The 103,303-nt window shown below is 39.9% G+C and carries 76 protein-coding genes and 1 pseudogene; 45 read left to right on the top strand and 32 right to left on the bottom strand.

Going from position 1 to position 103,303, the window contains the following annotated elements:
- Together J8L97_RS06975 and J8L97_RS06970 are read right to left on the bottom strand one after the other, a co-directional pair.
- On the bottom strand, nucleotides 1-705 hold a 705-nt coding region (locus tag J8L97_RS06975; protein WP_211048374.1), incomplete at its 3' end, for a carboxymuconolactone decarboxylase family protein.
- Between the two features lie 13 nt (nucleotides 706-718).
- Nucleotides 719-1,489, bottom strand: a complete 771-nt coding sequence (locus J8L97_RS06970) for an SDR family NAD(P)-dependent oxidoreductase (protein WP_211048373.1) — start codon at nucleotides 1,487-1,489, stop codon at nucleotides 719-721.
- A gap of 86 nt (nucleotides 1,490-1,575) precedes the next feature.
- Here J8L97_RS06970 and J8L97_RS06965 point away from each other — a divergent pair, with 86 nt between their 5' ends.
- From J8L97_RS06965 to J8L97_RS06945, 5 genes are all read left to right on the top strand, one after another.
- Nucleotides 1,576-2,496: a LysR family transcriptional regulator gene (locus J8L97_RS06965; RefSeq protein ID WP_211048372.1), complete on the top strand. Its 921-nt coding sequence runs from the start codon at nucleotides 1,576-1,578 to the stop codon at nucleotides 2,494-2,496.
- Between the two features lie 135 nt (nucleotides 2,497-2,631).
- The gene (locus tag J8L97_RS06960; protein WP_211048371.1) at nucleotides 2,632-3,753 is read left to right on the top strand and encodes a serine hydrolase; all 1,122 of its coding nucleotides are present in this window, start codon (nucleotides 2,632-2,634) and stop codon (nucleotides 3,751-3,753) included.
- Nucleotides 3,754-3,769: 16 nt separating this feature from the next.
- Nucleotides 3,770-4,213, top strand: a complete 444-nt coding sequence (locus J8L97_RS06955) for a GNAT family N-acetyltransferase (protein WP_211048370.1) — start codon at nucleotides 3,770-3,772, stop codon at nucleotides 4,211-4,213.
- 249 nt (nucleotides 4,214-4,462) lie between these two features.
- Nucleotides 4,463-4,966, top strand: coding sequence for a peptide deformylase (def, locus tag J8L97_RS06950; RefSeq protein ID WP_192507665.1), 504 nt, complete (start codon nucleotides 4,463-4,465; stop codon nucleotides 4,964-4,966).
- A 421-nt stretch (nucleotides 4,967-5,387) separates the two neighbouring features.
- Complete coding sequence (locus J8L97_RS06945; RefSeq protein WP_211048369.1) at nucleotides 5,388-6,632, top strand: MFS transporter; 1,245 nt, start codon at nucleotides 5,388-5,390, stop codon at nucleotides 6,630-6,632.
- A 626-nt stretch (nucleotides 6,633-7,258) separates the two neighbouring features.
- On the opposite strand, the gene J8L97_RS06940 is transcribed toward J8L97_RS06945, so the two are convergent.
- Entirely contained in the window at nucleotides 7,259-8,476 is a 1,218-nt protein-coding gene (locus tag J8L97_RS06940; RefSeq protein WP_211048368.1) for a DUF418 domain-containing protein, read from the bottom strand.
- A gap of 232 nt (nucleotides 8,477-8,708) precedes the next feature.
- Between J8L97_RS06940 and imuA the strand changes: the two genes are divergently transcribed.
- From imuA to J8L97_RS06895, 9 genes are all read left to right on the top strand, one after another.
- A complete protein-coding gene (imuA, locus tag J8L97_RS06935) occupies nucleotides 8,709-9,389 on the top strand; it encodes a translesion DNA synthesis-associated protein ImuA (RefSeq protein ID WP_211048367.1) in 681 nt (226 codons plus the stop codon).
- A complete protein-coding gene (locus J8L97_RS06930) occupies nucleotides 9,386-10,789 on the top strand; it encodes a DNA polymerase Y family protein (RefSeq protein ID WP_211048366.1) in 1,404 nt (467 codons plus the stop codon). The genes imuA and J8L97_RS06930 overlap by 4 nt, the downstream gene beginning before the upstream one ends.
- On the top strand, nucleotides 10,789-13,851 hold the full coding sequence (locus J8L97_RS06925; RefSeq protein ID WP_211048365.1) for an error-prone DNA polymerase: 3,063 nt from the start codon (nucleotides 10,789-10,791) through the stop codon (nucleotides 13,849-13,851). Before J8L97_RS06930 ends, J8L97_RS06925 begins: the two co-directional genes overlap by 1 nt.
- A 111-nt stretch (nucleotides 13,852-13,962) precedes the next feature.
- Nucleotides 13,963-15,279 (top strand): class I SAM-dependent methyltransferase, encoded by a 1,317-nt coding sequence (locus J8L97_RS06920; protein WP_211048364.1) that lies wholly within the window; start codon nucleotides 13,963-13,965, stop codon nucleotides 15,277-15,279.
- A gap of 171 nt (nucleotides 15,280-15,450) precedes the next feature.
- Nucleotides 15,451-16,824: a M24 family metallopeptidase gene (locus J8L97_RS06915; RefSeq protein WP_211048363.1), complete on the top strand. Its 1,374-nt coding sequence runs from the start codon at nucleotides 15,451-15,453 to the stop codon at nucleotides 16,822-16,824.
- Nucleotides 16,825-16,941: 117 nt separating this feature from the next.
- The gene (locus J8L97_RS06910) at nucleotides 16,942-17,382 is read left to right on the top strand and encodes a carboxymuconolactone decarboxylase family protein (RefSeq protein WP_210998078.1); all 441 of its coding nucleotides are present in this window, start codon (nucleotides 16,942-16,944) and stop codon (nucleotides 17,380-17,382) included.
- A gap of 13 nt (nucleotides 17,383-17,395) precedes the next feature.
- Nucleotides 17,396-18,187 carry a helix-turn-helix domain-containing protein gene (locus J8L97_RS06905; RefSeq protein WP_211048362.1) on the top strand — a complete coding sequence of 264 codons (792 nt, stop codon included), beginning with the start codon at nucleotides 17,396-17,398 and terminating at the stop codon, nucleotides 18,185-18,187.
- Between the two features lie 589 nt (nucleotides 18,188-18,776).
- Nucleotides 18,777-19,301, top strand: a complete 525-nt coding sequence (locus tag J8L97_RS06900) for a hypothetical protein (protein ID WP_211048361.1) — start codon at nucleotides 18,777-18,779, stop codon at nucleotides 19,299-19,301.
- A 392-nt stretch (nucleotides 19,302-19,693) separates the two neighbouring features.
- Nucleotides 19,694-22,531 (top strand): TonB-dependent receptor domain-containing protein, encoded by a 2,838-nt coding sequence (locus J8L97_RS06895; RefSeq protein WP_211048360.1) that lies wholly within the window; start codon nucleotides 19,694-19,696, stop codon nucleotides 22,529-22,531.
- Nucleotides 22,532-22,798: 267 nt separating this feature from the next.
- Here the strand turns inward: J8L97_RS06895 and J8L97_RS06890 are convergent, their stop codons facing one another.
- Nucleotides 22,799-24,244, bottom strand: a complete 1,446-nt coding sequence (locus J8L97_RS06890) for a polysaccharide deacetylase family protein (protein WP_211048359.1) — start codon at nucleotides 24,242-24,244, stop codon at nucleotides 22,799-22,801.
- A gap of 392 nt (nucleotides 24,245-24,636) precedes the next feature.
- Between J8L97_RS06890 and J8L97_RS06885 the strand changes: the two genes are divergently transcribed.
- A complete protein-coding gene (locus J8L97_RS06885) occupies nucleotides 24,637-25,053 on the top strand; it encodes a globin family protein (protein WP_192507652.1) in 417 nt (138 codons plus the stop codon).
- A 90-nt stretch (nucleotides 25,054-25,143) separates the two neighbouring features.
- On the opposite strand, the gene J8L97_RS06880 is transcribed toward J8L97_RS06885, so the two are convergent.
- Entirely contained in the window at nucleotides 25,144-26,361 is a 1,218-nt protein-coding gene (locus J8L97_RS06880) for a glycoside hydrolase family 18 protein (RefSeq protein ID WP_211048358.1), read from the bottom strand.
- A 623-nt stretch (nucleotides 26,362-26,984) separates the two neighbouring features.
- Between J8L97_RS06880 and J8L97_RS23760 the strand changes: the two genes are divergently transcribed.
- The 5 genes from J8L97_RS23760 (at nucleotide 26,985) to J8L97_RS06855 (ending at nucleotide 33,802) form a co-directional block, all read left to right on the top strand.
- Nucleotides 26,985-28,904: a S8 family serine peptidase gene (locus J8L97_RS23760; RefSeq protein ID WP_210998073.1), complete on the top strand. Its 1,920-nt coding sequence runs from the start codon at nucleotides 26,985-26,987 to the stop codon at nucleotides 28,902-28,904.
- A gap of 121 nt (nucleotides 28,905-29,025) precedes the next feature.
- Complete coding sequence (locus tag J8L97_RS06870) at nucleotides 29,026-29,544, top strand: GNAT family N-acetyltransferase (RefSeq protein WP_211048357.1); 519 nt, start codon at nucleotides 29,026-29,028, stop codon at nucleotides 29,542-29,544.
- A 264-nt stretch (nucleotides 29,545-29,808) separates the two neighbouring features.
- Entirely contained in the window at nucleotides 29,809-30,873 is a 1,065-nt protein-coding gene (locus J8L97_RS06865) for a flavin reductase family protein (RefSeq protein WP_247688559.1), read from the top strand.
- On the top strand, nucleotides 30,870-31,922 hold the full coding sequence (locus J8L97_RS06860; RefSeq protein ID WP_211048356.1) for an acyl-CoA desaturase: 1,053 nt from the start codon (nucleotides 30,870-30,872) through the stop codon (nucleotides 31,920-31,922). Before J8L97_RS06865 ends, J8L97_RS06860 begins: the two co-directional genes overlap by 4 nt.
- A gap of 1,088 nt (nucleotides 31,923-33,010) precedes the next feature.
- Nucleotides 33,011-33,802, top strand: coding sequence for a hypothetical protein (locus J8L97_RS06855; RefSeq protein ID WP_211048355.1), 792 nt, complete (start codon nucleotides 33,011-33,013; stop codon nucleotides 33,800-33,802).
- Between the two features lie 63 nt (nucleotides 33,803-33,865).
- Here the strand turns inward: J8L97_RS06855 and J8L97_RS06850 are convergent, their stop codons facing one another.
- Complete coding sequence (locus tag J8L97_RS06850) at nucleotides 33,866-34,762, bottom strand: TIGR01777 family oxidoreductase (RefSeq protein WP_211048354.1); 897 nt, start codon at nucleotides 34,760-34,762, stop codon at nucleotides 33,866-33,868.
- A 142-nt stretch (nucleotides 34,763-34,904) separates the two neighbouring features.
- Here J8L97_RS06850 and J8L97_RS06845 point away from each other — a divergent pair, with 142 nt between their 5' ends.
- The 7 genes from J8L97_RS06845 (at nucleotide 34,905) to J8L97_RS06815 (ending at nucleotide 47,191) form a co-directional block, all read left to right on the top strand.
- Nucleotides 34,905-35,924, top strand: coding sequence for an AI-2E family transporter (locus tag J8L97_RS06845; protein WP_192507644.1), 1,020 nt, complete (start codon nucleotides 34,905-34,907; stop codon nucleotides 35,922-35,924).
- Nucleotides 35,925-36,432: 508 nt separating this feature from the next.
- Entirely contained in the window at nucleotides 36,433-37,323 is an 891-nt protein-coding gene (locus tag J8L97_RS06840; RefSeq protein ID WP_211048353.1) for a WYL domain-containing protein, read from the top strand.
- Nucleotides 37,324-37,350: 27 nt separating this feature from the next.
- Nucleotides 37,351-38,964: a class I SAM-dependent DNA methyltransferase gene (locus tag J8L97_RS06835; protein ID WP_211048352.1), complete on the top strand. Its 1,614-nt coding sequence runs from the start codon at nucleotides 37,351-37,353 to the stop codon at nucleotides 38,962-38,964.
- On the top strand, nucleotides 38,954-40,459 hold the full coding sequence (locus J8L97_RS06830; RefSeq protein ID WP_211048351.1) for a restriction endonuclease subunit S: 1,506 nt from the start codon (nucleotides 38,954-38,956) through the stop codon (nucleotides 40,457-40,459). Before J8L97_RS06835 ends, J8L97_RS06830 begins: the two co-directional genes overlap by 11 nt.
- The gene (locus J8L97_RS06825; protein WP_211048350.1) at nucleotides 40,456-41,904 is read left to right on the top strand and encodes a hypothetical protein; all 1,449 of its coding nucleotides are present in this window, start codon (nucleotides 40,456-40,458) and stop codon (nucleotides 41,902-41,904) included. The genes J8L97_RS06830 and J8L97_RS06825 overlap by 4 nt, the downstream gene beginning before the upstream one ends.
- A gap of 78 nt (nucleotides 41,905-41,982) precedes the next feature.
- Nucleotides 41,983-45,294: a type I restriction endonuclease subunit R gene (locus tag J8L97_RS06820; protein WP_211048349.1), complete on the top strand. Its 3,312-nt coding sequence runs from the start codon at nucleotides 41,983-41,985 to the stop codon at nucleotides 45,292-45,294.
- Between the two features lie 49 nt (nucleotides 45,295-45,343).
- Complete coding sequence (locus J8L97_RS06815; protein WP_211048348.1) at nucleotides 45,344-47,191, top strand: DUF262 domain-containing protein; 1,848 nt, start codon at nucleotides 45,344-45,346, stop codon at nucleotides 47,189-47,191.
- 618 nt (nucleotides 47,192-47,809) lie between these two features.
- Here J8L97_RS06815 and J8L97_RS06810 read toward each other — a convergent pair.
- The 5 genes from J8L97_RS06810 to J8L97_RS06790 form a co-directional block, all read right to left on the bottom strand.
- The gene (locus J8L97_RS06810) at nucleotides 47,810-48,223 is read right to left on the bottom strand and encodes a hypothetical protein (protein WP_211048347.1); all 414 of its coding nucleotides are present in this window, start codon (nucleotides 48,221-48,223) and stop codon (nucleotides 47,810-47,812) included.
- Nucleotides 48,210-49,550 (bottom strand): ATP-binding protein, encoded by a 1,341-nt coding sequence (locus J8L97_RS06805; protein WP_211048346.1) that lies wholly within the window; start codon nucleotides 49,548-49,550, stop codon nucleotides 48,210-48,212. Before J8L97_RS06805 ends, J8L97_RS06810 begins: the two co-directional genes overlap by 14 nt.
- Nucleotides 49,544-50,218, bottom strand: coding sequence for a response regulator transcription factor (locus tag J8L97_RS06800; protein WP_192507638.1), 675 nt, complete (start codon nucleotides 50,216-50,218; stop codon nucleotides 49,544-49,546). Before J8L97_RS06800 ends, J8L97_RS06805 begins: the two co-directional genes overlap by 7 nt.
- A 2-nt stretch (nucleotides 50,219-50,220) precedes the next feature.
- Nucleotides 50,221-50,463: a PepSY domain-containing protein gene (locus J8L97_RS06795; RefSeq protein ID WP_211048345.1), complete on the bottom strand. Its 243-nt coding sequence runs from the start codon at nucleotides 50,461-50,463 to the stop codon at nucleotides 50,221-50,223.
- Nucleotides 50,464-50,552: 89 nt separating this feature from the next.
- The gene (locus tag J8L97_RS06790) at nucleotides 50,553-50,849 is read right to left on the bottom strand and encodes a YciI family protein (RefSeq protein ID WP_192507636.1); all 297 of its coding nucleotides are present in this window, start codon (nucleotides 50,847-50,849) and stop codon (nucleotides 50,553-50,555) included.
- 167 nt (nucleotides 50,850-51,016) lie between these two features.
- On the opposite strand from J8L97_RS06790, the gene J8L97_RS06785 reads away from it, so the two are divergent.
- Nucleotides 51,017-52,441: a sodium-dependent transporter gene (locus tag J8L97_RS06785; RefSeq protein WP_211048344.1), complete on the top strand. Its 1,425-nt coding sequence runs from the start codon at nucleotides 51,017-51,019 to the stop codon at nucleotides 52,439-52,441.
- 72 nt (nucleotides 52,442-52,513) lie between these two features.
- On the opposite strand, the gene J8L97_RS06780 is transcribed toward J8L97_RS06785, so the two are convergent.
- On the bottom strand, nucleotides 52,514-53,515 hold the full coding sequence (locus J8L97_RS06780) for a hypothetical protein (protein WP_211048343.1): 1,002 nt from the start codon (nucleotides 53,513-53,515) through the stop codon (nucleotides 52,514-52,516).
- Nucleotides 53,516-54,026: 511 nt separating this feature from the next.
- Here J8L97_RS06780 and J8L97_RS06775 point away from each other — a divergent pair.
- Nucleotides 54,027-56,048, top strand: a complete 2,022-nt coding sequence (locus tag J8L97_RS06775; protein WP_211048342.1) for a S9 family peptidase — start codon at nucleotides 54,027-54,029, stop codon at nucleotides 56,046-56,048.
- 60 nt (nucleotides 56,049-56,108) lie between these two features.
- On the opposite strand, the gene J8L97_RS06770 is transcribed toward J8L97_RS06775, so the two are convergent.
- From J8L97_RS06770 to J8L97_RS06760, 3 genes are read right to left on the bottom strand one after another with little or no spacing between them, the layout of a single operon-like run.
- Nucleotides 56,109-56,681, bottom strand: a complete 573-nt coding sequence (locus J8L97_RS06770) for a hypothetical protein (RefSeq protein WP_210996661.1) — start codon at nucleotides 56,679-56,681, stop codon at nucleotides 56,109-56,111.
- A complete protein-coding gene (locus J8L97_RS06765) occupies nucleotides 56,678-57,436 on the bottom strand; it encodes a hypothetical protein (protein ID WP_211048341.1) in 759 nt (252 codons plus the stop codon). Before J8L97_RS06765 ends, J8L97_RS06770 begins: the two co-directional genes overlap by 4 nt.
- 29 nt (nucleotides 57,437-57,465) lie before the next feature.
- Nucleotides 57,466-61,053, bottom strand: a complete 3,588-nt coding sequence (locus J8L97_RS06760) for an ATP-binding protein (protein ID WP_211048340.1) — start codon at nucleotides 61,051-61,053, stop codon at nucleotides 57,466-57,468.
- 735 nt (nucleotides 61,054-61,788) lie between these two features.
- On the opposite strand from J8L97_RS06760, the gene J8L97_RS06755 reads away from it, so the two are divergent.
- A complete protein-coding gene (locus J8L97_RS06755) occupies nucleotides 61,789-63,651 on the top strand; it encodes a S8 family serine peptidase (RefSeq protein ID WP_211048339.1) in 1,863 nt (620 codons plus the stop codon).
- 395 nt (nucleotides 63,652-64,046) lie between these two features.
- On the top strand, nucleotides 64,047-64,256 hold the full coding sequence (locus tag J8L97_RS06750) for a cold-shock protein (RefSeq protein WP_192507628.1): 210 nt from the start codon (nucleotides 64,047-64,049) through the stop codon (nucleotides 64,254-64,256).
- A gap of 230 nt (nucleotides 64,257-64,486) precedes the next feature.
- Here J8L97_RS06750 and J8L97_RS06745 read toward each other — a convergent pair whose 3' ends face one another.
- A complete protein-coding gene (locus J8L97_RS06745) occupies nucleotides 64,487-65,236 on the bottom strand; it encodes a response regulator transcription factor (protein ID WP_211048338.1) in 750 nt (249 codons plus the stop codon).
- Between the two features lie 177 nt (nucleotides 65,237-65,413).
- Between J8L97_RS06745 and J8L97_RS06740 the strand changes: the two genes are divergently transcribed.
- Together J8L97_RS06740 and J8L97_RS06735 are read left to right on the top strand one after the other, a co-directional pair.
- Complete coding sequence (locus J8L97_RS06740) at nucleotides 65,414-69,676, top strand: hybrid sensor histidine kinase/response regulator (RefSeq protein ID WP_211048337.1); 4,263 nt, start codon at nucleotides 65,414-65,416, stop codon at nucleotides 69,674-69,676.
- A 131-nt stretch (nucleotides 69,677-69,807) separates the two neighbouring features.
- Nucleotides 69,808-71,391, top strand: coding sequence for an alpha/beta fold hydrolase (locus J8L97_RS06735; RefSeq protein ID WP_211048336.1), 1,584 nt, complete (start codon nucleotides 69,808-69,810; stop codon nucleotides 71,389-71,391).
- A gap of 331 nt (nucleotides 71,392-71,722) precedes the next feature.
- Here J8L97_RS06735 and J8L97_RS06730 read toward each other — a convergent pair whose 3' ends face one another.
- Nucleotides 71,723-72,364 (bottom strand): CPBP family intramembrane glutamic endopeptidase, encoded by a 642-nt coding sequence (locus J8L97_RS06730; protein WP_211048335.1) that lies wholly within the window; start codon nucleotides 72,362-72,364, stop codon nucleotides 71,723-71,725.
- A 70-nt stretch (nucleotides 72,365-72,434) separates the two neighbouring features.
- On the bottom strand, nucleotides 72,435-73,016 hold the full coding sequence (locus J8L97_RS06725; protein ID WP_192507623.1) for an inner membrane-spanning protein YciB: 582 nt from the start codon (nucleotides 73,014-73,016) through the stop codon (nucleotides 72,435-72,437).
- 155 nt (nucleotides 73,017-73,171) lie between these two features.
- On the opposite strand from J8L97_RS06725, the gene J8L97_RS06720 reads away from it, so the two are divergent.
- Nucleotides 73,172-73,450 (top strand): HU family DNA-binding protein, encoded by a 279-nt coding sequence (locus J8L97_RS06720; protein WP_210996653.1) that lies wholly within the window; start codon nucleotides 73,172-73,174, stop codon nucleotides 73,448-73,450.
- 9 nt (nucleotides 73,451-73,459) lie between these two features.
- Here the strand turns inward: J8L97_RS06720 and trpA are convergent, their stop codons facing one another.
- From trpA to J8L97_RS06690, 6 genes are read right to left on the bottom strand one after another with little or no spacing between them, the layout of a single operon-like run.
- The gene (gene trpA, locus J8L97_RS06715; protein WP_211048334.1) at nucleotides 73,460-74,266 is read right to left on the bottom strand and encodes a tryptophan synthase subunit alpha; all 807 of its coding nucleotides are present in this window, start codon (nucleotides 74,264-74,266) and stop codon (nucleotides 73,460-73,462) included.
- On the bottom strand, nucleotides 74,266-75,450 hold the full coding sequence (gene trpB, locus J8L97_RS06710) for a tryptophan synthase subunit beta (RefSeq protein ID WP_210996651.1): 1,185 nt from the start codon (nucleotides 75,448-75,450) through the stop codon (nucleotides 74,266-74,268). The genes trpA and trpB overlap by 1 nt, the downstream gene beginning before the upstream one ends.
- A 7-nt stretch (nucleotides 75,451-75,457) precedes the next feature.
- Nucleotides 75,458-76,825 carry a bifunctional indole-3-glycerol-phosphate synthase TrpC/phosphoribosylanthranilate isomerase TrpF gene (gene trpCF, locus J8L97_RS06705; RefSeq protein ID WP_211048333.1) on the bottom strand — a complete coding sequence of 456 codons (1,368 nt, stop codon included), beginning with the start codon at nucleotides 76,823-76,825 and terminating at the stop codon, nucleotides 75,458-75,460.
- Nucleotides 76,818-77,822, bottom strand: a complete 1,005-nt coding sequence (gene trpD / locus J8L97_RS06700) for an anthranilate phosphoribosyltransferase (protein ID WP_211048332.1) — start codon at nucleotides 77,820-77,822, stop codon at nucleotides 76,818-76,820. Before trpD ends, trpCF begins: the two co-directional genes overlap by 8 nt.
- Nucleotides 77,823-77,830: 8 nt before the next feature.
- Nucleotides 77,831-78,418 (bottom strand): aminodeoxychorismate/anthranilate synthase component II, encoded by a 588-nt coding sequence (locus tag J8L97_RS06695; protein WP_409455154.1) that lies wholly within the window; start codon nucleotides 78,416-78,418, stop codon nucleotides 77,831-77,833.
- The gene (locus J8L97_RS06690; RefSeq protein ID WP_211048330.1) at nucleotides 78,411-79,988 is read right to left on the bottom strand and encodes an anthranilate synthase component 1; all 1,578 of its coding nucleotides are present in this window, start codon (nucleotides 79,986-79,988) and stop codon (nucleotides 78,411-78,413) included. Before J8L97_RS06690 ends, J8L97_RS06695 begins: the two co-directional genes overlap by 8 nt.
- A 447-nt stretch (nucleotides 79,989-80,435) precedes the next feature.
- Between J8L97_RS06690 and rnm the strand changes: the two genes are divergently transcribed.
- From rnm to rluB, 5 genes are read left to right on the top strand one after another with little or no spacing between them, the layout of a single operon-like run.
- Nucleotides 80,436-81,284, top strand: coding sequence for an RNase RNM (rnm, locus tag J8L97_RS06685; RefSeq protein WP_211048329.1), 849 nt, complete (start codon nucleotides 80,436-80,438; stop codon nucleotides 81,282-81,284).
- A 1-nt stretch (nucleotide 81,285) separates the two neighbouring features.
- Nucleotides 81,286-81,906, top strand: a complete 621-nt coding sequence (locus J8L97_RS06680; protein ID WP_211048328.1) for an L-threonylcarbamoyladenylate synthase — start codon at nucleotides 81,286-81,288, stop codon at nucleotides 81,904-81,906.
- Nucleotides 81,907-81,915: 9 nt separating this feature from the next.
- Nucleotides 81,916-82,716, top strand: a complete 801-nt coding sequence (locus tag J8L97_RS06675; protein WP_211048327.1) for a ScpA family protein — start codon at nucleotides 81,916-81,918, stop codon at nucleotides 82,714-82,716.
- Between the two features lie 49 nt (nucleotides 82,717-82,765).
- Entirely contained in the window at nucleotides 82,766-83,350 is a 585-nt protein-coding gene (scpB, locus tag J8L97_RS06670; RefSeq protein WP_192507612.1) for an SMC-Scp complex subunit ScpB, read from the top strand.
- A complete protein-coding gene (gene rluB / locus J8L97_RS06665; RefSeq protein WP_192507611.1) occupies nucleotides 83,347-84,213 on the top strand; it encodes a 23S rRNA pseudouridine(2605) synthase RluB in 867 nt (288 codons plus the stop codon). Before scpB ends, rluB begins: the two co-directional genes overlap by 4 nt.
- Before the next feature lie 88 nt (nucleotides 84,214-84,301).
- Here the strand turns inward: rluB and J8L97_RS06660 are convergent, their stop codons facing one another.
- On the bottom strand, nucleotides 84,302-85,045 hold the full coding sequence (locus J8L97_RS06660) for a YciK family oxidoreductase (protein ID WP_211048326.1): 744 nt from the start codon (nucleotides 85,043-85,045) through the stop codon (nucleotides 84,302-84,304).
- A 196-nt stretch (nucleotides 85,046-85,241) separates the two neighbouring features.
- On the opposite strand from J8L97_RS06660, the gene J8L97_RS06655 reads away from it, so the two are divergent.
- Together J8L97_RS06655 and sohB are read left to right on the top strand one after the other, a co-directional pair.
- Nucleotides 85,242-87,653: a VolA/Pla-1 family phospholipase gene (locus tag J8L97_RS06655; protein ID WP_211048325.1), complete on the top strand. Its 2,412-nt coding sequence runs from the start codon at nucleotides 85,242-85,244 to the stop codon at nucleotides 87,651-87,653.
- Between the two features lie 74 nt (nucleotides 87,654-87,727).
- Nucleotides 87,728-88,732 (top strand): protease SohB, encoded by a 1,005-nt coding sequence (sohB, locus tag J8L97_RS06650; RefSeq protein ID WP_211048324.1) that lies wholly within the window; start codon nucleotides 87,728-87,730, stop codon nucleotides 88,730-88,732.
- A gap of 76 nt (nucleotides 88,733-88,808) precedes the next feature.
- Here sohB and J8L97_RS06645 read toward each other — a convergent pair whose 3' ends face one another.
- The 4 genes from J8L97_RS06645 to J8L97_RS06630 all read right to left on the bottom strand — a co-directional run bounded on the left by J8L97_RS06645 (nucleotide 88,809) and on the right by J8L97_RS06630 (nucleotide 92,818).
- Nucleotides 88,809-89,183, bottom strand: coding sequence for a PH domain-containing protein (locus tag J8L97_RS06645; protein WP_192507607.1), 375 nt, complete (start codon nucleotides 89,181-89,183; stop codon nucleotides 88,809-88,811).
- A gap of 2 nt (nucleotides 89,184-89,185) precedes the next feature.
- Nucleotides 89,186-90,088, bottom strand: a complete 903-nt coding sequence (locus J8L97_RS06640; RefSeq protein ID WP_211048323.1) for an ABC transporter ATP-binding protein — start codon at nucleotides 90,086-90,088, stop codon at nucleotides 89,186-89,188.
- The gene (locus tag J8L97_RS06635; RefSeq protein ID WP_211048322.1) at nucleotides 90,085-90,894 is read right to left on the bottom strand and encodes a hypothetical protein; all 810 of its coding nucleotides are present in this window, start codon (nucleotides 90,892-90,894) and stop codon (nucleotides 90,085-90,087) included. The genes J8L97_RS06640 and J8L97_RS06635 overlap by 4 nt, the downstream gene beginning before the upstream one ends.
- A gap of 103 nt (nucleotides 90,895-90,997) precedes the next feature.
- Nucleotides 90,998-92,818, bottom strand: a complete 1,821-nt coding sequence (locus J8L97_RS06630; protein WP_211048321.1) for a M2 family metallopeptidase — start codon at nucleotides 92,816-92,818, stop codon at nucleotides 90,998-91,000.
- 144 nt (nucleotides 92,819-92,962) lie between these two features.
- Here J8L97_RS06630 and J8L97_RS06625 point away from each other — a divergent pair, with 144 nt between their 5' ends.
- Complete coding sequence (locus J8L97_RS06625) at nucleotides 92,963-95,221, top strand: acyl-CoA dehydrogenase (protein WP_211048320.1); 2,259 nt, start codon at nucleotides 92,963-92,965, stop codon at nucleotides 95,219-95,221.
- A 47-nt stretch (nucleotides 95,222-95,268) separates the two neighbouring features.
- Here J8L97_RS06625 and J8L97_RS06620 read toward each other — a convergent pair whose 3' ends face one another.
- Together J8L97_RS06620 and J8L97_RS06615 are read right to left on the bottom strand one after the other, a co-directional pair.
- Complete coding sequence (locus tag J8L97_RS06620) at nucleotides 95,269-96,273, bottom strand: hypothetical protein (RefSeq protein WP_211048319.1); 1,005 nt, start codon at nucleotides 96,271-96,273, stop codon at nucleotides 95,269-95,271.
- Between the two features lie 275 nt (nucleotides 96,274-96,548).
- Nucleotides 96,549-96,863 carry a hypothetical protein gene (locus J8L97_RS06615; RefSeq protein WP_192507601.1) on the bottom strand — a complete coding sequence of 105 codons (315 nt, stop codon included), beginning with the start codon at nucleotides 96,861-96,863 and terminating at the stop codon, nucleotides 96,549-96,551.
- Between the two features lie 588 nt (nucleotides 96,864-97,451).
- On the opposite strand from J8L97_RS06615, the gene J8L97_RS06610 reads away from it, so the two are divergent.
- Nucleotides 97,452-100,118, top strand: coding sequence for a TonB-dependent siderophore receptor (locus J8L97_RS06610; protein WP_211048318.1), 2,667 nt, complete (start codon nucleotides 97,452-97,454; stop codon nucleotides 100,116-100,118).
- A 298-nt stretch (nucleotides 100,119-100,416) separates the two neighbouring features.
- On the opposite strand, the pseudogene J8L97_RS23445 reads toward J8L97_RS06610, so the two are convergent.
- A pseudogene (locus J8L97_RS23445) lies at nucleotides 100,417-100,676 on the bottom strand (transposase); the annotation flags it as partial.
- A 308-nt stretch (nucleotides 100,677-100,984) separates the two neighbouring features.
- On the opposite strand from J8L97_RS23445, the gene J8L97_RS06605 reads away from it, so the two are divergent.
- On the top strand, nucleotides 100,985-102,400 hold the full coding sequence (locus J8L97_RS06605) for an RHS repeat-associated core domain-containing protein (RefSeq protein WP_312037131.1): 1,416 nt from the start codon (nucleotides 100,985-100,987) through the stop codon (nucleotides 102,398-102,400).
- Nucleotides 102,401-103,061: 661 nt separating this feature from the next.
- Nucleotides 103,062-103,303: hypothetical protein (locus tag J8L97_RS06600; protein ID WP_211048317.1), on the top strand; the 242-nt coding region annotated here is incomplete at its 3' end.

The raw sequence follows: 103,303 nt of genomic DNA, 5'->3' as shown, positions 1-103,303 counted from the left end.
GTTATAAGCCGCAGGCATACCGCTGTAAAATTGTGTTAGGACTGCGATATCAATCAGTTGGTCAGGTAATAACCCAACAGATAGAGCGGTCCCAACGTGAAAATCTAATTGTAGGGGGGCATTCCCTAATGCTGTAAGGCAACTTACAGTTATAAGCTGTTTATGTTTTAGGGATAACTTGGGTTGCGAGAAGGCATCTCCAAATATTGGGTAGGTTGTTGCGATTAACTGCGGGGCGAGTTCTGAAAAGGTAGCTGAGATGATGTCATAACCTTTAGGATCTAACTGTGTATACAGCTGTTTACCGACAGAGAATCTGTGTTTTAATGTGTCTTTAGGTAACTCAATGCTATGTTTTTTAATTGTATTTGGTAATTGCGCCATTATTTCATTAATTGTTACGTATCCAACGTAGCTGGATAGTTGTATGAGCAGAGAGAGTACCTGCTGTTCACTGAGTATTTTCTCATTGTATGATTGTGTTATTTTTATACTGGCTAGTGTACTTTCACGTAATCCAATCAATTGTGAAATATTGACCAATGTAATTTCAAAAGGTGTGAGTTTGACATGCTTAATGACATCTCGAGATGCGCGATTCTCTGCATCTCTATAGGTGTTTTTGATTTGTGTATGACTATTTGCAAGTGCTGATAGTGAGCATACGGCAAATAATATACTTATAATAGCTATCTTGATATTCATTACTTTTTCCATTTTATCGTTGTCCTGGTATGGCATACCCACCATCAATATGAATTGTTTGTCCTGTAATATTGGTTGCATGATTTGATAATAAGAAGGAAACCAAGTGTGCAACTTCTACGCTTGTTCCTAAGCGTTTTAATGGATGCTGAGCTGCAAATTTATCTAATGCGCTTTGATCATGATTGAAGGCCTGGCGAGTCATTTCAGTAGAGATCCCACCAGGACTGACATTGTTGATCCGAATTCCGAATTGGCTTAATTCAATGGCTGCTGGACGGATGAAAGCATCTAATGCTCCTTTGCTTGCGGAGTATGTGGTGGAACCAATAAGTGCACCATCAGAAAGCCAGGATGAAGTATTGACAATAGCGCCACCACCACTGCTTTTAAAGTAGTTTGCTTGCGCTTGTACTGCGAGCCAAGTTGCTTTGAAGTTGGTAAGTAATGTAAGTTCTAAATCAGCTTCACTCTGCTGTAGTAAAGGAACAAAATTACCGAGTGTACCTGCGTTGTTAAATACACCGTCAAGATGTCCATAATGTTTTACCGTTTGTTCGATAATATATTGATGAGAGGTATTCAGTGTGATGTCAGCTTGAATAGTATGTGCGTGTCCGCCTGTGCGATGAATTTCACGTTGCAGGGTGGTAAGTTTGTCTTGACGTCTAGCGACTAAGGCAACTTTTGCACCGCATTTAGCAAGCCATTTTGCAGTCGCATAGCCGATACCAGAGCTTGCCCCAGTTATCAATATTATTTTGTTTTCTAAAGAGTTATCCATTAATTTCACCATGTGTGTTGATGTTCTGGTGACTATACAATAGAGTTTGCTGTAGATAATCACTCTCTCATAAGGTTATGAATTGCATGGAGCGCACGAATATGCATATGGATGACGGTAGGCTTGGGTTATATGTGACTTTTATCACGACCGTGCAATCAGAGAGCTTTGTTGATGCAGCTATGAAGTTGGACATTTCGGCATCAACATTAGGCCGTAGAATTAAACGCTTAGAATCAGAACTAAAAATACAGCTTTTTGTACGTACTACTCGTTCAATGAATATTACAGAGGCTGGGCAGCAATATTTTGATGCTTTAAGTAATGTGCTTGGTCAGTTAGAAAGTATTGAGCAAGCTCTTGAACTTGACGCAGGCGTGCCATCAGGGGTATTAAAAGTGAGCATCCCAAATACATTTGGGCGTTTACAGATCAGCCCTCATATTGCAGAGTTCCTTACATGTTACCCAAATATTACCTTAGATATTAATCAAAATGACTCTTTTGACGATTTGATGTTGAAAAATTTAGACGTTGCCATAAGGATTGGTAATCTGCCTGACTCGTCGTTAAAGGCTAAAATGATTGCTCCTAATACACGACGATTAGTTGCTTCTAAAAGTTATCTAGATAAATTTGGCTATCCAGTAACACCGCAGAATTTAGTTAATCATCGTTGCCTACATTTCTCACCATTACTTCAAGGTAAAAAATGGACACTTATGAAAGAGGGGAAGTTGGTCAGTATACCGATTACACCTATTGTAAGTAGTGATGATGCATCCACCTTATATGATGCGGTACTAAAAGGTGTAGGTATTGCACAGTTAGCGGATTTTATTGTGCAAGATGATTTGGCTCAGCGCCGATTGTATGAAGTTTTACCTGATTGGATATTAGCCCGTTCTAGTATTTATGCAGTGTATCCAAGTATTGGTTACTTACCACTAAAAACCAGAGCTTTTATCGATTTTTTCACTGAGAAAATTAGACGTAACCTTGATTAATCTATCAATGTTATGGATCATTTTGCACGTTATTATTATTTCAGGGTAAAGAAAATCGCTACTTAAGTTGTTTAACATAAGGGTTTCGCAAAGTATTATTTGAGGTATTTATTGGATGAGAGGTAGTAGAAATTAATGAATTGGCTGTATAGCTTTGCAATTATGGTGCTTTTTTGTGCAGAATCACTTGCGATATCGGCAGATCAAACATTACATCGCTTAAATCGAGATATTGCAGCGTCTACTTTTTCAGGCGTTGTGTATGCAGTCAATGGCGATGAGGTTGTTTTTAACGCGTCTTATGGTTTGGCAAATACAGAGACAAAAATGGCATTTAATGCACAAACTGTACTTGATATTGGGTCTATCACAAAGCAGTTTACCGTGGCTGCTGTACTGAAGCTCGCAGAGCAAAACAAGTTGTCACTTAAAGATTCTCTTGCTAAGTATTTCGTAAATATTCCTATCGAGATGCAGACAATCACATTACATCAATTAATGACGCATTCTGCTGGATTTGCCTATAATGCGGGGCCTGTGTATGAGTTAATTAATAAGCACGATTTTAGAAAGCGCGTATTTAATACCCCATTGTTATTTAAGCCTGGTTCGCAATATGCTCACTCGAATGTGGGGTTTGGGTTGTTAACGCAAATAATAGAGAAGGTAAGTGGGCAGGGGTATGAGCAATTTATTCACAGTAATATATTATTGCCTGCGGGCCTTAAAGAGACAGGTTATAGGTTAATTAGCCGTGAAGAAACCAATTTAGCCGTTCATTATGAAAAGAAGCCTAACGTCTTTGAGCGAATATTTTCAATGACGCCTAAGCGTGATGCCATAGGACATTCATTAGTACATTTTTATGAAAGTTTGGGACAACGGTGGAATATAGAAGGCTCTACGGGGTACTTATCGACAGTACAAGATATGTCTGCTTGGTATCAGGCGATACGAAATAAAAAGGTACTCACTAAACAGTCGTGGGATCTGATATTCACGGAACACGTTGGGAATGGCTCTGTGACTAATACGCAGCATGGCTATGGCTGGTCCATGGGGGAAACAAAGGATGGCCGGAGTTATTTTTATCATCAGGGAAGGTACCGAGGCACTTTATCAATAATAAACTATTACCCTGATATTGACCTATTTGTTTTTATTATGACGAACTGTCGAGATGATTACCCATATGAAATGATTGAAAAACTGACGTATACAATACAGAAAAAAACGTTGCAACTATCTACATTATAAAAATAGAGGACGTATTATGGCTATTTCACTTCGACCGATTGATATTCATAATTATGAAGCGGTATGTGATTTAGATGTTGCTGATACACAGCAAAATTATGTTGCATGCAATATGTGGTCATTAGTTGAGGCACAATTTAATCAAGGATATACAACACGTGCTATTTACCGTAATGAAGAGGTTGTTGGTTTTTTTATGTGGGTAGCACAAACAGGGCATAGTGTGTCGATATGGCGATTTATGATTGACCTCAAATTTCAACAACAAGGCATTGGCAGAGAGGCGCTGTCTCTCGCATTAGAACAAATTAAATCATTGACAGATGTAAAGCAGATTGAAATCTGTTATATGCCAAGTAACCCAGTTGCAAAAGCGTTTTATAGCTCATTCGGATTTCAAGAGGTCGGTATGGATGATGAAGGAGAGGACATGTTAGCGGTGATTGAATTGTCTCAGTAATTTTGCGCGAAGTGTTGTGGTGTTATTTTTTGTGCCCGAGAAGTGTATGTTTATTGTGGCGTTTTTAGTAGGGTAAATTGAGTTTTTTGCGTTTGGCAATATGCTCTTAAAGTGGCTTCACTTACCTTTTAACTTAAAAGTAAGTTAGAATGTGTCCACTAAATTTAAGCATTCAAAAAGCATATGCCGACGCTTAATGATAGGTTGGTCGCCTAAGCATGTGTTAGCAAGTAAAAATACTGAGGTAAAATGGCTGTTTTAGAGATCCTTAAAGCTCCTAACGAGAAGCTAAAAATTCCCGCAACGCCTGTCACAGATATCAGTTCTGTACAGCAACTCATTGATGACATGTTAGATACGATGTACGCAACAGACGATGGTATAGGCTTGGCGTCTACGCAAGTCGGTCGTAAAGAAGCCATTATTGTGATTGATATTTCCGAAGAAAGAGATGCGCCATTGATCTTGATTAATCCCGAAGTGGTTGACGGTGAAAACGTTGAAAAAGGTCAAGAAGGCTGTTTATCTGTGCCTGGTTACTACGCCGACGTAGAACGTTTTACTCAAGTTAAAGTGAGTGGATTAGACAGAGAAGGCAATGTTGTTAATATTGAGAATGATGATTTCTTAGCCATCGTTTTGCAACACGAAATTGATCACTTGAAAGGCAAGCTCTTTATTGATTATTTGTCTCCTTTAAAACAGAAAATGGCATTAAAAAAAGTAAAAAAAGCAGTGAGCCAAAGTGCTTAATACTGTAATTTAGATAGAGTGGCTCTTTGCGAGTCACGCTGTCTTGTTATTCTAGTGAAATAACGACCGTGCGATTACTTTGTTGTTGGCATTCATCATATCCCTTTTTTTCTTTAGCCCGTATACTCAAAGCTTTCTTTAAGCTATTTCTCGTGCAATAAGCATGATATCAATACATCAGTTGTGATAGCGTTAATGTGATTCGCAGAGATTGGTCATTGTTCGTAAGTCCCAAAGGTATATCAATGAATGAGCTTACTAGGAGGTGTTTTTCCTAATATAAAAAATGCCCGCTGGTTGCTATAAGCGTATGACATAAGATTGAAAAAATCTCTAATTATTATTGTTGAAATGACTTTACCTAAACTTATATTGAGGTTTTAAACTCTAACTAAATAATTCAAAAAATAAAGGAAATGCAGTGGAGCGAGGAAACGTATTATCTCAATTATTACGGTTTACACCCTTAGTGTGGGTGATGTTGTTGGGGAATTTCTTTGTGCGTGCCACCTATTATATGGTGTGGCCTTTTTTATCCGTATTGCTATACCAAAAATACAATTTGAATGCCACAGAGGTTGGGCTATTGTTGAGTATATCAGCAGTGTTTTCAGTGTTATTAGGTTTTTATACCGGTAATCTAGCAGATCGCTATGGGCGTTTTAAGTTGCTTTATGCCTCAGTATTAGTTGGCATATTTTCATTTATAGCATTGGCATTTGTTGAGTCGCTATGGGCATTCTGTATGGCGGTATTTTTTGCAACTATGCCGCGCGCGTTATGGGATGCACCCAGTAAAGCATTATTGAGTGATGAGCTAAAGGAGGATGGAGATAGAGAGTTGGCACTGCATATGTTGTACTTTTTAGTGAATGTAGGTGCTGCAATCGGACCTCTTTATGGCTTGTGGGCGGGTTTAAATGGTGAGCAATTTAGTTTTATTTATACCGCTGTATCTTATATTGGTTTGTTGGTGGCATTATTGGTAATGCATCGTGGTCATTCTGTTTATAACGCAGGCGTTGCGACGACATTACCCAATTTCTCCAGCTGGCTAGGTATCCTTAAAAAGGATACGGTGTTTTTGTTAGTACTTGCTGCAAACCTGCTTATTTACTTTGTATTTGCACAAGGCGACTCTAGTCTTATTCAGTATTTGGCGAGGGCTGAAGTCCCTGAGCTAGCGACACTTGTTTCTATGCTGATAGTGGTTAATTCGTCTGTTATTGTGTTATGTCAATTCCCATTACTGCACCTGATGCGCCACTGGTCGATTCAAAAGAGGTTGTATTGTGGTGGAGGGATCCTTGCTTTATCGCAAGTGATGATGGCGCTTAACCCTGTTGATTATTTTAGTGGCTGGATTGTGTGCGTATTAGTATGGAGTTTAAGTGAAGCTGTTATGTTTTCAAATATTAATGTACATATTGATAGACTTGCACCAGAACACCTTAAATCGAGCTATTTTGGCGCAGCCGGTTTATGCTCTTTAGGATTCGCATTGGCACCATTGTTGGGGGGAATTGTGCTTGATATTGCCAGTGGACCGGTATTATTTATAGTGACGACGGCGATAAGTGTTGTGGCTTTGATGATATATCGCGTGGCAGAGCGCACTCCTCGAGACGAGACTTTATTAGGGGTAAGTAACCTCAGCTCTGGATAAGCGAATTTGCCCAATAAAGCTATTTTTCTCATTCTCAGCGTTGCTTTCATTTGTAATAGCACGCTATTACTGCATAAAAGCGCCTTGATATTGAAGAAAATATCATCATTGGATTGTACGTAAGTTTGCTTACAAAATATTTTCTATTCCAAAACCCTTATCCAGAGCTGAGGTTAAGTAACCTCAGATCTGGATAAGCGAATTTGCCCAATAAAGCTATTTTTTTCACTCTCGGCGTTGCTTTCATTTGTAATAGCACGCTATTACTGCATAAAAGCACCTTGATATTGAAGAAAATATCATCATTGGATTGTACGTAAATTTGCTTACAAAATATTTTCTATTCCAAAACCCTTATCCAGAGCTGAGGTTAAGTAACCTCAGCTCTGGATAAGCGAATTTGCCCAATAAAGCTATTTTTCTCACTGTCAGCGTTGCTTTCATTTGTAATAGCCCGCTATTACTGCATAAAAGCGCCTTGATATTGAAGAAAATATCCTCATTGGATTGTACGTAAGTTTGTTTTCAAAACATTTTCTATTCCAAAACCCTTATCCAGAGCTGAGGTTAAGTAGTTAATTGGTGTATGGGCACGTACTACTTTTATAGAGCATGCCCATCCTACTTCAAGAGTGTATTTGTGTTACGCTTTCTTTTACCTTTCTAAAAGGGACCCACTCTAAATATGACCCACATCTCCATAGCCATTCACATGGTCCATATTGGAAGTAATGCAACCAAATTGCGCTTATGCCAATTTGTACCATAAACACCACAGACGCAATGATAAAACAAAGCATGGGGCTAAGCGTTTGATATAGTGATGCACCTAAGCTGGTAAAAAGTAACAAGCCAATAAAACTTTGTAATAAATAGTTACTCAGTGCTGTACGACCGACATAGGAAAAGGGCATAAGGAGTTTTTGTGCAATATGTTTGTGCCATAGCCATGCTATGCCCCATAGGTAGCATATGCCCAATGTAACATCACTTAAAAACATCATTTTGAACCACAGTGGGCGTAATAGTTCATTGCGATATAATTGGGTCTCAGGCAACAGCCAAAGAAAGATAACTTTATATATCAAGCCTATGATAGCAATGAAAATAGCCATATTTTTATAATGAAGCGTCCACTCCTTACTTGCGAAAGTTAATCTTGCTTTGCCAGCAGCGATACCTAACAAAAACATTGAAAGGGCAATAGGCCCTAAGTAAAAAAGTAGCATAGGTAAGTTAGCCACATACTCATGCCAGTGCAAAGTGATAATTTGCAAATAATTACCGTGACGCAAAGTATCGACAATTCCCTGTTCAGTATATGCCAATAATTGTTTGTCTAGTTGCACCGGAAGTGCTTGGAGTACTACATGGGTGAGTTGATCATAAAAGGGGAAAAGCAACAATACGCCACTGATACACACTAAGACTTTGCATGAAGCATGAATGAACACCAAACACAGTAAACCCAGGATGGCATACAGATGTACGACATCACCGGACCACAGAAAACTAATATGCGCTAAACCAAACATAAATAATATGCTCATTCGGCGAGTAAAAAAAGCAATGTAAGGTTGTTTAAGTTGTCGTTTTTTTTGCATTTGAGAGGCAATACCAAAGCCAAACAGAAATGAAAAAATGGGGAAGAATTTATTGTAGAAAAACAATTGTAATAGTCGGTTTACGGTGTCACTGAGCGGGTCTTGAAATTGTACTGAGAACGCATCTTGATTGATAAATAAACAATGCATAATTGTTATATTAACAAAGAAAACACCAAAAATTGCAAACCCCCTAAAAATATCAAGTAGTGGCAGCCTAGGTACTTGTTGAAGAGTCATGCTGTTGATTCTTATTGTTATTATTTACTTAAATATGATGCCATTTTGTACTTTTAATTACCACATTTATAGCACGTAAATACAGTGCTTATTTTTATGATGTAATTGCACATAATAAAGCAATGAGTCGCCGAAAGTAGTGTGGTGTATAGGTTGGTTTAAGGGAATAGATCTTGCGGATCTGCTAATAATAATTATACTGTGTTTATATACAGTATTTTGGTGGTTGCTTATGAATGACCTTATTGATTTATTGCAGCGTCAGCAATTGGTATGGCGTGGAGACGAACAGATTGGCAATATTGAACGTGTTAGCTCTGGGAACGATGAACTTGATGAAGCCTTACAAGGAGGGTTGCCCAAATATGGTGTTGTTGATATTCAAGCGCAGCAAGGCATTGGAGAGTTGCGTTTATTATTGCCATATCTAGTGCAACAGAAAAAGTTGACTATTTTTATTAACCCTCCGGGATATATAAATGGCCATGGGTTGTTTCACTTAGGCTTTGAGACGGCTTTGTTATTGAGTTTATCAGTTGATAATGAGATTGATGCACTATGGGCAGCTGAGCAGTGCTTGAAAAGTGCAGAATGTAGTAGTGTGTTACTTTGGCAAAATAGACTCGCGATACATCATATAAAGCGTTTACAGCTAGCAGCTGAACGAGGGCAAGCATCACTATTTTTAATGCGCAGTGCAGAGGGGGTTAACCTGTCTTTGCCTGTGTCTTTATGTTTAAAATTACAAGCTCATGAGCGTGGCCTTGCTATTACTATAAAAAAGCAAAAAGGAAGATGGGATAAAACACACTTTATACTCGATATTTCCAGTTATTGGCCTGCGTTATATCGACCGACAATAGAGAGGAAAGTCGTTTCGTTGGCACAGCATCGCCGCAGGTTAATAACATGACTTTGTGGGTATATTTACATTTTAATAGCTTGCAATTAGATAGTTTATTTTGTGAACAAGCGCATCAACCTATCATTATTGTGGAGGGGAAAGACAATAGAGTTGTACAAGCGTGTACCAAGGCACAAACAGCAGGTATCACCATTGGGCAAGGCCTTGGGGCTGCGGCATCATTGTGTCAGAATTTACAGGTACAGCCCTATAATAAAGAGCTTGAACAAGAAAAATTAAAAGAAATTGCCCATAGCTTATACACGCTGACGAGTGATATCTGCTTTTTTGCGGATGCAGGTTTATTACTGAGGGTTAGTAATATGTTGAGCCTGTATCAGGGGCTGCACGCTTACTGGCAATCTATAAGTACTTTATTAAACCGTTTGGGATTTAATTATTGTTATGCCTGTGGCTATTCACCTTTAGCTGCTAGGTTGTTGGCAAGAAACGGCATGAATAAAATCACGGATGATCATGCACTACTCTTACGTGCAGTGAGAGCTCATGCGTTACATGAAAGTGACTTACCGCATAACATGAGCGAGCAACTAACTCGAGTAGGAGTACACACCTTAGATGCGCTTTTATCTATCCCAATGGTGCAATTAGCAAAGCGTTTTGACGCCGAGCTGGTGCATTATGTGGGTCGTTTACTTGGGCATTTTAAGCATCCAGTGAATTTTTATCAGCCGCCCGAGCGCTTTTCGCGTGAGTTAGAATTGCTTTTCGAACTAGAGAATATAAGTTGGTTAAGTAAACCGCTTAATAAATTATTACTCCAGCTGGAAGATTTTTTATCGAGTCGTAATAAGATTGCGTATCAAATTAATATCACATTACAGCAAAGAGACTGTGAGGCGTTAGTGGTAACCGTACAGTCCAAAGAGGGAGAATATAAAGCGACGAAGTGGTTAGCACTGAGTGAGCTTGCGATGTCAAATGTTCAGCTTGATGCCCCTATACAGGGGCTAAGTTTACAGGCTAAGCGTATTACAGCTTATGAAAATACCAATGGTGATTTATTTTCAAAACAGCAAAAAGGAGGCTCTCGCACTGCCTTGCTTTCTATATTGCAAGCTAAGTTAGGCGAACATGCGATACATACAATGCAAGTGCATGCTGATCACCGGCCGGAGAAAGCAAATAGTTCGGTTACTCTGGGTGCTGATACACCTGATTTGATACGTGATGCGAGTTTTATACGGCCAACAATTATGCTGCCCTTTCCTGAGATCTTATCTGAAAAAGTAATTATACAGCAAGGGCCTGAACGTATTTCAACAGGGTGGTGGGATGCACAACCTATTATTCGAGATTATTTTATAGCGAGAGATCCTAGTGGGCGATGGTTATGGGTATTTAGAGATCCAACACAGCAATGGTTTGTACATGGCGTGTTTCACTAATGCGGTACGCTGAATTATTTTGTCAGAGTAACTTTTCATTTTTGCAAGGTGCTTCACATCCAGAAGAGTTGGTAAAACAAGCTGACTTTTTGAAGTATGACGCCCTTGCTATTTGTGATGAGTGCTCAGTTGCAGGTGTCGTACGAGCCCATACAGCAGTAAAGAAATATGGGTTAGGTGTTAAACTGATCATTGGTAGCTTATTACGTTATCAAGACTTAGAGCTGGTGGTTATTTGCCCAAATCGTACAGCATACGCAGAATTATGCCGAGTCATCAGCAATGCGCGTAAGCGCAGCAAAAAAGGGCAATATGAATTGGCTTTATGGGATGTGATGTCAATAAAGCATGGGTTTATTTTATGGCTACCAAGTTTATCTGAGCGGGACAATTATTGGGCATCGTGGTTACAGCAATATCATGCTAACCGTTTATGGATTGGCGTACAGCGACACTTACAAAATAATGATGCGGCTTACTTAGCACATTGTGAGTCACTCAGTGCACAGTTTTCATTGCCGATAAGTGCATGCGGTGGGGTGCTCATGCATAGCGCTACTCGACAGCGCTTACAACATGTTCTCCATGCGATTAGATTAGGTACCTCGGTTGAAAAAGTCGGTAGTACTTTGTTATGTAACGCTGAGCGCTCTTTAAGAAGCATTAATAAGTTAAGTAAGTTGTTTAAAAAAGCATGGGTGGACAATTCGGTTGTGATAGCAAAGCGCTGTGAGTTTAAGTTAGACTCGTTGCGTTATGAATATCCAAGTGAGTTAGTACCTCGCTCTCACACTGCTATGAGTTATTTACGTGCATTAGTTGAACAAGGGAAACAGAGGCGCTTCCCCAATGGGGTACCCGATCATATTATAGGGATTATACATAAAGAATTAGCGTTAATAGAGGAGCTTGATTACGCGTATTTTTTTTTGACGATACACGATGTGGTGATGTTTGCTAAACAACAAGGCATTTTATATCAAGGACGCGGTTCAGCGGCTAATTCGGTCGTATGCTATTGCTTAGAAATTACTTCAGTGGATCCTCAGCAGATTTCGGTATTATTTGAACGTTTTATTAGTAAAGAGCGCAATGAACCGCCGGATATTGATGTTGACTTTGAACATCAACGCCGAGAAGAGGTGATCCAATATATTTATAAAAAATACGGCCGAGAACGAGCTGCTTTAGCTGCGACAGTCGTGAGCTATCGGTTTAAAAGTGCGGTGCGGGATGTGGGTAAAGCGCTGGGTATTGATACCACTCAACTTGAGTATTTTATAAAGAATATAAATCGTCGTGACAAATCACAACACTGGCAGGCACAAATTGTTGAACTTGGGCTCGCCCCTCACTCTTTTTTGGGGCAACTATTCATTGAGCTTGTGGATGAAATTATGGGATTTCCAAGGCATTTATCGCAGCATGTAGGTGGCTTTGTAATTTCTGCTGGACCTTTGTATGAATTGGTGCCCGTCGAAAATGCCAGTATGACAGAGCGCAGTGTTATTCAATGGGATAAAGACGATTTAGAAAGTTTGGCGTTACTTAAAGTAGATATACTTGCTTTGGGCATGCTCACCGCGATTCGAAAAGCATTTCAAAAAATAGAATTACATTTAGGCCATCGTTGGCAAATAGCCGATATAACACGTTTGCAAGAGGATGCGCAGGTATATGGCATGTTACAAAATGCAGATACGGTAGGCGTCTTTCAAATTGAATCGCGTGCACAAATGAGCATGCTACCGCGTTTAAAACCTGCTTGCTATTACGATTTAGTGATTCAAATTGCGATTGTACGTCCAGGCCCAATTCAAGGAGATATGGTACATCCATTTTTAAAACGTCGTAATGGTGAAGAAGAAATTAGTTACCCCTCGGAAGCCGTTAAAGATGTGTTGTCTCGTACTATGGGTGTACCGATATTTCAAGAGCAAGTGATTAAACTCGCAATGGTGGCTGCTGGCTTTAGTGGCGGAGAGGCGGACCAATTACGCCGAGCAATGGCTGCATGGAAAAAGTCAGGTGAATTAATGCAGTTTAAAAATAAGCTGATAAACGGTATGCAAGAGCGAGGGTATACTCAAGCATATGCAGAACAAATATTTTCGCAAATTTGTGGATTTGGAGAGTATGGTTTTCCAGAAAGCCATTCAGCCTCTTTTGCGGTTTTGGCGTATGTATCGGCATGGCTAAAGTATTATTATCCCGCTTTTTTTTATTGTGCATTATTAAATAGTTTACCTATGGGTTTTTATAGTGCGTCACAGCTATGTCAAGATGCTGAGCGTCATAATGTAACAATATGGCCGGTGTGCGTGAATCAGTCGGATTATGATCATAAAGTATGTGAAACAGATAACGGTTTTGTCATTCGCTTAGGGCTTAGATTAATTAAAGGACTTAAAGCAAGCATTGCAAAAACGGTGGTGACTGAACGGCCTGAGCAAGGATATAAAACTGTGGAAGCACTATTTGAGGTGGTATGTGAACACCATACGATGTCGCATTTGGCCTCAGCCAATGCATTACATACTGTTACCAATGGGCGATACAGTGCCCGATGGGCAATAATGGATAGAGAGTCAACCCTACCATTATTTAGAACGCCAGAATCAGTTGTGGAACAAATACAAAAGAAGAATATAGCTCCAGTAGGAGAAGCCGAAGAGATTGCCACGACGATTGAAGATTATAAATCAACAGGATTGAGTTTAAATAAGCACCCGATCACCCTATTAGACGAGGCAGGAAAGTTAACGCACTTTACGCGCGCGCAGCACCTTATGAACTTACAGCATAAATCTTGGGTAACGGTTGTCGGGGTTGTGACGGGAAAGCAATCACCGGGGACCGCAAAAGGAGTGACTTTTTTCACGTTAGAAGATGATACGGGAAATATTAATGTTGTTGTATGGTCAGGTACTGCAAGAGCACAAAAGCAAGCATATTTAAACGCAAAAATATTAGAAGTAAAAGGGATTATAGAAAAAGAAGAGAAAGTAATTCATGTGATAGCAGGGCGCTTGACTAACTTAAGCGACCTGCTAACAATGTAATGGTGGGCTCAATGACTAGAGTGTATGTGTGTAAGTTGCTGTAATAGCAATTATAGTTATTTTTGATGCATTATGTTGAGAAGGTATACAGAATTATTTGAAAGGATATGTATGGAACATGTGAGTGAAAGTGAATATAAAAATGCGGTATTAGCATTACTGAATTCAGAGCCAGATGCGGGGTTAATGGCACCATATATTTCAGTGTTAGTTGAGTACCTTGCTACTACTACGGGGATCAGCGCACATTTTGATATGAATGAGTGGAATGATGCTACCACCGATCAAGGTGTCGCAATATCGCCCGTACAGGCTGCGAAGTGCTTACAGGAAACGTTACGCAGTCAAAAATTTATGCAAGGGGTACATTCAGCAATAAAAGATAAAGCTGCTCAGAGTGATGAAACGATTCAAGTGCTTTATGCTGGGACTGGGCCATATGCAACATTATTACTGCCTTTACTATCGGTGTTAGAATACACACAGGTTAAGGCAACACTAATAGATATTCACCCAGAAAATGTAGCAGCGGTAAAAGCGCTGATCACGCATTTTGGTGTTGAAGATAATATTATTGACATAGTGTGCGCTGATGCGACTCAATGGCAAGCCTCAGAAAATAGGTTATTCGACATCATTATTTCAGAAACAATGACCGCATTATTAAAACGAGAACCCCAAGTTTTTATTTTTGCACATTTATCTCAGTATTTAAAACCTTCAGGTGTACTTATACCAGAAGAAGTATCACTTAAGTCATGGCTAGTAGATGACATTAATCCGGATGTTTTATTGGGTGAGTTTTTTAAGTTAGATCTGGAGCATGCGCTAGATATTTATAAAGGTGATCGCAGTGCGTTTTCTGGTTCTCAACTTATTCCTGAGGGGTTTGAAACAGGATATCGATTTAAGTTAACTACAGATATTAAGGTATATGGAACACATTATTTAACTGAAAATGAGTGTAGTCTCAATATTCCGCTGACCTTTTTACCACACAAAGCGATACTTAAAGGAGGTGATAAAATTCACTATGACTATGTGACTCCCAATAGTGCCGATTTCGTATTCCGATTTCCTTTAAAGGTAATACCTACATCAGAGCAAGAACTATCTAGTTGGGACGTTACAACACGCAATGGCATAAAATTGGTCAAAAGAATATATGAACGCTCACAAACAGGGAAGCATGGCGGGGGACTTAGTGTGCCAGACAATGAGTGGCAGGCTCAATTGAGATTAGTAGAATTGCTGGATTTGCCATTACATAGTGTGATGCAAGCATTATTCGAATATGAATCGTTTCCATTATTTGAACAGTGGTTAATTGAGCACTATGAAGGGTTAGAAAATCCCGTTGCAGTTAATACAATGAATGACGCATTGATGGATTGCCTATTATCAAAAAGTGAGAATACGCCAGTATAGATCTTGTATTACTTAGCCTATGGTGACTGAATGAGTATGTGATCATAGGTTATTTATTCTTGCTTATAAATAGCCTATTTTTCACCTTCACACCACTTAACGCAATTCTTTCGTATTTTATTTCATGGCTGCTAGTGTAAGTTATACTAAATCATTTTAGGCACTTTAGTTATGCATCAAAATAATAAAAATCATACTCGGTTGTTGAGTGCTTTATTGTCATTCGCCTTTTTACTTTATAGCTTTTTAAGTCACGCTGAAACGGAATTGGCTGATATGATCTTGCCCATGAAAGCACGTGCACAATGGATTGATAATAATACTCAGGAACGGGTAAAAGTACTTTTACCTCAATTGATGAAAGACACAAATATTGATATGTGGATACTAATCAGCAGGGAATATAATGAAGACCCCGTATTAAAAACCTTGCTCCCTGCCACGTGGTTATCAGCGAGAAGAACAACAGTTTTGCTTTTCGCACGCAACAAACATGGTCAAGTGGATGCATTGGCTATTGCACCATACAATGTGGGTGACGTGTTTCAAAGGGCTTGGAATAAGTCAGAACAACCCGATCAATGGAAAGCTTTGGCTGAGGTAATAGAAAAATATAAACCAAATAGCATCGCGCTGAATACCTCCGAGCATTGGGCACATGCTGATGGGCTGGTTGTCACTGATAAAGACCTACTTGTTGCCCATTTACCAAAAGGCTATCAAAAGAAACTGGTATCAGCTGAACCGCTAGCTGTGGCTTGGTTGGAACAACGTACTAAAAATGAAATATTCCAGTATGGTCAGATTGTTAAAATTGCCCATGCAATCATTGAAGAAGGTTTTTCAAGTAAGGTAATAAAAGTCGGGGAAACAACGACAGATGACCTGACATGGTGGTACCGAGAAAGAGTACGAGAATTAAAGCTCACCACGTGGTTTCACCCAAGTGTGTCAATTCAAAGAGCTGGTGTGGAGGCCTTTGATCATGAGGCGAGCTTTACCAATGCCAATGGTGAAAATGTAATCCAACCGGGAGACCTATTACATTTAGATTTTGGTATAACATATTTGCGTTTAAATACAGACACACAGCAGCACGCTTACGTACTTAAAAAAGGAGAGTTGCAAGCACCAGATTATTTACAGAATGCGCTCGCCAAAGGTAATTTATTGCAAGATATTTTGACAGAACAATTTGTGGTAGGGCGTACTGGTAATATGATTTTGAAGCGAGCTCGTGAGTTTGCTATAGCTCAAAAATTAAAGCCGACCATCTACACGCACCCAATTGGTTTTCATGGTCATGGCGCGGGCACGACAATAGGTATGTGGGATGCTCAGCAAGGGGTTGTTGGCGATGGTGATTATCCTTTACATCTCAATACGGCTTATTCGATAGAGCTTAACAACGCAGTCTATCTGCCACAATGGAACAAAGAGATCCGTATTATGTTGGAAGAAGATGCGATTTTTACCAGTGAGGGTGTGCAATACTTAAATGGACGACAAACACAATTGTTTTTGGTAGAAAGTGCTTCAAAATAACGACATGGAATGGGGCAAAAAAGGATGTTTCTATACATTTTATGTCATGTCGATTTTATTCAATACAGGATAATTAGGTACGCGTTACATTATGGTTTTAATCATAAGGAACGCCACATGATAGCAATTAACTATTATAAATTAGCACCAAATGCGGTTGAAATATTGTTAGAACAAGAGGCATATTTGAAAACCGCATTTGGCGATTCTAAATCTCTAAATTTGTTACTATGGGATTTAATCAAAATGCGTGTGTCACAAATTAATCAGTGCGCTCATTGTATTGATATGCATAGTAAGAGCGCTATATCTAATGGGGAGTCAATAGAGCGGTTGTTTGCATTGAGTGCATGGCAAGCATCATCACTTTTCTCAGAAAAAGAGCAAGCCATATTGAAATGGGCAGAGTTAATCACTGCCAATCAGGATATCGACGGTATTGAATTGGTCAATTTACAGCGACATTTGGATAAACGCGCGATTTGTGATTTGACCTTCGCAATTAATGCAATTAATAGCTGGAATCGAATCGCCAGAGTGTTTAAACCCGAAATATAATGGGTAGAAAGTAATGAAAATGTTGCTGCAACAGAGGGATGGTTTCGATTTACGCATCTATTTCCCTCAAGGGAAGTTGACGAAATACGTGCAGGGTATTTGGGTTGCAAATTATGATAGCAACAACATATTGTTGCGGCACTTAAAAGCCAATGCATCTAATTCAATTGTGTATTGTTTATCAGGTAGTGTATTACTGGGGGATGAGAAGAGATCAGCAGGTGTGTACTTATGCCCAACGGCATCACAAGCGCAAAAAATCGCGTTTTATCCAAATACCCGGGTTGTGGGCATATGTTTTCAACCTGGAGGGATGGCGCAATTATCTCCACTGGCACAACCAAATGAAATTACCCCAGCGCAGAGCATTGAGTCTGAAAAACATGATACGTGGGATGCGTTATTACACCTTTCATGTTATAGCCAAAACCCGCAGGCGCTGCTCACTCTTTTGTATCGGAAGTTACTCCCGTTATGTGAGTTAGCGCAAGGGTTTGATCCCGTAATGATAAAAGCACTGTCTCGCTGTAAACAGCCGCTATTATTACAAAATGTTGTAAGAGAATTACCTATTGGTCAACGACAGCTTGCCCGATTGTTTAAACAATCGCTTGGGATCACGGCTAAACAATATCAACGTATTGCTAGGGTTAATAACACAATCGATTATTTAAAAAAGGTGCCAAAATGTAGCTTAACACAGTTGGCTTATGATTTTGGTTACTCAGATCAAGCGTATATGACACGTGAATTTAAATACTTTACTCACCATATTCCCAGTTATTATTGTCAGGAAATGGCGTAGGCCTTTTGTGAAAAAGGCAATAACACCCGAAATATCATTAAGATATTACATGTCACTGTAATGCTCTGTAATTGCTGATATTGGTTAATACCACTAACCTATTTGCATTGAACTAAGAGTTGTTAATTATAAGTGAGTGATGAGAATGAGAGTTCACAAAGGACATGTAAGCCATAAAATTCAAGAAAGTAAACAGCACTTGCTGTCTTACTTTGTTAGTGAGAAAGGGCACTTGGCTGTATGCAATAAAACGGTACACGATGTGAGAATACATTGCGCATGTTCATTGCCTCCACTCGTTATTTGCTTGCACAAAAGCATGGAGTGCTGTTAATGGTTAACGTTACGCCGAGTACACTTGAATTAAACAAAGTTTTTGCAGGTGAAAATTTTACTCATGCATGTATATGCTCGCATACGCCACTAAAAAATTGGTTGTTATTGGATTTTGATATTCATCAATTCCCCTTTGCAAAAATCATGAGTAAACAGATTTTAAAGTGCAATAATATTGATAAGTATCATGAGAGTATCATGAGAGTATCATGAGAGTATCATGAGAGTATCATGAGAGTATCATGAGAGTATCATGGCACAAAGAGCACAATTTGGATTACCGCAAAAGTTATTCTCTCAGGATAATTTATTTTTTAGAGACATGATCATTACTCAAACTCAAGGAAGTGGCTTAATTGAATTATATCATCAGTTTATTAACAAGTTCTTAGCGTACAAGGTTGCTCATGAACTCAGTTTTGATGAACGTCCAGATATACGGGTTCATCTCCCCGGTACACTGCCTGTCAGCGAATTCCATGATGACTATTCTATAACTCATCACTTTGAACAAATTAATATGTGGTTGCCCTTAGTGGATACCGCGGGTACATCAACTTTGTGGTTAGAATCAGATTATGGGACAGGTCAAGTTACACCAATTGATGTTAAGTATGGACAAGTTTTACTTTTCGATGGAGGGATCCTAAAGCATGGGAGTCGCAAAAACGAGACTAACAACACACGGATCAGCTTAGAATCAAAATTGTCTTTATTAGGTGCGGGTTTACGTGCGGATGCCGTTCATTTACTCGATCGTTTCAGTTTTGTGCAATGACCTGATTTGTTGTTTTTTGTGCACAGCAGCGTTGTTTGTGCACAGCACCCAGAGTAAGTTATTATTCTTCGGCGGCTAGTTAAGCAGTTAAGTTCCCCACTCGTATGTCATACACTCAGTTTTATCTATTGCTGAATCCCTAAATCTAAAAACCTCTAAATCTAAAAAACTCTAAATCTAAAAACCCACTTTTGTCGTTGAGTATGGTTCGATGATCATGTCGTTTTTTACATGGTATGTGTATTTAATGTGTTTTTTGTATTTTTTGCGTTTGTTAGATGTTTATTTTTTGTATTTTATTTGTTTATAATGCGATTGAAAAAGGTACGCAGTGATGAAGTTTCACCCATCACTATCCAATAAAACAATAAAATAATATTCAGGGGAATAATGTGAAAGGACGAAATATAATCGCCATAAGTGTTAAAGTTGCCTTATTGGCATCCGCTGCATCATGTGGTGTAACGGTCGCTGCTGACAAGGGAGATACGATAAAACTCGACAGGATTGAAGTAACGGGTTCAAGAATTAAGCGTACTGAAATTGAAGGCCCTGCACCGATTCAAGTGCTGACTGCGGAAGATATTCAGGATAAAGGCTTTCCTAATATTTATGAAGCAATCCAGTCTTTAACGGCTGCAACGGGGACCATTCAAGGGCAAGGTATTACGAATTCATTCACACCAAATGCAGAAACGGTTAATTTACGTGGGCTAGGGCCAAATAGAACTTTAGTCTTGTTAAATGGTAGACGAGTAGCGAACTATCCACGTGCATTTAATAGTCAAAATAATGTGTTTAATTTATCAACAATACCGACGTCAGCAGTTGCTAGAATAGAAATTGTAACCGGAGGAAAGTCAGCGGTATATGGTTCTGATGCTATGGCAGGTGTTGTTAATATAATAACCAAAAAGAATGTTGAGCACACTACTGTAACAGCACTAGCAAGTACCACAGATCAAGGCGGCGCAGACAATCGTAAGTTTACGATCACAGGTGGAGCGAATACAGAATCATTTTCTTGGACGTACTCAGTTGATTACTCAAAACAAGATATGCTACTCGGTAATGAAAGAGACTGGTTAGACTCTGTGGATGATGGACCGGCCACTGATACTCAACCACTATATTCACGAGTCAACTCACGAAGTGTTATGGCTTGGACGATTGCGGGCGGCTCTCAATATGTTCACCCTAATGAATTCATCAATGGCGCATGTGATCAATGGACTGAATATGATTTATCTTTACGTCCCGACCGAGGTTATTATTGCGGAAAGGATACAACAGGTGATAGCTCGTATATAAATGAGCGCGAAAATGTGTCGATTTATAACAATTTTCAGTGGGATCTTTCAGATGAGCACCAAGTTTTTGGTGATTTACTCTACTGGAACAGTGACTCAGCAAACCAAGGCGGTTTAGGTCCCAGCTGGCGTTCAGATAACTCCCCAATTGATAATTTAGCATACGGTCGTTTCTTTTTAGATGAGACAGCTGAAAACAGGCCTTTATATTTACAGCGTACGTTTACGCCATCAGAAATTGGCGGTGACAACAAGGGGCATTTCGAAGATGACATGTATTTTGTTGCGGCGGGCATGAAAGGCATTGTACTTGAAGAGATAGCGTACGAAGTTGCATTCTCGCACAGTAAATCGAAAAACTCAGAGTCTGAAATATTGGTTGCAGCAGATAAAGCCAGAGACTACTTTTTAGGTGCAAGGCTAGATGCCAACGACCCGCTATATAGTCCTGACTGGCAGCGTTTTTGGCGTCCATTAGGCCAAGCAGGACGAGACGCTATTTTAGAGTCTAATGATTCCACAGCAGATGCAAGTGTTACAACATTAACGGCGAGTTTGTCTGGTGCAATCATGGAGTTATCAGCAGGAGATTTAGGATTTGCGGCCGTTGTTGAGTATGGTTCGGAGGATTATCGAATTTCAGCCCATCCACGCACATTAGATGAAAGCAAAGGATGGGGTAACGGTTTAACAGCTACAGAAGGCAGTGGTGAACGCGATAGGTATGGAGTCGCACTTGAATTTGAAGTGCCAATTACAGAGCAAGTGAAAGCCAATATTGCAGGCCGTTACGACTATTATGATGATAATACCGATGTAGATGGTGCATTTACCTATCAAATTGGAATTGAATATCGACCTACCGATGATTTGTTAGTGCGAGGAAGTTATGGCACATCATTTAGAGCGCCTGACATTCATCAAGTGAATGCGGGCCCATCTGGGTCTTATAGCGGTATAACGGATGATCATTTAGAGCTTTTATGTCAAGACTATATTTCGGCTGGCAGAACCAACGATGGTGCATTAACAGAGCAATGTGATCCAGACAGTGCTGGACGTTTGCGTGCATCACAAACTATTTTTATCGAACGTACGGGTAATACAAAGCTAAAAGAAGAAACTGGATTTTCCGCTACGGTAGGGTTTGCATGGGAGGTAGCTGAAGGACTTGATTGGACATTTGATGCTTATCGAATTCGTATTGAAGATCAAGTGGAGTCATGGAATTTAACCGATTTTTTCAAAAATGAAGCTGCGTGTCGTCGAGGAACTGCCAATGTCACTGCAGAGCGTTGTGATGAAATAATAAGTCGTGTGGACCGTTTTCCAGGTACTAATCCAACCAACGGCTATAGTGTTGATAAAATACGGACGACATATGTCAATCAATCATTTAACGAACTAACAGGTATTGAAACGAACGTAATATATAAATATGACGCGGGTAGTTGGGGTGAATTTACTGCCAATATGCGTTACAACCATGTTTTAGAAGTGATCCGCCAAGAATTTCCAGGAGATCCCATAAATAAAGAGTATCGAGATGATTTTGATAACGATGATCTACGTTCAAAAGTAGATAACACTTTTACTTGGCATAAAAATGCATGGCGTGTTTCTCTACAACAAATTCGCTATGGTTCAACATGGAATGCAGAAGACCCAAATGGACAAGTTGAAAATAGAGCGGTGCTGGGAGGGCGATTAAAACCGTGGCTGATTTATAATGCTGGTGTGACATATGACATCAATGATGCACACTCATTGAGGTTTGGGGTTAATAATTTACGCGATACCAGAGCACGTAATGATGGCTCTTGGGATTCCGGGAGACCGTGGTTTAATCGTGAAGTTTACCCGACCACAATTGCTGTGATGGGACGTTCATTCTCGTTGCAATATACTGGTAGTTTTTAGGCTAGTTTAATTGAAGAAAAACCACTTGATATGTGGTTTTTCTTATGCATGTAGTTTGGGTTAGTGCTAATAACTTCATGTGAGCAACTTATTACACTAGAAATAGTGGTATGAGTTACAGCGACGTTACAGGGTCAAAGTTAAGAATAGAAATTAGGTTTTAGTATATATGTTCGATGGCCACGAGTATCTCGGTAAAATAAGAGGGATATTTCTAAGCTATCAATATGCCAACAGTTTTCCGCCAGCATATTGATAAACAATTTGTTATTTTAGCCAGCTTTTGGGAGGACCGAGTAAAAGTCCTAAATTATCAGCATATTCTAATATATTTTTCAGCTCACTTTGACAAATAGCCCAAGCATTTTGTGCTAATTGACAATCTAGAATTACATCATGTGTTGCTAAATGAATAGTTAACCCTTCAGCACGTGCTCTGTCTAATAACTTCCATACAATTTCCCAGCTGGGTCTCTCCAGTCCATCAATTGACATCGCACTACCCGCTCTAGTTGATGGTCCATTCCAATTAACACTGAATAAGCGAACAGTGGAAAATATTTGAGAAAGCTCTTTTGTTATACTTTCAGTACCCCAACCATACGGATAAGCGAAATGCTTAAGGTTATAATCTTTATAGAAATCAATACATCTCTGTATTTCCTGTTTTATATAATCACCTTTATACGTTCGAGCAAATTGGTGAGAGCATGAGTGATGGCCTATTATATTTCCCTGTGCGAATAGTGAATCAATATAATGCTTCTGATCTCTTTGAATGACAGTATCAGCATTGACGTAGTAGATTGCTTTCATATTATATAAATCAAATATAGGCTGAGCGCGTTCCCACCAAGATTCAGCGTATGCATCATCGAAAGAAATCATTAAACGGCCAATAGGCTTGAATTCTGTTGTGATGGCACATGCTTCAGTTAAATTATTTACTGTATATGTATTACCCGTTAGCATGCCATTACAGCCAGATACATTTGCAACCTCAAATCCATTTTGGGGTGTAATTTTAAAGGATATATTCTCTCCATGCTTAACCTTCGCGGATGCAGGGGAGATAACCCCAAAGTTGTTATCTTCATTAATCAGTGTATTAATTAAGTAAGACTTTCTTTCAAATTCAACGTTTAACTTACATTCCTCTACAACATTTTTAATAGTGAAACTGTTACCTTTAAGTATACCAAAACAACCATTAATCGTGCGTATTTGGTAGCCTTCATTGGGCGTGATCATGAAACTATGAGATTTACCATGTGTCACTTTGGTAATAGCCGGCTTAATATTACCCTGTTCCACTTTTACAGAAGAAATAGTGTAGGTCGAAGGCAAAAATGAGGCTGAGATAGTACAATCATTTTTTACTTTGTTAATGATGTAGGTACTACCTTTAAGCATGCCATTACACCCAGTAACGTGATCAATACTGTAACCCGTAGCAGTTGCCAATGAAAAATTATACTTTTCATTGGGAGAGGCCATAAGTGATGCGGGTATCACTTCTCCGTTACCACTGATTTGAGTTGCGATGTTTATTTTTTTTTCAGTGTTAGTATTGTTGGTGCTTGCGCTGGTGCCGACATTTTCGCTAATTAGAGGCGCATCACTCGATGATTGATTGTTGCATCCGGAGATGGCAACAACGAATGCGCTCCCTAAAAAAAACCTTGAAGCGTATTTATTTTTACTGAAGAACATATATCTTCCTTGACCTATTTACCTAAAAAAGGTGCGCATACTAATATATTGAAGTGTATTTGAAAAGGGTAAATTTGTTTTTGATCGAAAATATTTACTTTTATGTTGTTGTAATGTAAAGCTTGTTTTTTTTGCGTGTCGGTTTGTTGCAGAAGTGTGTTTTTAGGTACAAGCTGTATTTTTACAGAAATTGTGAGAATTTTTTGAGTTGTGTGCTTTGGTTTTCTTATCACCATTGAAGATAGCAAAAAAGGCATGCATTACCCTATTTTTGATGAAGCGAGCTTCATGTTCAATATATAAAGAGATAACTAAATATAATTCGCGACAATAGCGCTTAACGACTAAATTAGAAAGTAATGTGCTAACTAACTGAATAATTAGGCAGGGCAATGACGATAACGAACAGGCAAAAGCAATTGGTGCAGCAGAGTTTTGCGCAGGTTGAACCCATTGCAGAGCAAGCTGCTGATATTTTTTATACTACCCTTTTCCAATATGATCCATCGTTAAAGCCTTTATTTAAAAATAGCTTGAAAAGCCAAGGCCAAAAGTTGATGGCAACCCTTAAGGTTGCGGTAAATGGTTTAGACGATTTAGATGCACTAATACCTATCTTGCATAAACTTGCTGATAGGCATGTTGCATATGGCGTGCACGCCAAGGACTTTACCCCAGTAGGTAATGCGCTCTTACATACACTTAAAGTTGGGCTGGGTAATAGTTGGACCCCAGAAGTACGTCAAGCGTGGGTTGATGTTTTCAGGATCATTGCCACAGTAATGAAAGCACATGCATTTCGAGAGTAAGCGGGATAGGTTGTACGCTTATGATTAATTGCGCACCAGATAATGCGTGTAAGAGCACAGATTATCTGGTGTAAGCACCACTAAGAGGAATTACCGTTGGTTAACTACGTAGTTTTTACATGCACCAAGGTCTTTATATCTGTGCGCATGCCCTAATGTCATCGGTTGTACGCTGTGTAGCGGGCCGCCCGTTACTTGCCAATTTTTCCCTGCAAAGCTTACGGTGTCACCTGTGTTATAAATAGCAGGATATGACTGCCAAGGATCAGCGCAAGGTTGGCATTTGGGAAGTGCTTTGGCAATCACATTTAGCAGCTTATATTGCTCATCTCTCGAGTCTTGATGTAACTCCCAAATAAACACCCCAGGATATCCATTTTCAGCAACGAATTGTGTTTTGGTGTGTATTAAGTTTGGGGTTTCCCAAAAGTATGCATCGTTATCTAAGATATATTGCCCGCTGTTATAGTCTATACCGAGCCCTTTGACTAGGTTATCAACAATGTCACGAGATGTGTACACTGATACAGGGCCATTTTTACCATCGATAAATGTTTTATTGTAAAATGGCAGGCCTAGGCTGGTTTTACTTACATCATATTTAGTTATCATGCTTTGACTGGCGATGTTTGGATTTACGAGCCCACTATGAATATCGTCCCATGATGCATGATGTTTAATAGGAGAGCCCCCCCAGCCTCCTGTATAGTCATAGGCCATAAAGCGAATGATATCAGCATATTTGTCTAAGTCGGGGTGAAAGTTGATGCCTGACCAACCACCGGCTTGTACGTCGACAGTTACCTCAATATGTTTAGGCAGTGCTGCGCGGAGATCTTTGACTAAATTTAGGAGCCTGTTACTTTCTTCAGGGTTAGGTTGGTTATAACTACTCCAATCTTCCCAGTCAACGTCTATACCGTCGAGATTATGTCGCTTTGCATATTCAACGAGGTTAAACACAAGCTGACTTCGAGCAGCTTCATCCATTGAAAGAAAGTCAACCCCAGCGCCGCCGACCGATATCATCACACCGGTATTATTGGCATGTGCATGACTCACAATATCATCGATATATTGATCCGCTTCTTGAGTATCAAGACTGCCATCAGACTGCGGGTAAGCAAATGCAACAATAATGTGAGTGAGTTGGTCGGTCGCCAAATCTTTAATATCCATATTACCACCGGCAGGGTGATCCCATGTCGCGTAAAACCCTTCAACACGAGGGCAAGACTGCTCTACTGATGCCATTACTGAAAGCGGGAGCACGCTGACTAAGCTGGCCATAACTGTTTTTTTAAACATTATATAATCCTTAATTCTACATGTTGTATATCGTTTAGCGACTTTGTTGTAGCACTAATATTAATTTTATGTAAAGTGAATAAAAATAATGTAAGGAGAAGCACACTTAATCGTTGTGAAAGATAAGAATAAGCAATGATGTGATCTATGGGTAAGTGATTTATGTACTTGTATTAAAGAGTGAGGAATAGCCTAGTTTTGGATATAACATACGTTTATTTAGACAAAAATTAACATCACAAGGCAATACCTTAGTAGATGGGGTGGAATTTTAATTAATATAAAACAAATGCTTAGTTGTTTTTGTGGTTTTATTTTTGATTGAGAGAGTAAGGTGAACAGTCGACGTATATGTGATAGCGCGAAGCGTATTTTGGATCTGTTTTATGGGTTGAGAGACAGCGGTTGTAATTATATATTCTTATATTGATGTGCCGTGTAAATATTATCAATTTCAAATAACGAAACTATTTACTTTTAACCTGTTGTTTTAAATCTATTATTTAATTTTTATGTCGGTTTCGTTAACAATCTTTTACAATCCAGCTTCATTTACCTATGTTAATTTTTATGTTTTCTGATACATTTTTTAACGAAAATAATAACAAATGACAGGTTTAACCATGATCAAGCAACAAAAAAACAACAAAGTACTTTTCAGCGCAACTTTACTATCGCTTGCTGTTTCAGCGTCGTTACAGGCAGCACCAATGCTAGAAGAAGCAAATAAATCGCCTCTTCCAAAGCGTTATATCGTTAAATATAAATCAGGAACAACTTCAGCTGTAATGGGCAGTGAAGGTGAGATGTCACATCTCACTCAATCTAGAATGTTTAACCTAGGAATTAACAATGCACAATTCAAACCGAGTCTGAATGCCGTTGTAACACCATTAACCAGCGCACAGCTGCAAACACTACAAGAAGACAGCGATGTTGAATACGTTGAGGAAGATTTACCACGTCGTCTAATGTCTCAAGATATCCCTTATGGCATTAGTTTAGTTCAAGCTGATCAGGTTGATGATATGGTTGCATCAGCAGCCAGCGGCGGTAAAAAGATCTGTGTAATTGACTCTGGCCTAGATTTGCCACATGAAGATATGGGTTCTAACGGTGGAACTATATCAGGCACCAATGACAGAGGCACAGGAAACTGGTTTGAACATGGTGGCCCACATGGTACACACGTGGCTGGCACAATTGCGGCATTGAATAATGGTATTGGCGTTCGAGGTGTGATTGGCACAGATCCTTCAATGCATATTATTAAAGTATTTAATGCAAGTGGTTGGGGATATTCATCAGAGCTTGTTGACGCAGTTAACAAATGTCAATCGGCAGGTGCAGATGTTGTAAACATGAGTTTAGGTGGTGCAGGTTCAAGCACGACTGAACGTAATGGTATGCAAGCCGCTGCAGATGCAGGTATGTTATTAATTGCCGCAGCGGGAAATGACGGGGTGTTATCTAACCCAACGGATCTAGAAAGTTTCCCTGCATCATATGATTCAGTTATGTCAGTTGGTGGTGTAGATAAAAATAAAGATTTATACACCAGCTCACAAAAGAATAGCCAAGTAGAAATTGCAGCGCCAGGCGTTGATGTGCAATCGACTTACCCAGAAGGTGATGGCTCTTCAGTATCTTTAACTGTAAATAGTATTTCGTATGATACCAATGCAATGGAAAACCAAGGTGTTGTTACTGCTTCTTTATATGATTTTGCAACTGGTGAAGCGACTGACAATGGTGCCAATGGTAAGGTGTGTTTAATTCAACGTGGTGCTATTTCGTTCCATGATAAAGTTAAGAATTGTGAAGACAGTGGCGGCGTAGGCGCGATTATATATAATAATGCAGCTGGGAGCTTCAGCGGTACTTTAGGTGATTCAAACCAAACAACGATTCCAAGTTTAACAGTGACTGATGTTGCTGGTGCAGCCATGCTAGCGGATGCAGGTACATCGGCGGCTATTAATATCAGCCCAGGTAACTACGGAAAAATGACCGGTACTTCAATGGCTTCTCCTCATGTTGCTGGTGTTGCTGCATTGGTATGGAGTCATCACCCAAGCTGTACCGCTGCACAAATTCGTACTGTGTTAACAGCAACAGCGGAAGACTTAGGTGCACCAGGAAGAGATGTGCAGTTTGGCCATGGTTTAGTTCAAGCAAAAGCAGCTGTTGATCACTTAAATGCAAATGGTTGTTCAGGTACACCAGGTGGTGACTTACCGGCAATTGATGAGACAACAAATAACATTAATGTTTCGCGCCGTAACTGGGTTCGTTATACGTTTGACTTAGCGGATGGTTATTCAAACTTTAACGTTGCAATGTCAGGCGGTACAGGTGATGCTGATTTGTATGTAACGTATGGCAAAGCATCTACTCGTTCGAAGTGGGATTGCCGACCTTATGCTGGTGGTAATGTTGAAAATTGCGCATTTACTAACCCGCAAGCAGGCACGTGGTATATCGATGTTTATGGTTATAGTACTGCGACAGGTGTCTCTGTGAATATCACAGCAACACCGTAATAAAATCTATTAGCTTAGAATAGGGCCGCATAAGCGGCCTTTTTTATTTCTATATTACTCACTAATAGAGAGAGACTAATATCAGCCAGGTTTATTCCATCACTAGGTGAATGTAATTAAAATGTTATATGAAAATGTAAAGCTAGCGCCGCTCAATCAATCGGATTGGGCGTTATTTTTAGAAATGAACCAATGTTCTCGTGTAATGAAATATGTGTACGATTGTTTACCATTAGAGGTGATCAGGTTTAATTTCAGCCAGCGAATAATAAGAACGTCAAAGGAGAGCGAAAGTTGGTATTTTAGTATTACTGATAGTAAAACGAATGAGAAAGTTGGCAATATAGGTATGCAACTAATAGACAAAAAGCAAGGTATTAGCGAAGTTGGGTTTATGTTAAAGCCGAATGCGCATGGCAAAGGGTACGCTACTGATGCTTTAAAGTTGTTAGTGGAGCATGCTTTTGAGACATTGCATATGCAAGAACTGACGGCAACTTGTGCAACTAATAATATTGGTTCTTATAAATTGCTAGAGAAAGTCGGGTTTACGCGTATTCGAAAGTTAACGAAGAACACCATGATTAAAGGTGTGTTAGTCGATGACTCTGTATATTCAATAACTAACAAGAGTGCATAAAAAAACTTAAGAAGCCACTAAAGCTCGCCGCTTTATACATTCTCAGTACGCGATATTCACCCCCACATGATACAATCAGTGGTTAATATACCTGTTGATAGATGGCTATTTGTCGTATCAAAAATAATAATTTATCGCTGAGTTGTTCATTGCAATGATCTCATACCTTTCTTTAATTGAGCTTTTATTCTAATTTAACTTGAATTCTTAAAATTTGAGCGTACACTTGCGCGCTCAAATTTAAGCTAACAGGTGTACGCTCAATTGAAACGAATATTACAGGCCGTCTCTAACAAGTTTTCACAATGGTTTTTACATCATCGAAGTTTTGCTGGGTATATTGAACCTGTGATACAGCACTTTAAACCCGCTTGGAGAGCCGACTTATATCGAGCTCATATCGAATGTGTGGAAAAAACGGCAGAACATTTTATTCGTGTATCTTTACGGCCTGAGCGTAACTGGCCTACCCATTTGGCAGGACAACATATAAATATAACGGTTGAAATGAATGGCCGTTTATTGACGCGTACTTTTACGATTGCGTCTTGCCCATATGAGCGTGATAAGCAGGGCTGTATCTCGTTATTAATACGCGTTGACCTTAATGGGCGTTTTACAAGTCAACTCTCTGAACAACTGAAAAAAATTGCATGGGTCAATATATCGAAACCACAAGGCACGTTTGTTGTTCAATCTCTAAAAAAGCCTCTACTTATGATTGCGGGAGGCTCAGGAATAACGCCATTCGCAGCAATGCTTACACAGCATTTACGTGATATACAGGAGCCAGTTCGCTTGGTGTATTTTGCTAAAGCAGATCAGCATCAACTTGTTGAACAGTTAACTCAGCTTGAGACTGAGCACCGTAATTTTAGCTTTGAGTTATGTACGAGAGCACACAGTAAAGCATTATCCTATTACTTATCAGTGAGCAACTTAGTGGATGTTTACTGCTGCGGACCGAATGAGATGCTACATGAGGTACAACAGGTGTGTGGTGATTTAGGACTAAAGTATTTTGACGAAGTGTTTGGTTTAAAAAAAGCACCGACTTATCACAGTTTGGATATGGGGGCTGAGCATACTTTAAATTTTGATGGCCAAGTCATATCGGTTAATAGCAGCGATGTGCTACTTAAACAATTGGAAGAAAAAAATGTTGCTGTAACCCGAGGTTGTGGCATTGGGATCTGTCACCAGTGCCAATGTGTAAAAAGTAAAGGTGTGGTCAGAGATATTCGCACTGGCGCGCTATCTGATAGTGGCCATCAGTTGATCCAATTATGTATCTCACAGCCCGTTTCTGATTTGGAGGTCACGTTATGAGTTCAGTTAATTTTGACTTATTGGCTGAGGAGTTAGATGAAATAAAGCAACTCACGTTAGCCAAAGTAGGTCAGTATGATGCAGATCATATTAGACGGGTAATAAGAATTCAGCGCTATAGTGAGTGGTTAGGTCGCGCTCTGTTGCTATTGGGGTTTTGGCAACCAGTTATATGGTTGCTTGGCGTTGTTTTACTTGCATTGGCTAAAATACTAGACAATATGGAGATTGGTCATAATGTAATGCACGGTCAGTATGACTGGATGAATGACAAAAACATAAACTCCATGGCTTATGAGTGGGATATTGCATGTGATGGACAGAGCTGGCATCGAGTGCATAATTATGAACATCACACTTATACTAATATCATTGGCAAAGACAGAGATTTTGGTTACGGGCTATTAAGGCTGTCTGATGACTTTCAATGGCGTTTAAAGAACACTTGGCAGTTTTTTACCTATATAAATTTGAGTGTATTTTTTCAGTGGGGTGTGTCTTATCACGAACTTGCAGCCGAACGGGTTTTTTTGGGTAAGAAAAAACAGAATCGAGACTATAAAGTATCACACGCTATATTGAAACGGCGCTTTTTTAGCAAAGGAAGTCGGCAATTGGTGAAAGACTATGTGTTGTTTCCATTGCTTGCAGGGCCGTTATTTTTATGGGTGCTCGGGGGCAATTTTCTGGCTAATTTACTACGTAATTTATGGACATCAACCATCATTTTTTGTGGCCATTTTACAGAGCAGACAAAAACGTTTAGTCAACAGCAATGCGAAAATGAAAGTCAAGGTCAATGGTACTATCGCCAAGCATTGGGATCGTCCAATATTCAAGGGGGAAATACTTTTCATATATTAACAGGACATTTAAGTTTTCAAATAGAGCATCACTTATTCCCTGACTTACCTTCGTCTAGGTATCAAGAAGTCGCGCCGATGGTGCAGTCTGTCTTTGCACGTCATGGAATTGCATACAATACAGGTACATTTTTTTGCCAATATGGCTCTGTGCTGAAGCGGATCATGCGTTATTCACTTCCCTGATTGTACAACTAGATAGTGCTACCGTTCCCACGGGGGGATATTGGTTTACTTTTAACCAGCTTAAACGTACGAAATTAAGCTGGTTAGTACCGCACTGAATTGCCCCTCATATTGCAGTACATGATGTGTGTTTATATTTGTGGGCAGCACGCAGTAACAAGGAAAAACCCAGTATTTAAGAGGCATACTAACCTCAGCTCTGGATAAGCGAATTTGCCCAATAAAGCTATTTTTTTCACTCTCGGCGTTGCTTTCATTTGTAATAGCCCGCTATTACTGCATAAAAGCGCCTTGATATTGAACAAAATATCGTCATTGGATTGTACGTAAGTTTATTTTTAAAACGTTTTCTATTCCAAAACCCTTATCCAAACCTGAGGTTAAGTAACCTCAGTTCTGGATAAGCGAATTTGCCCAATAAAGCTATTTTTTTCACTCTCGGCGTTGCTTTCATTTGTAATAGCCCGCTATTACTGCATAAAAGCGCCTTGATATTGAACAAAATATCGTCATTGGATTGTACGTAAGTTTATTTTTAAAACGTTTTCTATTCCAAAACCCTTATCCAAATCTGAGGTTATACTGGGTATCAATGACTTTCCTATAGTATGTTAAATAATCAATGCACTTTATTACATTGCGCTTTATTTCAATACCGGTGATGTGACTTAATTCAAAGCGCACATATCGCTTCTCTGCCTATTTTCCACTGCAAGACTCATGTAGATATCGTTTGGTTTATATTTGGCTAGGTTTGTCAAAATAATAGTTGTTTGCTTTTCGTATGAAATTAATTAGTAAAAATAATGCCAAATAAAACTAATGTAAACACTGTTGGTGAAGTGCCAATTTTATGTAAATGTAAATAAAATTAATCTGACGTGGTGGCTTTGTATTTATTTAAATTACTGATATTTAACAGGTTATGTGGTGTTTTTTATTTCTAATTATTTATTTTGAAAATATTTAGTTAAAAATTGTTAATTAATTTCATTGATATTAACTTTGGCTTGTAGTTAAAATAGGTTCAATTGATGCGGGGTGAGCCTGTATTCAATGAAATAAGTTACTTAAAAAGGAAATTAAACATGAATAAAACTAATGCGTTATTATTGGCTTCAACATTATTCTCTGGGGCAAGTTTTGCATTAGCACAAAATGTAGAAGATACGGATGGATACGAGCGTTTGACTCAATACGCTTCTGGTCCGGTGTCTTCTGCGACAATTATCAGCGAATATGCACATCACTTAACAGTGGAGTTGTTACTAGCGCAAGATACCAGTTACTGCGATGTAGCGAATGTTTATTCGAACACGGGGGGCTGGAATAACAATGGTGAGCATGTTGCCAATACGCGTGTGACTATTGATACAAATAACCCTTCAAAGTTGACTGCGTCAGTGGCCATTCCAGAGCAGTTTTTATCTACAAACAAAAAGTTGCGCGTAAGTTGTTACGATGCGCAAGGAACTGACTATAAAGTACAGGTTAATATCCCTGGTGCACCAGATGTGGATTGGCAAATTGACGTAACACCAAAAGGTGAGTTCGTTCACCAACCATACTCATTTGGCTACCACAGTGAGTATCATGTATCTAGCCGTTTAACGGTAAACAACCATAACAACCAAGCTTATTGTTCTGTTGTTGCTAATCGTGGTGTTGAGCTTGGTTTGTTTTCAGGTAAAGAGTCAAAAGGTCCATTCCATTCAGATGTATTCACTGCAAATAAATATGTCGTTAATGTGCGTCAGCCAGTGTTATATCAGATCTTAGAATGTGAAAACGCGGCAGGAAAAACACTCGCTGTAAAAGTATTTAGCTTGACCGACCCCAATGGTATTTACTTGCTTGAAGACCAGTTAATCGTAAAATAATCGAATTGACTTAGTTTTAGTTATAGCGTTATAAAAATGCAGACACCCTCGGTGTCTGCATTTTTAACGTAAGAGGTTCGCTAATGCTTTATCTAAGTGATTAAATCTAAATGAAAACTGACTATCAAGTAATTTTTTTGGTATAACAGTTTGTCCATAAATCAGTAAATCAGCCATTTCCCCGAATAGTAGCCGTAATACAATCTTAGGCATTGGCAACACCGCAGGTCGCGACAGTGTACTGGCTAATATTTTTGTGAATTCTTGGTTACTGACAGGATTGGGAGCCGTTGCATTAAAAGTACCAGACAGGTGTTGGTTATTAATTAAATGTAATATGATGTTCACCATGTCATCAATGTGGATCCAAGACATCATTTGTTGGCCATCGGCCATTTTTCCACCCAGACACAGCTTAAAGGCGGGTAACATCTTTGTAAGTGCCCCAGCATCTTGGCTCAATACAATTCCAGTACGCAACACACACACACGCGTGTTTCTTGACTCTGCACGACGAGCGGTTTGTTCCCATTCGTTACATAAGTGATGACTAAACTCTGGGTTGTAATCGTTGAACGTTTCATCAATCGTTATTTGGCTATTTTGTCTGCCATAGAAACCAATCGCACTGCCAGATATGAATGTATGAGGTGGGGTGGTGGCCTGCGTTATTTTAGTGACTAACTGCTGCGTTATATTGATACGACTTTCAGTAATGAGGTGTTTTTGTTTGTCGGACCATCGTTTATCAGCGATTGGCTCGCCAGCTAGGTTAACCACAACGTCGATTGTGTCAAAGTTTATTGTCTCCAATGTTGAAATGCAGGTTACTTTACGACCAAGTAGCGCTTGCGCGTTATCAACGTTACGGGAGAGGGCCGTCACTTTAAACTGCTGTGCTAAAAATCCACATAACTGCCTACCGATTAGCCCTGTTGCGCCTGTAACGAGTATTCTCATTTTTAATTATCTCCGCTGAGAAAAGTATGCTGTGTATTTCAGTATACGAGATGATTGTACTATCGATCACCTTTCGCTCTATGCTGCTACAACTTTGGGATGGAATGATTTAGAATTAACAAAAAATTGTTAAGGAAATTCTGTGTCTTCTCTGTCAGGCCTAAACAAAAGTCTCGTTATTTTAGCGTCGTTATTTGTTGTACTTGCTGGTATTAAATTAGCGAGTGATATCGTGATCCCTTTTATTTTAGCTGCTTTTATCGCGATCATTTGTAATCCATTACTGAAGTTTTTTGCGCGTTTTCATATCCCAAAAGGGATCGCTATTGTATTGGTCATTTGCCTTATTACTGCAATTGGGATGAGCTTAGCAGGACTTGTTGGCCAATCTCTTACTGATTTTTCAAAGCAATTACCACAATATCGAGAGGAGTTACAAAATAAGTTTATTTGGACTGTGAATATTGCCGCACAATACAATATTTTGATAGATAAAAACCAACTTATTTCTTTATTCGACCCAGGTAAAATGATTGATATGGCCACTAATATGTTAACAGGCTTTGGTGGCGTTATGGCGAATGTGTTTTTAATCATATTGACGGTTGTGTTTATGTTGTTTGAGGCACCGATGTTAAGTAAAAAAGTGCACTTGGCGTTGGACGACCCGCAAATGAAAATGCAACAAATCGACCGATTCTTAGACTCAATCAATTCTTACTTGGCGATAAAAACAATGGTGTCGTTGGCCACTGGATTCTGCGCTGGTTTGTTGCTATGGGTATTAGGTGTAGATTACTTTGTACTGTGGGCGGTTGTGGCATTTCTTCTTAACTATATTCCTAATATTGGCTCAATGATTGCCGCTGTTCCAGCGGTGTTATTAGCATTGATCACATTGGGGCCAATTGTGGCTGGTATTGTCGCCGTTGGTTACATCATAATAAATACGGTAATGGGCAGTATCATTGAACCTAAATTTATGGGCCGTGGCCTTGGGTTGTCGACACTCGTGGTGTTCTTGTCGTTGATTTTTTGGGGCTGGTTATTGGGCACCGTCGGCATGTTATTGTCAGTGCCGTTAACAATGGTGGTTAAGATAGCCCTTGAAGCGACCGAAGAAGGGCAGTGGTTAGCAACCATGCTCGGAAACGCGGAGTAAAGTACAGTAATAGGCAAATTTAAATAAAAAATGTAAAGCCTTGAGGTGTTTAACCATGCAGGGCTTTACCTTTCAAAATAAAGGCAGTGTACCGATACGTGAGTGATAACCCATTGATGATGAGCTGTATTTTCTGATTTTTCCTCACATCAAATCATGTTAACTAAAAACATATCAAATAAAAGCATTTTAAATAAAAAGCGAACGTCTACACCTGTAAGCACGGCATACCTCGATAACGACAAAACGTAACCTCATTAAACCTTTTACCCTGATGAGTAAAATCAGGAAGCCGACGGTATCTGCTTTGTGCGCAACGACTGTTCAGTAAGTTTACTGCGCTGTGAGTTAGTTTGGTTGTACATAAATTTGAGCTTTTAAATAGTGATGATCTATATTAACACTCAAGCATAAAATCTATAGCATAAAATCTATTTGCTGCCTAACTCATAATGAGACATACTATTTCAACTCGAATAGAAAATGTCAATAGAATCAGATTTATCGAATGGACGAATTCAGTTTTGCACAGAAGCAGCGCCTAGCTTATATCGACTTTAAGCTTTATTTTACTGGAATGGTAACGCGCAGTGAAATAGTCAGTCATTTCGAATTAGGCCTTGCCGCAGCAACCAGAGATTTGAAGTTCTACAAAGACAATGCACCTGAGAATATGGCGTATGACAACGTAGAAAAGAAATACTTCATCACAACGCAATTCAAGCCCATATTTAAACATGATGTTCGCCGCACGCTCATTAAGTTAGCGAATAACATAAGCGATGGCTTTGATTCTATTGGTGATATTTCATTTCCTATAGAATCACCAAGCCCGTTAAACGTGCCTGATATTGATATTATCGCTAAGCTCTCACAAGCGATTATCAACCATAAGCCTATTAGCGTTATATACACCTCTTTAAGCAGTGGTTCGGGTGTAAGAGAACTTGTACCTCATTCAATCGTAGATAATGGTTTGCGTTGGCATGTAAGAGCTTTTGACCGTAAAACTAATAGCTTTCGAGACTTTGTTTTAACCCGCATTACCAAAGTTACAATTCAAGCACAGACACCATCCCCTGAAGAAGATAAGTTAGAAGATCATCAGTGGATGCGTATGGTGCCTTTACAAATTATTCCGCATCCAAATAACGTGAAGCATCCAACTGCCATTAAGCTCGATTTTGGCATGAAAAAAGGCATATTAGAAGTTAACGTGCGTGCCGCAATGGCTGGTTATTTATTAAGACGTTGGAACGTGGATTGTTCTGAAAGTGGCACGCTTTCAGGCCCAGAATACCAGCTCTATTTGCAAAACAGTCAAACATTATACGGTGCAGAAAATCTCGCAATTGCACCGGGCTATCAAGTAGAACAGCAAATATTAACGCAAGAATAAAAGTAAGAATTTTAAAGGACGAATTAAATGGCAACCGCTAAAAGCAAAAAGAGCAATACCGCAAACACCAATTTTGAAGAAACCCTATGGGACACCGCGAATAAACTGCGTGGCAGTGTTGAATCGTCTGAATATAAGCACGTGGTATTAAGCCTTATTTTCTTAAAATTTATCAGTGATAAGTTTGAAGATAAACGCCAAGCCTTAATTGATGGTGGTATGCAGGATTTTGTTGAGCAAGTTGAATTTTACATGCAAGACAACGTGTTTTACCTACCAGAGGAAGCCCGTTGGTCGTTTATTAAAAAGAACATGAAACAAGACGACATTGCAGTAAAAATTGATACCGCATTACACACGGTTGAAAAGAACAACCCGTCATTAAAAGGCGCATTGCCAGAAAACTACTTTAGCCGTTTAGGGCTTGTTACTAGTAAGCTTGCGTCACTTATCGATACCATTAATAACATCGACACCGCCGCCAGCGAGTGTGAAATGACCGAAGAAGACTTAGTCGGTCGTGTTTACGAATACTTCTTAGGTAAGTTTGCTTCAAGCGAAGGGAAAGGCGGGGGCGAATTCTATACGCCAAAATCAGTGGTTGCGTTAATTGCTGAAATGATAGAGCCCTTTAAAGGTAAAATTTACGATCCGTGTTGTGGCTCAGGCGGTATGTTTGTGCAGTCGTTAAAGTTTATCGACAGCCACAAAGGCAACCGTAAAGACATTTCAATTTACGGTCAAGAATACACCAACACCACCTATAAACTAGCCAAAATGAACTTAGCGGTGCGTGGTATTTCAGGTAATTTAGGAGAAGTCGCCGGAGACAGCTTTTTTAAAGACCAACACCCCGATTTAAAAGCCGATTTCATCATGGCAAACCCGCCGTTTAACCAAAAACAATGGCGTTCTGATAGCGAATTAGTAGACGATGGCCGCTGGGCGGGTTTTGACGTACCACCAACAGGTAATGCTAACTATGCGTGGATCATGCACATGATCTCAAAGCTCAGTGAAAATGGCACCGCAGGGTTTGTATTAGCCAATGGCTCAATGAGTTCAAATACCAGTGGCGAAGGGGCTATTCGCCAAAAAATCATCGAGCAAGATTTAGTTGATTGTATGATCGCCTTACCGGGGCAGCTTTTCTACACCACACAAATTCCTGTGTGTTTATGGTTTATCACCAAAAATAAAAAGGCAAGTAGCGAGGGAGATTCACTAGGTAAAAGGCGCAACCGCCAAGGTGAAACGCTATTTATTGATGCCCGTGAAATAGGGACTATGGTTAGCCGTGTACATAAAGAATTAACTACGGATGATATCGCTGATATAGCTCGCACTTATCATGCATGGCGCAACACCCCCGGTCATTCCGCACTTGATGCGGAATCTCTTGAACCATATAAAGATGTTGCAGGTTACAGTAAATCAGCATCACTTGAAGACATCAAAGCCAATGACTTTGTATTAACACCGGGCCGTTATGTGGGCGCTGCTGAAATTGAGGACGATGGCATTCCGTTTGAAGTAAAAATGAAAGAGCTAAGCCAAACCCTATATAGCCAGATGGAACAGGCAGAAGAGCTTGATAAAGCGATCCGCCAAAACTTGGAGGTGTTGGGTTATGGCATTTAATCTAACAACTTTATCTGAGTATGCGAAAGTTCAAGGTGGGTTTGCATATAAGAGCAAAGACTTCATTGAATACAGCGATAATAAAGTTTTAAAAATTAAAAATGTTCGGTTTGGTACTGTTAACTACGAAGATAGCGCATTTGTTTCAAACGAAATAGCTCAATCAACTAAGCTATGGGAGACTCAAGAAGGCGATATCCTTATTTCAATGACTGGCTCTGGGCCTAACGCACCTCAATCTTTAGTTGGCCGAGTAGCAAGAATTTGGGCTAATGAGCCTAAGGCATATATAAATCAACGAGTTGGTAGAATAAAACTAAAAGAAGAAGGTAAAGTTCATTCTGATTTTTTATTCTATCTTTTGTCTTTGCCTCAAAGCCAAGACTTCCTTGTGTCAAACTCGTCAGGGAGTGCAAATCAAGCAAATATTAGTGGCAAGATAATAGAGATGTTACCTTGTCCTGAAGTAACTTTTGAAGAAAGTGAATCGATTGCAAACATTGCACGATCTCTGGATGAAAAAATTATTTTAAACCGCCAAACAAACCAAACCCTTGAGCAAATGGCGCAAGCGTTATTTAAAAGCTGGTTTGTGGATTTTGATCCCGTTTTCGACAATGCCCTTGCTAGTGGTATGGCAGTAAACGATTTCCCAGAAGCCTTACAGAAAAAAGCACTTTTAAGGCAACAGCAACGCCAACAAGCACCATCAGCGGGTAAAGAGCAACAACAAAGTGCTAATGGAGAGCCTTCAGCCGATAAAAAAGGTGAAGCTAAAACACTACCCGAAGACATTCGTCAACTCTTCCCAAGTGAATTTGAACAGACGGATGAACCATCAATCGGCATCAACGGCTGGATACCTAATGGGTGGCATATTGAAGCGGTATCAAAAGCAATACAAGTAAATCCTAAAACTACTTTGCCTAAGCAAACTGTCGCAAAATTTGCTGACATGAAGGCAATTCCAACATCTGGCTATATGGTTGATGAAATCATTGAGAAAGAATACAAAGGTGGGGCTAAGTTCATCGCAAAGGATATACTTTTTGCTCGGATCACGCCTTGTTTACAAAATGGTAAAACGGCATTAGTAGACTTTTTATCAGACAATGAAGTTGGATTTGGCTCGACAGAGTTTATTGTACTAAGGCAAAAAGACAAAGTTAGTTATCCATTTGTTGCCTGCCTAGCGAGAGAGGGTGGTTTTAGATCTCATTGTATGCAAAGTATGGTTGGTTCATCTGGTCGTCAAAGAGTTCAAAACGCATGTTTCGATGACTATTACTTAGCATTACCAGATAAACAGGAATTATTAGAACAGTTTACTGAAATGACATCTGCTAACTTTTCAAAAATGATAGCAAACAAACTGGAGAGCCAATCTCTTACTAAGCTTAGAGACACATTATTACCAAAACTCATCTCAGGCGAACTAACCTTGCCTGTTGACAACAGCACAGCCTCGGCCGCGATAGAAGCATACCCATCATGAAAACCTATGACGACGAACAGCACCCCATTATGAGCCAGCTAAAAAGCTGGTTTAAACAAAAATCGGCTGATGAACTCAGCGAGATTATTCTCAATTATATTGGCGAGTCAACAGAAGAGCAAAGCCGTTGGCAGCTTGCCATGTTAAACGACCAAGGTGGGTTAAGCGGCGGTGAGATAAAAAAAATGATCACCAAAGCCTTGCCAAAAAAGCAGGTTTGGAGCTACAGCGAGGCAAGCGCCTATTTTCGGCATAGTGATGACATGTTTGCAGACATTTTTAATGCCATAGATACCTTACCTGTTGATAAACAGTGGCAACTTACCTTACATGCGCTGGTCAGACTCAATACCGTGTTAGAGCAAGTCGATGACTCAGGCGGTTACCGTTTTGATTTAGAAGGCGAATTAAATCAACGATTAAGTACCTTGTTTAACCAACAAACTTGGTCTGACGATGACAAGGCACAATGGATTTTTGACCATTATAAAGACTATAAATACGATGTGTTTCCGAGCGTACCCGAGGACTTTAACTTAACTGCTCCGGTAAAACAGATTTTTGTTGGCTTATGTAAAACAGCTGCACAACAACGTCAGCAACAAGGCGTTGATTTAAGCAACTGGCAGCAAAAATCTAAATATGCTCGTTTGGTTAAACCGCTCATAGCGCAAGCGCAACAAAATAATGATTGGCAGCAACAATGCACTTTGATGGCAATGACCGCTTACGATGAAAGAGATTTTATTAACATCAGCCAGCTTTGTTTAGATAATAAAGGTGTTGATCAAGGTGAACTCTTAGATGCGGAATATTGGCTACAAAAAGCCTATCACGCGGCAAAAAATGACCGGGAAAAAATCAGTTGTCAACAATTTGAAGTTGAGTTGCGCCTTGCTTTAAAAGACTATGGTCAAGCGTGGCAGTTGGCGTGGCAACTATTTAAGCAACGCCCTAGCTTTTCAGGTTACAAAGGGTTAATAGCACTGGAGAGAAAAATAGGGGTAATTGATGCAACATTTAAAGATAAAGCCGAGCATATTTTTACCCACTGTTACACTGAAAATAGCTATGGAGGCATTGCCAGAGAGGCAGATGCGTTATTAAGCTTTTATATGTATCATCAAGAGTTAACCAATGCTCGTTTATGGGTAAAGTCACATAAAGCAGAGTTTGCTAAATTGCTTAAATTAGCGGATTTAATTGTTGCTGAACACCCACAAGAAGCCATCGATTTATATGCGCGTGTTGTACTACCAACAATAAGCCAAGGTAACAATCAAGCATATCAACACGCCACCGATTTACTGCTGACGCTAGAGAAAAACCTTCAAGGTGATCATCTTGAGCAACTACACCTGATGATCCGTCACGTTATCAAACAACACAAAGCAAAACGTAATATGATGAAGCTTTTAAAAGCACATTATTCAGTATGCTTTTAGAGTCAGTGACCAATCAAATACAGCGATAAAAGTACGCTCAAAAGCGCCAAAATAGAACAATAATAATAGGGAAATATTATGAAGTTTACAGAAGCTCAATTAGAAGCAGCCATTATAGAGTTACTGGGTGATCAAGGCTACGTGTATACCTCTGGTTCAGACTTTTCTATGGCTGACGGCACACGAGAACCAGAGCAGGTATTAATAAAAGAAGACTTACGCGCATATCTGGCAAATCGTTATGCTGCTGATGACATTACCCCGGGTGAAATTGATAGCATTATCTTACAGCTTGAAACCTTACCGGTAGGTGACTTATATGAAAGTAATAAAACCTTTTGTAAGTGGTTAAGTGATGGCTTTTTATTAAAACGTGAAGCAGGTAATAAGCCAGGTGAAGCGTCTAAAAAAGATTTATATATTCAGCTAATTGACTATGACCAAATAAAGAAGGCAGAAGTCGCGGTTGCTCAAGCGTCACATGAAGCGTTACCTAGGGTAGCAGAGTCAAGCATCACTTATGCTGCTGCAACACAGCACAACATTTTTAAAATCGTTAATCAGCTAGAGATTGACAGCCCATCAGCAGATAACGGCATGCGTATTCCTGATGGTATTATATATATCAATGGTTTGCCTGTTGTTGTGTTTGAATTTAAGAGCGCGATTCGTGAAGAACAAGCCACATTACATGATGCCTATGTGCAATTAACCACTCGTTATCGCCGTGATATTCCCCAGTTATTTGTTTTCAATGCACTGTGCGTGATTAGTGATGGGGTAAATAATAAAATGGGCAATGTATTTGCACCTTATGATTTTTACTATGCATGGCGAAAAGTGACGGGAGATGAATCAATAGAGCAAGACGGTATTAATGGCTTGCATACTATGTTGCAAGGCTTGTTTGATAAAGAACGTTTATGTGATGTTATTCGACACTTTATTTACTTTCCGGATAAATCTAAAGATGAAGTAAAAATAGTGTGCCGTTACCCACAATATTACGCTGCTAAAAAGCTTTTTGAGAATATTAAGAAAGAGCGAAAGTTACTAACTGCTGGCGGCAATGTAGAAGGGGGCAGTGGTAAAGGCGGTACGTATTTTGGTGCCACTGGCTGTGGTAAAAGCTTTACCATGCAGTTTTTATCACGGCTTTTGATGAAAAGCGTTGAATTTGAAAGCCCGACCCTCGTATTAATCACCGACAGAACAGATTTAGACGACCAGTTATCTAAACAATTCTCCAACGCTAAAAGCTATATTGGCGATGATCATATTGTGAGTGTTGAAAGCCGCGAACAACTAAGAACACTCCTTAAAGGCCGGCAAAGTGGCGGTGTATTTTTAACGACCATTCATAAATTTACCGAAGACATTGAAGTACTCACAGAGCGTACCAACGTTATTTGTATTTCTGATGAGGCACATCGTAGCCAAGTAAACTTAGATCAAAAGGTGGTGATTACTGATAAAGGCCCTAATGCCGGAGTGAGGCGCACATACGGTTTTGCAAAGTATTTACATGACTCATTACCTAATGCGACCTTTGTTGGTTTTACCGGCACACCTATTGATGCCACGTTAGATGTTTTTGGTGAGGTAATAGATGCGTATACCATGTCAGAGTCGGTGAAAGATGAAATAACGGTGCGTATTGTTTATGAAGGCCGTGCGGCAAAAGTATTGCTTAATAATGCCAAGTTAGAAGAGATAGAAGCGTATTACAAGCAATGTGAAGACTCTGGTAGCAATGAACATCAGGTAGAAGAAAGCAAAAAAGCCACTTCGAGCATGAACTCGATTTTGGGCGATCCTGATCGCATACGCACGCTAGCTAAAGATTTTGTTGAACACTACGAAGCACGCATCACTGAAGGCTCTACGATAAAAGGTAAGGCCATGTTTGTTAGTAGTTCACGTGAGATTGCTTACCTGTTTTATCAGGAGCTGGAAGCGTTACGCCCTGAGTGGTTTGAAATACGGGAGTGCGAAAAAGGCTCTACGTTAAGCGAACAAGAGAAGAAGAAAATCAAACCGATGGAGCGTGTCAAAATGGTTATGACACGTGGTAAAGATGATCCAGTAGCCCTGTATAACTTACTAGGCACCAAAGAGTACCGTAAAGAGTTAGACCGTCAGTTTAAGAATGATAAATCTAACTTTAAAATCGCCATTGTCGTTGATATGTGGCTTACTGGTTTTGACGTTCCATTCCTTGATACGATTTACATTGATAAACCACTGCAAAAACATAATCTTATTCAAACTATTTCACGTGTTAACCGTAAGTTTGCGGGTAAGCATAAAGGTTTAGTGGTTGATTACATCGGTATTAAAACGGCGATGAATAAAGCGTTAGCGCAGTTCTCAAAGTCAGAAGAAACGAACTTTGAAGATATTAATCAGTCGGTTATTGCGGTTAAAGATCATTTAGATTTACTCAATCGAATTTTCCATCAGTTTGACTCTTTTCCATATTTCACTGGCGAGCCAGTGGCACAGTTAAATTGCTTAAATTCTGCGGCTGAATTTGTACTCTCTATTGGCAAACTTGAGAAACGCTTTATGGCATTAGTTAAGCGTTTAAAAGCCGCTTATGATGTGTGTTGTGGCAGTGAGAAGCTTTCAGAAAAAGAGCGGGATTATATTCACTTTTATTTAGCTGTTCGTTCAATTATTTATAAGTTAACCAAAGGCGATGCGCCTGATACTACTCAGATGAACGCTAAAGTGCGTGAGATGATTGCAGAGGCGCTTAAAAGTGAGGGGGTAGAGGAAATATTCAAACTTGGCAACGACGATGGTGAGATTGATATTTTTGATGAAGACTATCTTGCCAAAATTGGCAAAATAAAGCTGCCCAATACCAAAATAATGCTACTGCAAAAAATGCTAGCTAAAGCCATTGGTGAAATGAAAAAGGTTAATCTTGCTCAGGGAGTAGATTTCACCAAACGGTTTAAGGCGTTAGTTGAAAAGTACAATGAGCGTAAAGAAGAAGATGTATTGCTCAGTGAAGTATTAGAAGACTTTTCTGATGAAATTATCAATATGTTTACCGACCTTAAAACTGAGATGGACTCTAACGATGGCCTAGGTATTAGCTTTGAAGAAAAAGCATTTTACGACATTCTAAAATCGTTGGCTGTTAAGTATGACTTTACTTACCCTGATGATAAATTAATTGAATTGTCGCAAGCTGTAAAAGAGGTTGTTGATGATAAAGCCAAATACACCGATTGGAATAACCGTGATGATATTAAGGCTGAGTTAAAAGTTGATTTGATCATGCTACTCCATAGGTTTGGCTACCCGCCGGTTAGTCGAGACGAAGTGTATAAAGAGATTTTTGCACAGGCTGAAAATTTTAAGAAAAATAGAGTTTAACGAAACTTATCTTATTTGTAATAAAAAATAGAATAATTTTGGAGTAAAAATGGATGTTCAACCAGACAATCAGAGCGTAGACAAGCTGTTTAGCGGCACGGTTTACCATATAGATTTTTATCAAAGAGATTATAAATGGACAGAAGTGCCTGTACGGAGGTTGCTCGCTGATTTATTCTTTCCTTTTAATAAAGCTTATGATGAAAATATAACGTTAGACCCATCAAAAGAAACCATCGTTGCTAAGTACCCTTGGTATTATTTAAATACTTACGTAACAAATACGATTGAAGGCCGAGTTTTCGTGGTTGATGGCCAACAACGATTAACAACATTAACTCTATTACTTATAAAACTAAAGCATTTAGCTCAGCGTTTTGAGTCGAAAACTGAACATTGGATCAGTCAAAAAATACTCGGATATTCAGGAATGGATAAAGAATTTTGGATGAACCATATAAAGCATTTAAAAACATTAGAGAGCTTATTTGAAGACGATAGTGACTTAAAAAATATTCCTCAAGATTCTGGTATAACCTCCCAAAATATGGTGAACAATTACCGCGCAATAAGTATCTATTTAGATAAAAGAATTACTGATCAACATAAGTTTGAAAGCTTTGTATTTTTTTACATGTTACGCTTAGTAATCATTAATTTGTCCGTTGAACAAACAGATGTACCTATGGTTTTTGAAGTAATAAATGATAGAGGTGTTAAATTAAAACCTTATGAAATTCTTAAAGGGAAACTTTTAGGGCAAATAGATAAAATTGAACTAGAGAAAAATGATTTTAATGGTTTATGGGAAAACCAAGTTAATCAAGTAAACTCATTTTCTGAAGATGAGATAGATAATTTCTTTAGATATTATTTGAAGTCAAAATACACAAAAACTCGTGCAGAGGGGCAGAAATTTGATGGTGATTATCACCGAGAAATGTTTTCTAATGCTATGAATGATGAACTTAAGCTTGAGCATAACCCTGCTGAAGTTAAAGATTTCTTAAGTAATAAATTTAGATATTTTACTAGTTTGTATTCAAAAGTTTGGCAAGCAAGTATTAGCTATGATCGAGACATGCCAGAGGTATTTCATAACAAACTAAATGAATTAGATACTCAATTTCACCTAATTTTAGCCGCTTGTAAAGTTGATGACCCTCAAGAACATTTGAAAATACGAAAAGTAGCGAACGAACTTGACCGGTTATTCACATTGGCTCAATTGCAAGGAGGATACGATAGCAACCGCTTCGCTGCTGAAATAGCAATTATCGCAAGCAAACTCATTGAGGCTGATATTGTAAACTATAGAGATATTTTTGATAGCTCATTAATCAAACTTTTAAGCGAGCAGAGAGAGGATGATGTATCTGAACCTTTCAGGTATGCCTTCTTTAAAAATGCTTCTGTTGCAAGTTTAAACAAGCGATTTACGCGATACTTCTTTGCACGTGTTGAAAACTTCGTTGCGGACATTATGAAGCAGGAAATGAGGCATGGATTGGGGGATTTAGTACGTAAAACAGGGCCCGTAAATGGTTTCCATGTAGAACATATTATCTCAAGAAATGATGAGAATTTAGAGCTATTCAATAACGATGACGAATTGTTTGAGCTAGAGCGTAACCGTTTAGGTGGCATTTTATTGCTAAAAGGTCGGGATAATATCTCTAGTAATAATGAAGTGTTCGAACAAAAACTTAAAACTTATGCAAACAGCTTATATTGGAACGAAACATTAAGAGCCGATTGTTATAAAAGTAAGCTAGATTTTACTGGTTATATAGCAAAACAAAAGCTGGATTTTAGTCATTATGAAGAGTTTGGCCCAGAGCAATTAGAGGCACGACATCAATTATTGTTTGCAATAACAAAAATTATTTGGGGTTAAAAACGGAAAATAGCAAAATTTCATATAGGTAATTACATTTATGGAGTAAAGGAATGAAGGTTTTAAAACCAAAGAAACAAGGGGATTTAGATGGTGCATGTGGTTTTTATTTTGTAGCTAATGCGGTGACCTATTAACTGAGATTGATCCTGATATAACCTTCAGGTGCTTAATTGAGAGCATGTTACAAGATAAAGAATCAATGTGTTTTATTGATGGGGTGGAGCGAGGAACATTAAAAGATATTATCTCCCGTACCTTCAAGAAGCTAAATAGCGATGAGCTGAGTTAGTTGATGAATATACTGGGGAGAGTTCCTCAGCTTTGGGTAAGCGAATTTGCCCAATAAAGCTATTTTTCTCACTCTCAGCGTTGCTTTCATTTGTAATAGCCCGCTATTACTGCATAAAAGCGCCTTGATACTGAACAAAATATCATCATTGGATTGTACGTAAGTGTGTTTTTAAAACATTTTCTGTTCCAAAACCCTTATCCAAACCTAAGATTAATTAGTCAGTGTCTTTAACCGCGTTTCAATCACAAAGTTAATCGGTGCGTGCAGTTTAAAGCGCACGAGTATATTGAAAAGTATCCTTCGAAAACCACTCGCTGTTAAGATTAGAAGGGGAGTTTGAGATCTTCAATGTGCCTTTGTAACATGCGAATTTTACATTTTTTATAGATGATGGCAGCCTTAGTCGCGTTAGGCATTTGATGTAAATATCGCCAGCGACAGCTGTCTTCAATATATTTGTCTTGCCTGATAAAGCTACGTTCTACAATAGGTAGTAATTGAGAGTTGCCAGTATCTTGTTCGATTAAATTCATGTCTAGTCTAAGTTTGGTGATCCAGGTTTTTCTGGTGCGCTCTAGGTTGGCAATGTTCCCATCTAAACAAATAATATAATTTTTTGCGCGTGACGGATGCGTATCAGCCAATGGCTCACAGTCTTTTAAAATATCGATATTCGCATTGACTGATGCTGAACAAAATAGCAGTGAAAAATAAAAGACGTTTTTAGTTTTTTTCATAATTAAACTCAATCGAAAACCTAGCTCCACCAAGTGGTGAGTTATCTATATGTATATGCCCATGGTATGCGTTCACTAAGTCGGATACAATGGCCATTCCGACACCATGTCCAGCCTCATATGTGTCTAATCTCGCACCGCGTTTTAATAGTTCAGACCGTTGATGGTCGGGTATTCCAGGGCCGTCGTCAGATACTTCAATACATATCCCTTTATTATTCAATGCACGTAGGTTTATTTCAACTGTGTGTTGGCAAGCTTTACAAGCGTTATCAATAATATTGCCTAGCATTTCCATTAAGTCTGTTTTATCGCCTAAGAAAGCAAGATCCGGGCTACATTGACAATGGAAGTCAATATTTTTGTCGTGATATACCTTACGCATTGCATTCAATATAGATTTTAGCACAGGTTCTACAACTGTTTGCTTTTTCCAAGTATCTGAAGCGCCTGTCGCAGCCCGTTTTAATTGGTGCTCTATCATTGCATTTATTCTATCGAGCTGCTCTTGTGCGTCTTCATCTGATGCCATCGGGCTAGATTTCAATACTGCTAAGGGGGTTTTTAAAGCGTGGGCTAAGTCACTTAAGGATGATCTATAACGCTCTTTTTGGCGGCGTTGAGAATCAAGTAATAAATTCAGGTCAGCCTTAATTGTTTGTAGTTCAACAGGGTAGAGGCCACTGATTTTATCTCTTTCACCGGCTTCCACTTCTTTAATTTCTTTATCAAGCCGTTGCAAAGGTCTGGCATTCCAAATAAAGCCCACAGCCATGAGCGCTGCAATAAGTACCCCCATGACTAACATCCAATTTACAAGCGTATTGCGAAACCCCGACATTTGTTCCACGAGTGCATCGTTGCGTTTTAATAAAATAAACCGTGCATGTTGAGATTGCTCTGCGTTACCTAAAATAACAGTTAAGCTTAATTGCCAGTACTTTGCTTGATTGTATTTCACTAACTCAAATTCAGCTGCGCCAGCTTCTCCGTTTACAAACTCGGGTGTGACAGACAGGTTAACCGCTGACTCCGAATACCAAACAAGCGTTTGATCTTGATAAACCATTGCAAAGGTATCTGAATTTAACCGGTTTAGCTCAGGTGCCAAAATGGTTCGAGGCATTTCAATGCCATCAGTGACAAATTCGACTTCAGATATTAGGGAGTATAAATGCGCTTCTAAGGTTTTCTCTGTTGCTTCAACTAAAGAGGCATGATAGGCACGGCCAATGGAGAAAAACAAGGCCGGAAGTGCAACAATAAGCACAAAGACAAGAATGAATCCTTGTCTTATTTTTAAAGAGATTTGTGCAGCGTTTACCACTGGTTTTTAAACCTGTAGCCTCTTCCTCGCAATGTTTCGACAGGATTAAGCGTACCATCGGGATCGAGCTTTTTCCGCAATCGTAAAACAAAGACTTCAATGACGTTTGAGTCTAAATCAAAATCTTGATCATAAATATGTTCTGTAAGTTCTGATTTTGATATCACTTTTTGGGGGTTAACCATTAAATACTCGAGTACTTTATACTCATAAGCTGTTAATGAGAGTTCTCTTTCGTTAACCCATACCTGCTGAGAACGGGTATGAATTTTTATTGGCCCAATACTGATTTCGGGATTTGCTTGACCTGCACTTCTACGAATTAAGGCATTACAGCGAGCGATGAGTTCTTCTAAATGAAACGGTTTGGTTAAGTAATCATCTGCACCAGCATCAAGTCCTTCAACTTTATCTTGCCAACGATCTCGCGCGGTGAGTATTAGAATAGGAATGTCTATTCCAGCAGCTCTGGCTTGACGAATAATTTCGATACCATTTAATTTCGGAAGCCCCAAATCGATAACCGCCATATCTAACGGATATTCTTTCAGATGAAACAAACCAGACTCACCATCATGGCATAAATCGATACTGTATTTTTCTTTCTCAAGTGCGCTACGCAGGTTTTCGGCCAGTTGAATATCATCTTCAATTACTAAAATTCGCATTTCTAATCCTTTTTGACCTCTCCAGTCACTTTATTAACTTTGAGATCTACAATACGACCGTTGCTTTGCAATATACGTACGATGAAATAGTCACCTTGCTCGGTTATTTTCAAGGTTCTACCAGAAAAATCTGTTAAGGCAAGTTCGACAGCCTGTTTTTTGGTTATTGTCTGCTTTTCAGCACTTGAGGCGTTACTTGACAGTAACAACAACCCAGAAAGAAACAGACAAACTATCAATCGCATTTTACAAAGCTCCACGATCTTAAAGTTACTAAACAAGAGTATGTAAGATTAGAACACAGGTGATTAACCTTTCCTGAACTTACATCAGATTAAAATACTTTTTTAAATGGTTTTACGATACTACCAGCGTAAACACCCGCGTGAATATAAGGGTCATCATCAGCCCAAGCTTGTGCTTGTGCTAATGAATCGAATTCAGCGATGATCAATGAGCCTGTAAAACCCGCACTTCCAGGATCATTCGAATCAATCGCCGGCAATGGGCCCGCCGCAACAACACGACCTTGTTCTTGTAGCTCGGTAATGCGCGCTATATGCGCGGGTCGGGCAGCTAAGCGCTTTTCTAAAGAGTTTTCTACGTCTGTAGAATGGATCATATATAACATAGCTATGCTAATCAGTAAGATAAATTTTCCATATAGTAGTCTGATTTGCACTAGCTTGTAAACGATGATCAGATTTGTCTGGGCCTTTAACGTTAAAAACTTGAAAATAGGCCGTGAAGGCTGGTAGAGTCGCTCGGATATTTTAAAATAATAATAAGGTTGTCTGCATGAGTGCAAATCGTGAGCATTTTAGCTCCCGACTAGGTTTCATCTTAGCTGCAGCAGGTTCTGCTGTCGGGATTGGTAACTTAGTTGGCTTCCCAGTATCTGCTACTAAAAATGGTGGTGGTGCATTTTTACTCGTTTATGCTTTGTTCGTCGCTTTTATTTGTTTGCCCGTTATGATGGCTGAAATGGCCATGGGCCGAAAAGCACAAAAAGACCCATACGGTGCGTATAAAAGGCTCTCTGGCAGTGACAAAAAGTGGTCGTTTGCAGGCATGTTAGCGGTTTTAACGCCTTTTATGATCGCTGTATTTTATATGGTTATCACCGTTTGGATTTTTGGATACTTAGCACAGACAGCCATGGGGAACCTAGATGCATTAGCGGATCCGGCGCACTTTGGTGAGTTTATTAATCAATCTAGTGTTTTTTGGTATATGTTGCTGGTTGGTATTATCGTTAATTTAATTTTAGTGGGGGGCGTAAAGCAAGGGATTGAAAAAGCGGCTAAGTTTTTGATGCCTGCGTTGTTTGTGCTATTGATAGGGCTTGTTGCCTATGTGCTAACATTAGATAATGCGATGGCTGGTGTGCGCTATTATGTGATTCCCGACTTTTCTAAAATGAATGCCAGTGTATTAAATGGTGCGTTATCTCAGGCGTTCTTTTCATTGTCTTTGGGGATGGGTATTTTAATGACTTATGCCTCTTATATTTCTAAAAAGGAAGATATTGTTGGTGGTGCAAAGATGGTTGCGCTTACTGATTCTTTGGTCGCATTTATAGCGGGTCTTATGGTGTTACCAGCCATATTTAGCTTCAACCCAGCAACCAACCCTGATGAATTATCTGAATCGTCAGTATCAATGATTTTTGTATACTTACCTAAAATCCTACTTGCCATTCAATCAGATATTGGATACACCGGCGCTTCGATTGTGGCTTTTGTGTTTTTCTTGTTGGTATTTTTTGCGGCAATCACGTCTTTGGTCTCTATTATTGAAGTGCCGACCGCAGCGTTAATGGAAGAGAAGAATGTGAGTCGTAAGGCTGCATTAATCATACTTGCAGGTGCAACGGGTATATTGACGATACTCTCAACGATGTCATTTGGTATGGTTGATTGGTTAACCCAATTTATAAATTATGGTGGTGCAAGTAAGAGCTTATTTGATCTGGTATATGATGTTTTTTACGATACGATCTTGCCTCTCAATGGCTTAATGGTGTGTTTATTTGTGATATATCGTTGGAAGAAAGTACGTTTATCTGAAGAGTTATCTCAAGGCTGTGAAGGATATGAAGGGAGCTTTACTGAGAAATACGTGAACTTTTCACTATCGACGTTCATTCCAGTTGTGTTACTGATCATCTTTGTGAATACCGTTGCAACGAAGTTTTTCGCAGTGAGCTTGTTTGGCTTTTAATTTACGATAGATAAAAGCAAAGCCAGCACATCGTGCTGGCTTTTTTGTTGTTGAATGACTGTAACCGTTATTTTAATAAAAAGGCGCGTATAACCACATATTTAAAAACGTAATTTGAGAGTTTGCATCTTTGAACTGAACACCCGCTTTGGAAAACTTCATGGTGTATTGCACTGCATCACCAACACGCTTGTTATCTAACGCTGTAATAGGCACAAAGTTAACCGTACTTAGGTTGGCATGATGTTGAATGGCAGCAGGGATGTCTTGGGTCATATCTACTCCAAGGAACTCAAAGACATCAATTACAATACGGCCAAACTCTTCATATAGTTTATCGAATATTTTAGGGGTTAGCTGCTCAAATAGTTCGAATAAAAATGGCAGATTAACATCAACGTCTACTTTCGGTTGAAAGCTAGATTTGGCAGGATCAATACTCAGGTTCCGACTATAGATGTTGTACTGACCTTTCAATAGAATGTTTGAGTATTTAATGTTGACGGTAAAACGTACTGGTAATCCTAATTGGTACTTTTTTAATTTGCCCTGAGTGAGCACTTCAAACCCTGAAGCAGTGATAGGAACATTGCCTTGGCTATCTACTCGCCCTTGAATACGAATGGTCGCTTCACCGATAAATTTAGCATCGATACCTTTGACGCGCGCGCCTGTTTGTGCAGACACATTGTTAACGATTTGAGTGCCAATTTCTTTGAAGTTGGTTTCAATAATCGACACCTGTGTGCGTGCTATTGGGTGTACCGCGTTGTACATATCATCTATGGATTGATCACTTGTCGTAAGTCCTCGGATGTAGCACTCGCCATTATTAATCACTAAAGGGTGAAAATAGGGGAACATGAAAATAGGATCCCCTGGGTCGAATGCCGTTTCTTGCACTTCAATACATGAAGCTGAATTATTAGTATAAATTAGATCATGCATCGAGGAGCCAGTTGTTGAACTACTAACAAAGGTCGATGATGACTGTTGGGTATCTAGATCATTGGTCGAGCTATTGGCAAATAAGAGGGGGGATGCCAATAACAATGCCATGACTGCGTATTTCATTTTCATTTCCTTATTGATGGATAGATATTATTAATTTGTAACTCCACCCAATTTAGTACAGCTGAGCGTTATCTCCACTTTGTGACGAGAAGGAATGTCTGTTTTTTAGTCTAATTACCTATGTGAAATGTACTTTTAATATGAAGAGCCTAGGGGCTGTTGGTCTTTGCCGTTCTATTTTTGTTCTCTTTGAGCGTGCTTTTATCGCGGCGCTTAATGTGTGGCTTAGTGATCTAAGCGAATATTAAGCAACAAAGAGAAAAGGGCGCTCAAAAGAACCGGTAGGCAGCGTTTGATTGGCTTTTCTACTATGTTATCGGCTGACTCACATGGAATAGCCATGCTACGTAGCCTCTTCCTTGTATAAAATCCAACCAAACTGCTGAAAAAATGAACATGAAAGATCAACAGCCCCTAATTTATTGATAGTTCATCGAGTATGGAGTGACGACTTTGTGCCTTTGTTTCATAATGATTACCTATCATTTTAATGACTTTTTGGGAAACACTCATGTCTCATATAATTCGATGTGCAGTTATGGCTTGTGCTATTGTGCCGGCTGTTACTCATGCAAGTACTGTTTTTGATTCAAAAGATATATTTTCTCTTGAATATGCAAGCGATGTTCAATTGTCACCAAATGGTGACAGTGTCATCTATGTACGTAATTCAAACGATGTGATGCGCGACAGCAAAAGGCGTAACTTGTGGCTAGTAGACACTAAATCGGGCGAACAAAGTCCGCTGTTTTCAGGCGAAAGTCAATATAGTCAACCCAGATGGTCAGAAGACGGTAAAAAAATAGCATTTGTTAGCAATATGTCCGGTAGTTCGCAAATTCATGTGCATTATATCGCTGAAAACAAAACGGCATTGTTAACTCAGTTACAGTCTGGTGTGAGCAACCTAACTTGGTCACCAGACGGTAAGTGGCTAGCGTTTAGTCAATTAGTTAACGAAAAGCCTTCGGTCATTGCGGCAATGCCAGCTAAACCAAAAGGGGCTACATGGTCGGACCCTGCGATAGTTATTGATAAAGCATATTATCAAGCCGATGGACGAGGATTAGTGAAGCCAGGATATCGGCAGATATTCGTGTTGCCAAGTGATGGTGGTACAGCGCGACAATTAACCTCGGGTGAGTATCACCATAGTGGAAAGCTATCTTGGCGACGCGACTCAAAAAGCATTATATTTTCAGCAAATAGAATAAAAGACTGGGAATATAAGCGATTAGAAGGTGATTTGTTTGAGGTTGATTTAAACAATAATTTGCAGCAACTGACGTCTGCACCTGGACGTGAACATATGCCAAGTTTTTCAAACGACGGTAAGAAGCTGGCGTATTTAAGTGCATCTAATGCACTAAACCCATACCGCAATCAAAAGCTTAACATCATGAAGTGGCAAAACAAGACCACAAAAATGATAGCTGGTGAATTCGATCGTTCGATTAGCAGTCCGACATGGATCAGTGACTCTAAGCTGGCGATTTCGTATGATGATTTTGGTAAAAGAAAACTTGCCACGATCACCACAAAAGGGAAAATCACAGATCTGACCGATTCGCTTTCAGGTACTACTTTAGGTCGCCCTTATTTAAGTGGGGCGTTCAGTGGTAATTATTCAGGTAAAATTGCTTTTACTCACGGGAGCAGTGAAAGGCCAGCTGATGTTGCTATCATTAGTAAAAGAGGCAAGCAAAAGCAACTTACCACGTTAAATGAGGATCTACTGGCCCATAAGACGTTAGGTAAAGTCCATGAAATTAACTACAAATCATCATTTGATGGTGAATCAATACAAGGTTGGTACATTACACCTCCTAATTTCGATCCGACCAAAAAATATCCGCTATTACTTGAGATCCATGGTGGGCCACACTTAGCATATGGTCCGCATTTTTCAGCGGAACTACAGCGATATGCAGCCGAAGGCTATGTTGTATTCTATGATAATCACAGAGGAAGTAGCTCATATGGTGAGCGATTCGCTATGCTTCTGAAGTATAAATATAGTTCGAAAGAAGATTTCGCGGACCATAACTCGGGTGTTGATGCGATGATCCAGACTGGGTTTGTTGACAAAGAGAACGTATTTATTGCTGGTGGATCTGCAGGAGGAATTGCCACAGCTTATGCGATAGGGTTATCTGATCGCTTTAATGCTGCTGTCGTCGTCAAACCGGTCATTAATTGGCTTAGTAAAGTGTTAACAGCCGATAGTGGCTTATTGCAAATTCCAACGCAATTTCCAGGGATGCCGTGGGATCATGTTGAACACTATTGGCAGCGTTCACCTATGTCACTGGTTGGCAATGTGAGCACGCCGACAATGCTAATGACTGGCGAGGAAGACTTACGTACACCAATGGCTGAAACGGAGCAATACTATCAAGCATTGAAACTTAGGAAAGTTGATACCGTACTAATAAAAATTCCAGGTGCACCGCATGGAATTGCAGGACGGCCGTCTCGTATGATCAGCAAAATTGAACATACGTTAGCGTGGTTTGAAAAGTATAAAAAATAGCGTGGAAGCCGCAAAAGCGGCTTTTTAAGACTCATGCTGGTTTAAATTCTGGGCAGTGGCTTACTCTTGTCCTGTTAGAGAAAAGAATTCCAGCATTAACTTAAAGTGGCCGCTCCCTAAGTATTCATTAGAAAGTACTTTACCGTGGCCACTGACATAGTCACCTTCGAAAGAGTGGACGAGCTCTCCCTCCATAATCACTTGCTGCTTGTTTTTAGCCCAATAAATGCGGATCCCTTGTTTAGAACCCCTGAAAGTGGCAAAGTAATCATCAAACTCCCGTTCTTTTCCTTTAATTGGGTTTAGCTCGAAATCGACTTGATCTTCAATGTTCTGATCTGTAGAGCTAAAAACAGCCAATTGAAAGGTGTCGTTAATGATAGTGTCGAAGTCCCACCAAGGCTTGTTTAAATTGCTCGTTTCAGGACTAGCCGCGAGCAAAGGCACTTCAAAATGTATGCTCGGTGTTTTATGCTCCTCCTCAACATATTGCGTAAAAATAGAGTTAATGATACGCATATCGTGAACTGTGAGGTCGACCTGCTTTTCACGTTCAAATTCGCTAATAGATTGTGCAATTAGGTGATCTTCAAGCGACTTATACACCTTGTCTGTGATCTTAACCTTGTTCATACTGATATCGTCTCATTTAATTTATTACTGTGATTGAGAAAGTAAATGTCTAATTCTGCTAGCTGTGAGCTACTAAGTTCTAAGCTGAGTTCAGACGCTTTAACGCGTTGTGTAAGTTTGTTCACAAAGCGCGAAATATGTGTAATGGCGGTGTTCCCTTGAAAGCCATGAAGCTCTCCTAATTGTTTCTGGGTATGGCCTGTTTTTCGATAAGACAGAGAAAAGAAATCGTAAAATAGTGCACGTTTCTTATTGTCAGGTTCTTGGGCGATGGTTTCTAGTAATAAGTTTATAAAAAGAGTCGCATTTTTATCTATAGCGGCAGCTTGCTCTGGTTTTGGCTGCTTGCTTGGAAGCATCTCATAGATATTAGTTACCTTCTCAGGACCATGGGTATGTTCGTATACATGTATTAATTGAACTGAATTAATTTGGTCACGTGAATGAGTTTGTTCACTCGAAGATTTACGGCGAAATGTCACATTGGCGCTCATGTCAAGAAAAACACTTTCGAAAGACCGGTATGTGTAAGCTTTTAATAAATGATTAAAATCAGTTTGAGCACTCAAGCGTTGGGCTGCGGGACGCTCTTTATCAGAGGTTATTTCGCTTTGAGTTGCCTTGATCACCTTAAGTAAGGTTTCTTGAATGAGTGCCTCAGTATCGATACGATGATCAGAGATTGACTTTTTTTTAGTTAAGTATTTGATGTATCGGTAAGCTTCTTCTATAGAGTCTTTTTTGCTAAACCACATTCCCACCTCCTTTTCATTGTTTGCACACGTCACGGTTGTATTGCAACACGTTTACATGAAAGTAATTCGATATAATGGTCGAATTTCTTAGCTGATTTATTAAAAGCCAAGTGCGTTTGTTCATTTGAGTATTTTTCAACAAAGCGCTTGCCAGACAAAAAGTATTGACAAGCCTGTGTATTGTCACCAAGCTCGGTGGCGATATAACCCAGATTAAACAATGTTCTTCGGTAGCTATTCTTATACTTAAAACTGGTGGTGTTTTTTTCTATTAAGGTAAGTAAAGTCTCCTTTGCTTTTTCAAAGTGTGCCAGTGCTTGTAACTTCTCCCCTAAGTCATAAAAGTTGTTTGCTACTTGGGCATGAACGCTTTGTAGTAAATAGGCAAAGTTCAAATTGTTTTCATCAGTCGCGGCAAGGCGTTGTGCCGATGTGAGAGCAAGTTGATGATATTTTTTGCTTTGCGCATCTAAATTAGTTGCTGAGTAGTAATTGGCAAAAGCGGCATACAGCTCAATGGTATGACCTTGCCAATCAATATTAGAAATATCTAAACGTTGTAATTTATTGGTAATTTCAACTCCCGATAAAAAGTACTTTTGTGATTCGGGCATTTGTTTGTTAGCTAAGTACTCCTTGCCGAGCCTTGTGGCTAACAGCAGCTGTGCTACTTGCACATGTACATTATCGGGATCTTTTATAGCGTATATTCGAGCCAACTCATCTGCTTTTTTATAGTATCGAGATGCAATCGATTTTGATGCACTTTTTTCAGCTAAGTTGATATACGTTTTTAATAAATTGTATTGTGATATAAGGTGGTTGGGGTCTTTATCAAGTAGCTGGTTTAATAAGGTTTCAGCTTGAACCAACATTTCCTTGGCGATTGTATTTGATGGAGCAGCTTTAGCCAGGTTGCGATAAATATCCACACGCAAATTGTTGAATGATTGCGTTAAGTGTGTGGGTTGCTTATGTGAGTTTAAAGTGAGCAGCACCTTTTCCAGCTGACTGGTCGCTAAATCAGTGTTACCTGATTCAAGTGATATTGTGGCAACACGGGTGGTGAGTTGTGCATTGAGTAATGCCAATTCATGATGACCCTCAGGTATATCGGTTAACAAACTGATAGCTTCTTCAAAATACACTTTCGCATCTGATGAAAACCCTTGTTTTAATAATAATATGCCTAATTCATAGTTGAATTGAGCGACTACTTTTTTGTGAGCAAGCTCTGGAGATTGAATTTTTGGAAACTTCGATACTTTACGTTGGATTTGCTCCAAAACCTGCTTAATTTCACTGCGGTGTGTCGAGTCATCTTGACGCAGAATTTTTACCTGTATTAATAAAAGCCTGAGCTTATCAATATCAGCTAGTGGAATACCGTCTACGCTGTCTATTAGGTTTGATAAGTGCTTATTTAGCTGTTTCCTTTGAAAAGTGGGCAAGTAATCGGCAAGTATTGGCTCTAACGAATCAATATTGACCAATACGTTATCTTTTAAGTGCGTAAGTGCTTCGGTGGTTTTTATCTGTTCTGCAATTATTTGCTGTTTTTGTACATAAGCAAATGAGCCCGCAATGAGTGTACACAAAAATAGCATGCCCGTTGTAAACAAGCGGCGTTTTTGCTGTTTATTTTGTAATTCTAACGATGATTGATAGTCATGCTGAGATTGCATTATGTAATTACGGACTTCTTGTAAGCAAATCGTATTTGGCTGGCTTAAAAATCTGCTCCCTTCATTAAGCTCATGTTTGCTTAAGGCGTAATGTTTTTTTTCTTCTATATTATCGTGATGCCTTATCCACTGGGTATATTTAGTTTCAACCCCATGAAACCATTGTAAGTATTCTTTACGATCGTTTAGCCAAATATAGAATCGAGGCCAAATTTGTTGGTCCAGTGATAGGTCTTCAACAACGGTGATCAGGCAGTCGTGTGTTAATTTTACATAAGGGGGGGATTTGTATACTTGGTGCCTGATAATGAGTTGTTTTTCTATAAGCTCATCAACCAAGTTACTGAGTTGTGGGTATTGTTGGCCCAGTGCTAAAAAATCAACATGTTTTGCATAGCAATTACCATTAATATTAACCCCAACAAATAATTCAAAAAACTGCTCAGTGAGTGGCTCAAATTGTCCAAATATTTTTTCCGCTTGTCTGTAAATTACACCAGTTAATTTATTTAATTGTTTGTATTGTGTATAAGTTAATACCTTTGGATGTTCACTTTTGTTGGCAAGAGTGTGCATTTGTGCGAGTAGATATTCTACCGCAGGAAGTGCATGAGACAGTTTAAGCGCTTCGGTTTGTATCGTCTGAGCTAAGCCTGTCTCCAGTGATATCCCAAGAGCAATTGCTTGGTTTTCAATGATATCAATCCAATTTTCGGCAGATAAGCTGTGGGGAACGTAGAAATCATGGCCTTGCATACCTGTGTAATGAAGGTATTCACTGCGAATGCTGACAATAATGGATATAGGGGTAATCTCACCAATCAGCACAAGGCTTTGCAGAAGCTGGCTACTTGGTTGTGCGTCATAAAGCTCTTCAAACTGATCAATAAACCAGATATATTTTGTTTTATGTGCAGTTAAGTGTGCAGATAGCTCATCAAGATATTGTGTTTTTTGCTCTAATAGTCCCTCAATGAAGCTTTCGACAGAGACGTCGAGCATTTTCAGTATTATGTCAAAGCCAACCTCCGACGACGTAATAAAGTCTGTTAACAAAGCGGTACTATCTTCGAATTGCTTTGGTAGGGCTATGTGCCACTTTACGCTATCATATTGTTTGGCTATCGCAGGCAGCAGACCGGCTTTTACTAAGCTCGATTTACCACTACCAGATACACCATGGACTTTTATTAAAGGTGTATCTTCTTGGAAAAGAGCAAGAAGTTCCGAAGTTTGTTGCTCTCTTCCAAAAAAATAATATTCATCATATGGGTCAAAACTGCAAAGCCCTTTAAATGTAAGGGTTCCACCGACTTGAGAACCATCAAAATCAGGGCCTAACAATATTTCTAAGGCTTGATTAATATGCTCTACAGGATGAAGAGCCCCCCCTAAATGCTGCACTTCATCGATGAGAGTTGGTGTAATATCATGAAGGTTTGCTTTAGGATAAAATATTGCAAATGGCATGTCAGGGTGACTAGCCATTGCATGTAATGCACCTTCTATCTTAGTGTTGATATGGCCAATACTGTGTACATTACCGCTTGGAGATACCTCACCTGTTGAAAAAATATGCTCTAGTACTGGTGCTTTTTTATTTAACTGTTGACGATAAGCGAGCGCTGCTCCTAATGCATATCCAAGCCCTACGCTGGTGCTCTCTGGTTGTAAATTAATAAGCTCACTATCATGACTGACCAGGTTGAGTTCAACGAAGAATTGCTTGTTTTGTCTATCAATCGGATTCAACGACATAAAAGCAGCTTCGGCAGCCATTGCAAAATAATTCATTTGCTCGGTGAACCTATAACCCAGCGAAAGTACAAGGTCATTTGAGAACTTAACTTTCACTTTTTGTTGGTCTTTTGGCGTAATGAACCTAAATGTCGGTTTATAAGTATAGCGTTTGTCTGACAAAAGAATATGCATTGCGTTTAGCTCTTATTATTCGTGTGGCATTACGTGGTGTTTTGCGACGTTGTTACATCGTCAATATCAATCTTCTGTTGTGCGTCACTTAGAATTGATTCAATTGTTAGATACTAACGATAATTAATCGGAAAAATAACAGAAAGATAAAATAAATTTGTAAAAGCAAAATGGAAAGTGAACTGGTTTTTTGCTTCGTTGTTCAAGAGACATTCGCATCGTTTTAATGACGACTTGCCAGTTGTGCTTTTTTTGCGTGTCGAACTCTAATAGAGTGGCACTAAAAATGAATTTTTATTCATAATTACTCATAAGTATCCTCCCCCTTGTTATTTTTTAACCATTTTCTCGTTTGATTAGTTATCCATGCATAAAGCGCTTGAAAATAACGTAGATTATTAATGAATAAATTTCAATAATCAATAAGGTGATAGCTGAGGGATAACAGTATAATTGAGGACAGAGCGCTGGCCGACATGGATGAAATAACAACCCTAATACACATCAACACTATTACGGCGTTCATATTAACGACTTTTTCGAAAGTAGAGATGACTTTTACGTTAAAAGTGGTCCGAGTAGGTAAACCTTAGTTGCATATGAGAAGGTGGCATAGAGCCTTCTGATGGCTTGAATATGATTTGTTAATTTAAAAAATTGACAAAATCAGGAAGATTCTAAAGAAAAATAAAATACACAAAGATAAAAACTACATGATTTTTAAAGGGGAAAATAATGAAGAGAAAGATCACGAGCTATCTTATTACAGGCTTATTGACTGGTATTGGCTATGCCAATGAAATGAATACCCAAAACCTCTATTTAGTACAATATTCTCCAGGTAGTATCGATAATCAACTCATTAAATCATTCAAAATTATTGGCCGCAGTGGCAATAGTAATATAGCACAGGCGGTTTTGAGTGACAGTGAAGTCACTTTGTTGGAAAGTTTTTCAGGAGTTGTGATAGAACGAAACTATGGGCTTTCTTTAAACACCAATTCTTTAGAGTATTTAGATACCAGTGAAAATGGCATTGATTTGTTGCAGTATAGTGAACTTGAACCCTATTGGTTACGCACAACGGGAATTAATAAATTGCCCAATGTATCAGACAGTGTGCCTGTTTGCGTTATTGACTCAGGCGTGGATGAACAGCACATAGATTTACCACAAAATATGCGTGGCTATCATAGTCAATATGCGGGCTTTTGGAATTCCGATGCGTTAAGTCATGGTACTCATATGGCGGGTATTATTGCTGCTCAGGAGAATGGCTGGGGTGTCAAGGGCGCTTTGAGTGATGGTGCGGTTAACTTACATATCAGCAAGTTAATCAGAACAGCCAATGGAAAGAATTCAACCATTTGGGGCAGTAATTTAATAGAATCAATAGAAGTCTGCGCTAATTCTGGTGCTAAAGTAATCAATATGTCGTTAAGTGGTACGAAATATTCATCGATGACAATGAACGTAATCGATAGGCTTACTTATGATAGAGGGATTATTTTTGTCGGTGCAGCGGGGAATCATGGCACAGCTGAAAAAAAGCAATCTGGAATATATAATGATCCACTACATTACCCTGCTTCATATCATAATGTAATTTCTGTTGGCGCGCTAAACACGAATGGACAAGCTGCGTCATTTTCACCCACTCATAATAAAATTGATTTTGTCATGCCGGGCACGAAAATAGTGTCGACAGCTAATCGCCATTACTCCGTGGTACAAAAAGTTAAAGCAAAATCTATCGCTGGCTACGAGGTTGAAGTACCATTTTCTCAAATAGATACAGGGACTTTAATGCCACAAAGCGTCATACCATTGATGACTTCTTGTTTATTTACGCTCTCAAAAGAAGATATAACAGAGCTGACGAAGTTTAGGCGTTTACCTAATGATACACAAAAAGCGCTATTTGCTACCGAACGTCAATGCCAAGAAGAAGCGGGGAAAGTGCTCCTCGTAAAATATCCAAATACAAATAGTGGGTACTTATACGGGCTAGATTATTTAACTGATTTCCCCACTTTATTAGTGCATAAGTGGCCGTTTGATGAGTCTGCTAATGTAGAGTTACAAATTAAGAGCTATCAAAGCAGTTATTTGGTCGGAGCAGGCACATCTCAGGCAACGGCGATTATGACTGGGGGGATTGCCAAGCTATGGTCTCAGAATCAGCAATGGACGCGAGATCAGATCATCAATGCATTGAAATATGCTAGTTATGATCTAGGTGCTGCTGGAAAAGACGGTATGTATGGTCATGGCCTACCTGATTTTGCAAAAGCATTAGAGTACTTAAACGCGGGGAGCATCAGCCAGTGCCCGAGTGAGTGGTATTACAATAAAGCGTATGATGGTGGGGAAAATATCACCTATTTAGGTACGATATATCGTGCTAACTATTGGTCAAAGGGGAGTAACCCCACAGCAAGCAGTAATAATTGGCGCGTCACAGGCTTATGTGACGACAGTGTGAGCAATCCTTCTCACGTTAATAATGATGCTGCACACTTAATGAATCTAACAGGATTAGAAGCCGGTGAAGTGGAGTATGAATGTAAGGGACTTAGTTTAGGCTGTGGGAGTTAGTTCTTTACGATAACATGATGTAAAGGTCATGGCTTTCTTGTAGGTAGGTGTCAGCTCGGTATGATGCTTGCCTGCATGAACGTGCTTTGAGCAGGGGATTTTACGGTTTAATTTCTCAAAAATAGAGTGCTTAAAATAGCGGGAATAAGGGACAACCTTTGTTAGCCACTTAACGTGACCACAACAAATTATAAAATACTTAAAAGTAAGGTTTGACTTTGTCAGAAAACTCTATAATATGTTCCGCAGCTTAAAAGTAATACCTTTTATACACTCCATTTCGAAGCTTTATTAGTATCTCGTCCTGTAGTTTTTAAATATCATTTATTTTTTGTGCTATTACGTCTGACTTTGATGATAGTCAGCAATTTTTCTTCATATACAGGATATACATTATGTCTAATACAGTTACTGGTACAGTAAAATGGTTCAACGAGTCTAAAGGCTTCGGTTTCATCGCTCAAGAAAATGGCGCAGACGTTTTTGCTCATTTCAGCGCAATCAAAAGCGAAGGTTTCAAAACTTTAGCTGAAGGCCAACGTGTAGAGTTCACTCTTTCACAAGGTCAAAAAGGTCCTCAAGCGGACAACATCATCGCACTTTAATTTTAAAGTGAAATGAAGAAAAAGGCAGCTTTAGCTGCCTTTTTTAATGCCTAAAATTTGGTTCATAGGATGTAAACCTAACTGAAGTTACAGAGTAACTTCGATAGTTAGTAAAGGTAGCCAGGTAAAGTAGCCGTGTATGAAAGGATGACACGAACAATAAGCTATTTCAGTTTGATATTTTTTGTTGGTATTGGATGCCGATTAAAGGGTTGATATCATAACCATTACTACGTTAATTTTTGCGAAGAGTAACGATACCCGGCGCCATAAACTGATTGGATAATTGCGTGCTCAATCCCAAGTGTTTTAATTTTTTTACGAATATTCTTAACATGAGCATCAATACTACGGTCAGAAATATCTCTTAGATCAGGATAAGCAAGATCTAAAATCTGCATACGAGAATATACTCGCTCTGGTTGAGCGTACAGAAGTTGAAATAACTTGAATTCTAATTTAGTGAGCTCTACAGATTTTTTCTTATAAACGACTCTAAGCGTATGTTCGTCAATAATGAGGGACTGAGGGCCTAAAGTTAAACTTGAATTAATGGCTTGTAGTTTCTGGTTATGGGCTTCTAGTGCTTTCTGCTTTGTTGTAATTTTTAAATGTGTTTCAATTCTTGCTTCTACTTCAAAAGTATTAAAGGGCTTACAGATAAAGTCGATCGCGCCAGCTTGTAGACCTTTAACCTTCTCCATAGGATCGGTGATGGCACTGATGAATATAATAGGAATATGCTGAAATCGATTGTCTTTTTTTAGTTGTTGGCATAAGTCAAACCCACTCACCTGTGGCATCACAACATCTAGTAAAATTAAGTCAGGTAAACATGATGTACTGCCAAGGTATTTGATTGCTTGCTGTGCGCTCAGTGCAACGCTGACAATATAATTGGGGGAGAGTATGGTGCCTAAGGCATTAATATTTGTTCTTTCATCATCAATGACCAATATCCTTGCTAAATTTTCTTGCATACGTGTTTTTTCTCTAGGTAAGAATTGTTGTAACATTGCACTTATGAACTATTTTAACGTAAATGATAATTAGAAACACTTGGTATATTCTCAACCATACCGCTGAAATATGGATACTTTATAGATTTTATGATTTTATTTATCAGTCAATTTACTTGCATGTTTGTATGGGTGCTTATGAGCGCTTTTTGTTGTTTTTCTGCTTATGCAAGTATGGCGAATAAATCACCCAATACGCATCCACTGTTCGTTAACGCACCTTTATATTTAGAAACTGTGGTTGATAAAGATCAATATGCCAATGGCTTGTTGTCAGATTTAACGCAAGATAAACATGGCTTTATGTGGATTGCAAGTCAGCGTGGAATAGTACGATACGATGGGTATAAATTTAAGCCATTTCGTAAGGATATTGCCGATGAAGCGAGCTTGATTAGTGATATAGCCATTGAGTTATTTATAGATATGCATGAGAAAATATGGGTATCGACGATACATGGTTTATCACAATTTGACCCCACGACAGAGCTTTTTACTAATTTTGAGTATGATAACCCTGCCGTACCACTCCCATTTTCCTATGTATCTACGTTTGCTGCTTGGCAGCAGCAAGGCTTTTGGCTTGCTACTAATAATGGTTTGGCATTTTTTGATTTTTCAGCGGGTGCTTTCACGAATAACCACAAAGACATACAACTACCAGAGTCTTTAAAGCATGGAGTGATCCGACATATTATTACCTTAAATAACGGTGATCTTATTGTTGCGGGCAGTAAAGATGTTTGGCGCTTATCTAGTAATAACTATAGATTTCATAAGCTTTTAGATCGTAAAGTGAACCATATTTATGAAGATGATAATGGTGATCTTTGGCTTGCGACCGACGATGCCACATTGCTCAAGATCCGCGATAATCAGCATATTGAGTCCAGTCGCCTACCTCAAGGCATAATCACATCGATAGTCCAGCCCAACAATAATGAACTGTGGGTAGCTTATAACTTTAACGGCATTGTGACGATAGACTTAAATACTTTAAAGATTACACGACATTTACAACAAGATGAAAGTACGGTTGGTGGCTTACTCAGTAATACCATTCAAAAGTTGTTTATTGATCAAGATAAACAGCTGTGGATTGTGACTAATGGCAAAGGGTTGCAAAAATTCTTAACAAAAAATCAATCATTTGCAACGCTGAGGCAAGTAGAGAATGACTCAATGAGTTTATCAAACCCAGAAATATATAGCGTCGCGGAGATGTCAAATGGTGAACTTTGGCTTGGGCATAGTGCAGGGATTGATATTATTAACCGTTTGGGTAAACGTATACACACATTAGTGCCCCAAAAAAATCAGGAGACAAACTCAGTTCAATCTTTGTCTGTTTCTGCAATAGCGCAAGGACTGAATGGTGATGTTTGGGTTGGGTCAAGTGTAGACGGGCTATACCGCATTGATCTGGCGAGTAGAAAGACGCTAGGTTGGTACTCAACAGAGCTAGGGTTGAGAAATAAAAAAATTCGTCATGTGGTGCCTGTTGAAGGAGGTGGCGTGTGGGTTGGCTCGTTTGAAGGGATCCAATACTTAACGCCTAAGCGCGGCGCATTTTTAGACCCGACAATTATAAACGGGGCGCTGTCTGATACATTTGTCCGCGTGACTGACCACCAAGTTCTTGAAAGTAAAAATATTATATTTACACTTAATAATGGTTTTTTATGGGTTGAGCATAATAGTGGAAATAGACAAGCATATCGGTTTGTACGTCAATCTGAGCACACTATTAACATGCCTTCAAATTTAATTACCGCGGTTACCCAATCAGACGCAGGTCAGATATGGTTCTCTGGCTTAGAGGGGGTAAGTTTAGTCTCAAAAAAGAACAATCAGAGTATTGATTTTACATGGTTTGCTGCGTCAGGCGAGCATTCGGAGAAAAAAGCATTTACTAATCTATTAACGGATAATCAAGAGCGTTTATGGGAGTCAAATCTCATGTTTTCGCCTGATGACAATGTCGTGTTTGAATTAGAATCATCTGATGGGGTAGATATTGGTAACGATTGGATAGGAACATCTTTCAAAATGCGCGATGAAACGCTGCTTTTTGGAGGAACGACTGGTTTGCTCATGGTTTGGCCTGAGTTTTTCCATGTAGACTCAGGCGCATCAAAGTTGCGGGTCACAGATATTGAAATTGAAGGGGAAAAACGCTTGGTTAATGGTGCAGATATACGTTTAACCGAGAGTGAGCGACGGCTTTCCATTGAGGTTGCACTGTTAGATTACAATCAACCGGTAGAAACTAAATACCGATATCGGATGTTCAGTGAGAGTGATAAATGGCGCGACTTAAAATCCGGAAATAGGCTTATTAGTTTTACTAATTTACCTACTGGCAAACACATGTTAGAAGTTCAAGCTGGCAATAGATTAAATCAGTGGGGGGGGCATAATATAAAGTTATATATCGAAGTTACCCCAAAATATTATGAAAAAACGTGGTTTTTAATTACCGGCTTTATTTTGACGTGTTTGCTTATTTATATTGCTTATCGATGGAAACTAAATCAAGTATTAGCGCAAAGCCAAAATTTATTTACACGCAAGCTTGAAGTGCAGCGGCTTCAAAATATTGAACAACAATTAGAAGAAAGGATTAGATCTGAGTCCATCCTTGCAGAATCTAACTTAGCCCTTGAAGAGCAAAAGAAAAAGGCGGAGCGTGCTACGCTTGCCAAAAGTCGGTTTTTGGCGAATATGAGTCATGAGATACGTACACCCATGAATGCGGTGATTGGTATGGCGTATTTAATGTCCAGAACGGTATTAACGCAACACCAGCAAAGTTATTTGAAGAGTATACAGTCATCAGCGGACGGGCTATTAAGTGTTATTAATGATGTATTAACTTTGTCAAAAATAGAGGCTGACGCAATGGAGCTGCATGTTTCTGTTTTTTCGATAAGGCGCTTGTTACATGAAAGCATCAGTGTTTTACACTATATGGCCTCTTCTAAAGGTTTATTTCTAAGAGCAATACTTAGTGATGACTTCCCTGAATATATTTGTGCAGACAAAGGAAAGCTAAAGCAGATTTTGGTCAACTTGATTGCCAATGCCGTTAAATTCACCCATGTAGGTGGTGTGGAGGTTATTGGCAATTGCGTTGCGCTCCCTAATGGTGAATGCCAGATCAGCATCGTAGTTAAAGACACCGGACAGGGGATTGACGATAAAAATATTTCAGAGATCTGTAATGCTTTTGTACAGGTGGATGATAGTCGAACGAGAGTAACGGAAGGTACAGGGTTAGGTTTACGAATAACCAGCCAATTACTCAGTTTGATGGGCAGCAGCATAGAAATAAAAAGTGCGTTGGGCAAAGGAAGTGAATTCAGTTTTAATGTTGTTGTAAAAGAGAGTACTGAACGCGAAGAAAACAGTCTCCCTCAACCTGAGAGTCACGAAGAAAATCAAAAAGTCGCAAATGCGCAGGTATTGGTTGTCGATGATCATAAAACTAACCGTATGTTATTGAAAGCACTTTTAGATGAGGCTGGGCTAATCGTGGTGGAGTCTGACAATGGGGTAGACGCAATCAATCTGTGTAGAATACATCAATTTCACGTGATTTTAATGGATGTGCACATGCCAAATCTAGATGGGTATCAAGTCACGGGAAAAATAAGAGCGCTGCCAAGCTATCATGATACGCCAATAATAGCGGTCACTGCCAATGCATTTGATGCGGATAGGGAGAAAGCACTTGTTGCGGGGATGACTGCTCATGTATCAAAGCCTGTTGATCCAATTGCGTTGTATCATTTACTGGCGAGGTGGTGTGATATTGATTTAACCCAGTTAACAGTAGGGCTGGGCGCCGCCAGTAATGGCGTAGAGACTACGAATGAAATTACACAAAATACCGCTATGCTCAAAGCATTTGCCGAAGATTTCCAAGGCATTGTTGATGAATTAGAGGGTATCATCCAGCGTGGTGATATAACGCGTTGGCATGACACTTTACATAGCCTTGCAGGGTGTAGTGCTGCAATTGGTGCGAATGAGTTGTATGAAAGTGTAATACGGTCCGACAGTGACATCGAATTTTTGACCTTAACAGCGGTTCCTAAGGCACTTGAAGCTGGCATTGAACGGACATTATCGCAGGTGAAAGATAGGCTGGATAAGTCACTAGTAACTGATAATACGAGTGGTTTTAATCGCCTAAATTCAACATCAGCTATAATAAGCCGTTTAACTAAAAGAATAGAAAATCAGGAGTTTGATCTTACAGAGGATATTAACCGATTAGAGCGGAACTTAAAGGAAGATAAAGTTGAGCTAATTCAAGAGCTAAGACTTTCTTTGGAGAACTTCGACTTTGACAGTTCACTTGATATATGTAAAAAAATCCAAATTTTTTATGATTAGAATAGCGAATGTAGAGGTGTTTTTACTACTCAGCTGAATCTTAATATTATATAACTTTCTATTATGAATATATTTCATTTTTGCATTTTTTTTTGTCGTACGTTGTGTTTTTACCTATTTAAGGAACTAATGTGACATTTAAAGGAAATGTATTTTTGTCACTGATATTAGTGGCATTAATGAGCCTTTCATCTACATCATTTGCTAGCACTCACTTTAATAAACAAATATCAGAATATAATCAATACCAAGAGTTTAATTGGGGGCAGTGTCCAGCCCAGTTTAATACAACAGATAAACAAAATAAGTGCTCTTTTGCTGAAGTACCATTAGATTGGGCTGACCCTACAGGCAAAAAAATTGAAGTACTCGTTGCAAAATACCCTGCAAGAGGTGGAGTGAGTAAAGGCCAGCTATGGATGATAAGTGGAGGGCCTGGTGCCTCTGCTTCTATTGCTTTCCCACATGTAATTGAATATGACATGGCTGACATCGTTGAAGATCATGACGTTTATATAATAGAACATCGAGGAATAGGTTGGTCAACAGAGTTACAGTGTGACTGGCGTGATTATTTTAATCCTCAAGCATGTTTTGACGCCCAGCATGAAATCTGGGGTGATGGTCTATTTGAATTTAATACGACCAATGCTGCTCGAGATTTAGAATATGTGATATCAAAGAGTCGGGCATTGAACTGGTTACCGAGTTATATTTACGGGGTATCTTACGGTACTATGCTTGTGCAGCGTTTTACACAAATAGCCCCCAATGGTGCACAAGGGATAATTTTAGATTCAGTGTTACCGACTACGAATTTTGGCGCTGACATGTATGAGGAAAATGCGGACCAGGTTTTTACACAACTCGCCGACTATTGTGACCTTGATGAATATTGCCGTAGCAAGTTTGTTTCACCAGTTAACCAGACAATTCGAGCCACACTTTTAAACCATTTTGCTGGTCAACATTGTTCAGACGTGTCGATTGACCGTGAAAAGTTGCAGTTGTGGTCTATGGAGCAAATATCACGAAATGATAAACGGGCACTTTTACCATTTTATAGTCGTTTAGCTCGCTGTAACACAGATGATATCGTTGCGCTAAAGAAGGCTGTAACATTTTATAAGTTGGGGGGAAGCACTGTTATTTTACGTCAAGAAAATAATGTGCCTGATGAGTTTAAGGCAACTTTTTCTGGCCCTTTATATGACCTTATATCAATGAATGAGATAAACTTTGTAAAAAGAAGTGTAGACCAACGACGCTTATTTTGTGCGAATGCTGTTGCATGTTTCACCTTAGCAGAACATGCATTATCGGCCAAATACCAAAGTACATGGTCAGAGCGATATATAGGAGAATATATTTATAAACGCATGAGGCATTATATGCCACTTATAGCCTTCAATGGCACATTAGATCACGCCACACCTATATTTCACGCAAAGACGATTGAGTCATCTTTCACCAATATAAATCAACGGTTTATAGAAGTGCCTTATGCGCCACATGGCGTGGTGTTTAATACGGGGGTTAAAACGGCGGGTGAAGGTATTTGTGGTGTTGATATTATGGCGAGTTTTATGGAGAACCCTTGGACAAAACCGAATACGGATTGTTTAAATGATCTGACGGATCATACATTTAAGCTAGCTATAGAGCATAGCCAAGAAGTGTATGGGGAAGATGATGCATTTGGTTCATTTAATTAACCTCAGTTCTGGATAAGCGAAATTTGCCCAATAAAGCTATTTTTCTCACTCTCGGCGTTGCTTTCATTTGTAATAGCCCGCTATTACTGCATAAAATCGCCTTGATATTGAACAAAATATCATCATTGGATTGTATGTCAGTTTGTTTACAAAACATTTTCTATTCCAAAACCCTTATCCAAACCTGAGGTTAAGTAAGTTACTGTAAGCGTTACACAACGCAGATACATTTATAACATGCGCCAGCAATGGATTGTATTATATCCTCGATAACCAGAATCGTGATTTTAATAGGGTCTATGGCAGGCGTATGCTAAGCTTTTTAGTACTACTAAAAAGATAGCCCAGAGTCTAAATAATGCCCAATACCAAGTGTAAATATCCATAATCCCCATAAACTATGCTCAAGGACACATACTAGGAGTGAGCGACTGTGCGCGTATGTATAGGAAAATAGTAAACCGCCACCAAATGAGAGCGCTATTGCAACCCAGTTATCATATACACAATGGGCTAACGCGAATACGCTGGCACTGAGGATAATACGCGTGGTTTTATTTGGTAATATTCGTTTGTAACGGTGAAAAAAGTAACTGCGAAAAATAAGTTCTTGTGGCAATACCGACAGCAAAGGGTAAGCAATCAGAAGTATGAGCCACTGTGTGGTTGAATTGAGCGGGAAACTAAACCAATTACCTTGGTTTAATAATCCATACAACATGGCTGAAAATAATGCACCGGCAAAAAAGCTGGTGAATATGCGTTTTTTCACAGTAGAAAATTGCCCTAAACTGGTTAAACGAAAACGTTTAAAATGTGGATCGGTGAGTAGTAAGAATGTACACACCGTCATTAGAATGATCAGAGCAGGGAACAACCAGTTTGAGAGATGATAGCGAAAAAAGTAAGCTAAAATGGGTAAACAAAAGAAAACGAGGAAGAGTTCACACCAACGATATTGACTTGCATTCAAAGACGCTTCTCACTTAGTTGTATAGTTTAAAAAAACTATAGCAGTAAAAAGCGCCTGCAATTATGACAATTTAACTTTGGTCTTCTGGTAAGTATTTATATATTTTTGCCATGGTAATGAGTATGGCGACGAACGTGATCCCCATTAAACCAAATACTTTGAAATTGACCCAAAAGTCGAGCGAAAAATTGTACGCTATATATATATTGAGGCCTGCAATAAAAGCCAAAATAGCGACCCACATTAGGTTCAGTTGTTCACATATGTGCTTAGGTAACTCAATATTGAGCGGTGCATCGGTATCGCCTTTTTCATTGGCTGATTTCAGTACGCCAATAAGCGCCTTTTCTACGAGATTCTTTTTGAAAATATATCTAGAGATGATTAAGCTGACTGCCAGTACTGCGTATATGACCGTTGCCTTCCACTTTATGAATTGCTCATCTTGAAATAAAATAGTGAGGCCACCAAGAACCAAAGCGATAGCAAAGAATATCCAATGCCGAGTTGCTATTTTTCCATGCGCAAAATGATGGTAACCAAGTTGAATTGATGAAGTGACAATTAAAACACCCGTCGCCCAATAAATATCGACAAATTTATAGACCGCAAAAAACAAAATTAACGGAAGATACTCTAGCAATGCTGCCATTTATGTTTACCTTTTTGAATTCTCTACCATGGTTTTACCAAGAACTGGGCATAAGTTCAAGATTGACATTTATTACTTAAATCCTTAGCCTCAGCAACCCTTCAGTTAATGTGCTCTATACTGGCGCTTATGATTAAAGAAAAAGAGAATATATAATGAACAAAACGGAACTGATTGCAGCAATGGCACAACACAGCGACTTAACAAAAAAGTCGTCACAAGTGGTGTTAAATTGTATTTTATCCAGCATTACTAAACGCCTTTCCGAAGGGGATCAGGTTCCATTATCTGGTTTTGGTACATTTGCACTGAGTTATCACCCCGCAAAGAGTGGTCGAAATCCACAAACGGGGGAAGAGATTATGATCGAAGGAGCGAATAAAGTGCAATTTAAGCCAGCCAAGGCATTAAAGTCTGCCTTAGCTGAATATTGATAGAAATGGTTATTTTTGGGTCGCAGCTTTCATTTTGCTAACAAAGGCTTTTAGCTCACTTAGCATAGTTGTTGGATCATCTAAATTGTGCTCGATAATTTTTACAACCGCTGAACCAGATATTGCTCCGGCAGCCCCAGAGTCTAAAGCGGCCTTAACATGTTCAGGGCTGGAAATTCCAAACCCGAGTAGCGCTGGGGCGGCGTGGTACTCTTTGAGTTGCGTGACGATTGAATCAGCGGGCATTTGTACCGTTGATTCTGTACCAGTAACACCAGCTCGTGATAGCAGGTATGTGTAGCCTCTACCATAGCTTGCACATGCGCGTAATGTGTCATCGTTTGCATTCGGTGTCGCAATAAATATGGGGTCAATCTGCGCTTGCTGGGCTGCTTGGCGGAACATTTTTGATTCGTGAAGCGGTACATCAGCAACGAGAATAGAGTCTACACCCGCAGCGTGTGCTTGCTGGTAAAAGGCACTAATACCACGCGCAAAAATCAAATTAGAATACAAAAGTAAGCCAATAGGGATAGTTTGGTTATATTCTCTTACTTGTCTAATAATGTCGAAGCACGCTTCGGTGTTAACGTTTGCTGCAAGGGCACGAATATTAGCAGATTGTATTACAGGCCCGTCTGCGATTGGATCTGAAAATGGGATCCCGAGTTCTAAAGCATCTGCGCCTGCGTCAATTAAGCTTTTAATAATATCTAAGCTTAGTGCCTTGTTTGGATCACCTATGGTTACGAATGGAACAAACGCCCCTTGGTTCTGTGTCGCCAATTGGTCGAATATTTTAGCATAGCGGCTCATTATAGTGCTCCTCGTTCATTCAGTACTTGGTGTACGTGGGCTAAGTCTTTGTCACCACGACCACTGAGGTTTACCACGATAACCGTTTCATCAGTTTGGTTTTCTGCATACTTCAATCCGTATGCCAGTGCATGGCTAGATTCTAAAGCAGGGATGATCCCTTCATATTTGGCAAGTGCTTGAAACGCGTCAAGTGCTTCAGTATCTGAAATTCCAACATATTGCGCTCGGCCGGTTTCATGTAAGAAAGCGTGTTGTGGGCCTACAGCCGGATAATCAAGTCCTGCAGAAACGGAATATGACTCTTCAATTTGACCATCGCTGTTTTGCATAATATAGGTATAAGCGCCGTGCAGTATACCTTTAGTCCCTTTACATAATGCAGCGCCATGCTCATCAGTTTCGAGCCCTTTTCCGGCTGGTTCAACCCCAATCAACTTAACACTTGGTTCATCAATAAAGTCACTAAACATACCTATCGCATTAGAGCCGCCGCCAACACAGGCGATGACAGCATCAGGCAAACGACCTTCATTTTCGAGTACTTGTTGTTTGGCCTCTTCACCGATCATTTTTTGAAACTCACGGACGAGGGTTGGGAATGGGTGAGGGCCGGCAGCTGTACCTAACAGGTAGTGTGCCGTTTGATAATTTGCAGACCAGTCACGCATCGCTTCATTTACTGCGTCTTTTAAGGTACCTGACCCAGCTGTAACAGGGATCACTTCAGCACCCATCAATTTCATTCTAAAGACGTTAGGTTGTTGCCTTTCAATATCTTTTGCGCCCATGTATACACGACACTTTAAATCAAGCAATGCGCATGCAAGCGCTGTAGCAACGCCGTGCTGTCCTGCACCTGTTTCAGCAATGACTTCTTTTTTCCCCATACGCTTGGTTAATAACGCTTGACCAAGCACTTGGTTCGTTTTATGCGCTCCACCATGTAATAGATCTTCGCGTTTTAAATATAATTTTACTTTTGGGTTTTTCACTAGGTTTCGCGTTAGGGTTAACGGTGTCGGGCGTCCTGCATATTCATTAAGAAGTTGCTGAAACTCTTGTAAAAAACCGGCATCTTGTTGTGCGTTATTAAACTCTTGCTCTAGCTGTTTAAGTGCTGGAACAAGTAACTCTGGGACATACATGCCACCAAAGTCACCAAAATAGGCTGCATTATTCATTTCCACCTCAGTAATTTCTAATGTTAGTAAAAGCGTCTTTCAGTTTGAACTGACACTTTTTGCCAGGGCTTGATTCCACCCCTGAATTTAAGTCTAAGCCTTGTGCTCCATAGTGTGCCGCGGTTTCAACATTCTCAGGTGTTAACCCACCGGCCAGCATAAAATTGCGCACTGGGTGGCTAGTTAATAACTGCCAATCAAATGTCACCCCAGTCCCGCCAAAACCGTTGGCTGTTTTCGTGTCATATAGGTGCTTATCAACCCCGTCAAGAGGAGAGGGTAAGTTGCTTTCTATACCTTGCGCTTTCCAAATTTGACAAGTGATAGGTAAGTTATCACGTAAAGAACGAATATATTGCTCGTCTTCCGAACCATGTAGCTGTACAGCACTGAGCTTTAAGGTTAAAGCGTGATCGGCAACGGTGTTTATATCAGCATCAACAAACACTCCGACATATCGAAGTGGGGCACTGTCAACTAATGCTTTAGCGCAGTCTAAGTCAACAAAACGGGGAGACTTAGAATAGAAAATGAGCCCTCCATACACGGCGCCGGCTTCATAGGCTGACACGACATCTTGGGTGCGTGTTAAGCCACAGACCTTGTTTTCACCTAAGATCAATTTGCGGCAGGCCTCGTCGAGGTTTTGTTCACTCATCAGTGAACTACCTACTAAAAAGCCATCACATAATGGTGCGAGTCTTTTCACGTCTTGGTGGGTATAAATTCCTGATTCTGAAATAACAACTTTATCATCAGGGATCAATGCTCTTAATCGTTCAGTCGTCGCTAAATCGGTACTTAAATCTCGTAAATCACGGTTGTTAATACCAATAATATTGGCTTGTAACTCGAGTGCTCTGATGACTTCGTCTTCGTTACTGACCTCTGTTAGTATCGCCATGTTTAAACTGTGAGCCACTTTAGCCAGTGTCTTATACTGTGCGTCGTCTAATACAGATAACATTAATAAGATGGCATCTCCACCATGTAGCCGTGCTAGGTAAACTTGGTACTCATCAATGAAGAAGTCCTTGCAAATAAGTGGTTGGTTTACTTTTTCGCGCACGTAGGCAAGGTAATCGTAGCTGCCTTGAAAGTACTTTTCATCGGTTAACACGCTGATACAACTCGCGTGATTTTTATAGACAGATGTAATTTCGTCTAAATCAAATGTTTCACGTATCAACCCTTTAGATGGTGATGCCTTCTTACACTCGAGAATAAATTGCGTCCCTTTCTTGGCGAGTGCAGCATAGAAATCTCTTTTCGTGGGCTGCACTTTTTCAATAAAATCAGCTAGTGCACACTCCGCTTTGCGCGTGATTAATTCATTGCGTTTGTCAGCGACAATTTTTTCTAATACGTTAGCCATTGCTTACCTCTACAATTTCAGCAAGTTTTGAAGCAGCTGATCCAGATGTGAGTACGTCAAGGACTTGTTGAGTCGCATCTTTAAAGTTATCTGCTTTGTTATTCATGACTAATAGCGCTGCAACATTCACAGCAATTGCGGCGTTATGAGCTGTTGGTGCCTGACCGTTTAAAATTGCGAGACTGGCTTTAGCATTATATTCAGGTGAGTCCCCAGCAATATCTGTAAGTGGGAAATGTGCTACCCCAAAGTCTTCTGGAGATAATGTGTATTGTGTAATGTGGCCATTATTCAGTTCTGTAACATCTGTTGTGTCATGCAGGGCAATTTCATCAGTACCACTGCCATGTACTATCATCGCTCGTTGGGTTCCTAAAGTCTTTAATGTTTCAGCCATAGGCTTACACAAAGCAGGGTCATAAACACCCAGTAATTGCGTTTGTGGCGCACCAGGGTTAGCCAGCGGGCCAAGAATATTAAAAATAGTGCGGGTTTTCAATGCGCCTCGTACTGGCATTGCGTGCTTCACCCCTTGATGATATTGAGGCGCGAATAAAAATGTAAAACCGGTACTGTGTAAGCATTTACTGGCTTGTGCCGGCGTCATTTCTAAATTAATACCTAAGGTTTTAAGCAAGTCAGCTGACCCTGATTTACTAGACACACTGCGGTTGCCATGCTTGATCATATTTATGCCACATGCGGCAGCAACAATGGCTGCGGTTGTGCTGACATTAATGGTATTAGACCCATCACCTCCAGTACCGCAGCTATCAGAGCAATGTAAACCTTGGTTATCAAATGCGAGTGCGTTACTGCGCATAGATTGTGCTGCACCTGCAATTTCATCTACTGTTTCACCTTTGAATTTTAAAGACACGAGTGCGGCAGTCAATTCGATGTCAGAGATATTGCCTAACATGATTTGATCAAACAGTGCACGAGCTTCTGAAAAGTTCAGAGAGTGTTGGTCGAGTAATTTTTTTAAACTATCCATGTTGGCTCCTAACGAGTGAGATAGTCGATGGTTTGCTTAAGCAATTTGGCACCATCAGGGGTTAAAATAGATTCAGGGTGAAATTGATATCCGATCACTCTATCTTTTGCATGATAAATAGCCATTGGAATATTTTCATACTGGGCAACAACTGTGAGTGTGTCGGGAACTGATGTTGCCATAAGTGAGTGATAACGCGCTACAGGAAATTGTGCGCCCAAACCCGCAAATACAGGGTGATCTTCTACCTGAATAATAGAAGACTTACCATGTACCGTTTCACCGGCGTGACCAATGGTGCCACCGTAGCTTTGCGTTAATGCTTGTTGGCCCAAACAAATGCCAAGCATTGGGAACTTACCTTTACACAATGCGATTAATTCCAATAAACAACCAGCGTGGGCTGGGTTACCAGGACCAGGAGATAGCACCAACATTACCGGCTGCGTTTCTTTATTCATTTCAGAGAATATTCTTTGTGCGCTGATATTATTTCGGTAAATGACCAGCTCGTTGCCTAACAAGGTCAGTTCATCGACCAAGTTGTAACTGAACGAGTCGAAGTTGTCGAGGAAATAGACTTTAATATTACGCATGTGCATCTCCTTGATATGTTGATTGCACAGCTTTGATCACTGCTTGAGCTTTTGCGCGTGTTTCATCCGCTTCAGCTTGCGGAACAGAATCATAAACAACTCCTGCACCCGCTTGTACGTATGCGATATTATCTTTAACAAATGCTGATCGTATCACTATACAACTATCCATAGTGCCGTCTCCAGTTAGGTAACCTACCGCTCCACCATAGCTTCCTCTTCTATGCTGTTCTGTTTGACGTACGAGTTCTGCTGCTTTTACTTTAGGTGCACCAACCAAAGTCCCCATGTTCATACATGCTTGATAGGCGTGTAATGCATCAAGGTCAGGCTTTAGCTGTCCAACGACACGAGAGACTAAGTGCATCACTTGAGAATAACGATCAACTTTTAACAGTTCTTTGGCATGACGAGTCCCCGCGACACTAATTCGAGCGACATCGTTTCGTGCCAAATCAACGAGCATTAGGTGTTCCGCGCGTTCTTTTTTATCATCTCGCAATTCGAGTTCTATGCGACTATCTAAGTCTGGGTTAATCGTACCATCGGCAAATTTACCGCGTTGCCTTGTGCCTGCAATTGGGTATACCTCAACTTGGTTACTATCTACACTGTACTTTAATGCTGACTCAGGTGAAGCACCGAATAGAATAAAGTTTTGGTCACGCATATAAAACATATATGGGCTGGGGTTTTGAATTTTAAGCTGTTGATATGCAGATAGTGGTTGTTCGCACGGCAATGAGAAAGTACGTGAAGGTACAACTTGAAAAATATCGCCGTCAATAATGTTCTGTTTGAGTTTACTGACTTGGTCACAAAAAGTTTTGTCGTCAATGTTTACTGCAACTTTAGACTCACCTGAAACTAATGAAGGAGTATAGGGTATTGCTGCATCACACTGTGCATTTAATGTTTCTAGTTGTTTTCCGATCTCAAAGCAGTTTGCATGTACGTCAGGGCCATTAAAGACATTGCCAATCAGTTCGGTGGTTTTTTCTTGGTGATCAATAACAACCAATGTTTCGGCTAGGTAAAAAACGTAATCAGGGCAGGTGTTTTTATCGTTATCTACATCGGATAACTGTTCAAAATTAGCCACCATATCATAAGCAAAAACGCCGCCTAGAAACACAGAAAACGGCGTATCTGAGTTACTTTTTATTTCATTGATACAGGTTCTTAACGCACTAAATGCATTATCAGCTTTTAATTTACTATATTCGTCAAGCTGAGCATCATTGCAGCGATACTCTAAGGTAAGTAATGGCCCCTCCAATTGGGCGTTACAGTTCTGAACGTGAGCAGCCAAATGTGCCAATAATTGCTTACCATTATTTGATAACGCAGTGACTTGAACTTGCTTACCCTGGCATTCAATTCGTAATGCCGCATCAACGAGGATCAGGCTTTTTACATTGTCTTTTGAATCAATTTCAGCTGACTCTAAAAGTAGCGAGTTACTTTTATCTAGTGTTGCATATAACGACAGTGGGCTACTTATATAGTCGCGCCGTTGTCGTATACTGGTCACCTCACCAGGTGTTGTTGTTATATGACTAAAAATCAAACCTCATTCCCCTAAAACAAAAAACCCCGCTAGTAATTTACTGAGCGGGGCGATTAAATACTTATAACAATGCCGTCCCGCTATATTAAGCTCCACCACCAAGAATGTGTCATTGCATTGTTATTTAACATATATAATTCCAACTTTTAACAATTATTTAGATATAAAAAAACCCGCGTAAGATGCGGGTTTAAACTTTCGTTAGATACAACGAAACACCCGACTTTACGAGCGCCACCACCAATTTTTTGTTGTTGTTAAGTTAAGCATGTGGTTAATCATCATTACGTATCTTTAATGCACACAGTAAACCCTACTAGGTATAATACTGTCAAGGGCAAAACAGCGATAGTGACAGAAAAATATAAAAAATATACAAAGTTCGTAGCACTAAGCGGTGTTATACTTAGCTTCTAATAAAAAGCTACCAGATATAAAAGAGTTAGTTTGATTAAATATGATTTACACAGCCATACCACTTTTTCTGATGGACGTTTAACGGTTCCACAACTTTTAGAGCGCGCAACGGAAAAAGGCGTAGATGTATTGGCGATTACCGACCATGATACAACTGCAGCAATATTGCCAGCTCAGGCCTATATTGAGCAACATGCACTGCCATTAAAGCTCATCCCAGGTGTTGAAATTTCTACGCGGTGGGAAAGTTTTGAAATTCATATAGTGGGGCTTGCAGTTGATACAAGCTCAACGGACTTGATGAAGTTACTGAACGAGCAACAATCTAAACGAGAAGAACGGGCGAAAGAGATTGGTTTTAGACTGGCGAAAAGAGGCTACGAAGGGGTTTATGAGCAAGCAAAGCTCCTCGCTGGTGATGCTGAGATAACACGCGCTCATTTTGCGGCAGCATTGGTTGAAAGAGGTGTTGCAAATAACATTCAAGGCGTGTTTAAGAAGTTTTTAGCGCGCAATAAAACTGGGTATGTCCCAAGTACGTGGTGTGATATGGCAACAGCAATTAAGGCGATTAGAGCTGCTGGTGGCATAAGTGTTGTAGCCCATCCTGCTCGTTATCAAATGTCTAATAAATGGTTACGCAAATTGTTGCAGGAATTTGCAGACGCAGGTGGTCAGGCTATGGAAGTGGCTCAACCACAACAAGCGCCAAGCGAGCGGCAGTTTTTGGGACTATTGAGTCGTGAATATGGGTTGCTTGCAAGCCAAGGTTCAGACTTTCATTATCCAATGCCTTGGCTAGAATTAGGGAAAAACCTATACTTACCAAAAGATTGCCAAGGTGTTTGGCAGTTTTGGGAAGAAAACGAGGAATGTTAGTATGAGCCAATTTTTTCATATTCATCCAGATAACCCCCAAGCTCGCCTAATAAAACAGGCCGTGGAGGTTATTCAGCAAGGTGGGGTTGTTGTATATCCGACTGATTCAGGGTACGCCATAGGCTGTAGTATTGGTAACAAGCAGGCAAAGGAGCGCATTGAGCGCCTTCGTGGCATTGAAAAACACCATAACTTTACTTTAATGTGCCGAGATTTATCTGAGCTTGCGACTTATGCGCGAGTGGATAATCAGATGTTTAGACTTATCAAAAATAATACGCCAGGCCCTTATACTTTTATTTTTAAAGGTACAAAAGAAGTTCCTAAGCGTTTGTTAAATGATAAGAAAAAGACGATAGGTATTAGGGTTACCGATCATCCAATTACTGCTGCTTTGTTAGAAGAGCTGGCTGAACCTATGATGTCGTGTTCATTAATTTTACCCGACGAGCAGTTCACGGAGTCAGATCCAGATGAAATTCGATTGCGAATTGAAAAGCAAGTTGACTTGATCATTCATGGTGGCTACCTGATCGAACAAGCGACCACGGTGATTGATTTATCGGAAGATGAAATCGATATTTTACGTGTAGGGTGTGGTGATACCGCACCCTTTTCTTGATACTCAATAATGACCGTTGTATCAGCTCCCCCCCAACCGTTTGCTTTTTTAAATGGGCAAGCGGTTATTGAAAAGCCAGAAGATTTATACATTCCGCCCGATGCATTAGAGATTATTCTTGAGACATTCGAAGGTCCGCTGGACTTACTATTATATTTAATCAAGCGGCATAAACTCGATATTTTAGAGTTACCGATTCTAAGTATCACGCAACAATATGTGGCTTATGTTGAGTTGATGACAGAGTTTCGTCTTGAATTGGCTGGTGAATATTTAGTCATGGCAGCCTTGCTAGCCCAAATTAAATCGAGAATGTTGTTGCCTGTACACGAAGAGCTTGAGGAGGAAGAAGATCCTAGGGCTGAGTTGGTACGCAGGTTACAAGAGTATGAGCAATTTAAAGTTGCGGCAGAAAATTTAGATGAACTTCCCAGAGTTGAACGAGATATTTTTGTTGCGCATGCTTTATTTGATGACAGTGACGCGTCGATTTCAGAGCGCCCTGATATTGACGTAAAGGAATTGTTATTGGCATTAACTGAGGTCATGGCACGTGCACGAACTTTTGATCATCATCAAGTGAGTGCCGAGTCGCTTTCTACAAGAGAGCGAATGAGTGATATTTTACAGTATTTATCAGATCATGACGGTCCGTGTGCTTTTACTAATTTGTTTCGTATAGACGAGGGGCGAAGTGGGGTTGTTGTCACATTTATTGCAATTTTGGAGTTGATTAAGGAACAATTGATAGATTGTTTGCAAGTTTCACCTTCAAGTCAGATTTATTTAAGTTTACAACTACAAGAGTAGTCTTTCCTCTGTCATAATAGGGGATTGTGTTTTGCTTTTGGTGTAAAGAATGCGGCGTGTTAGTGATGAGCAGTTAGTAGAGCTAATAGAAGCTGCCATTTTTGTTTCAGATAAACCATTGTCAAAAAAGCGATTAAAAGAAACAGTATTGAAAGATATTGCAGCCTCAAATATGAGAATTGATGAGGCTATTAACTCTATTTCAGAGCATTATCAAGTTCGCGGTATTCAACTTGTAGCAGTTGGCAGCGGGTATCGCTTTCAAGCGTGTAAAAGGTTGACACCTTGGTTGAGTCATTTGTGGCAAGAAAAAGCACCAAAATACTCACGTGCAACCTTAGAAACATTGGCGTTAATTGCGTATAGACAGCCGATTACACGTGGTGAAATAGAGCAAGTACGAGGCGTTTCAGTGAGCTCAAATATAATGAAGAGCTTGCAGGAACGGGAATGGATTAAAGTTGTGGGCTATAAAGAAGTGCCGGGTAAGCCTGCACTATACGCAACGACCAACCAATTTTTAGATTATTTTTCGTTGTCTGGTTTAAGTATGTTGCCTGATTTACCTGAGCAGCATGACGTTAAAATTGACCAGATATTAAGCGATCCTTCTGTGAGAGAATCATCCGAATGAGTGAGAAGTTACAAAAAGTATTAGCCCGAGCTGGTGTGGGTTCGCGCCGTGAAATGGAAAAGTACATCGACGCAAACCGCGTCAGTGTAGATGGCAAGGTTGCAAAGCTAGGTGATAGAGTTGAAGAGGATGCATTGATCCGTGTCGATGGCCACATTGTTAAAATAGAGCAAGAAGTAGATCGTATTTGTCGTGTGGTTATGTATCATAAGCCGGAAGGCGAGTTGTGTACGCGAAAAGATCCTGAAGGGCGCCGTACTGTATTTGATAGGCTCCCTCGCATAGATGGTGAACGATGGATTGCGATCGGGCGTTTGGATATTAACACGTCAGGGTTATTGTTATTTACGAACGATGGTGAATTAGCAAATCGGTTAATGCACCCCAAGTATGAAGTAGAAAGAGAATACTCTGCACGCGTTTTTGGTGAAGTTACGAATGAAACATTACGTACATTAACGAAAGGCGTAGAGCTGGAAGATGGCCATGCAAAATTCCTTAATATTAAGCCAATGGGTGGCGAAGGAATAAATAAGTGGTTTAATGTTATGTTGACCGAAGGTCGAAATCGCGAAGTACGACGTTTATGGCAATCTCAAGATGTTGAGGTATCGCGTTTGATCCGCATCCGGTACGGAAAACTAGAGCTAAATAAACGATTACCGCAAGGTGGCTGGGAAGAGCTTGAGCTGGCGGATGTAAATTACTTAAGAAAGTCAGTTCGTTTGCCTAACGAAACGCAAACGAAGTTGTCTGTTATGCCTGAAAAACGCAAAGATAAGCGTGCGAAAATCAATCAAATTCGTAAGGCCGTTAAAAAACATAATCAACGGGCTCAAAAGCCAAAACGTCGTCAGTCGTAAGTCGAGATGGTTCGAGATGATAAAAAAGCCGCTAATTAAGCGGCTTTTTTATCACTGACTTGTACATCGAATCAATATTGAACTTATGCTACTTTGGTTGAGCATCAATTGATTGACCATTTACAGTGGCTGAATCTTCACTCATTAAGTAGAGGTAAGTAGGCATTAAATCTTCAGCTGTTTTCAATGTGTCTTTGTCTTCTCCGGGAAAAGCAGAAGCACGCATGCTGGTTCGAGTTGCGCCTGGGTTAATGCAATTGATGCGGATATTGGTTTTACCGACTTCAGCAGCCCAAGTTTGCATCATGCCTTCAGTGGCAAATTTAGAAATCGCATAAGGTCCCCAAAATTCACGACCTTCGCGTCCAACTCCAGAAGAAGTGAATACAACAGATGCAGAAGTAGATTTTCTCAGTAATGGGAACATGTATTTAGTGATCATAGCTTGCGCAGTGACGTTTACTTTCATAATATTTTCAAAAGTAGATACGCAAAAATGCTCAAGGGGCCCAAGTGAACCTAAAATAGAGGCATTATTGAGTAGTCCATCTAATTGTCCAAATTGCTGCTCAATCGTAGCAGCAAGATCCCGGTAGTTTTGTTTTGTTGCACCACGCATATCTAAAGGTACAATAGCTGGCTTAGGATAGCCAAGATTGACTATCTCATCGTAAACACATTCGAGTTTTTGTGTTGTTTTGCCCAGTAGGATTACAGTAGCGCCGTGTTTTGCGTAAGTAATAGCAGCTACGCGGCCAATACCGTCGCCTGCGCCAGTAATAAGTATGGTTTTATTTTCTAAGGCATTTGCCGCAGCTTGATAGTTGTGCATCGTGGACCCCAAATTAGAACTTTTGGACATTTTATCATAGCAATCACTCAAGTTATCGAATTTATTGTAAATATAAGTGGCGAAAGGCTACACTTTGCGTTAACTTTAACTGGTCTAATGTCTTATTAAAAATACGATTACAAAAATTTAACTAATTACAGCAAAATAATAATAAGATTCTGTCGGAGCCTAAAAAATGAAAAAAATGCTACTCTCACTCGCAGTCACTTCAGTCCTAGCTGGCTGTGGTGGTGGTGAAACATTAGAAGATGTCAAAAACGAAACAACCCCAGTACTTCCTTCTGTTTCAATTAAGTTCGATCCCTCAAATGGGGTTATATCTATACCAAATGATTTATTATTGAGTGGCACCAAAGATGGCACACTCAATTTACCCGGTGAGCTGGATGCAGAAGGCAACCCTGCAATCACACGTGCACACTACGCAAACCCATCATTGGCTTTAGGGGCCTTGGATGGTTGGTCTTCACAAATGCCTTATGTCATTGATTTAAATATGGCCGCTGGTATGAGTGTGAATGGAGACTCAGTAAAAACCCCTGGCTCTGTCCGTATTTTCGAAGTGATAATGGGGGCCAGTTCAGCCGACAGTGAGTGTGAAACTAAACCTGTAGGGACTGCATGTAAGTCTATTGCCGAGTTAAGTAATGGGCTGACGGGGGACTTTATCGCTCAGCTAACCAGCTCTGGTGATGGAATTGCGATTCAACCGTTAAAACCTTTTAAACCCGGTTCAACTTATATTACGGTATTAACATCTGGTATCGAAATGGCGGATGGTCGGCCAGTGAAAGCGTCATCGACCTATACATTAGCTAGGCAATCAGCACCACTTGTAACACCAGCTCAGCTTGCGTTACAAGGAGCGATTAATAGTTATGAAGCAGCGGTGACCAGCGGGAGTTTTGATGACGCGTTGGGTGCACTAAGCAAAGAAGACATTATTTATTCTGCTGCTGCGACTATTCAGTCGGTCGGCCCAGCAATGAGTGCGGTTAAAGGCTTATTAGCAGCGAGCTTAGCGTCGGGCTCGAATCCGAAGTTAGCAGTACCCGAACAGCCCGTAATTACAGTAAGAGATGTGCTGGTTATGGGTGGTCAAGATGCAGCAGCTGTTGCACCATTTCAAGCCATTCAATACATGAAAGGCAGTATTCAGTTACCTATGTACTCAGGTATGCCACAAGCCACAGGTGTAGAGAGTTTAGCTGATACATATTGGCAAGCCAGATGTGATAATGGTGCAGTGGTTGCCGGTTATAAAGCGGCAATTGGAGGTACGTTACCTGCGCCTGAAGCTGGCACTAATGATGCGGCTTGTGCAGCATTATCGGGTGGTTTACTAAGGGACTTTGGACTAGACACAGTCCGTCACGTCACAAAGTTTAACAGTATTCCTAAGCAGCAATGGCTAGCTAATGTGCCGGTGCAAATTACTAAACCAATTCCGCAACTACTCGGTATTGAGCAACCAGCAACAGGGTGGCCAGTTGTTATTTTGCAACATGGTATAACCACCAATAAAGAGACCATGTTAGGTTTAACTTTAGCATTAAGTGCGCAAGGCTTTGCCACAGTTGCTATTGACCACCCAATGCACGGTGAACGTGGTATTGATGTTGATAACGATGGCGCTGACGATTTTAATGCCACGACAGGATCAATCCTGTCATACATGAATTTAACATCATTGTTAGTGGCACGTGATAACTTACGTCAATCAACAGCTGACTTACTTGCACTGCGTTTAGGACTTAATTTTGGTGCCCCAGAAATTGGCTTAAATCCAACAGATGTGAGTTTTGTCGGTCACTCGTTGGGTTCTATTGTAGCACCAAGCTTTATTGCACATACAAACTCCCCTTTGAACGAACAAGTAGATGGATTGTTTAAAATTCAAAGTGCGGCACTTGCCAGTGGTGGTAGCGGGATTGCTAGCTTCTTAATTGCATCAGAACAATTTGGTTCATTTGTACAAGGCTCAGTGTTGAGCGCAGCGGATAACGTTGCCTCTAAAGCATTCTTGGCATTCTTAGCCAGCGATGGCGTAGCTGGTTGTACCGCGGAAAATATAGTTCCATGTGGTTATGCTGCGTATATTAAACACTTAACTGAAACCGGAGACACGGGATCGTTAGCCGCGATCAATGGGATTATTCAGCAGTTTGCGGTTGCAGCTCAATCTGCATTAGATAGTGCCGACCCATTAAATTATGCTGGGCTTGTGCAAGCGGTGAACACACCAGTGTATATGAATGTTGTGACGGGCGGTGTTGATGGTAATAAACCGGATACCGTTATTCCACCGACAACGTCGAATCCACTGTCTGGTTCAACACCGTTGGCACGCTTTATGGGATTACAAACCGTGACAGAAGCAGGACCACAACCCGCAGGAAATTATGTGGTTAATTTCAGCCAAGGTCATCATGGGTCAATTATCACCACTGCATTCAGTGAAGGAGCAGGTGGTACAGCGCAAGGTCATGCGATGGCAACAGTTGAAATGCAAACTCAGCTTGTGTCGTATTTAAAATCGAAAGGGTTGTTTTTACAAGTAACTAATCCTGCAGTTATTGCTAATTAATTACAATTAGTTCACTATGAAAAGCCGCTAAATTTAGCGGCTTTTTTTATTGGCAAAGTTTATAGGAGTTCGAGTTGGCATTTTTATTTGAGTATGGCTTATTTTTAGCTAAGGCAGTCACCATTGTTGCTGCAATAGGGGTTATATTAGTTATGATTATTGGTGCAAGCCAAAAGCCAAAAGGGAAAGCTGGGGAAATCGAGCTGAAAGACCTATCAAAACAAATTGATGAAACACGAAACCAATTTATTGAGCAAACATTGGATAAAAAAGCGCTGAAGGCACATAAAAAAGCCATTAAAAAGCTAGATGAGGTTTCGCCGCAAGGAAAGGTCTTTGTGGTCGATTTTAATGGCAGTATGGATGCCCATGAAGTAGAGAGTTTACGTGAAGAAGTCAGTGCAATATTAACAATCGCAGATAAAGAAAAAGATCAGGTGTTAGTGAATTTAGAAAGTGGTGGTGGAGTGGTGCATGGTTATGGCCTTGCAGCATCACAACTGATCCGCGTGAAAGATTATGGCTTACCTCTGACTGTATGTATTGATAAGGTTGCGGCAAGCGGTGGTTATATGATGGCCTGCGTAGCAGATAAAATATTTGCAGCACCTTTTGCGATTGTTGGTTCGATAGGGGTTATTGCCCAAGTCCCTAATTTTAGCAAAATCTTAAAAAAGAATGATGTAGATTTTGAGCAAATAACAGCTGGAGAATATAAACGTACTTTAACTATGTTTGGTGAAAACACCGATAAAGGTCGTGAAAAGTTTAAGGAAGAAATCGAACATACTCATGGGTTATTTAAGGCATTTGTTGCAGAGCATAGATCTACATTAGATATTTCAGCGGTTGCTACTGGAGAGCATTGGTTTGCAACTCATGCTCAGTCGTTTAATCTAGTTGACGAAATAAAAACCAGTGATGATGTGCTGCTGTCATTCAATGAACATTTTCAATTATTTAAAGTGAGCTATAAAATTAAAAAGCCGTTGGCTGAAAAAATAGGCCTTAATTTAAGTGTGATGATTGAAAGGTTAGGTATTTCATTATGGTCAAAAAGCAACAAAATGCGACTGTAACACCACTGTTTGGTTAAACTTGTACGTGTATGAAGCAATAACAACTTCATACACGTACACTGTAACGAAATAATATCTATAGTATATAGCTACTCATGATCTTATATACGTCGTTAATATTATCACCGGCTTTAAATTCTTTTGTGAGCGGCTCTACGTCAGAGCCTACCCAAATCTTGAGTTCTGAGTCCATGTCAAAATGACCGGCGCTTTCTTTGCTAAACTTGGTTATTTTACTGTATGGAATAGAGAGTATTTCCACTTTTGAGCCAGTTACACCCTGTTTATCAATAAGTAATAGACGCTTGTTGGTAAAAACAAACATGTCTCGTATTACTTGGTAAGCTTTTTCAATTTCTTCTGACTCAATTAATGTGTCAGCGAGCAACTCATCAAGTTTGTCGTTATCTACTTCACTGGCATTGCCGAGTAATCCGCTTAATAATCCCATGACTAATCCTTCTGAAAAAGTTGGTTTTCAAGAGTATGCCCATTAACTAATTGGCGATACTGCCAGCTTAATTTGTGACAGTATTTAAGCAAGTGTATATCAAATTGTTCAAAGTTGGCTTGATACTCAATAATATATTCTTTGTTTTGGCTCTGGGAAACGTGTAAAACACCATTAAGTTGCTTCAATTGTTCTATGGCATTACGGGGACTATCAATAAGCGTTAATGTAACGTATTGGCTACTGCCTGTATTGGTATCACGGTCATGCGTGGTAAGCTGTCCCTGATTTAAATATAGAACGTGATCACATAGCTTTTCTAGTTCTGCAAGGTCGTGAGAGCTTAATATAAAGGTAATATCTTCACTCAATGAGGCAATGACGTGACGTATCTCTCGTGCATTTAACGGATCGAGCCCAGCAGTTGCTTCATCTAGCAGAACTATTTTTGGTTCACCGATAAGCGCTTGTGCGATACAAACACGTTTTTTCATGCCATGAGACAGCTCACTAATTTTAGCGTGGTGGTTATCTGCTAAACCAACCAGTTCTAACACTCTGCAGGCTTCGTTAGTAGCATCAGCTAGGCTTAAGCCCTGTAGTCGAGCATAAAAACTGAGCTGTTTTTGTAATGAGAAACGTGGATCTAAGGTGGCATCCTGAGGTAGGGCGCTGAGTGTACCAAACAGTGAGGGATCACCCAACGGTTTTCCCATAATGCTTACTGACCCTGAACTTGGTCGAAGATACCCACATAATATACTGAATAGGGTTGTTTTACCTGCGCCATTGGGCCCAACCAATGCAACCGTTTGCCCTTGCTTCACCTCAAAACTGACATCATTTAGAGCGTATTTATCAGCAAAGTGTTTGGATAGGTTATTAACCTGAATTAAAGAGTTCATAGTGAGCGCCTTCTAAATGTAAATGCACTAAGTGCTAACAAACCAGCGCTCTGTCCTATAGGTAATAGCCAGTTGACCATAGATGTTGAGGTTTGTGGCGCGATATCCAACAATTGCACGCCAGGGAAAGCGTATAATAACCCTGAAATAATAGGCAGGTAGTAACTTAGGTATCCAATGAGTGCATTCGCTAAGGTGAATAACAAAATGGCTAACACAACAGTTAAGCGTGAAGAACTGGATATAAGGTTGAGTAGCGACATGAGCGCGATAAACGGCATAACAATAATAACAAGCTGAAGAATTAACTGTAGGCTAAGTACGAGCCCCGAACCAAATAGGCTCATATCTCGATAAATCATTACGAGAAATGTGGCTAATACGGTGAGCGAGATAAGGATCGCGATAATGAGTAATTGCCCAAGAAAGCGACCCAGTAAGATTTCGTCACGCGTACAGCGTAAGCTGATAAAGCGGAGTGTCCCTCTTAACCTGTCTCCGACAGTTTGGTCTGAACAGACGAAAATGCAAAAGCCAGGAAAGCTATATAATGCAATTAACCAAAATACCGCCAATTCAGCTTGAGGCCAACTCACGAGCTCTTGTAGCCCGATGTTACCAGTAAGTTCTTGTGCAACCTCAGAAAACTCAGGGCTACTGATAAATGGCACAGCTTGCGCAATTAAATAGTTCAGGATCATAAACCAAACCATGGCAAACGCACTGAGTGCAAGTAGGCCACGCTTGGTAGCGAAGAGGCGTGTTAGCTCAAACTGAGCAAGTTGCCACACTCTAAATAGCGACATAATTTCTCCTTTTTTTGAACAGTACCCTGTTGTGTACTGAATTTAAAGCAGAAAACTGTTTCAGAGTGTGGCAATTGTGACAAATTAATTCACAGTACTTAAATTACCACCCGCATTGGCGGTCTTTATTTTGTTCATCTAAGTAAGTTTGTAGTGGTGCAAAGTAATCAAGCATCGCGGTTGCATCCATTTGTTTGCTGCCAGTGACACTTTCTAATGCTTCCTGCCAAGGACGGCTACTGCCCATTTCTAACATGGTGTTTAAACGCTTACCCGCTTCTTTTGAGTTGTAAACAGAACAACGGTGAATTGACTCTTTGCTTCCGGCAATTTCACACAATGAGCGATGAAATTCAAACTGCAAAATATGGGCTAAGAAATAACGAGTGTAGGGTACATTACCTGGTACGTGATATTTGGCACCTGGATCAAAATGGGTTTCGTTACGTGCGATAGGTGCTTGTACACCTTGGTATTTCTTACGGAGATCCCACCAAGCTTGGTTGTATTGCTCAGGTGATATTTCCCCTGAAAATACCTGCCAGCGCCATTGATCAACCAATAAACTAAATGGAATAAATGCGACTTTGTCGAGTGCCATTTTCATCAATAAGCCAATGTCTTTTGATTCGTCAGGAACCTGTTCTAGTAATCCAATTTCTTTCAAATAACCTGGCGTAACGGATAAAGCAATCGTATCGCCAATCGCTTCATGAAAACCGTCATTTGCACTTTCTTGATAATAATAAGGTAGGGTGTTGTAGGCACGTTGATAAAAATTATGGCCTAGTTCATGGTGAATAACTGAAAACTCTTCGCCAGTGCGTTGAATACACATTTTGATACGTAAATCATCTTTGTTATCTAAATTCCAAGCTGAAGCGTGGCATTGTACGTCACGATCTTTTGGCTTGGTAAATAAAGAGCGGGTCCAAAATGTGTCGGGCAACTTTTCAAAACCCATCGAGGTAAAGAAGGTCTCTGCACCTTGTACCATTTTTAATTCATCATAATTATGCTTGGCAAGTAATTTAGTTACATCGTAGCCGGGATCTGCATTTTCTGGTGCAACAACATCATAAATATTACCCCATGTTTGCGCCCACATATTGCCTAACAAGTGCGCAGGAATTGGCTGGTTCTGAGGTACTTTGTCTTCGCCGTACTTTTCACCAAGTTTTGCACGAACATGGCAGTGTAATGCATTATATAAAGGCTTAACTTGGCCCCAGATACGATCTAATTCAGTGGCAAAGTCGTCGGCAGGCATATCATATTTGCTGCGCCACATAGCGCCGGTGTCAGCGTAACCTAGTTGATTAGCACCTTCATTTGTTAGGGTTATTTGTTGCGCATATAAAGGGCGCATAGGTTGTGAAACTTGTCGCCATCCTTGCCATAAATCGAGTAGCTCTTCATAGTTCCGACTTGAAGCCATTTTTGACGTCATGTCACCTAAACTTAAACACTCGTCTGGCGTTTTACAATAGGCACCTTTTGCATACAGGCCATCTAACTCGGCTTTAAGTGCAGCAAGCTTTCTTGATTTTTCTGGGTCTTGAGGCGCAGGCAACGTAAGGTTTAATTTTAATTTATTCATTTTTCGACGATTATCGTCGCTGAGCTTTACGTTATCAAACTGGGCTGCATCACTGGCTAACTTCACGATGATATCGGTTTGTTCTCTGTTCACATCAGCGGCAAGGCTGGCTGTATCTTCAGTGACAAAGTTTGCGTATATCCATTCTGCGCGGCCAGAGCGTTCAGACAAATCAACTAAGGTTTTTTCTGATTGAGCTAGAAATAGCTCAGCATCTTGCTCTGTTACTTGTTTGTTTTTAGGTGCTGTATTGTTACAAGCTGTCAGAGCTAATGTGCTTGCGACAATCAATGCCCCAAAGCTAAGTTTAAATTGTGGTTTCATGAAATTATCACTTGTTGTTGTAAAAGCAGGGAAATGATAACAGTGAAGATGATGAGCTACAATTACTGTACGATAAATGCAGTGTTAAATTGAGTTTACGCTATATTTTAATTCAATACATAAACTGTGAACAGGAGGTCAAAAATGAGCTTTATTGTATTGGTTATTATCGCTATGTGTGTGATTTTTATGGTGCATTCAATTAGATATAAGTTGGTTACCCTGCCTACCATGAAATACTTTAAATCGGCGCTGCCTACTTTGAGTCAGACCGAGCAAGAAGCGATGGAAGCTGGAGATACTTGGTGGGATACGGAGTTGTTTTCAGGTAAGCCCAACTGGCAACAGTGGCATCAAATAGATGCCCCTAAGCTGAGCGATAAAGAGCAAGCTTTCATTAATACAAAACTTGCTCACCTACTCGATATGCTCGATGAAGAACAAATTCAAGCTGATAAAGATTTACCTGAAGCAGTTTGGGCGTATTTAAAAAGAGAGGGCTTTTTTGCATTTATTATCCCTGAAAAATTTGGGGGGTTGGAGTTTAGTGCACAAGCTAACTCGACCATTGTCGCGATGATTGCCAGCAAAAGCCTCTCTACAGCAGTCACTGTTATGGTACCTAATAGTTTGGGTCCAGCGGAGTTGCTTTTACATTACGGTACACAGACACAGCAAGCAGATTGGTTACCAAAGCTGGCATCAGGCGACGCGTTACCTTGTTTTGCATTAACGGCGTTAGATGCAGGCTCAGATGCTGGTAGTATCCAAGATTTTGGCATTATTTGTGAAGGAGAGTATGAAGGAAAAAGCACGCTTGGCTTACGTCTTACATGGTCAAAGCGGTATATTACGTTAGCACCGGTCGCTACGGTATTGGGCTTGGCTTTTAAGGCCTATGATCCTAATAAGCTATTGGGAGACACTGAAGATTTAGGGATCACATGTGCGCTGATCCCAACCTGTCACCCAGGAGTCAAAGTGGGTGACAGGCATAATCCCCTTAACCAAGGGTTTATGAATGGCACAACGCAAGGAGAGGATGTATTTATTCCTCTGGAGTGGGTCATTGGCTCGCAAGCAGGAGTAGGCAAAGGGTGGCGTATGTTAGTGTCTTGTTTGAGCGCCGGTAGAGGGATCTCTTTACCGGCATTAAGTGCCGGCACGGCGCACTTATGCACGCGAACGACCTCTGCATATACACAAGTTCGGTCTCAATTTGGTGTACCTATAGGGGCTTTTGAAGGCGTTCAAGCAAGCTTAGCTCGAGTGGCAGGGCTGACTTATAGTATTGAAGCGTGTAGGCAAACAACGGCGCAGGCTATTGATATGAAGAAAAGCCCGGCGGTTATTACGGCAATTGCCAAATATCACCTCACTGAGATGTCGCGAGTTGTAATGAATGACGCGTTAGACATTCATGCTGGAAAAGGCATCCAAAAAGGACAAAGCAATTATTTAGCAAATAATTATATGGGCATTCCTATTTCAATTACGGTTGAAGGGGCTAACATTTTGACGCGCAACCTGATGATTTTTGGTCAAGGTGCAACACGTTGCCATCCTTACATTTTTCAAGAGATACAAACGATTCAAAATAAACCCGCAGATGAAGCGGTTAAACCATTTGACAAACTACTCATGGCGCATTTACAGCATGCTGGTGTCAATGCAATAAAGTGTATTGGCTATGGGCTGACCGGTGCTTTATTTTCGGCCTCCCCTGTATCGGGGCCCACAAAAAGGTACTATCAGAAATTAAACTGGCTGAGCAGCTGTTTATCGATAAGTGCAGAGCTCGCGATGCTGAGGTTAGGTGGTGAGCTAAAGCGTAAAGAGATGCTTTCTGCGCGATTAGGAGATGTGCTGAGTCATTTATACCTAGCATCATGCGTATTGAAAAAGTATGAACATGATGGCCGCCAGCAAGGGGACCTGCCAAGTGTATGCTACGCAGTGGAACACCATTTGGTACAGGGATTTACCGCATTAGATGAGTTCATCGATAACTTTGCCAATATGCCAATTGCTTTCGTATTAAAACGGTTAATGTACATTGTGGGTCATGGTTGCAAACAACCCAATGATAAATTGGTGATACAAGTGTGTTCAGCATTGCGCCAAAGCGATGCATCTAGAGAGCGAGTGAGTCATTTATGCTGCATAGGAGATCAAGGTGCTATTCATACTATGGAGCATGCGTACAACTTGAGTCGTGCTACTTTTAATTATAGGGCGCTGTTTAATAAATGGGTTAAAGGTCGTGTAGATACTGTTAGTTTGTCATTTATCGAGCAAGTAGAGCTGGCAGTGCAAGAAAAAATATTAACTCAAGAGCAATCGGCGTCTCTTTTGGAAGCCGAGAAGTGGCGGATTGCTGCGATTTCAGTTGATGTATATTAACATAAATAGTGGGGTTAAAAAGCACGCTTTTTAACCCCAAATACGCACTAGAATATATAGGTCAACCATATTCGTAAGGCAATATCACTTTGAGCATCAACCAGTCTTACTTGGCCCCATGATAAAATGATATCCATTTTCACTCTGTCACCGCTTTGATAACTATCTAATTGTGTAATAGGCACAATAGAAGAATTGCTAACCGTTACGTTATGTTGTACTGCTTGTGTTGCTTTGTTTATGACATCGACTCCAACGAATTTGAATACGTCGATAACGATGCGACCAAACTCTCTTTGTAGTGTTTCAAATATTTTAGGTGTCAGCCTGTCAAGTAGATCTAAGAAAGAGGGAATATCAACATCTACCGCTACATCGGGGCGGAAGTTAGATAAATTAGAATCAATATTTAAAGTTCGATTATGTATGTTGTATCGGCCTTTTAAATTGACGCTCGCGTAGGTGATTTTAGGGTAAATGTGTACATTAGAGAAAAGTATTTTTTTCGTGATTTTGCCTACTGTAACCGCGTCAAAGCCATGAATTTTGACTGGTACATCGCCATTTGAATTAACCATACCGTCTATTGAGATGACAATATCACCCACAATGGTGGTGTCTATTTTTGATATTTTTCCATCAGATTCATAGGCGATGTTATTCACGATCTGTGTATTTATTTCTTGAAAGTTTTGTCTAATAAGTGAAAATTGGTCCATCGCGGGTTCATAGATGTCTTGAAGCATACCGTCAATGGCAGCATCGTTGGTCGTCAACCCATTAATGTAGCATTCTCCATTGGTCATCAACATGGCATTTTCGAGCCAGTCGTAATTAAGTATATCGTGTACACTGAACTTCCACTCTTCGGCCTTTTTACACGACGCACTATTATATTGATGCGGGTAAATTTCATAGTTGCTATTTGAGGATACAGTTGCTGTTAGCACGAGGTTGGAAAGCATAAATCCGTGAGCATAGCTTTTGTGCGGTAATGCAAAGACACTCAGCAATAATGCAATGGTAAAGCTTAGTCCTTTAAATAATTTCATATAGAGTCATTTTCCTATTTTTAAACGGTTGTGTTTTTTTTGTAAAAAACGTTACTTAAACGTATGCGAATGTGTTTTATTTAGTCGTTTGGGTGTTTTTTTGAACAATGCTCTATCAGGGAAAGTTTACAAAAAGGCAAAGAGAAGTTCATTTCTAATTTTAGAAGAGAAATAATAAATGCAGTAATACGGTAAAACTGTGAGTGTTTTACAGATAATAAGGTTGTTTAGGGGGATTTTATATCAGCCGCTTAATAAAGCGACCGACAATAATGCTAGTTGTTGGGAATGTAACAAATAACGGCTTTTTGATCTGGGTTATCTTGAGTATCTTCGATTAAATAACTGGCTTTTAAGCTGTTTTGGCAGGTACACATATCAAAATGGCTTATCATATAAGACTGACCAAATTCATCTTTATCTGTTTTTGTAATACTGCAGGTTGGTTCCCGCCACCTTGGGTCAAAACCACTTTGTCCTATTGCGACAATTTTTATTTTTTGGCTCAATAATTGTGTGTTAATTTCATCTGATTGCGCAGATACGGTTAACGTCGTGGCTGCAATCAATGCAGCGATTAGCTTTTTCATAATTCATCCTTAAGGTTTATTTTGGTTTATAGAGTTACAACTTTATAACGAAGGTGATTTTATTCATAAAATATCGTAAATCAAGGGTTATTTATTCTTTTGATCAGAGTTTAAGTGAATTGAGTTTCATCAAATGCAATACTGAAATGTATATTGCATGCTATTTGTATTTGTATTTTTAATGTATCTAATGCAAATATAGATTCTAATTATGTATTCTCATTTACTTACAATTATCTAAATAATTTTAAGTCGTTTTGTGAAACACGACAAAAGGTAGGCTGTAGAGCGCTTTAAATAAGGTAACAAGAGACTCACCAGGCGCGGCTATGTACCTTTAATGTTAAAAAAATGCGAATTTTAATGCTGTGTGGGGTGTGGTTTTTTTAATCATTCCATTCAGTAAAGCTAAATAAAATAACTAAAGGCACATGTTATAAGGGCTAATTACTGTTTTTTGTTGCCATTTTGTGTACGTGGTTTTTGTTTTTGTTGTAAATATGTTGATTTGTTTGTCTTTTTAAATTGTGATAAAACTCTATGTGATTAATTAAAACAATAACTTACACTACAACAGGGACAAACATAATGAAGACAACATTTAAGTTCAGTGCATTGTCAGCAGCAATCTTGCTTGCACACTCTGGTTCAGCGCTTGCTGCAGAAGAAAATCAAGTGGAACGAATTGAAGTAACCGGTTCGCATATCAAGCGAACAGATATGGAAGGCCCATCACCGGTTCAATCATTGTCTGCGTCGGATCTTGCGGCAACGGGCTCAACCGATTTAATCGGTGCCCTGCAAAAGTTACCCGTATCAGGCGCTGGTACATTTAGTACACAAGGTAACTCAAGTGATGATACAGCCAATGGGGGGTCAAGTGTTGCTTTGCGTGGCTTAGGTGCATCTTCTACGTTAGTTTTAATTAATGGCCGCCGCGTTGCTGTGAGCCCGTTTGCAAAAGACATCGAAACATCATTTGTAGATTTAAACAGTATTCCTATTTCATCGGTTAAACGTATCGATATTCTAAAAGATGGCGCGTCGGCAACGTATGGCTCTGATGCGGTAGCTGGGGTAATTAATATTATCTTACGCGACGATATTGAAGGGTTTGAAGTGTCGGGTAAAGTGTCTGATACAGCCGATGGCGGCGGAGAAGAACACAATTTCACTATTTTGTGGGGGTCATCAAATGACAAGGGCAACCATAACTTCTCGCTAGACTATTTCAAACGCGGCGATATCTTTTATTCAGATAGAGACTACGCGGCTACCGCTGATCAGCGCTTTCGCGGTGGTAACAATGCCCTAAGTTCTTCAGGTATTCCAGGTAGCGTCGAAGTGGTGCGTAGCATGCTGACTGAAGCTCAGTGGAATGCATTGCCTGTGGTACGCGTTGAAGATGATGGCACACAAGTTAGGCAAACGATTTTTGCCGATGTGTGGGGGAATGATAAATGTGATCCTTCGCTGATCATTGGTGATATATGCCGATATGATTATGCACCGCACATGAGTTTAGTGCCATCAACCGAGCGCTATAGCTTTAACTATAACGGTGTGCAAGAAATAATGGATGATGTTGAAGGCTTCGCAGAGTTTTCGGCACAGCATACGTCAACTTTTATTCAAGGGGCTGGCAGCCCAAGTTTTACAGAATTAACAATGAGTGGGACCAATCCAAATCATCCACTTGCAAACGATCCAAGCCATTTCCTACATGGTGTTGATATTTCAATGCGCCGTCGTACGTTTGATATTGGCAACCGAAAGAAAGATGTGGACTCAGAATATTATCGAGGCGTACTAGGCGCCCGTGGTAACTTTCAAGAGTGGGATTGGGAAGTGGCTTATTCCATGATCCGTTCAAGTGCGGTAGAGCGCGGGTTTGACGGTTTCCCGAATAAGGTGAGGGCGCAGCAAGCAATCGATACCGGTTTATGGAACCCGTTTGAACCCAGCACAAATACAGCGGAAGGGTTAGCATTTTTCGAGACCACAACAACACGTTATGGATCATCTACGATGCAATCTTTAGATGGTACTATTTCTGGCGAGTTGTATGAATTAGATGCGGGCTATATCGCTGCGGCATTTGGTTTTGAACATCGCTATGAGAAAATCGAAGATAACCCAGATAGCCAGTATCTACGTGGCGAGATATTTGGCACAGAAGCAACACAAGCCAATGGCGACCGTGACAATACCGCTGTGTTCGCTGAATTTAGTATTCCGGTACTTGAAACCCTTGAGCTGCAATTGGCCGTGCGTCATGAAGATTACAGTGACTTTGGTACAACTACCGACCCAAAAGTGGCATTTCGTTGGTCACCGATTGATGAGCTTGTTGTAAGGGGTTCTTGGGGGACCGCATTTAGAGCGCCTTCGCTGGTTCAGTTACACTTAGGCCGTACCGATGAATCCCCAAGTGTGATTGATAAAGAGCGTTGTCGTCAAACAGGTGCTGAAGTGGATTGTGAACCAACAGAGTACACTGCGATTGTGGCGGGTAACAAAAACTTGCAGCCAGAAGAGTCTGAAAACTTCAACTTAGGCGTGGTGTGGGAAGCAACAGATAACTTCAGTATTGGTGTTGATTACTGGAACTATGATCAAGAAAACCTGATCAAGAAAATTGGCGCACAAAAACTGGTTGATTGTTGTGGCAGTGATACAAGCCTGGTAGTACGCGCACCCAATCAGGGCAGTACACTGGGTCGTATTTTACAAATTAACGACACCTTTGTGAACATTGGTGGCCGTGAAACAGATGGCTTTGACGTTAATTTAGAATATAAATTAATGACCGACAATTTAGGTGAATTTAAATTCAATTATAACCTAACGTATGCGCTTAACTTTGAAGAGCAAACGTTTGAAAGTGACGACGCAGGTAACCGTATTAACGTGATTGATGATCGTAACGGTGAATACCAACACCCTGAACTGCGTTGGACCAGTGGTGTAGATTGGAATCGTGACGATTGGGTGGCAACCTTAAGTGTGAGCCACATTGATTCATATAAAGACTTGGAAGACAGCGATGGCAATAAGTTTGAAATTGACTCATGGACAACCGTTGATACCACAGTCAGCTATGTCGGTTTTGATAAACTGGTTCTGACAGTCGGTGCAGCCAACTTATTCAATGAAGAAGCGCCTCAAGCACCATCAGAATCAATGGGAGTAGATAATAAAACCCACAGTGCGCTAGGACGACAAGCGTATATTAAGTTCAATTATAAATTTTAACTAAACGCATATAGTAATACGCGTTGATTAATGTACATTAAAAGCCCAGCGATAAGCTGGGTTTTTTTATGAAATAGTTTCTGTAGGTCACCTTAAACCTCTAAAATGGTAAATAGCGAAATATTGAGGAACGTTGTTGAGCCGCTGAAGTTTTGAGCGCACACATTCAATGTATTAATACGTTAAGGTTATGGCGGTTATGCTGCACAGTGCCCCAGCGGCGTAAAAATTTTGATTGGGTGTCATTCGTAGGTTATCGCAGCGAATAAAACCTGCTTGTACAGTTATCTTCTTTATTCGCTTTATCACTCAGTCTTTTAGCTTTTATATCATCTACATAAAGTACAGTGTGAGTATGATTGCTCATCACCGCATACGCGCACACATCAATACAAAACACTTAGCAGTTTACCTTCTATCCCCCCCGCTTCTGTGCTCATACGATTGACCTGTTACCTTATCTTTGCTACACAAATAAGCACGGCGAACACACCGTGAAATACAATGGTAGTATTTGGTATCAGTTAAACTCACTTGTCTTTTTCGTGCTGTGGCCATGAGGGAATTGTCTATCTTTTAAGCTGAACCTAAAAGATAGGGAATCAATGAAAAACAATCAATTTTGGATGGGTGTCAGTTCAAATTTTTGCAAACAGTGTGAAAAGTTGCTAGCTTAACGTTTGCTCTATTAAGATAACCCCCAAACATGCTCTAATCAAAGACTACACAGTGTTAAGGTGGTGGATTAGCCATGGGCTCTAAGTGCTGAGCAATATCATTTTTGTATGCTTTTTGAGTATGCAGCTTATATTTCAAATTTAAATTTATGAAATAGGCGATATGCTTGTGATATTCCTCGTGAGTGGGTGTCATCAGAAAAATTTAGCGAAAACCTAGCAACGGGTGACATTACCCAAAAACTGATGATCCGCGACCACTTAGGCTCCATACTGGCGGTGAGTGAAGTGAATGCAGCTAAGACAGCGGCAAGCATTACACAAACCTTTAGGTACGACCCATTTGGTCAGCAGTTTGCACTACAAGCGAATAATTTCTCCGCATTTACCGGTTATATGCGTCAAGGCTTTACCGGCCATGAAATGCTCAATGGCTTGAATATCATTCATATGAATGGTCGTATTTACGACCCAACGATAGGGCGGTTCTTACAAGCCGACCCGCATATTCAAGCACCGAGTAATAGTCAGTCGTATAACCGTTACAGTTATGTGCTCAATAACCCGTTGAGCTATACCGATCCGAGCGGGTATTTCTCGCTTGGAAAAATAGGGCGGTTTATTGAGAAAGCAGCGAGGCCGTTTAAAAATGTTATTAGACAAACTTTTGAATTTTTAGGGCCAGTAGGAAGCCAATTAGCAATACTCGCAGTATGTGGCCCAAATCCAGTGTGCCATGGTGTGTTAAGTTATGATAATGCAAGAGCACATGGTGCGACAAAATCAGGCGCATTAAGAGCAGGTGTTACAGCAGCTATCATGACAGAAGCCTTTACTCAAATTGGTGGTCACTATAAACAAACATTTGGAGTGTCATCTTTTACACAAGCAACAGCTACTCAGCAAGCACAGTGGGCCTTTACCCATGCGATGGCTGGCGGGGTTGGTTCTGTGTTGCAAGGCGGTAAATTTGGTCATGGTTTTGTTAGCGCAGGTGTTACTAAATATGCAGGGAACTTTATTCAGATCCAGTTTTCAGGTGATGGTTTAGGGGATATCATAGGTGGCACATTAGCAAGTGCAGTTGTTGGTGGAACAGTTTCTAAAATTTCGGGTGGAAAATTTGCTAATGGAGCGCGAACCGCAGCTTATCAATACTTGTATAATGCTAGGGGAGGCAAATCTCTATTAGAGTCAATAAAAGAAGTTTTTAAACGAGCGCCAAATTATTCAAGGAAGTATCAGACTGCTGAGGGGGTTATGGCTGGTCAAGCAAATGCTAAATCGATAGTAGATTATGAAACCACCACTGATTCTGAGAAAAAGTTAGTTCTTACTGTTGCGGGGGTAATATCAGGACCTATATCAGCACCAGCGTCTATCGGGTTTGGACTTGGAGCTGCTTATTATGGGTATCAAGATACTAGTAATATGAATGAGTTTATAGGCTTTTATACGGATTCGACCATTTACACTATTGGTCAGCTAATGCCAGGTTTAAGCCATATCATGAACGGCACAGGTGCATATAGTCTAATTTATCAGGCTGGGGATGGCGCTAACTATTCTCAACAAGCATGTTTTTCACCATATAAATGTGGGTAAATTTATGAGTTATTATTTTTTTTGGTATGTATATTTAGTTGGCTTAGCTACATCATTTTTAATGATTTTGCTAGGGCACTACGTTGGTTTTTTGGTTCTTTTTTTAGTATTAATGCTGTCCTTTAAATTGTCAGTTTTTTCTAAGTGGAGAAAAAATATTGAGCAATTTAAAAGTGTGGAACTAAGGAATATAGTGTTCTGCTTATCTCCACTTATTATGCTTGTCCTAGGCAATGAATATGAAGAGCTTATTTTATGGGTGGGGATCAGTTTTTTTGTTGTAAACAATTTTTATGTGGATAAGATTATAAAGAGAGAATGCAAAAACCAATGGGGTCAGAGAGGTTGATTTGATTTCCACGATAAAATAAACATAGAAACCAGCATTTGCTGGTTTCTTTTTATCTAGTTTTTATACGTGGTGCATTTGGAACTTGAATTCGGGATCTCAAAGAGGTTTAGTTGCGGATGTTGTTTCATCCTCGACGAGTAGTTTTATGCTTGGTAAAGTTGCAGGGAGTTATGGTAGCTATACAAATATAAGTACTATGTGGGATATACAGGCGATTCGAAGTGATTTTTATACTAATTCAGCAGCGTTTGATAGCTTCTTTGATGAACATAGGTTTTTATTGGTGGGTAAGAATACAGGAGTTTATAAATGAAATACTACCTATTAACTATAGTTTTTTTATTATTAGCGGAAAATATCTATGCGTATGACGTTGTTAAGTTAAATAAATGCATTTCTTCAGAAAAATATGGAGACACTATTATCTATGAAAATTGTAATGGTGGAAATGCATTAGTAATTGATCTCCATTACTCGGAATTAAGTGTCTCAGATGTAATGGAGTTGATGAAAAAAGGGAGTTACGACATATCATCTTTACAGGGGAAATT

Source organism: Pseudoalteromonas sp. MMG012, assembly GCF_018100875.1.
Taxonomy (GTDB): domain Bacteria; phylum Pseudomonadota; class Gammaproteobacteria; order Enterobacterales; family Alteromonadaceae; genus Pseudoalteromonas; species Pseudoalteromonas aurantia.
This window is presented reverse-complemented; position numbering and strand designations above follow the sequence as displayed.

Excerpts from the sequence above, each read along its gene's own strand:
- J8L97_RS06970 (WP_211048373.1), bottom strand. The coding sequence starts at position 1,489 with ATGGATAACTCTTTAGAAAACAAAATAATATTGATAACTGGGGCAAGC.
- J8L97_RS06965 (WP_211048372.1), top strand. The coding sequence starts at position 1,576 with ATGGAGCGCACGAATATGCATATGGATGACGGTAGGCTTGGGTTATAT.
- J8L97_RS06960 (WP_211048371.1), top strand. The coding sequence starts at position 2,632 with ATGAATTGGCTGTATAGCTTTGCAATTATGGTGCTTTTTTGTGCAGAA.
- J8L97_RS06955 (WP_211048370.1), top strand. The coding sequence starts at position 3,770 with ATGGCTATTTCACTTCGACCGATTGATATTCATAATTATGAAGCGGTA.
- def (WP_192507665.1), top strand. The coding sequence starts at position 4,463 with ATGGCTGTTTTAGAGATCCTTAAAGCTCCTAACGAGAAGCTAAAAATT.
- J8L97_RS06940 (WP_211048368.1), bottom strand. The coding sequence starts at position 8,476 with ATGACTCTTCAACAAGTACCTAGGCTGCCACTACTTGATATTTTTAGG.
- imuA (WP_211048367.1), top strand. The coding sequence starts at position 8,709 with ATGAATGACCTTATTGATTTATTGCAGCGTCAGCAATTGGTATGGCGT.
- J8L97_RS06930 (WP_211048366.1), top strand. The coding sequence starts at position 9,386 with ATGACTTTGTGGGTATATTTACATTTTAATAGCTTGCAATTAGATAGT.
- J8L97_RS06925 (WP_211048365.1), top strand. The coding sequence starts at position 10,789 with ATGCGGTACGCTGAATTATTTTGTCAGAGTAACTTTTCATTTTTGCAA.
- J8L97_RS06920 (WP_211048364.1), top strand. The coding sequence starts at position 13,963 with ATGGAACATGTGAGTGAAAGTGAATATAAAAATGCGGTATTAGCATTA.
- J8L97_RS06915 (WP_211048363.1), top strand. The coding sequence starts at position 15,451 with ATGCATCAAAATAATAAAAATCATACTCGGTTGTTGAGTGCTTTATTG.
- J8L97_RS06910 (WP_210998078.1), top strand. The coding sequence starts at position 16,942 with ATGATAGCAATTAACTATTATAAATTAGCACCAAATGCGGTTGAAATA.
- J8L97_RS06905 (WP_211048362.1), top strand. The coding sequence starts at position 17,396 with ATGAAAATGTTGCTGCAACAGAGGGATGGTTTCGATTTACGCATCTAT.
- J8L97_RS06900 (WP_211048361.1), top strand. The coding sequence starts at position 18,777 with ATGGCACAAAGAGCACAATTTGGATTACCGCAAAAGTTATTCTCTCAG.
- J8L97_RS06890 (WP_211048359.1), bottom strand. The coding sequence starts at position 24,244 with ATGTTCTTCAGTAAAAATAAATACGCTTCAAGGTTTTTTTTAGGGAGC.
- J8L97_RS06885 (WP_192507652.1), top strand. The coding sequence starts at position 24,637 with ATGACGATAACGAACAGGCAAAAGCAATTGGTGCAGCAGAGTTTTGCG.
- J8L97_RS06880 (WP_211048358.1), bottom strand. The coding sequence starts at position 26,361 with ATGTTTAAAAAAACAGTTATGGCCAGCTTAGTCAGCGTGCTCCCGCTT.
- J8L97_RS23760 (WP_210998073.1), top strand. The coding sequence starts at position 26,985 with ATGATCAAGCAACAAAAAAACAACAAAGTACTTTTCAGCGCAACTTTA.
- J8L97_RS06870 (WP_211048357.1), top strand. The coding sequence starts at position 29,026 with ATGTTATATGAAAATGTAAAGCTAGCGCCGCTCAATCAATCGGATTGG.
- J8L97_RS06860 (WP_211048356.1), top strand. The coding sequence starts at position 30,870 with ATGAGTTCAGTTAATTTTGACTTATTGGCTGAGGAGTTAGATGAAATA.
- J8L97_RS06855 (WP_211048355.1), top strand. The coding sequence starts at position 33,011 with ATGAATAAAACTAATGCGTTATTATTGGCTTCAACATTATTCTCTGGG.
- J8L97_RS06850 (WP_211048354.1), bottom strand. The coding sequence starts at position 34,762 with ATGAGAATACTCGTTACAGGCGCAACAGGGCTAATCGGTAGGCAGTTA.
- J8L97_RS06840 (WP_211048353.1), top strand. The coding sequence starts at position 36,433 with ATGGACGAATTCAGTTTTGCACAGAAGCAGCGCCTAGCTTATATCGAC.
- J8L97_RS06835 (WP_211048352.1), top strand. The coding sequence starts at position 37,351 with ATGGCAACCGCTAAAAGCAAAAAGAGCAATACCGCAAACACCAATTTT.
- J8L97_RS06830 (WP_211048351.1), top strand. The coding sequence starts at position 38,954 with ATGGCATTTAATCTAACAACTTTATCTGAGTATGCGAAAGTTCAAGGT.
- J8L97_RS06825 (WP_211048350.1), top strand. The coding sequence starts at position 40,456 with ATGAAAACCTATGACGACGAACAGCACCCCATTATGAGCCAGCTAAAA.
- J8L97_RS06820 (WP_211048349.1), top strand. The coding sequence starts at position 41,983 with ATGAAGTTTACAGAAGCTCAATTAGAAGCAGCCATTATAGAGTTACTG.
- J8L97_RS06815 (WP_211048348.1), top strand. The coding sequence starts at position 45,344 with ATGGATGTTCAACCAGACAATCAGAGCGTAGACAAGCTGTTTAGCGGC.
- J8L97_RS06810 (WP_211048347.1), bottom strand. The coding sequence starts at position 48,223 with ATGAAAAAAACTAAAAACGTCTTTTATTTTTCACTGCTATTTTGTTCA.
- J8L97_RS06800 (WP_192507638.1), bottom strand. The coding sequence starts at position 50,218 with ATGCGAATTTTAGTAATTGAAGATGATATTCAACTGGCCGAAAACCTG.
- J8L97_RS06795 (WP_211048345.1), bottom strand. The coding sequence starts at position 50,463 with ATGCGATTGATAGTTTGTCTGTTTCTTTCTGGGTTGTTGTTACTGTCA.
- J8L97_RS06790 (WP_192507636.1), bottom strand. The coding sequence starts at position 50,849 with ATGTTATATATGATCCATTCTACAGACGTAGAAAACTCTTTAGAAAAG.
- J8L97_RS06785 (WP_211048344.1), top strand. The coding sequence starts at position 51,017 with ATGAGTGCAAATCGTGAGCATTTTAGCTCCCGACTAGGTTTCATCTTA.
- J8L97_RS06780 (WP_211048343.1), bottom strand. The coding sequence starts at position 53,515 with ATGAAATACGCAGTCATGGCATTGTTATTGGCATCCCCCCTCTTATTT.
- J8L97_RS06775 (WP_211048342.1), top strand. The coding sequence starts at position 54,027 with ATGTCTCATATAATTCGATGTGCAGTTATGGCTTGTGCTATTGTGCCG.
- J8L97_RS06770 (WP_210996661.1), bottom strand. The coding sequence starts at position 56,681 with ATGAACAAGGTTAAGATCACAGACAAGGTGTATAAGTCGCTTGAAGAT.
- J8L97_RS06765 (WP_211048341.1), bottom strand. The coding sequence starts at position 57,436 with ATGTGGTTTAGCAAAAAAGACTCTATAGAAGAAGCTTACCGATACATC.
- J8L97_RS06760 (WP_211048340.1), bottom strand. The coding sequence starts at position 61,053 with ATGCATATTCTTTTGTCAGACAAACGCTATACTTATAAACCGACATTT.
- J8L97_RS06755 (WP_211048339.1), top strand. The coding sequence starts at position 61,789 with ATGAAGAGAAAGATCACGAGCTATCTTATTACAGGCTTATTGACTGGT.
- J8L97_RS06750 (WP_192507628.1), top strand. The coding sequence starts at position 64,047 with ATGTCTAATACAGTTACTGGTACAGTAAAATGGTTCAACGAGTCTAAA.
- J8L97_RS06745 (WP_211048338.1), bottom strand. The coding sequence starts at position 65,236 with ATGCAAGAAAATTTAGCAAGGATATTGGTCATTGATGATGAAAGAACA.
- J8L97_RS06740 (WP_211048337.1), top strand. The coding sequence starts at position 65,414 with ATGAGCGCTTTTTGTTGTTTTTCTGCTTATGCAAGTATGGCGAATAAA.
- J8L97_RS06725 (WP_192507623.1), bottom strand. The coding sequence starts at position 73,016 with ATGGCAGCATTGCTAGAGTATCTTCCGTTAATTTTGTTTTTTGCGGTC.
- J8L97_RS06720 (WP_210996653.1), top strand. The coding sequence starts at position 73,172 with ATGAACAAAACGGAACTGATTGCAGCAATGGCACAACACAGCGACTTA.
- trpA (WP_211048334.1), bottom strand. The coding sequence starts at position 74,266 with ATGAGCCGCTATGCTAAAATATTCGACCAATTGGCGACACAGAACCAA.
- trpB (WP_210996651.1), bottom strand. The coding sequence starts at position 75,450 with ATGAATAATGCAGCCTATTTTGGTGACTTTGGTGGCATGTATGTCCCA.
- trpCF (WP_211048333.1), bottom strand. The coding sequence starts at position 76,825 with ATGGCTAACGTATTAGAAAAAATTGTCGCTGACAAACGCAATGAATTA.
- trpD (WP_211048332.1), bottom strand. The coding sequence starts at position 77,822 with ATGGATAGTTTAAAAAAATTACTCGACCAACACTCTCTGAACTTTTCA.
- J8L97_RS06695 (WP_409455154.1), bottom strand. The coding sequence starts at position 78,418 with ATGCGTAATATTAAAGTCTATTTCCTCGACAACTTCGACTCGTTCAGT.
- J8L97_RS06680 (WP_211048328.1), top strand. The coding sequence starts at position 81,286 with ATGAGCCAATTTTTTCATATTCATCCAGATAACCCCCAAGCTCGCCTA.
- J8L97_RS06675 (WP_211048327.1), top strand. The coding sequence starts at position 81,916 with ATGACCGTTGTATCAGCTCCCCCCCAACCGTTTGCTTTTTTAAATGGG.
- scpB (WP_192507612.1), top strand. The coding sequence starts at position 82,766 with ATGCGGCGTGTTAGTGATGAGCAGTTAGTAGAGCTAATAGAAGCTGCC.
- rluB (WP_192507611.1), top strand. The coding sequence starts at position 83,347 with ATGAGTGAGAAGTTACAAAAAGTATTAGCCCGAGCTGGTGTGGGTTCG.
- J8L97_RS06660 (WP_211048326.1), bottom strand. The coding sequence starts at position 85,045 with ATGCACAACTATCAAGCTGCGGCAAATGCCTTAGAAAATAAAACCATA.
- J8L97_RS06655 (WP_211048325.1), top strand. The coding sequence starts at position 85,242 with ATGAAAAAAATGCTACTCTCACTCGCAGTCACTTCAGTCCTAGCTGGC.
- J8L97_RS06645 (WP_192507607.1), bottom strand. The coding sequence starts at position 89,183 with ATGGGATTATTAAGCGGATTACTCGGCAATGCCAGTGAAGTAGATAAC.
- J8L97_RS06640 (WP_211048323.1), bottom strand. The coding sequence starts at position 90,088 with ATGAACTCTTTAATTCAGGTTAATAACCTATCCAAACACTTTGCTGAT.
- J8L97_RS06635 (WP_211048322.1), bottom strand. The coding sequence starts at position 90,894 with ATGTCGCTATTTAGAGTGTGGCAACTTGCTCAGTTTGAGCTAACACGC.
- J8L97_RS06630 (WP_211048321.1), bottom strand. The coding sequence starts at position 92,818 with ATGAAACCACAATTTAAACTTAGCTTTGGGGCATTGATTGTCGCAAGC.
- J8L97_RS06625 (WP_211048320.1), top strand. The coding sequence starts at position 92,963 with ATGAGCTTTATTGTATTGGTTATTATCGCTATGTGTGTGATTTTTATG.
- J8L97_RS06620 (WP_211048319.1), bottom strand. The coding sequence starts at position 96,273 with ATGAAATTATTTAAAGGACTAAGCTTTACCATTGCATTATTGCTGAGT.
- J8L97_RS06615 (WP_192507601.1), bottom strand. The coding sequence starts at position 96,863 with ATGAAAAAGCTAATCGCTGCATTGATTGCAGCCACGACGTTAACCGTA.
- J8L97_RS06610 (WP_211048318.1), top strand. The coding sequence starts at position 97,452 with ATGAAGACAACATTTAAGTTCAGTGCATTGTCAGCAGCAATCTTGCTT.